Source organism: Streptomyces sp. NPDC019443, assembly GCF_044389785.1.
Lineage (GTDB): Bacteria > Actinomycetota > Actinomycetes > Streptomycetales > Streptomycetaceae > Streptomyces.
In genome coordinates this window covers 114,631-228,646 of record NZ_JBIRYJ010000001.1, presented here as the reverse complement: position 1 = coordinate 228,646, position 114,016 = coordinate 114,631, and the positions used below count along the sequence as shown (strand labels likewise).

Genomic DNA, 114,016 nt, shown 5'->3' with positions numbered 1-114,016 from the left:
GGGGACGGCGGGACGACACCGCGCTCTACCCGCTGGGCAAGCTGATCCACTTTGTGCCGTCCACCCCGCTGGGTTTCGGCATCCGCAGGGGCGAGGCGGTCATGGAGCCCGATCTGGCCGCGTACACCGGGTGGCAGGAGCAGGATCCGGTGCGGGCCAGGAAGCTCGTCGAGCACGGAATCCACTCGATGATCGCGGTGCCGATGCGCGCCCGCGGCGTGATTCTGGGCGTGGCGATGTTCTGGCGCTCCGAGAAGCCCGAGCCGTTCGAGGAGGAAGACCTGTCTCTCGCGGAGGAGCTGGTCGCGAGGGCCGCGGTCAGCATCGACAACGCCCGCCGTTACACCCGCGAGCACACCATGGCGGTGACCCTCCAGCGCAGTCTCCTGCCGCGCGGCCTGCCCGAACAGAACGCCATCGACGTCGCGTACCGCTACCGGCCCGCGCAGGCCGGGCTCGGCGGGCTCGGCGGCGTCGGCGGGGACTGGTTCGACATCATCCCGCTGCCCGGCGCCCGGGTGGCGCTTGTGGTGGGCGACGTCGTGGGCCACGGCCTGCACGCCGCGGCGACCATGGGCCGGCTGCGGACCGCGGTCCACAACTTCTCCAGCCTTGATCTGCCGCCCGACGAGCTCCTGTGGCACCTCGACGAGCTGGTCGCCCGCATCGACCAGGACGAGACCGCGGACGGCACGGAAGGGGTCACCGGAGCCACCTGCATCTACGTTATCTACAACCCGGTGTCCGGGCACTGCACGATGTCACGGGCCGGCCATCTCCAGCCCGTCATCGTCCACCCGGACGGCACCGCGGTCTTCGCCGATGTGCCCGGCGGCCCGCCGCTCGGGCTCGGCGGACTGCCCTTCGAGACCCTGGACCTTCAGCTGCCCGAGGACAGCCGCCTGGTCCTGTACACGGACGGGCTCGTGGAGGACCGCGACCGCGACATCGACGACGGCCTGGCGCTGCTGCGCCAGACGCTGGCGGAGCACGCGGACCGGAGCCCGGAGGAAACCTGCGAGGCGGTGCTGAAGGAGCTGCTGCCGGAACGCCCGCGCGACGACATCGCGCTGCTCGTCGGCCGTACGCGCGTCCTGGACTCCAGCCGGGTGACCGACTGGGAGGTGCCGTCCGACCCGTCGGCCGTGGGCGAGGTGCGGTCCGCCGTCACCCACAAGCTGGCCGAGTGGGGTCTGGAGGAGGAGGCCTTCACGACGGAGCTCATCCTCAGCGAGCTGGTCACCAACGCGATCCGGTATGCCACGGGCCCGATACGCGTACGGCTGATCCGTGACCGCTCCCTGATCTGCGAGGTCTCGGACCACAGCAGCACGTCCCCGCACCTGCGCCAGGCGGCGACCACCGACGAGGGCGGCCGGGGACTGTTCCTGGTCGCCCAGTTCGCGGAACGCTGGGGCACGCGGTACACCCCGGACGGCAAGGTCATCTGGACGGAACAGCCACTGCCGGCCGAGGGGCAGTGAGCGTGGGTGTCAGCCGGCCTCCGGGCCCAGCGGGCGTCCGCACCGCAAGTTCCAGCGGCCCCCGCGCCCGGTGAGTTCCGTCAGGGTCAGGGGGGCGACGTCCAGCCGCCAGAACGCCTCAGGCGGCAGGGACAGCGCCTGCACGATCGCCGCCCGCGTCACCGCCGGGTCGACGACCGCGAGGACACGGCCCCCGTCGGGCGGGAGCGACTCCAGCCACGCGCCCACCCGCGTGCACAGCGACCGCAGTGACTCACCACCGTGCGGTGTGCACGACGGGTCGCTGAGCCACGCCGACACCGACTCCGGCTCGCCGGCGCTCACTTCGTCCAGTCGTCGCCCACGCCAGCGGCCCAAGTCCCAGTCGCCGAGGGCCTCGGCGGGCTCCGCCCGCAGGCCCAGCTCGGCGGCTGTCTCCCGGCAGCGCGCGGACGGGCCGCTCAAGAGCCGGTCGGCGCGCGGCAGCGCACCCGCGGCGGCGCGGGCGCGGCGTGCTCCCGACTCGTCCAGCGGCGCGTCGGCGTCGAAACGGGCCTCCCGCAGCGCCGCGTTCGTCGCAGGTGAGACCAACATCACCCGTACCGTCATCCCGTGCGCTCCCCTCCCCTTCTCGGCCAAGGAACAAGCACATCATGGGCGTTCGGGCGCCCGGTCACGCGCCCCTGCGCCGTAGCGGTGCAGGCCCGCAAGCGGTACGGTCTCGTGGACATTGACGACGGTGTGACGGAAGCCCGGTGAGAATCCGGCACGGTCGCGCCACTGTGTACCCGTTCCCCGCGGGAAGTCAGACCCAGCACCTTCGTCTCAGGCACCACGATCGGGACGCGTGTTCCCCCAGGAGGTTCTGCCATGGCACAGTCTGCTGCGCCCGCCACCGCCGCACCGGCCATCACCCCCATCTCGCTCACGGCCATCGCCCCCTGGGCGCTCTTCTTCGGCGTTCTCATGCTGGTCCTGCTCTACTTCGTCGGCGCCGAGCAGGGCGCCACCTCGCTCATCTCCGGCGAGAACGTCCACGAGTGGGTCCACGACGGACGCCATCTGCTCGGATTCCCCTGCCACTAGAACTTCTTCAGAGCTCAGGGGAAACACCATGAACTCCATATCTGTCAGAGGCCTGCTCGGCCGCGGCATGCTCGCGGGCCTGATCGCCGGTGTCTTCGCTCTCGTCGTCGCGTATCTGCTCGGTGAGTCCCCTGTGGACGCCGCCATCGCGTTCGAGGAGAGCCACAGCCATGATCACGGGGACGGCGGCGAGGAACTCGTCAGCCGCGCCATGCAGTCCACGGGCGGTCTCGCCACCGGCGTACTGGTCTTCGGCGTCGCGATCGGCGGCATCGCCGCCCTCGCGTTCGCCGTCGCACTCGGCCGCATCGGCCGGTTCAGCCCGCGCGCCACAGCCTTGCTGGTCGCTCTCGGCGCGCTGCTGAGCGTGTACGTCGTGCCGTTCCTCAAGTACCCGCCGAACCCACCGGCCGTCGGGGACCCCGACACGATCGGCCAACGCACCACGCTGTACTTCCTGATGATCGTGCTCAGCGTCCTGCTCACGGTCGCCGCGGTGATCCTCGGCAAACGCCTGGCTCCCCGTCTTGGCAACTGGAACGCGACCGTCGCCGCCGCGGCCGCGTTCGTCGTCGCCGCCGGTCTCGCCTTCGCCTTCCTGCCCTCGTTCAACGAGGTGCCGAAGGGCTTCCCGGCAACCGTGGTCTGGGAGTTCCGGCTGGCCACGCTTGCCATCCAGGTCACCCTCTGGACCTGCTTCGGACTCGTCTTCGGGTACCTCGCCGAACGGCTCCTCACCCCGGCGACCGAGACGGCGGCAGACGGGAAGGGCGCGTCGCGGGCGACAGCCGCCGCGAACTGACCGAGCTGGGGCTCCGCCCCGGACCCCGCGCCTCAAACGCCCACGGGGCTGAGTTTTCCCGTCGGCGAGGCTGGATTTCGCGTCCGGGACCGCGCCTCAAACTCCCCCCGGACTTCGTCCGGGGGGATCGCCACCAGGCCGGAATTTCCCGCCGGTCGGCCCGAATCTTCGGGCCGACCGGGCGGAAATCAAGCCCGTCCGGCCGATTGAGGACAACGCCCGAAGGACGTACCGGGGTCTGGGGCGAAGCCCAGTTATCCCGCAGACGCCTCCACCGCGTCAGCGACAGCGTCGAAGAAGCGTGCGTGCGCGAGGTGGCTGCACGGAATCTCGGGGTTCCACGGCACCAGCCGCGCCCCGCCCGCCACAGGCCGCCACGCCTCGATCGCGCTGAGCCGGTCGACCGGCAGGGCATTGGCGCGTACGTCGCTCAGCACGATGTCCGGCCGCAGCGACGCAGCCGCCGTCCAGTCGACGGTGGACCAGCTGGCACCCGGTCCGCGCTCGGGCTCCACCAGGCCGACACCGTAGTCGGCCAGCGCCCGCAGGTCCGCCCAGGCTCGGGGCCTGGCGAGGTGGACACTGTCCGGGGTGGCGGGCGACAGCGCCAGTATGCGTAACCCGGCGGCCTGGGCCGCGAGGGTACGTAACCGGCCTTCCGCACGGGCGAGTTCCACCGCACCCGAGCTGTCGGCGTCCGCTCCGAGCGACCGGGCGAGCGCCGTGAACCGGTCGCGTACGTCACCGAGTGAGCGGCCCTGTCCCACGTCGAAGACCACCACCGGGACCCGTTCCTCGATGTACTTCGCCGTGTCCGGATCCAGGCCGTACACCTGATCGGTGCCGTAGGCGACGGCGACCACCAGGTCGGGGTCCGCCCGCAGGACCGCGTCCGCGTCCACGCGTGATCCCGACCCGAGGTAGGCGATGTCCCCGATGGGCAGGGGGCCGGCCTTGGCCGGGTCTGCGGTGTCGCCGTCGTGGTTGGAGCCGAAGATGCCCACCGGGCGAATGCCGTGGTCGAAGAGTGTCGCCCCGGCCTGGATGTAGGCGACCGGCCTCGACGGTGTGGTTGCCGCTGCCGCCAGGCGGCCGCGGTCGTCCAGGAATTCCCACTCCTTCTTACGCGCCATACCGTCCCCACCCCTGCCTATTGCCGGTTACAGATCGCGACGCCTCCCCCGAGGGCATCGACGTTTGACTGCCCGGCGGGCTCGGCGGTCACTCATGCGGACCGTCGCCGTTTCAACCGCCTCATGTTTCGACGACTCCTGTGACTCAACGACCCCTGTGGCTCAACGGCCTTGGGCCGCAGCCGCGGGCAGCGACACCTCGAAGCGGCAGCCGCCCGTCACATTGCGTACGTCGGCGTGGCCCGCGTGCGCCTCGACGATGCCGCGGACGATGGCGAGGCCAAGACCCGCGCCGGCCGGGGGCGTACGGGCCTGCGTGCCGCGCCAGCCAGTGTCGAAGACGCGGGGCAGGTCCTCCTCCGGGATGCCGCCGCAGCCGTCGGTGACGGACAGCACGACCCACTCCTCGCGGCGCTCGGCGGCGACGGCCACCGTGCCGTCGGCCGGGGTCCGGCGGATGGCGTTGACCAGGAGGTTCGCCAGGACGCGGGTCATCTCCTTGCCGTCCACCTCGACCGGGAACGGCTCGACACGGTCGCCGACGAGGCGTACGCCGTACTCGCGGGCGAGCGGGTCCGCCCCGGCGAGCGCCTCGCCCACCAGGTCGTACACCGACATCCGGGTGGGTGTGAGGGCCAGCGTGCCCGCGTGGATGCGGGAGAGCTCGAAGAGGTCGCCGACCATGGAGTTGAGGCGGTCGACCTCGGTGCGGATCTGGCGGAAGTAGCGCTCGGGATCCTGCACGACGCCGTCCTCCAGGGCTTCGGACATCGCGCGCAGCCCGGCCAGCGGGGTGCGCAGATCGTGCGAGATCCAGGCGACGAGCTCGCGGCGGGAAGTCTCCAAGGCGCGTTCGCGCTCGCGGGAGGCGGCGAGCCGGTCGCTGGTGGCGGCGAGTTCGCGGCTGAGTGCGGCCAGTTCGGCGGTGGACGCCCCGTCGGGGGCGGCGAAGGAGCCGCCGTCGCCGAACGAGCGTGCTGCCAGGGCGAGTTCACGGCTGCGGGCGACGACCCAGCGGCCGAGCAGCAGCGCGGTGGCGAGCGAGACGACCGCCGCCATCGCGACGACCGTGGTGACGACGGTGAGGTCGTGCGCGGACAGGAACATGGCCTGGGCGACCGCGAGCGTCCCGGCGAGCATGGCGGTGACCGCGACGGCGGCGACGACGGTGAGGGAGACGGCGACGGACCGGTGGCGCAGCAGACGCAGGGTCAGCGCGCCGAGGAGGCCGACGGCCGCGGCCCCGAGGAAGGCGAAGAGCGCGATGAGGAGCATGTCCCGCACGGTGATCAGGCCTCTTCTCGTGGTGCGTGGCCGTGCGGTGCTTGGCCGTGCGGTGCTTGGCCGTGCGGTACGTGGCCGTGCGGTACGTGGCCGTGCGGTACGCCGTCGCCGGGGGAGGCGCCATCCGGCACGTCGAAGCGGTAGCCCACGCCCCACACCGTCTGGATCAGCCGCGGCCTGGCCGGATCGTCCTCGATCTTGCCGCGCAGCCGCCGCACATGAACCGTGACGGTGGACAGATCGCCGAACTCCCAGCCCCACACGTCCTGCATCAGCCGCTCCCGGCCGATCGCCTCCCCCGGGTGCCGCATCAGATGCGCGAGCAGGTCGAACTCCCGCAGGGTCAGGCCCAGTTCACGCCCATCCTTGGTGGCCCGCCGCGCCGCCGGATCCAGCACGATACCCGCGGCCGCAAGTTCGGGCCCCGCCCGCCGCTCCCCCGCCGCACCGCCCCGGCGCAGTACCGACTCGACCCGGAGCACCAGCTCGCGCGGGCTGAACGGCTTGGTGACGTAGTCGTCCGCCCCTACCTCGAGCCCCAGGATCCGGTCGTCCTCGTCGCCGCGCGCGGTCAGCATGATCACCGGCACGGCGGCGGGCGCGCCGGCCCGGAGCCTGCGGCACACCTCCAGGCCGTCCATGCCCGGCAGCATCAGATCGAGGACGACCAGATCGGGCAGCCGGGCGGCGGCGAGCCGGAGCGCCTGGGGCCCGTCGGCGGCCCTGTCCACGGTGAAGCCCGCGCGCTCCAGATAGCCGGTGACGACCTCGGCGACGGTCGGATCGTCGTCGACGACCAGAATGTTGTGCATACCGCCAGTGTCCTCGTACTGAGCACGGCCCACGGCATGTGTCGCCTTACGAAACCATGACGCCCGAAGAACTGGGTCCTGCGAAACCGCAGACGTCCGATTCGTTCAAGACCGCGGGTCGGGGCCCTGCCTACGGTGAGGTCATGACTCCACGACTCGATGCGATCGGCCTCGTCGTCGCCGACATGGCCGCCTCGCTCGCCTTCTACCGCCGGCTCGGCCTGGACATCCCCGCCGAAGCCGACTCCGCGCCCCACGCCGAGGCGACGCTGCCGAGCGGGCTGCGCGTGCTGTGGGACACCGAGGAGACCGTCCGCTCCTTCGACCCCGGGTGGGCCCGGCCCACCGGCGGCGGCGAGCGCCTGGGGCTCGCCTTTCTCTGTGACGGACCCGCCGAGGTGGACTCGGCGTACGCCGAGCTGACCGAGGCCGGCTACAAGGGGCATCTGCCGCCCTGGGACGCCTTCTGGGGGCAGCGTTACGCGCTCGTCCTGGACCCCGACGGCTGTGCCGTCTCGCTCTTCGCCAGCGCCGAGTAGGTCCCCAGGGTGATTCCGGCCAGATCGCGCATCTCGCGGGCAAGGTGCGCCTGGTCGGCGCAGCCCGCCGCGAGTGCCGCTTCGGCGTACGGCACACCTTTCCGTACGAGCGTCAGCGCTCGCTGCAGCCGCAGCACCCGGGCCAGTGTTTTGGGCCCGTAGCCAAAGGCGTCCAGGGAGCGGCGGTGCAGCTGGCGCGCGCCGAGGCCGATGGCCTCCGCCGCGCTCGCGACCGTGCCGCCCGCCTCCAGGAGGCGCACCACCTCACTGAGCAGCGGATCGGGCGGGCCGGCCACGGCCGCGCGGCGCAGCGCCACGGCCTCCAGCGCCGCCACCCGGTCCGCGGCCTCGTCGATGCGCTCCGTGAGCCGGCGCGCCTCGGCCGCGCCCCATACGTCGGCGAGCTCGACGCGCTGGTCGCGCAGCTCGTGCGCCGGTACGCCGAGAAAGGCGGGCGCGGTCCCCGGCGCGAAGCGGACGCCCGCGTACCGCAGGACGGGCGCGCCCCCCGGGGTGTAGGCGTGGGTGTCGGGCCCCGCCACGAGAAGGCGGCCATCGGCCCACAGCAGGTCCATGCAGCCGTCGGGCAGCACGGGGTGGGCGGCACCGGCGCGGGTGTCGATCGTCCGCGTCCAGACGACGGCGCCGTCGAGCCGCGATCGCCGTTCCTCGTACATGACAGTGAGGCTAATCGCTCCCGAACGCCTCGGCATTGATCCAGAATGCCGGCCGCCGCTACTCCCTGGACTCCTTGTCCCGGCCGTTGTCGCGGTGCTCCTTCTCTCGGTGTTCCCGGGTCGTGTGCAGCCGGGACTTCACATCGTCCGGCGGCAGGAACCGCGACCACCGCTCCGGGAACTCCGAAGGCATGTCCCCGTTGTCCGCGTCGTCCTCGTCATCGTCCTCTTCCGCGAAGACGTGGTCCGCCTTCGCCCGGGCCAGGACCTCGGCCGCGTGGACAGCGCGGACGCGTTCGTTGGCCGCACGGGCCGCGGCCGTGGCCACCGACGGCCAGACACGGTCGATCGCGGCATTGACCGCCGCCCCCACCAGGACCGCGAAGGCTGTGAGACCGATCCACAGCAGGACGGCGATCGGAGCGGCGAGCGAGCCGTAGATCGTGGGGCCCTCGACCGTGCTGGTGAGGTAGATGCGGAGCAGGAAGCTGCCGAGCACGCCCATTCCGAGCGCCACCAGCGCTCCGGGGACGTCCTCGATCCACGGGGACCGGACGGGAACAGACACGTGGTAGAGCGTGGTCAGGAACGCGATCGAGAGCAGGCTGACCACCGGCCAGTACAGGACGCTGACGACTTCCGTGCCCCACGGGATGAACTCCACCACCCGGTCCGGGCCGACGACCGCCAGCGGCAGCACCACCGCGCCGATCAGCAGGGCCACGATGTAGAGCAGGAAGGCGAGCAGCCGGGTGGCGACGATGCCGCGCTGGCCGTCGAGGCCGTACATCACGGTGATGGTGTCGATGAAGACGTTCACCGCCCGCGATCCCGACCAGAGGGCGATCGCGAAGCCGATCGAGATGATGTCGGGACGTCCGCCGTGGGTGACGTCCTCCAGCAGGGGCTTGGCGATCTCGTTGACACCCCGGTCGGACAGCACCGTGCCGACCGCGCCCAGGATGTTCTCCTCGATCGAGGCGACGGTGGTGGTGTTGGTCCAGTTGTCGATATAGCCGAGGAGACCGATCAGGCCGAGCATCAGCGGTGGCAGGGACAGCAGCGTGAAGAACGCCGCCTCGGCGGCGAGGCCCAGGATGCGGTATTCGATGCACGAATTGACCGTGTCTTTCAGCAGCAGCCATGCCATCTTCCGCTTGGAGACGTTGCGATAGAGGACTCGGGCCCGGTGGAGTCGGCCCGATGGCCGCTCGGGTGTTTCATTTGCTGCCTGCACCTCCTTACCGTATCGGCATGGCAGCTACCACCCACACAGTGACCAATCAGGCTCCGCCCCTGGTGGGGTACGACGTCTACACCTCCGACCAGGCGCTCACCGAGGGCGTGGAGCGGCATGTCGCGCCGGAACTCCTCGACGAGGCACGGGAGGAGCTCACGGGGCTCGGCACCACCGCGGGCTCCGCGCAGGCCCAGGAGTGGGGGGTGCAGGCCAACGAGAATCCGCCAAAACTGCGGACGCACGACCGGTACGGAAACCGGATCGACGAGGTCGAGTTCCACCCCGCCTGGCACCGGCTGCTGGGCCACGGCGTCTCCGCGGGTCTGACGAACGCCTGGGGCAGGCCGGCCGGACATGTGCGGCGCGCGGCCGGGTTCCTGGTGTGGACGCAGGCCGAGGCCGGGAACGGCTGTCCGCTGTCGATGACGCACGCCTCCGTCCCCGCGCTGCGTACGGACCCGGCGCTGGCGGCCGAGTGGGAGCCGCGGCTGACCTCGCAGGTGTACGAGGAGGGGCTGCGGCCGGCCTCGCTGAAGGCGGGGTCGCTGTTCGGGATGGGGATGACGGAGAAGCAGGGCGGCAGCGACGTCAGGGCCAATACGACGCGTGCCGAGCCCATCGCCGGTGACGGGGAGTACGTGCTCACCGGTCACAAGTGGTTCTGCTCGGCTCCGATGAGTGACGGTTTTCTGGTACTCGCCCAGGCGGCCGGGGGCTTGACCTGTTTCCTGGTGCCTCGGGTGCTGGAGGACGGAACCAGGAACGTGTTCCGGATCCAGCGGCTCAAGGACAAGCTGGGCAACAAGTCCAATGCGTCGAGCGAGGTCGAGTTCGACGGGACGTGGGCGCGCCGGGTCGGCGACGAGGGGCGCGGGGTGCGCACGATCATCGAGATGGTGGCGGCGACCCGGCTCGACTGCGTCGTCGGATCGGCCGCGCTGATGCGGCAGTCGGTGGCGCAGGCGATCCACCACAGCGCGTACCGCAGCGCGTTCGGCGGGCTGCTGATCGACAAGCCGCTGATGCGCAACGTACTGGCCGATCTGGCACTGGAGTCGGAGGCGGCGACGATGCTGGCGCTGCGGCTCGCCGCGGCGTACGACGCCGATACGGAGGAGGAGCGGGCGTTCTTGCGCCTGGCGGTGCCGGCGGCCAAGTACTGGGTGACCAAGCGGTGTACGCCGACGGTGGCCGAGGCGCTGGAGTGTCTGGGCGGCAATGGCTACGTCGAGGAGTCGGGGCTGCCGCGGCTGCTGCGCGAGTCGCCGCTCAACTCGATCTGGGAGGGCTCGGGCAACGTACAGGCCCTGGACGTCCTGCGGGCGCTCCACCGCGAGCCGCAGGCGCTGAACGCGTTCCTGCAGGAGGTCGGCACGGCGCGGGGCGCGGACCACCGGCTGGACGGGGCGATCAAGGACCTGCTGACCGAGCTGGCCGATCTGAACGGCATCGAGGCACGGGCGCGCCGGCTGGTGGAGCGGATGGCGCTGGTGCTTCAGGGGTCGCTACTGGTGCGCTGGGCGCCGCCGGAGGTGGCGGACGCGTTCTGCGCGTCGCGGCTCGGCGGGGACTGGGGCGCGGCTTTCGGCACGCTGCCGCACACGCTGGATCTGGCGTCGGTCGTGGACCGGGCACGAGCGGTGGTCTGACGGCCGGTCGTGGAGCGGCGCGGCCGCGAGCCGCAGTCCGCCGCGTCGGGATGACTGTCGGGGTGGTGCTGCGCCGACACGGCACCACCCCGCGCTCCGTCATGCGCCCTCAGCAAAGCGGTGCGGTGCATGACGGACCACCGGAACGAACCGGTGCTCCGTCAGCCTCGTACACACGCACACCCGTTCGCGAGGGTTGCAAAAGGTTGCAGCTTTGTGCGCCGTATCGCCACGGCTCTCGTCCAGGAGGGGCACGATTGTGCCAGCCCCCCGCACTCGGACGCTGGCCTCGCCCGGGAGGACCCCAGTGCACACGACATCACTCGACCTGGCCAGACTCGCCGCCATGGACAGCGCGGAGGCCGCCCGACTGCTGAAGGGAGTGCGGGACGCCACGCTCAACGGCCGCCCGTCCCGGGTCGGCCCGCGGGCGGACATCGAGGAATCCTGGCAGCGGATGCTGCGCGGGGGCCTGGATCCCGACCGGGGCCGAAGGGCCGGGCTGCTGCCGCTGGAGGAGTTGGAACGCCGCCGGCACGCCTCGCCACTGCGGGAGGTGCTGCCTGTCCTGCGGGACGGTCTGGTGTCGATCGCCGAGGCGGCACAGCACATCATGGTCGTCGCGGACACCGAGGGAAAGCTGCTCTGGCGCGAGGGCAAGGCCACCGTGCTGCGCAAGGGCGACTCGCACGGCTTCGTACTGGGGGCCGACTGGAACGAGGATCTGGTCGGCACCAACGGCATCGGCACCCCCCTCGTCTCCCGGCGGCCGGTCCAGGTTCACTCCGCCGAGCACTTCGTCTCCGCCAACCACAACTGGACCTGTGCGGGAGCGCCGGTCACCGATCCGCGCGACGGCAGGCTGATCGGTGTCGTCGACATCAGCGGACCGGTGTCCACCATGCATCCGGCGACCCTCTCGCTGGTCACCTCGGTCACCCGGCTCGCCGAGGCCGAGCTGCGCAACCGGCATTTCGCGGCGCTGGACCGGCTGCGCGGTGTGGCGGCCCCGCTGCTCGCGAGGCTGGCCGGCCGGGCACTGGCCGTGGACGTGAACGGCTGGCCGGCCGCGGTCACCGGCATGCCGCCGACCGCGCGGCTGCCGCTGCCGAAGTCCATCGGCGGCGGCCGGCTCTGGCTCCCCTCGCTCGGCATGTGCACGGTCGAGCCGCTGCCCGGCGGCTGGCTGGTGCGGGTGGACGAGGAGCGTTCCGCGGCGGCGCCGGCCCGGGTGGTGCTGGATCTGAGCAGATCCCGGCGGCCCTCGGTCACCGTCTCGGGCGACGCGGGCAACTGGGTACAGGAGCTCAGCCCGCGCCATGCCGAGCTGCTGTATGTGCTGGCGCTGCACCGGGACGGGCGCAGCGCCGTGCAGCTGGCGCAGGACATCTTCGGGGACGGGACACGGACGGGGACGGTACGGGCCGAGATGTCGCGACTGCGGCGGCATCTGGCGCCGGTCCTCGCACACCGCCCGTACCGCTTCGTCGAGGACGTCGAGGTGGAGCTGGTGCGGCCGGAGCAGCCGGCCGAGCTGCTGCCGCACTCCACGGCCCCGGCTGTGCGCCGCGCCCACCGCGATCCTCAATGGTCCGATTCTCAATGATCCGGTCCTCGGTGATCCACGGACGCGGCTTTGGCCTGATCAAGGCGTCGTGATTTCCTGGCGGGCATGAGCATCACCGTGACCACCTGGTCCCTGGAACAGACCTCGCCCGCGGATCTGCGGTCGGCCGCCGCGCCCGAAAGGGATGTGCGGATCGTCCGCGCCGAGGTGCCGTCCCCGGAGTTCAGCCGCTTTCTGTATACGGCCGTCGGCGGTGACGTCCAATGGAACGACCGGCTCGGCATGACGTACGCACAGTGGGAGGAGCTGCTCGCCAGGCCGGGCACCGAGACCTGGGTGGTGTACGAGAAGGGCACCCCGGCCGGCTATGCGGAGCTTCAGGCGCAGGACGTCGGCTCGGTCGAGATCGTCTACTTCGGGCTGATCCCGTCGTTCCGGGGCCGGCGGATCGGCGGCCATCTCCTGTCGTACGCGGTCGCCAGGGCCTGGGACCTGGCGGAGCGATGGCCGGGGCTGCCGCCGACGAAGCGGGTGTGGCTGCACACCTGCTCCAAGGACGGCCCGCACGCCATGGACAACTATCTGCGGCGCGGCTTCACTCTCTTCGACACAGTGGTCGAAGAGGAGTCCGAATCGGCCGCTCCAGGTCCCTGGCCCGGCGCTCACCGCTGAGTGACGGGCAACACACCGTCTCGCGATGCAGGACGGTGTTGTCCACATTCTGGATAACGGTGGACTGCCATCGGATCGCCGTGACACGCTTCCGTCATGTCTCGAGCTGGAACTGCCTTGGTGAGTCGGCGGCACGTCGACCTCGGCCGCATGTCCAGCGCCATCTGTCCGGTCTGCTGAAAGACCAGCACAGCCGAGCGTTCCGCACCCCGTTGAACCTCCTGCGCACCGCCGCGCCCCCACGCGAGTGTGCAGCTGAGAGCCGCCCTCCTGCAGTCTCGAAGGACATACCGCCATGGCCGCCACCCCCGAAAAGCCCGCCCCCGCCACGCCCCGCCGCAAGGCCGGACGCCACCGCGGCGAGGGCCAGTGGGCAGTTGGCCATATGACGCCGTTGAACGCCAACGAGCAGACCAAGAAGGACGACGACGGTCTCAATGTGCGGACACGCATTGAGACGATCTACGCCCACCGCGGCTTCGACTCGATCGACGGCGCCGACCTGCGCGGCCGGATGCGCTGGTGGGGGCTCTACACCCAGCGCAAGCCCGGGATCGACGGCGGCAAGACCGCGATCCTGGAGCCGGAGGAGCTGGACGACAAGTACTTCATGATGCGCGTCCGCATCGACGGCGGCCGGCTGACCACCGAGCAGCTGCGCGTCATCGGTGAGATCTCGCAGGAGTTCGCGCGCGGCACCGCCGACATCACCGACCGGCAGAACGTCCAGTACCACTGGATCCGCATCGAGGACGTCCCGGAGATCTGGAACCGTCTCGAGGCCGTGGGCCTGTCGACGACCGAGGCCTGTGGCGACACGCCGCGCACCATCCTCGGCTCGCCGGTCGCCGGGATCGCAGCGGACGAGATCGTCGACGGCACTCCGGCGATCGAGGAGATCCACCGCCGGTTCATCGGCAACAAGGCGTTCTCCAACCTGCCCCGCAAGTTCAAGACGGCGATCTCCGGCTCCCCGCTGCTGGACGTGGCCCACGAGATCAACGACATCGCCTTCGTCGGTGTCGAACACCCGGAGCACGGCCCCGGCTTCGACCTCTGGGTCGGCGGCGGACTGTCCACCAACCCCAAGCTCGGGGTCCGCCTCGGTGCCTGGGTGCCGCTGGACGAGGTCCCGGACGCCTGGGAAGGCGTCATCTCGATCTTCCGCGACTACGGCTACCGGCGGCTGCGCACCCGCGCCCGCCTGAAGTTCCTGGTCGCCGACTGGGGCGCCGAGAAGTTCCGCCAGGTGCTCGAGGACGAGTACCTGAAGCGCAAGCTGATCGACGGGCCCGCCCCGGCGCAGCCCGTACAGCAGTGGCGCGACCACGTCGGTGTCCACCGGCAGCAGGACGGACGTTTCTACGTCGGGTTCGCACCGCGCGTCGGCCGGGTCGACGGCGCCACGCTCACCAAGATCGCCGAAGTGGCGGACGCGCACGGCTCGGGCCGGCTGCGTACCACCGTCGAGCAGAAGATGATCGTGCTCGATGTCGAGGAGTCGCAGGTCGAGTCGCTGGTGGCCGGTCTTGAGGCGCTGGACCTGCGGGTCAACCCGTCGCCGTTCCGGCGCGGCACGATGGCCTGCACCGGCATCGAGTTCTGCAAGCTGGCCATTGTCGAGACCAAGGCCCGTGGCGCCGCGCTGATCGACGAACTCGAGCGCCGCATCCCCGAGTTCGACCAGCCGATCACCATCAACATCAACGGCTGCCCCAACGCCTGCGCGCGTATCCAGGTCGCGGACATCGGTCTCAAGGGCCAGCTGATGCTGGACGACGAAGGCAACCAGGTCGAGGGCTTCCAGGTGCACCTGGGCGGCGCGCTGGGCCTGGAGCCCGGCTTCGGCCGCAAGGTCCGCGGTCTGAAGGTCACTTCGGCCGAGCTGCCGGACTATGTCGAGCGCGTCCTCAAGCGCTTCCAGGCGGAGCGCGAGGACAGCGAGCGCTTCGCGGCCTGGGCGGCGCGTGCGTCCGAGGAGGCTCTGTCGTGAGTGAGAGGGCTGCACCCTTCTACTGCCCGTACTGCGGCGACGAGGACCTGCGTCCGAACGAGCAGGGCCACGGCGCATGGGAATGCGCGGCATGCAATCGAGCCTTCCAGTTGAAGTTCCTCGGGCTGCTGACCCGGGGACTTCAGCGCAATGACGGTGGAGGGGACGAGATATGACGGTGGTTCAGACCAATCTCAAAGAGCTCGCGGAGCAGGCGGGGCGGGACCTCGAAGAGGCCTCCGCCCTGGACATTCTGAAGTGGGCGGCCGACACCTTCGGGCCGCGCTTCTGCGTCACGTCCTCCATGGAGGACGCGGTGGTCGCCCACCTCGCCTCCCGTGCCTTCCCCGGCGGCAGCCCGGTCGACGTGGTCTTCCTCGACACCGGCTACCACTTCCCGGAGACGATCGGGACCCGGGACGCCGTGGACGCGGTGATGGACGTCAACGTCATCACGCTCACCCCGCGGCAGACCGTGGCCGAGCAGGACGCGGAGTACGGCCCCAGGCTGCACGACCGCGACCCCGACCTGTGCTGCGCGCTGCGCAAGGTCAAGCCGCTCGAAGAGGGCCTGACCGGGTACGACGCGTGGGCGACGGGCCTGCGCCGCGACGAGTCCCCGACCCGGGCGAACACTCCGGTCGTCGGCTGGGACGAGAAGCGGCAGAAGGTCAAGATCTCGCCGATCGCCCGCTGGACGCAGGACGACGTGGACGCGTACGTCGCCGAACACGGCGTCCTCACCAACCCGCTGCTGATGGACGGTTACGCCTCCGTGGGCTGCGCGCCCTGCACCCGCCGGGTGCTGGAGGGCGAGGACGCACGCGCCGGCCGCTGGGCCGGCCGGGGAAAGACCGAATGCGGGCTGCACGGCTGATGAACGACGAGAAGCAGCGGGAGAAGCACGTGACTGGGGCCACCATCTGGCTCACCGGTCTGCCGAGCGCGGGCAAGACCACCATCGCCTACGAACTGGCGGACCGGCTGCGCGCCGACGGCCACCGGACCGAGGTGCTCGACGGCGACGAGATCCGCGAATTCCTCTCCGCGGGCCTCGGCTTCAGCCGCGAGGACCGCCACACCAACGTCCAGCGGATCGGCTTCGTCGCCGAACTCCTCGCGTCCAACGGCATCAAGGCGCTGGTGCCGGTGATCGCCCCGTACGAGGACAGCCGCGAGTCCGTCCGCAAGCGCCACCAGACCGAGGGCACCGCGTATCTGGAGGTGCATGTCGCCACTCCGGTGGAGGTGTGCTCCGTACGCGATGTGAAGGGTCTGTACGCCAAGCAGGCGGCCGGCGAGATCAGCGGACTTACCGGCGTCGACGACCCGTACGAGGAGCCGCAGAACCCGGATCTGCGGATCGAGTCGCACACCCAGACCGTGCAGGAGTCCGCGGCGGCACTTCACGCGCTGCTCACCGAGAGGGGCCTGGCATGACGACCGCCGCCACTGTTCACGAGGGCACTGACAGCCCCTACGCCCTGTCGCACCTGGACGCTCTGGAGTCCGAGGCGGTGCACATCTTCCGCGAGGTGGCGGGCGAGTTCGAGCGGCCGGTGATCCTCTTCTCGGGCGGCAAGGACTCGATCGTCATGCTGCATCTGGCACTGAAGGCGTTCGCCCCGGCGGCGATTCCCTTCACGCTGCTGCATGTGGACACCGGGCACAACTTCCCCGAGGTGCTGGAGTACCGCGACCGCGTTGTGGCCGCACATGGGCTGCGGCTCCATGTGGCCTCCGTACAGGACTACATCGACCGGGGTGTGCTCCGCGAACGCCCCGACGGGACGCGCAACCCGCTGCAGACCGTGCCGCTCACCGAGAAGATCCAGGCCGAGAAGTTCGACGCGGTCTTCGGCGGCGGGCGCCGGGACGAGGAGAAGGCGCGCGCCAAGGAGCGGGTGTTCTCGCTGCGGGACGAGTTCTCGCAGTGGGACCCGCGCCGGCAGCGGCCCGAGCTGTGGCAGCTCTACAACGGCCGCCACGCGCCCGGCGAGCATGTGCGAGTCTTCCCGCTGTCCAACTGGACCGAGCTGGACGTCTGGCAGTACATCGAGCGCGAGAAGATCGAGCTGCCCGAGATCTACTTCGCGCACGAGCGCGAGGTCTTCCAGCGCTCCGGCATGTGGCTGACCGCCGGTGCGTGGGGCGGGCCGAAGGGGTCCGAGAGCGTCGAGACGCGGCTGGTGCGCTACCGCACGGTCGGTGACATGTCGTGCACCGGCGCCGTCGACTCCGACGCCACAACGCTGGACGCCGTGATCACCGAGATCGCCGCATCGAGGCTCACCGAGCGGGGCGCGACCCGCGCCGACGACAAGATGTCCGAGGCCGCGATGGAAGACCGCAAGCGCGAAGGGTACTTCTAGCCATGACCACACGTGACATCCAGTTGGCCGAGCAGCTCTCGGCCACCACCCTGCTGCGTTTCGCCACCGCCGGTTCCGTCGACGACGGCAAGTCCACCCTCGTCGGGCGGCTGCTGCACGACTCCAAGTCGATCCTCACCGACCAGCTGGAGGCCGTCGAGCGGGTCTCCGCCAGCCGCGGCCAGGAGGCGCCCGATCTGGCGCTGCTCACCGATGGTCTGCGGGCCGAGCGGGAGCAGGGCATCACCATCGATGTCGCCTACCGCTACTTCGCCACGCCGCGCAGGCGGTTCATCCTCGCCGACACCCCCGGGCATGTGCAGTACACCCGGAACATGGTCACCGGCGCCTCCACGGCCGAGCTGGCCGTCGTGCTGGTCGACGCGCGCAACGGCGTGGTCGAGCAGACCCGCCGCCATGCCGCGGTCGCCGCCCTGCTGCGCGTCCCGCATGTCGTCCTCGCCGTCAACAAGATGGACCTCGTCGACTACGCCGAGCCCGTCTTCGCCGCGATCGCAGAGGAGTTCACCGCGTACGCCGCATCCCTGGGCGTCCCCGAGATCACCGCGATCCCGATCTCTGCGCTGGCCGGTGACAACGTGGTGGATCCGTCCGCGAACATGGACTGGTACGGCGGCCCGACCGTGCTGGAGCACCTGGAGACGGTCCCGGTCAGCCACGATCTGACGGGCTGCCACGCCCGGCTGCCGGTGCAGTACGTGATCCGTCCTCAGACCGCCGAGCACCCCGACTACCGGGGCTACGCGGGCCAGATCGCCGCGGGCACGTTCCGGGTCGGCGAGCAGGTGACCGTCCTGCCGGCGGGCCACACGTCGAAGATCACCGGGATCGACCTGCTCGGCGAGTCGGTGGACATCGCCTGGACCCCGCAGTCCGTCACGCTCCTGCTCGAGGACGACATCGACATCTCGCGGGGCGACCTGATCGTGCCGAGCGGCGACGCGCCCGCGACCACACAGGACGTCGAGGCGACCGTCTGCCATGTCGCGGACCAGCCGCTCGCCGTCGGCCAGCGGGTGCTGCTCAAGCACACCACCCGCACGGTCAAGGCGATCGTCAAGGAGATCCCGTCCCGGCTGACCCTCGACGACCTGTCCCAGCACCCGAACCCCGGGCAGCTGGTCGCCAATGACATCGGCAGGGTCAAGATCCGTACCGCCGAGCCGCTCGCGCTCGACTCGTACGCCGACTCCCGCCGTACCGGGTCGTTCCTGCTGATCGACCCCGCGGACGGCACCACGCTGGCGGCCGGCATGGCGGGCGACTCGTTCACCGCGACCGCCGAGGCCGTGCATGTGACCGACGACGAGGGGTGGGACTTCTGATGACCACCGACTTCTACGCGACGTTCGCGAAGGAGGGCGGCCGCGTCGGCAGCGGCGCCCTCGGCGCGGGCACGGGCGGGGTCGCACGATGTGCCCGATGACGTACGCGCACTGCCTGCGCGCCCGCACCCCCCGCACACTGCACAAACGAAGATCTGCCGACTTCCCGGCCACGTCCGAAGTGACGTAAGAACCGGGCCTCCGAGAGGAAACCCTCCCGTGCCTGCCACCCGTACCACCCTGCGCCGCAGCCTCGCCGCGGCCGCCGCCCTGCCGCTGCTGATAGGCGCGCTCGCCTCTTGCGGCTACGGCTCCGAGGCCAAGAAGGACGACGGCGAGAAGGCCAACGTCGCCGCCGGCGGTAAGAAGCTCTCCGCCGACACCGTGAAGATCGGCTACTTCCCGAACCTCACGCACGCCACCGCTCTGGTGGGCCTCCAGGAAGGCCTCATCGCCAAGGAGCTCGGCGGCACAAAGGTTGCCCCCCAGGCCTTCAACGCCGGTCCGTCCGAGATCGAGGCCCTCAACGGGGGCAGCATCGACATCGGCTTCATCGGCCCGTCCCCCTCCATCAACGGTTACACGAAGGCCAAGGGCCAGAACCTGCGGATCGTCTCCGGCTCCGCATCGGGTGGCGTGAAGCTCGTCGTCAACCCGGACAAGATCAAGACCCTGGACGACGTCAAGGGCAAGAAGATCGCCACCCCGCAGCTGGGCAACACCCAGGATGTCGCCTTCCTCAACTGGATCTCCGAGAAGGGCTGGAAGGTCGACGCCCAGAGCGGCAAGGGCGACGTCTCCGTGGTCCGTACGGACAACAAGGTGACCCCGGACGCCTACAAGTCCGGTGCCATCGACGGCGCCTGGGTGCCGGAGCCGACCGCGTCCAAGCTGGTCTCCGAGGGCGCGAAGGTGCTGCTCGACGAGTCCACCCTGTGGCCCGACAAGAAGTTCGTGATCACGAACGTGATCGTGAAGCAGAGCTTCCTCAAGGAGCACCCGGACGTCGTCGAGGCCGTACTGCGCGGCACCGTGAAGACCAACGAGTGGATCAACGCCAACCCGGACAAGGCGAAGGCCTCGGCCAACGCCGCCCTCAAGGAGGAGACCGGCAAGGAGCTCCCCGCCAAGGTCATCGACCTGGCCTGGCCGAGCATCCAGATCACCAATGACCCGTTGGCCGCCACGCTGAACACCCAGGCGCAGCACTCGGTCGCGTCCGGTCTGCTGAAGGAGCCCGACCTGAAGGGGATCTACGACCTGACGCTCCTCAACAAGGTGCTCAAGGCCGCAGGGCAGCCCGAGGTCGCCGACGCCGGTCTCGGCGTCAAGTAGTCCACCCGCCCACGTTCCCAGGAGGTGACGACCATGGCCACTACCCTCACCAAGGACAAGGCCCAGGCCGATGACCGTGCCGCGGTGACGCACGCCGCCCGTATCGAGCATGTCTCGAAGTCCTTCGGCGGTCCGTCCGGGCGGCAGCTTGTGCTGGACGACATCACCCTTGATGTCGCGCCGGGCGAGTTCGTCACCCTCCTGGGGGCGTCGGGGTGCGGTAAGTCCACCCTGCTCAACCTGGTCGCGGGGCTCGACCGCCCGACCGCGGGGTCCATCGAGACACCCGGCGGGCGGCCCGCCCTGATGTTCCAGGAGCACGCACTCTTCCCGTGGCTGACCGCCGGCAAGAACATCGAACTGGCGCTGCGGATGCGCGGCGTCGCCAAGTCCGAGCGGCGCGTGGAAGCGGAGCGTCTCCTTGAGCTGGTACGGCTCCGGGGCGCGTACGGCAAGCGGGTGCACGAGCTCTCCGGCGGCATGCGCCAGCGCGTGGCGCTGGCCCGTGCGCTGGCGCAGGACAGCGAACTGCTGCTGATGGACGAGCCGTTCGCCGCGCTCGACGCCATCACCCGGGACGTCCTGCACGACGAACTGACGCGGATCTGGCGCGAGACGAACGTCTCGGTCCTGTTCGTCACCCACAACGTCCGCGAGGCCGTGCGGCTCGCCGAGCGTGTGGTGCTGCTGTCCTCCAGGCCGGGCCGGATCGCGCACGAGTGGAGGGTGGACATCCCGCAGCCGCGCCGTATTGAGGACGCCGACGTCGCGGAGCTGTCCGTCGAGATCACCGAACAACTGCGTGGGGAGATCCGCCGCCATGGCCAGCACTGAGGTTCGCGACGACGTCGCAAAGGCAGGCACGAAGGCCGACGACCTCGCCGGCCTCGAAGCCGGCCTGGACGCACTGGACGCCGTACAGGTCCATCGCACCCCGGTGCACCAGGTGCTGCTGCAGAAGGTGCTGCCTCCCATCCTGGCCGTGGCCCTCGTGCTGGTCGTCTGGCAGGTGCTGGTCTGGGCGAAGGTCACCGAGGACTACAAGCTGCCCGCCCCGTCCGCGGTGTGGGACAGCGCGGCCGAGCAGTGGGTGCAGGGCACGCTGCTCGATGTCGTCTGGACCAGCGTCTCGCGTGGCCTGCTCGGCTTTCTGCTGGCACTCGCCATCGGTACCCCGCTCGGACTGCTCGTCGCCCGGGTGAAGTTCGTCCGTGCGGCGATCGGACCGATCCTCTCCGGCCTCCAGGCGCTGCCCTCGGTCGCCTGGGTGGCTCCGGCGGTGATCTGGCTCGGCCTCAACGACTCGATGATGTACGCGGTGATCCTGCTCGGCGCGGTCCCCTCAATCGCCAACGGACTGGTCTCCGGAGTGGACCAGGTGCCGCCGCTGTTCCTGCGGGCGGGCCGGACGCTGGGCGCCACCGGCTACCGGGGCATCTGGCACGTGGTCATGCCGGCCGCGCTGCCCGGCTATCTGGCGGGCCTCAAGCAGGGCTGGGCGTTCTCCTGGCGCTCGCTGATGGCCGCCGAGATCATCGCGTCCTCGCCCGATCTGGGCCTGGGGCTCGGCCAGTTGCTGGAGAACGGGCGCAACAACGCCGACATGCCCGGCGTACTCCTCGCCATCATCCTCATCCTGATCGTCGGCATCGCCATCGACCTGCTGATCTTCAGCCCGCTGGAACGGCGGGTGCTGCGCAGCCGCGGTCTCCTCGTCAAGAACTGAGCACCGCCATGCGCAGCCCTGTCCTCCTCGTCATCGCCCACGGCAGCCGCGACCCGCGGCATGCGGCGACCGTGCACGCCCTGGTGGAGCGGGCCAGGTGGCTGCGGCCGGGGCTGCGCGTGGAGACGGGCTTCCTGGACTTCAACGCCCCTGCCGTACCGCGGGTGCTGGAGCGGCTGGCCGCCGAGGGCATCGAGGATGTGGTCGCGCTGCCGCTGCTGCTGACCCGCGCCTTCCACGCCAAGGCCGACATCCCCGCCGTACTGCACGAGGCGTCGGCGCGCCTGCCGCGCCTGCGGATTGGCCAGGCCGAGGTCCTCGGCCCGTCGCCGCTGCTGCGCTCCGCCCTGGAGCGACGGCTGTACGAGGCGGGGCTCGACCCGTCCCGTAAGGACTCGACCGGCCTGGTGCTGGCCTCGGCGGGCTCCACAGACCCGGAGGCGATCGCAGTGATCGCTGAAATCGCGCGGGAGCTGCGGCACACCGGTTGGTGCGCCGTGCGGCCTGCGTTCGCCTCCGCATCCCTTCCCCGCACCGAGGACGCGGTACGACAACTGCGGGCCGAGGGCGTCCGCCGGGTGGCGGTGGCTCCGTACGTCATCGCTCCCGGCCGCCTCCCGGACCGTATCGCCGCCGGGGCCCGCGAGGCGGACGTCATCGCCGATGTCCTTGGCGCGGCACCGGAGTTGGCGCGGCTTCTGCTGCGGCGCTTCGACGAGGCGCGGGCCGAGGTGCGGGCCGGGGCGCGGGTCGCGGCGGCGGGCTGAGCGGCGGCTGGGCACGGCGGGCCGAGCGCGGCGGCTAGGGCGTCCAGCGCGGGTCGCGGCCGGAGCCGGCCAAGGCGCGCTCGAAGGCAGGGGCCGAATCCGGCAGCGGTACGGGATCGGTGAAGCCGCCGTACTGACGGTAGACCTCGGCGTGCTCGTCCACGACCGACAGGACCAGCGCCGCGGCATCGTCGGAGATCCCGTACTGCTGCCCGGTCGCGCGGGCCAGGTCCCAGCCGTGGACGGCCAGTTCCTTGGTGATCAGCGAGGCGATCTCGGGTGCGGGCATCGAGGTGAAGCCCAGGTCCACCTCGCCCTCCCAGACGGCCGGGTCGGACCAGGCGGCGAGGGCGCGGTCCAGCTGGGCCGCGTACTGCTCGGCCCAGTCGGCGTCGGCGGTGAAGTCGCGACTGGTGAGCTCGTCGGGGAGCTGCTTGCGCAGGGCGCGGTGTTCGAGGCCGTGGGACGAGTAGAGGACAAGATGGCTGACGAGTCCGCGGACGTCCCACTCCTTGCAGGGCGTCGGCGCGGACAGTTGGTCGGCGGTGACGCCGCGGGCGATGCGAGCGGCTTCGCTCGCGCACTCGGTCAGGTAGGGGTACACGCTGTCCATGTCCATGCCCGGCACCTTAGGGACGGGCGCCGGGCGGGGTCTTGAACAAACGCGACGGCCGGGCGGCCGGGCGGGCCGGTCCCCCCGTCAGCCAAAGTTCAGGCTGCCGGTGCGGGTGCGCTTCAGCTCGAAGAAATCCTGGTGTCCGGCGATGACCCGGAAGCTGTCGAAGAGCCGCGCCGCCTCCTCACCGCGCGGGATGGAGTTGAGCACCGGGCCGAACCAGACCGTGCCGTCGACATGGATGGTGGGCGTGCCGACATAGGCGTCGGCCACCGGGTCCTTGCCCGCGTCGTGGCTGCGGCGCACCGCTTCGTCGTACGACTCGTCGTGGGCCGCCTTGGCGAGCGACGCGGGCAGGCCGAGTTCGGCCAGGGACTGGGCGATGACCTCGTCGAAGTCCTCGGTCTTGCGCTCGTGGATGCGGGTGCCGAAGGCGGTGTAGAGGCCGCGCAGGATCGCGTCGCCGTGCTGCTCGGCCGCGGCGACCGCCACCCGTACAGGACCGATCGACTTGTCGACCAACTCGCGGTACCACTGAGGCAGTTCATTGCCGATGTTGTGCAGATACAGACTCATCGGACGGAAGTTCAGCGCGATGTCGCGCTCCCGCTCGACCTCCAGCATCCAGCGGGAGGTAATCCAGGCGAAGGGGCAGGCGGGGTCGAACCAGAAATCGACTGCGATGTTGTTCTTCTCAGTGGTCATGTCAGTGGTCATGCCTTGAGGCTAGCCATGAAGTGGACCGGAATCCCGGGCCATTCACGAGCTGATTCACTGGTCCATTTCGGCGTCGACGAGCGCGGTCAGCTCGGCGACGGACATCGAGCCGGCTGCCCTGCGCTCGCGGGCGAAGCTGTTCGCCACGCGCTGGAGGGCGTCATTGACGGGCGTCGGAACGCCGTGCAGTCGGCCCAACAGGGCGATCTCGCCGTTGAGGTAGTCGGCCTCGATCGTGCCGGTGCCGCGGTTGAGCGACTGCCAGGACGAGCCGCCGCCGCGCTCGGAGCCGCAGAGGGGCTCGAGCCGGACCTTCTCGGCGCGGGCCCGCTTCTGCTCCTCCTCGCCGGCGGCCTCGATGCCCGCGGCCGCGAGCACGGCTTCGCCCTCCGCGCGGGCCCGTCGGTAGAGTGCGCGACCGTCCTCACCGGTGAGGAGGCCGGTGACGGCCTCGATGGAGTTGGCGAGATTGCCGAGGAGCTTGGCGTACTTCCAGCGCATCACGTCCGGGACGACCGGCGCTTCGAACCGCGACTTCTCCAGATCGCCGGAGATGCGGTGGGCGGTCTCATCGGTGCCGGACGGGTACCCGCCGATGTGCAGAATGCCGGTGAGCGGGGCGCCCGCGGCGGAGACCGCGCCCGGCTCGACGTAGGTGGCAGGCAGCCACACACACATGCCGTACACATGGCGGAAGCGGCGCAGCGCGATACGTTCGCTCGCCACACCGTTCTGGGCGCAGACCAGCGGCAGGCGCTCAGCCGCGGTGCCGCCGACCGCCACCGGCCGGTGGCCCCAGGTGTCGACGGCGGCGGTGCTGTCCTGAGTCTTGACGGCCAGTACCAGCACATCGTCCTCACGCAACTCGCCCAGCTGCTGCGGTCCTTCGACGACGGGCAGCCGGTGAGTGTGCCTGCCATCGGGTGTGGTCAGGCGCAGACCGCCGTCGCGAAGTGCCTCGTAGTGCGCGCCGCGTGCGACGAGCACCACCTCGTGCCCCGCCTCGGCCAGCCGCCCGCCGATGGTGCCGCCGACCGCCCCTGCCCCGATGATGATGTAGCGCATGCGTACGAGACTCGCACAGTCGGATACCGTCCAGCCATGATCGTGGACAGTCTCCGGCTCGTCGGGGAGCCGGCCCTGCGAAGGCTCGGTTACGGCACGGCCCAGCTCACCGGCCCCGGCTACTGGGGGCCGCGCGGCGAGCGTGCGGACGCCGTCGCGGTGCTGCGGCGGGCGGTCGATCGGGGTGTCACGCTGATCGACACCGCCGACAACTACGGCCCGGGTCTCGCGGAGGAGCTGGTCGCCGAGGCACTGCACCCGTACCCCGCGGACCTGGTCGTCGCGACGAAGGGCGGGGTGGTGCGTACGAGCGACAGCGCCTGGCACATCGCGGGGCGGCCCGGGCAACTGCGCGCGATGTGCGAGGCCAGTCTGCGCCGGCTGCGTAGGGAGACAATCGATCTGTATCAGCTGCACCGGCTGGATCCCGAGGTGCCGCCGGCCGAACAGCTGGGCACGCTGGGTGAGTTGAGGCACGAGGGGAAAATCCGGCACATCGGTCTGGACACGGTGACCGTCGAGCAGCTGAAGGAAGCACTGGACCTTGCAGAGACCGACTCGATCGCCTCGGTGCAGAACCGCTTCAATCTGATCGACCGCGAGTCGGAGGCGGTGCTTGAGGTGTGCGAGTCGCACGGCCTGGCGTTCCTGCCGTGGTTCCCGCTGGCCAACGGGGCGCTGACGGGCGAGGCCGCGGCGGCGCTGGACGCGGTCGCCGCTCGGCATGGCGTGAGCAGGGGGCAGATCGCGCTGGCCTGGCTGCTGCACCGTTCCCCGGTGCTGTGTCCGACGCCGGGCACCGGCTCGCTCGCGCATCTGGAGGAGAACCTGGACGCGGCCGCGATCCGGCTCTCGGAGGAGGATCTCGTCGCCCTTCGGTGATCGGCCTTCGGCGATCAGCTTTCACTCACGCGTCAGCTCCACCAGTTTGACGACGGTGTTCCAGTTGCGGCTGGTGGAGACGGTGCCCCTGAACAGGCTCGGTTTTCCGAGCGCTTCGGCGAGTTTGGAGCGGCCGAGGCCGTTCGGCGCGTACAGGTACAGCGCCCGGTCACCGAGCCGGAACTCCTCGGGCAGATACGCCGCCGCGTCGATCGACGCGAGCCGCTCGGGGCCGACCGGCTCCGAGAAGTAGATGACGTGCAGCTGCTTGCCCTCCAGCGAGGGGGCGGGAAAGGGGCACGCCTCGGCCACCGCGCGCAGATACGGACCGCTGCGCACCAGGCAGTCGACGCCGAAGCCGAAGCGCTTCTCGATCGCCCGTTCCAACGCGGCACAGATGGCGTTCTCGTCGTCCGAGTCGCTGGTGAAGACGGCGTTGCCGCTCTGCAGATACGTGGCGACGTCGCCATGGCCCAGTTCCGTGAGCAGTTCGCGGAGTTGAGCCATCGGCATCTTCTTGTGCCCGCCCACGTTGATTCCGCGCAGGAGTGCCGCATATCTCGTGGTCATGGGCACACCATAGGACGGCCGCCGCGCCCCGTGGGGGAGGGCACGGCGACCGCCGGTTCAGCGATGGAGTGCGTCGGTTACTCGACGACCTTCAGCAGCTTGTTGGGCGTGCCCTCGCTGGGGTTGGTGATCTTGTCGGCCGTGGCGCCGTCGGTCAGCGCCGTGGCCACCTGCTCCGGGGTGGCGTCCTGGTGGGCGCCGAGGTAGACCGCCGCGGCGCCGACGACGTGCGGCGTCGCCATGGAGGTACCGGAGATGGTCTTCGTACCCTCGTCGCTGTCGTTCCACGCCGAGGTGATGTCCGAGCCCGGGGCGTAGATGTCCACGATCTGGCCGAAGTTGGAGAACTCCGACTGCGCGTCGTCCTTGGTCGAGGAGGCCACGGTGATGGCTTCCTTGACGCGCGCCGGGGAGCCCTGGCTCGCGTCGGTGGACTCGTTGCCAGCCGCGACGGCGAAGGTGACACCGGAGGCGATCGCCTTGCGGACGGCCTCGTCGAGCGCCTCGTCGGCGCCGCCGCCGAGGCTCATGTTGGCGACGGACGGGCCCTGGTGGTTCTTGGTGACCCAGTCGATGCCCGCGACGACCTGCTCGGTGGTACCTGAGCCGTTGTCGTCGAGGACGCGGACGGCGACGACCTTCGCCTTCTTGGCGACGCCGTGGGCGGCACCGGCGATGGTGCCGGCGACATGGGTGCCGTGGCCGTTGCCGTCGTCTGCGGAGTCGTCGTTGTCGACGGCGTCGAAGCCGTGGGCCGCGCGACCCTCGAAGTCCTTGTGGGAGATACGGACTCCGGTGTCGATGACGTACGCCGTGACACCCTCGCCCGCGCTGTCCGGGTAGGTGTACTTCTTGTCGCCGGCGGTGTCGGCCTGGTCGATCCGGTCCAGACCCCAGGACGGTGGGTTGTCCTGAGTCGCGTTGATCGAGAACTTCTTGTTCTGGACGACCTTGTCGACGGCCGGGTCGGCGGCGAGGCGCTTGGCCTCGGTCTCCGAAAGGCCGCTGGCGGAGAAGCCGTTGACTGCGGAGCTGTAGTTGCGCTGCAGCTTGCCGCCGTACTCCTTGGCCAGGTCCTGCTTGTCGGCCTTCTTGTCCAGCAGCACGATGTAGCTGCCTGCGACGGCACCTTCGGCGTTCGCGCCGTAGATGGTGCCCTGGGCAGGAGTCGCCGCTCCGGCGAAGGACGTGCTGAGTACGGTCACTCCGGCTGCGGCAGCCACGGCGGTTATCGCCGCGGTGAGCTTGATCCTGCTCGCGCGCTTGTGAGTTGCCATGAAGAGGGGTCTCCTCGTCATCATTTGTGGGGGGATTGGCCCGCGGACGGAAAATCTCCGGGGGCTGGTTCGAAACCCTGACCGATTGACGGGCTCAGATCAAGACCTTCATACAGCTGTGACTTAGACAACAAGGTTTCGTAATAAGAAATCGGCCAGGGCCGCACAAGTCCGACTTCGCCCCTCAACCCCCTATACATGTAAGGGGCTTCGATCCTTCTTGTCGGGGATCCGACCGGTCCGAAAGGAGGAGTGAACCGCCCAGCGGGGTCACCGGCGAGCAGGAGGAGAAGGCCTGAATGAGCCCATAACTTCGAAGTGGGGACGACGGCGCCGCGCCGACGTCACGCTCAAGGGACAGGGCTGTCATGGGAAACGCAGGAGGAAGGCCGCGCGGAATCGCCGCGCGGGCCGGCGGCTGGAGTGCGCAGCACCGCTGGGCTGCCGTGGGGATCTGGGTGTTGTTCGTCCTTCTCACCGTGGTGGCCGGTTCTGCCGCGGGCACGGTGGAGCTCAAGGACAGCGATCAGCTGAAGGGTGAGACGACCCAGGCTTCGCGGATCACGGAGGAGGCGGGCGTCGAGGAGCCGGCCGGCGAGAGCGTGCTCGTCCAGGCCAGGAACGACACCACGAAGGCGACCGACCCTGAGTTCCGCAAGGCGGTCGACGCGGTGGTGAAGGCGGTCGGCGGCACCGGTGAAGTAACCGCGGTGACTTCTCCGTACGACACCAAGAGCATTTCCAAGGACGGGCGCAGTGCGCTCGTCCAATTCAATGTGCGCGGTGATCCAGAAACGGCGAGCGACCGGATCGAGCCGGTTCTGCAAGCCGTTGCCAAGGTCCAGGACGCGCACAAGGAGCTGCGGATCGAGGAGATCGGCAGCGCGAGCATGAACAAGACCTTCGACGACGCTTTCGGCGACGACTTCCAGCAGGCGGAGCTCTCGGCGGTGCCGGTCGCGCTCGGCATTCTGCTGATCGCCTTCGGCGCGCTGGTGGCTGCGCTGCTGCCGGTGGCTCTGGCCATCACCGCGATCGTGGCCACGATGGGACTGATGGGTGTCGTCAGCCATCTCCAGCCGATGAGCGATTCAGCAAACTCTGTGATGCTGCTGGTGGGTCTGGCGGTCGGCGTCGACTACTGCCTCTTCTATCTGCGGCGTGAGCGCGAGGAGCGGGCCGCGGGGCGTGACCGGCAGACAGCGATGCAGATAGCCGCGGCGACCAGTGGGCGGGCCGTCATCGTCTCCGGCGTGACGGTGTGCGTGGCCATGGCCGGCATGCTCTTCACCGGGATCGGCGAGTTCAAGTCGATGGGACTGGCCTCGCTGATCGTGGTGGCCGTGGCGATGGTCGGCTCGGTGACGGTGCTGCCGGCGCTGCTCTCGCTGCTCGGTGACCGGGTCGAGAAGGGCCGCATCCCCTTCCTCAACCGCTTGAAGCGCGGCGCCAACGGCACCGGCGGCGAGAGCCGCGTATGGACCTGGGTGCTCGGCGGCGTACTGAAGCGGCCTCTGGTGTCGCTGCTCGTCGCGGCGGGCGCGCTGGTGGCGATCGCGCTGCCCGCGGTCGGCATGAAGACCCAGAGCTTCACGCTGGACCAGGAGTTCGGCGACTCTGTGCCGATCGTGGCGACGTACGAGCGGATCAACGAGGCGTTCCCGGGCGGGGCGGATCCGGCGGAGGTCGTCGTCAAGGCGGACGACATCAACGCGGCGCCGGTACGGCAGGCGATCGCCGAATTCCGTAAGCAGGCGGTGAGTTCGGGCGCGTCCCGTGGCCCGGTCGAGGTCGTGACGCACGATGCGCAGAACCTCGCGTTCGTATACGTACCCCTGGTGGGCGGCTCCGACCAGGACAAGGCGGAGAAGAGCCTGGACATCCTGCGCAACGACGTCCGGCCGGCCACCCTGGGCAAGATCGACGGACTCGAGGCGCCGATCAGCGGCCAGGTCGCGGGGTCGAAGGACTTCAACGACCAGCTCGGTGGGGCGGTGGCGCCGGTCTTCGCCTTCGTGGTGGTGTTCGCCTTCGTACTGATGCTGCTGTCGTTCCGCTCGCTGACGATCGCGATCACGTCGATTGTGCTCAACCTGCTGTCGGTGGGGGCGGCTTACGGCATCCTGACGGCCGTCTTCCAGCACGGCTGGGGCGCGTCGGCGTTCGGCGCGGAGGGCGTGGGCGCGATCATCGCCTGGCTGCCGCTGTTCCTGTTCGTGATCCTGTTCGGGCTCTCGATGGACTATCACGTGTTCGTGGTGTCGCGGATCCGCGAGGGGAAGATGCAGGGGCGCGACACGCGGGACGCGATCACGCACGGAGTGGTGACGACGGCCGGTGTGGTGACGAGCGCGGCGGTCATCATGGTGGCGGTGTTCGCGATCTTCGGCACGCTGTCGATGCAGTCGATGAAGCAGATGGGCGTGGGTCTTGCGGCGGCGGTGCTGATCGACGCGACGATCATCCGCGGGGTGCTGCTCCCGGCGATCATGGCGCTGCTGGGCGAGCGCAACTGGTACTTCCCGAAGTGGCTGCGATGGCTGCCGGATCTGACGCACGACGAGCCGGCGGTCGGTCCGGCGCCGGGGGTCCGGGACCATGACGGCGACGGGCGCCAGTCGCCGGTGCGGGTCTAGCGTCTACGCACGGGGCCCGGGCCCCTGGCTGGGACTCCGGCCCCAGACCCCGGGTCCTCAATCGCCGGACGGGCTTGATTCTCAAGCCCGTCCGGCGATTGAGGACAAAGCAGTGACCTCAGCCCTGCCGGTCGCCGAGCTCCGCCTCGATCAGGTCCGCCGCACGCATCGTGCCCCCCTCCGACGTCTCGGCGCCGGTCGCGGCGACCTTGTCGGCGTACGACGCGGGGATCGCGGCGCATGGCCACGATCACCAGGTACCGGCCGCTGCGTTGCGGCTGGCGTGCGAGCTACGGGCTGCGGAGCCGTGCACTTCGGGTTCGGTTTCCGGGCCGGAGCCTCAGCCGTTGGCCAGGGTGCGGCCGAGGAGGGGCAGCAGGCAGTCCCAGTGGCGTTGCAGCCCGGCGGGGTTGAAGGCGTCGGTGTCGGACATGGTGAAGCCGTGGATGGTGCCGGGGTAGATCTCGGAGGTGTAGCCGACACCTGCGGCATCCAGGGCCTGGTTGAGCTCGCCGAGGGCCTCGGGCGTCATGTCGCCTTCGGCGTGGCCGAGGTGGACCTGGGCGGTGAGCTTGGAGAGGAGGTCGGGCCCGTCGGCGCCGACGGGGCCGTGGAATCCGGCGACGGCGGCCACCTGGCCGGGGTGGGCCGCGGCGGTGCGCATCGCCAGGAGGCCGCCTATGCAGTAGCCGGTCACCGCGACCGGTCCGGCGCCGACCTCGGGCTGGGTGGTGAGGAACCTGAGGTAGGCGTCGGCGTCGCTCAGGACACGTTCGGCGGTGTGCGCCTCGATCAAAGGCATCAGCTGGGCCATGACCTGGGGCCGGACCTCTTCTCCGATGTGCTCGGGAAGTTCGATCACCGGTGCCGGGCCGTGCCGGTAGAAGAGGTTGGGGACGAGCACGTAGTACCCGTGCCCGGCCAGTTCGCGGGCCATCTCCCGCAGCACGGGCCGGATGCCGAAGCCGTCCGCGTACATCAGCACCCCTGGGTGCCGCTCGCCACGGTCGGGGAAGGCGGCGAAGGCGTCGGCCTGACCGTCCGTGGTGGGAATCCGCACTGTCTTGGTGGGCAAGATCTTCCTTCCTTGGAGTTCACTCAATTAACGTTAGTTGCACTAACGTGTTCGGCGCGAGTGAACGTACATCGTTAGTCAGACTAACGCAATGGGTAGGATTGGCGTCATGATCAGAGCCGAAGCCGCGGACATGCCCGACGACGGCGCGCTCAAGACGCCCGACAGGCTGCGTCGGCGGGCGAGCCGCCTGTTGTCGCAGCTGACCATGCGGTCGGACCGGCTGATCACCGAGGGGCTAGCCCGGGCCGACGCCCGCAAGTGGCACTACGCCGTGCTCGCCTCACTGCAGGAGTACGGGCCGTGCAGCCAGGCGGAGCTGAGCAGGCGCTCCGGCATCTACCGCAGCGACATGGTCGGCGTGCTCAACGAACTGGCCGAGCGTGACCTCGTCGAGCGGGCACCGGATCCCGACGACCGGCGCCGTAACGTCATCACGATCTCCACCCAAGGCCGCCGCCACCTACGCCTCCTCGACAAGGTCCTGGACGACCTCCACGACGAACTGCTCGCGCCGCTGAGTCCGGCCGAACGCGACCAGTTCGTGCAGTTGCTCACTCGCTTGCTGGACCACCACACCCGGACCTCCTGAGCCGCGTAGTGGCATCCGGCATCAACGCTGCCCGGGGCGCTGTTTCGCCGCGCAGCGCGAGGGGAACCGGCAACTCGCTCAGGCGCTGCGCCCGTTGGCGGTGACGCCCGCTCAGGCGGAGGTGCTGCGGCTGCTCGCCGAGCGGCAGCCACTCAGCATGTCCGGCCTGGGGGCGCTGCTGGTCTGCGAAAGCGGCAACAATCCGAGCAGGTTGACCGGCTGGTCACCGGCGGGCTCGTACGCCGCGAGGAGGGCAGTCGCGACCGGCGCCATGTGGAGCTGACGCTCACGCCCGCAGGCCATGAGGCGGCACGCGAGGTGGCCGGGATCGAGGCCGGACTCCGTGCGCGCATCGAGGCTGCCGCGGCCGGGCACGACCCGGACGGGGTGCTGGCCTTTCTGCGCACCTTCGTCGCGGGCCGGAGCACGGGGGACGCTGTGGCCCGCCGCGCCGGCCGGGAGCCCGCTCCCGGCGCGACCGCCTCATGCTGACCACTCCCCGGCGCGACCGCCTCACCCTGATACCGCTCCCGGGCGCGAACGCCTCACCCTGGTACCGCTCCCGGCGCGAGCACCTAGCGCTGATAGCGGGCCAGCACCAGATTCCCGTCCTTCACCAGGCGTTTCTCCAGCTCATCGGCGTCGATCGCGCCGCTGTAGTACTCCTGCAGCGCCGGCGTCGCCACCTTGTCCTTCCACTCCGGATAGCCGCGCACCGACTGCGCGGGCGCGGACCGCAGATCCCGCGCGAGCGCCGCGCCGGTGGCCCAGCCGTCCTTCTCGGTGTGCAGCGACGGGTCGGCCAGCGCCTGTGTACCGGTCGGCAGCATCCAGTCGCCCTTCGCCAGCCGCACCATGTTCTGCGGCCCCAGCATGAAGTCGATGAACTGCGCCGCCTCCTTCTTGTACGGACTGTCCTCGGCGACCGAGAGAGTCTGCGGGCTTACTCCCTGGGCCGGGCCATCGGGTCCTGCCGGGGCGGGCAGCACCGTCCATTCGAAGCCCTTGGGCGCCTGCTGCACAATCTGCTGCCGGTACGAGAAGCCGAGCGGGACCATCGCGTACTTGCCACCGAAAAAGCCGGGCAGGGTGTCCGAACCGCCCATGCCGAGGGTGCTGCGCGATGCGCTCCTGTCGGCATTGACCTGGTCGTGGACGGTGCCGGGCACCACCCCGTCGCCGTCCGTGAATCTGATCGTGACCTTGCCGTCGCCGCCGCGGTGGAAGAGCCGACCACCGGCCGACAGACCGAGGTTGAGGGTGAGAGAGACCGGCTCCTTGAGCGGCCAGGCGACACCGTACTTCCCCGGTCCCATCTTCTCCGTCAGAGCCTTGGTGACCTGCCGGAACTCCTCCCAGCTCCACGGCTTCCGGGCGGTCGGGACGCGGATTGGGGAGGAGTCGAGGATCTTCTTGTTGGCGATCAGGACGCGCGGCTCCTGCAGGAAGGGAACGCCGTAGATCCCCTTGCCGAAGGTCGCCGTCTCCCAACTCCGCTGCGGGATGTCGGACTTGAGGCGCTCGGGCAGCAGCTGGCTCAGATCGGCGAGATAGCCGCCGTACGCGAAGTCGGCGAGGTCGTCGGAGGCGTCATGGATGATGTCCGGCGCCTCACCGCCCTCGAAGGAGGTCAGCAGCTGGTCATGGACGCTGTCCCAGCTGCCCTGGACGTACTGGACCTGGATGTCGGGGTGGCTCGCGTTCCACTCCTTCACCAGCTCCTTGTTGGCGTCGACGGACTCCTTCTGCCAGGCCAGGGACTGGAAGCGAAGCGTGATCTTCCCGTCGGAGCCGGAGCCCTGGCCGTCCGTGCAGCCGGTCAGCAGCAGCGCGAGCGCGGCGGTGAGTGCCGTCGGCAGTCGTACGCGCATCACGACTTCACCGCCCCTGCCAGCATGCCGCCCGTGATCCGCTTCTGGATGATCGCGAAGATGACGAGCGAGGGAAGCGTCGCGAGGAACGCGGCAGCGGCGAGCGGGCCCAGGTCGGCGACGCCCTCCGCGCCGAGGAAGTGGGTGAGGACGACCGGCAAGGTCTGCTTCTCCGGGGTCTTGAGCAGGACGAGCGCGAAGAAGAACTCGTTCCATGCGGTGATGAAGGCGAAGAGCGCGGTGGCGACGATGCCGGGCGCGAGCAGCGGTGCGGTGACCGAGACGAGCGTGCGGAGCCTGCCCGCGCCGTCGACGGCCGCGGCCTCCTCCAGCTCGCGCGGCACGGCCCGTACGTATCCGACCAGCATCCAGAGCGCGAACGGCAGCGCCCACACGACGTACACCATGATCAGTCCGAACAGGGTGTCGATCAGATGCAGGTTCTTCAGGATCAGGAACAGCGGAATGATCACCAGGACGAACGGGAACGCCTGGCTGACCACGACCCAGCCGGTGGCGGCGGTGGACAGCCTGCTGCGGTGACGGGCCATGACGTATGCCATCGGCGTGGCGATCACCACGGCGATCAGGGCTGCGGCGAGCGCCGCGATCAGGCTGTTGGCGGCGGCCTGGAGGAGGGGCTGTTCGTCGAAGGCCTGCCGGAAGTTGCCGAGGGTCGGGTCCTCGGGGATCCAGGTGGGGTGCAGGGAGCCCAGTTCGCGCGGCGGCTTGAAGGCGGTGGAGATCAGCCACAGGAAGGGGAACGCGAGGAAAACGAGGTAGCCGAGGAGCGCGAGGTACTGGCCGGCGCGGCCGGACCTGCTGGTGCGCAGTGCCGTCACTTTTCATCACCTCCCTTGAGCCGTCCTACGAGATAGAGGGCGAGCATCACCGAGATCACCGCGACCATGACGCAGCCCATCGCGGCGGCGTACCCGAACTGGCCGTAGCGGAAGGCCTCTTCGTAGGCGAAGAGCATGGGGAGGCGGGTGCGTCCGCCGGGACCGCCGTTGGTGAGCACGTACACCAGCGCGAAGGAGTTGAAATTCCATATGAAGTTGAGCGCGGTGATGGCGAGCGCGACGGGCTTGAGGGCGGGCCAGGTGACGGTGCGGAACCGGCGCCAGGCGCCCGCGCCGTCGAGGGCCGCGGCTTCGTGGAGTTCGTACGGCGTGTTCTGGAGCCCGGCGAGGAGCGCGACGGTGGTCTGCGGCATGCCGGCCCAGATGCCGACGACGATCACGGCGGGCAGCGCGGTGGCGAGTCCGCTCAGCCAGTCCCGGCCGTCTCCGAGGCCCAGGTCGCGGATGGTCTCGTTGAGGATGCCCGCATCGGGGTTGTAGACGAGCCGCCACATGATGGCGACGACGACCTCGGGCATGGCCCAGGGAATGATCGCGAGAGCGCGCGTCAACCAGCGGAAGCGGAGGTTCTGGTTGAGCAGCAGAGCGAGGCCGAGGGCGAGCACGAACTGCGGGACACTCACGCCGACGGCCCAGAGCAGGCCGATGCGGAACGAGTCCCAGAAGAGTGTGTCGTGCGCCAGGTCCTGGAAGTTGAGCGTCCCGATCCACTCGGTGGGCTCGGTGCGGCCGGCCTGGGAATCGGTGAAGGCCAGCGAGATGCCGTAGAGCAGCGGCCCGACGCTCAGCACCAGGATCGGTATCAGGGCAGGCAGTACGAGGAACCAGGCCCCGTGGTCCAGGTGCCTGACGGGCCGCGGCTTGCCGGGCCGCGGCCTGCTGGGCCCCGGCTCTCCGGACCGCGGCGCTGCGCTCGCCAATGTCACGGATTCGACTCCTTCGGGCGGCTCGACCTGGTCCGGCCGCCCCGGCGGCCCCCGTCATCGTGCTGACGGTCCGTCGGTTCGTCAAGGCAGCCTGCACGGATGCGAGACTTTGCCCCCATGGACGAGACACGGGCACGCGAGGTACTGACGGCCGCGGGGCTCCCCTCCGATGCGTCGCTGCTGGCGCTCGGAGAGAACGCGGTGTTCCTGGCGGGCGATGTGGTCGTCAAGGTCGGCCGGGACGCGGAGCTGCTGGCGCGGGCGGAACGCGAACTGGCCGTCGGGGCGTGGCTGTCGGAGGCGGGCGTGCCCGCTGTCCGGCCGGCCGAGCCGAAGGCCCGCCTGGTGGAGGGCCATCCGGTGACGGTCTGGCACCGGCTGCCGGCTGCGGTGCGTCCGGCGGAGGCCGCGGATCTGGCGCGGCTGCTGCGCCTGATCCATGCGCTGCCCTCGCCTTCGTTCGCGCTGCCGCGGCGGCAGTTGCTCGGCGGCGTCGAGCGCTGGCTGCGGCTGGCGGGCGACGCGATCGACCCGGCGGACGCGGCGTACTTGCGCGAGCGCCGCGACGGTTTCGCCGCGGCGGCGTCCACACTGACTCCCCACCTGCCCCCGGGCCCGATCCACGGCGACGCGCTCCCCCGCAACGTCCATGTGGGCCCGGACGGCCCGGTCCTGGTGGACCTGGAGACGTTCTCGGGGGACCTGCGCGAACACGACCTGGTGGTCATGGCGCTGTCCCTCGACCGGTACGGCCTGGCGCCCGATGCGTACGAGTCCTTCACCGTGGAGTACGGCTGGGACGTGCGCGAGTGGGAAGGCTGCGACGTCCTGCGCGGCGCACGCGAAACGGCGAGCTGCGCATGGGTGGCGCAGCATGCCCCGGCAAATCCGAAGGCGCGCGAGGAGTTCGCCCGCCGGGTCGCCTCCCTGCGCCAGGACGCGCGCGGGGTCCGCTGGTATGCGTTCTGACCTGGGCTCAGCTGGTATGCGTTCTGACCTGGGCTCAGCCCGTCGTCGGCACCAGTTCCCGCAACGGCCAGGACGCGTCCACCACCGCCTCGGGGCTGCCCTTCTTCCGCAGGAAGCGCTGGAAGTCCGCCGCCCACTCTGCGTACCAGTCGATCTGACGCTCATGCAGCTCAGCCGGTGTCAGCGCGGCCACCGGAGCATGGCGTTCCGCAATCGCGCAGGCCACCCGCACCGCGGCCAGGGCGTCCGCCGACGCGTCGTGGGCGGCGTCCAGGATCACGCCGTACTCGACGCAGACCGCCTCCAGCGTGCGCTTGCCCTTTCGATACCGGTCGACCGCGCGGTCGATGGTGTACGGATCGATCACCGGGCCGATCGGGCGTCCGGCCAGCCGGTCGCTCAGTGAGGGCAGGCCGTGGCGCTGCAACTCGGCCGTGAGCAGGGTCAGATCGAATGCCGCGTTGTACGCGACGACCGGCACGCCCTGCGCCCAGTACCCCGTCAGCGTCTCCGCGATCTCGTCCGCCACTTCCCGCGCCGGACGCCCTTCCGCCGTCGCCCGTTCGCTGCTGATGCCGTGGATCGCCGACGCCTGCGCGGGGATGCGGATCCCGGGGTCCGCCAGCCACCCCCGCCGCACGGTCTCCCCCGCCCGCACCCCGACGATCGCGGCCGTCACGATCCGCGCCTCCAGCGGCTCCGTGCCCGTCGTCTCCAGATCGAAGCCGACCAGCGGTTCCCCGTGCCAAGCCATCGTGGCCCTCCTTTGTGGTGCGGTGGTGCTTTCCCCCAATGGGTACTCACCCTCCCACGCGCCACTGACAACTCAGGAGACGGGACGTGAGTCCGCCCATACGGACTCGAACTCCTCACGGTATGTCTGAAAGAGTCCGTTCTCACTGTCGTGCCCCGCACGCACGACCGCCCGCCCGCCGCCCCGCAGCACCAGCACCGGCGCCTCCATGCCCCGTGCCCTGCGCAGATAGGACTGAACGACGGCCAGACCGTCGGGACCGTCGCCGTCGACCAGGTAGGCCGTGAAGCGGGGGGTCTCGTCGAAGACCTGGATCTCGAACGCTCCCGGGTCACGCAGACGGGAGCGCACGCGACGCATATGAAGGATGTTCATCTCCACCGTGCGGCTCAACTCCCCCTTCTTGAGGCCAAGTTCGCGCTCCCTGCGCTTGACCGCACTGCTCGCCGGGTTCAGGAAGACAAGGCGGACCCGGCAGCCCGATTCGGCCAGCCGGACCAGGCGGCGTCCTGAGAAGTTCTGGACCAGGAGGTTCAGGCCTATGCCGATCGCGTCGAGGCGGCGCGCACCGCCGAAGAGGTCTTCGGCCGGGAGCTGACGCTGCAGCCGGACCCGGTCGGGGTGGACGGAGACCACGTCCGCGTAGCGGTCGCCGACGAGATCCTCGACCGCGTCGACCGGCAGGCGGTCGGCGGAGGGCACACCCGCACCGCTGTCGAGTATCTCCAGCAGACGGGCGGAGGCGCGCTCGGCCTGGGCGAGGACCGCCTCGTTCAGCGCCCGGTTGCGCGATACGACGTTGCGCGCGACCTCCAGCTCGTCCAGCGCCAGCTCGACGTCGCGCCGGTCGTCGAAGTACGGCTCGAAGCAGGGCCAGTGCTGGACCATCAGTTCGCGCAGCTGAGGAAGGGTGAGGAAGGACAGGACATTGTCGTCCGCCGGATCGAGGAGATAGCCCTTGCGGCGGGAGACCTCCCGCACCGCGACCGCGCGCTGCACCCACTCCTGCCCCGCGGGCCCCGCCGCGGCCACCACCCATTCGTCGCCGTGCACGGGCTCGTAGATGGGGCGCAGCACGGCTGCCACCACGGCCCGCAGTCGCTGCTCCACGAGGTTCAGCCAGATGTACGCCCGCCCGGCACGCTGGGCGCGCGTACGCACTTCGCTCCAGGCGTCCGCGCCCCAGTCCAGTTCCGCCCCGATCTCCATCGGTCTGGCGAGGGAGACCGCTCCGGGCGGGACGTCGGTGGAGTCCCCCTCGTGACCTGCGTCACCGGGGGGTAGCTCCAGCCCTCCCGAGCTCACCCGCGCACCGCCTTCCCAACCCCTTCAACGATCAAGGAAGACTACTCCGCCTGCGGGACACGGTGCAGCCGGATCAGCAGTGTACTTTCCCAACTCCCTTGTCAAATCCGGCCGTTCTGCCAGGCGAGATCTGCCGTAGTGAGCGGATTCATAGCGGTTGCGTCCTGGGGCGACACAACGAACCCGATGTTGACCGCGTCGTCCACCGCTGTCGGGGCCCCTCACCGGCGATACTTTCGGGGAGGATCTGGGCCAAGTGCCCCCCAGCACCCGGAACAGAAGTGGAAGAGTCATATCTATGCAGGTCTGGCCGGGACAGGCGTATCCCCTCGGTGCCACCTACGACGGCGCCGGCACCAACTTCGCGGTGTACTCCGAAGCCGCCCGACGCATTGAGCTGTGCCTGTTGCACGACGACGGCTCCGAGACCGCGGTGGAGCTCCGCGAGACCGACGCGTTCGTACGGCACGCGTATCTGCCGGGCGTGATGCCGGGTCAGCGGTACGGATTCAGGGTCCACGGTCCGTACGCGCCCGAGCGCGGGCAGCGCTGCAACTCCGCGAAGCTGCTCCTCGATCCGTACGCACGTGCGATCAGTGGCAGCATCGACTGGGGCGAGACCGTGTACGGCTACCACTTCGGCAAGCCGGACTCCCGCAACGACCTCGACTCGGCGCCGCACACGATGTCATCGGTCGTGGTCAACCCGTACTTCGACTGGGGCGACGACCGGCCGCCGCGTATCGACTACCACCGGACGGTGATCTACGAGGCACATGTGAAGGGCCTCACGATGCTGCATCCGGAGCTGCCGCAGGAGCTGCGCGGTACGTACGCCGGGCTCGCGCATCCCGCGGTGATCTCGCATCTGACGGAACTGGGCGTCACGACGCTCGAATTGATGCCGGTGCACCAGTTCGTCAACGACCACCGGCTGGTGGACGCGAACCTGAACAACTACTGGGGCTACAACACCATCGGGTTCTTCGCGCCGCACAACGCCTACGCCTCGTGGGGCGACCGGGGCGAGCAGGTGCTGGAGTTCAAGCAGGCGGTGCGGGCGCTGCACCAGGCGGGCATCGAGGTCATCCTCGACGTCGTCTACAACCACACGGCGGAGGGCAATCACCTCGGCCCCACCCTCTCCTTCCGGGGCCTGGACAACGCCTCGTACTACCGGCTGTCCGACGATCCGCGCTACTACACCGACACCACGGGGACCGGAAACTCGCTGCTGATGCGCAGCCCCCATGTGCTCCAGCTGATCATGGATTCGCTGCGCTACTGGGTGACCGAGATGCATGTCGACGGCTTCCGCTTCGACCTCGCGGCGACGCTGGCCCGGCAGTTCCACGAGGTGGACCGGCTGTCGTCGTTCTTCGACCTGGTGCAGCAGGATCCGGTGGTCAGCCAGGTGAAGCTGATCGCCGAGCCGTGGGACGTCGGCGAGGGCGGCTACCAGGTGGGGAACTTCCCGCCGCTGTGGACCGAGTGGAACGGCATGTACCGGGACTGTGTACGGGACCTGTGGCGGGGCGAGCCGCGGACACTCGCGGAGTTCGCCTCCCGGCTGACCGGCTCGTCCGATCTCTACCAGGACGACGGGCGGCGGCCGCTGGCCTCCATCAACTTCACCACCTGCCACGACGGGTTCACCCTGCACGATCTGGTCTCGTACAACGAGAAGCGCAACGAGGCGAACGGCGAGGGCAACCGCGACGGCGAGAGCCACAACCGGTCGTGGAACTGCGGGGCCGAGGGCGATACGGACGACCCCGAGGTGCTCGATCTGCGCGAGCGGCAGATGCGCAACTTCATCGCGACGCTGATGCTCTCCCAGGGTGTGCCGATGCTCAGTCACGGCGACGAGTTCGCGCGTACGCAGGGCGGCAACAACAACGCGTACTGCCAGGACAACGAGGTTTCCTGGGTGCGCTGGCCGGAACCCGGCACGGACCAGGACGGCACGCTGCTGGCCTTCACCCGGGCGATGGTGTGGCTGCGGCGGGACCATCCGGTGTTCCGGCGGCGCAGGTTCTTCCACGGGCGGCCGGTGGAGGGGACGCACGACGAGCTGTCCGACATCGCGTGGTTCACCCCCGAGGGCGAGGAGATGGTCCAGCGGGACTGGCAGGCGGTGCATGCGAAGGCGCTGTCGGTGTTCCTGAACGGCCACGCGATCTCGGAGCCGGGACCGCGGGGTGAGCGGATCGCCGACGACTCGTTCCTGCTGATGTTCAACGCGAGCGCCGAGGATCTGGACTTCGCGGTGCCGGTGAACCACGGAAGGCAGTGGCAGGTGGTCGTGGACACAGCACGCAAGGAGGGGGTCCCGCCGGGCGAGGGCCCGAAGGTGGCGGCCGGGGAGCGGGTGCGGCTGGTGGGGCGGAGCCTGACGGTGCTGCGGCGGCCCGCGTAGCCGCCGGCACGGCAAGGGCCGACAGAGCTCGAGTCGGGGGCCGCCGGGCCGCGCGAGGGTGCTCGTCAGGGTGAGAGCCGGTGCTTCACCGTAGCTGCGGACCATGCGGGGCAGCGGGCGAACGTAGCCCGATCGGCCGATACCGGCGCATGGACCGATGACACAGAAGCGCTCAAGGTGGGTACGTACGTTCGCATGACGCCCACCGCCACCTACCGGCTGCAGATCCAGCCGGACTTCCCGTTCTCGGCCGCCGCGGATGCCGTGCCGTACCTCGCCGAGCTCGGCGTCTCGCATCTGCATCTGTCGCCGGTGCTCGAGGCGGTCCCCGGGTCGACTCACGGCTACGACGTCGTCGACCCCACACGGGTGCGGGAGGAGCTCGGCGGCGAGGCGGGCCTGCGGGAGCTGTCCCGTACGGCGCGCGAACACGGCCTCGGACTGATCCTGGACATCGTCCCGAACCATATGGCGGCGGTGCCGCGCCACAACCTGGCCCTGTGGGAGGTGCTGCGTGAGGGTCCCCTGTCGCCGTACGCCCGCTGGTTCGACATCGACTGGGAGGCGGGCGGCGGGAAGGTGCTGCTCCCGGTGCTCGCGGGCCGGATCGGGGACGAGCTGGGCGAGATGCGGGTCGAGGGGGACGTGCTGCACTACGGCGAGCAGCGCTTCCCGCTGCGCGAGTCCACCGCGAAGCTGCCGCTGCCCGAGCTGCTGGACGCGCAGTGGTACCGGCTGGGCTGGTGGCGGCTTGCCCGGACCGAGCTCAACTACCGGCGGTTCTTCACCATTTCGGATCTGATCGGGGTACGGGTGGAGGATCCGGAGGTCTTCGACGCCACCCACGGAAAGATCCTTGAACTGGTGCGGGACGGGGTCGTCGACGGCCTGCGCATCGACCACCCGGACGGGCTCGCCGACCCCGAGTCGTATCTGCGGCAGCTCGACGAGGCGACGCACGGGGCGTGCTGGACGGTCGTCGAGAAGATCCTCACCGGAGACGAGCGGCTGCCGGAGGGCTGGCCCGTGGCGGGGACGACGGGGTACGACGCGCTGCGTCACGTCGACGGGCTGTTCACCGATCCGGCGGGTGCGGCCGAACTCGTCGGTCAATACCGGGAGTTCGCGGGCCCGGCCGGTGACCGTGGCGGCTACTGGGAGGTGACTGCGCGCCGCGCCGCGTACAAGGTGGTCACGCATGAGCTGGCCGCCGAGACCGAGGCGCTGACCCGCCTGGCGGAGCGGATCTGCTCGGCGGACCCCGCGCTGCGCGACCACGCCCCATGGGCGCTGCGGGCGGCGGTCCGCGAGCTGCTGGTGCGGGTGCCCGTCTACCGCCCGTACCGCATCGGCGGCGAGGAGGCGCTACCGGTGGAAGCGGCGGCCGCGGCGAAGGGGGCCTTCGCGGTGGCCGAGGAGGCCGCGGCCGTCGACGTGGTGCGGGACCTGGCGCTCGGGCGGCTCGGCGAGGCGCCCGACCATGCCGCGTTCCGTGCCCGTTTCGCCCAGACGTCGTCCGCGCTGCGCGCCAAGTCCGTCGAGGACACGGCGTTTTACCGCTACGCGCCGCTGATCTCGGCGAACGAGGTGGGCGGAGACCCGGGGCGGCCGGCGGTGGATCCCGAGGACTTCCATGCGTACTGCGCACGGCTCGCGCGCGACTGGCCCGCCACCGGCACCGTGCTGACCACGCACGACACCAAGCGCAGCGCGGATGTACGGGCCAGGATCGCGGTGCTTTCCGAGTGCCCCGACCGCTGGGCCGACTTCCTGCGGCGCATCACGGAGGAGGCGGCCCGCCTCGATGGCGGGCGCGCGCCCGATCCGCACCTGGCGTGGGTGGCCTGGCAGACCGCTGTCGGGTTCGGCATCCCGAACCACGACAGGCTGGAGACGGCGCTGCTGAAGGCGGTGCGGGAAGCGGGGCTGCACACCAGCTGGACAGAGCCGGACCCGGCGTACGAGCGGGCGGTCACCGCGTTCGTGGGCGCGGGACCGGCGGGGCCGCCGCTGTACTCGGCTGCGCTCTTCGCCCGCGAGCTGGATCCGTATGTACGCGCCAACGCGCTGGGCGCGGCGCTGGTGCAGCTGACCATGCCGGGGGTGCCTGATGTGTACCAGGGCACGGAGCGCCAGTACTTGGCCCTGGTGGACCCGGACAACCGGGGGCCGTTCCGCCAGGGCCCGCCGGACGAGAAGACGGCGGTCACGCAGGCGGCGCTGCGGCTGCGGCGGGAGCGGCAGGAGGTCTTCGGCGAGTCGGGGACGTACACACCACTGACCGCGAGCGGCCCCGCGGCCGGCCACTGCGTGGCGTTCTGCCGCACGGGCGAGGTGGTCACGGCGGTCACCCGGCTGTCGCTGCGACTGTCGCAGACGGGCGGCTGGGCGGGTACGGAACTGACGCTGCCGGAGGGCCGGTGGGCGGATCTGCTCGCGCCGGAACGGGAGTTCGGGGGCGGACCTGTGCCGGTGGCCGAACTGTTCGCGGACCGCCCGGTGGCGCTGCTGAGCCGCGCGACGGTACGGGAGGGATCCGCGGCGAGCGAGTGAGCAGCCGGTCGCGGGCGGGCGGGTCGTCGGCGAGGCGATCGTGACGGGCGGGTCGCGGCGGGCGCGTCCGCCGTGCCCGGCACCCGCCGTGCCACGGTGGCCGGTGCCGCGGCGCCGACTGTGGTCCCGCGCGGACAGATTGGCGCCACGTCGGCTTCAGCGCGCGGTGAGACGGAAACTCATCCGGCCGAAGCCCACCATGTCCCCGTCGTGCACGACGACCGAGCCGGTGACCCGCCGCCCGTTGACTGTGGTGCCGTTGGTCGAGCCGAGGTCGCGCAGGATCCACAGGCTGCCCTGCCTGCTCAGTTCGGCGTGCAGTCGCGAGACCGTGTCATGGCTGAGCCGCAGTCCGTTGGCCGGGTCACGGCCTATCCGCAAGGGGTACGGGCCGGGTTCGGGCAGCAGAAGCGGCGGCAGTTTCTCGGCCTGCCAGGCCCTGCGCAGCCGTACGGAGAACGCGGACACGCGGCCCACCGCGGCGTACAGCCGCCGCGACCAGCGGCCCTCGGTGCCGAGGTCGGCGGTGAGCGCCTGGAGTTCGTCGGGCCGGCGGGCGACCAGGGCGAGTTCCATGCGCCGCATAAAGGTGTCGTGCGACAGCTTGCCCTGGGCCGCGCCCTCTCTGAGCACACCGAGGACACGGTCGCGCTCGGCATCCGAGAGCCGAGCGGGATACGTGTGGAACTCGTAGGAGGACGTCACATACGAGATTGTCGGGCCGAAGACCCCGGAGTGTCCAGATGAAGCGGCTTTCCCGAACACGGTCGCGACATTGCTGACCAGCGCGGAAGCTTTCGTTCCGGTGGGCGGCCGCTACTGTCCGGCCGCAGTCGATCATTCCTGGGGACGGAAATAAGCCCTGGACGGCTCCCCACCCGGCCGTCTAGCGTGATCGCGACGCCACGGACCGACGGAAGGAGGCGAGAGCAGTGCAGACCACACAACTCCCGCGCTCCCGCCCCGTCCACCGCGCGTTCGCTGTCTGACCGGGAGCGCATGCCGCACATCTTCCCGGAGGCTTCTCCCATGACCGAACTGGTCATCCGCGCGCTCACCGAGAGCGACGCACATCTCTTCGACACCCTGCCCGACCCGCTCGGCGTAGGCCGCGCGCTGGCCCGTGCCACGCACCGGCCCTGCTGGAAGCGGGTCGCGCTGCGCGACGGCAAAGCCGTCGCGCGGGCCGCCTGGTGGGGCGGCCCCGATGACGAATCCCCTGTCAACGTCAACTGGTTCGACGTCGCCGAAGGCGAGGAGGAGGCGGGCGCCGAGCTGCTGCGCACCTCCCCGTTCCAGGTCGAGTACGAACTGATCCTGCCCGCCGGCTGGCGCGACCACCCGGCGGCCCGGGCTGCCGGTGAGGCCCGGATCCGAGCCGCGACCGCGGCCGGAATGAAGGTCCTGGTGGAGCGGTACCAGTACCGCTGGACGCCCGAGTGCGGGCTCCCGGAGCGCCCCGGGCGGCTGGAGTTCCGGCCGGAGCCCGACGACGCCGTGGTCCTCGACGTCCTGCGCCGAGTCCACTCCGTCACGCTCGACGCGCACGCGCTGCGCGCCATCGCCGAGGGCGGGCTGGACCGGGCCGCGCAGGAGGAGCTGGACTTCTTCCACTGGTGCCCGTCGCCACGCGAGTGGTGGCAGCTGGCGTACACCGCGGCCGGTGACCTGGTCGGCATCCACGTCCCGGCGCGCAACCCGTCGGGACCGTGCGTCGGCTTCATCGGCGTCGTCCCGGAGCAGCGCGGCAACGGCTATGCGTACGACCTGCTCGTGGAGTGCACCAACTTCCTGGCGGAGCAGGGCGCTGAGTTCATCGCGGGCGCGACCGATCAGGGCAACTTCCCGATGGCCGCGAACTTCGCCAAGGCCGCGCATCCGGTGGTCCAGGAGCGGATCCACTTCCTGCCTGCATCATAGGTATTGATCACGCGCGGGGGTGTCCGTAGGCTCCGGGCACCCCCGAACTGATGGCGAGCGGCCCCCATGATCACGGACGATCCCCGCACGGAGCCGCAGCATCGCGTGGGCGGCGGCTGGATATCCGCTCTCGTACTGGCCAACCTGGGCCTGTTCATGGCCTTTCTCACCCCGATCCAGATACTGCTCGCCGAGCAGATCGACGCGCTCGACCCGTCGGGCAAGGAGGTCGCGCTGGGCTGGGCGACGGGTGTCGGGGCGCTCGTCGCCGTGATCGCCAATCCGCTCGCGGGCGCGCTCTCGGACCGTACGGGCGGGCGCTTCGGGCGCCGTCGGCCGTGGATCCTGGGCGGCGCCGTTCTGGGCGCGGTGGGACTCGCCGTCACCGCGGCGCAGACGACGGTCGTCGGGGTCGCGCTCGGCTGGTGCCTGGCGCAGCTCGGGCTGAACGCCATGCTCGCCGGGACCAACGCGGTGGTGCCCGACCAGGTGCCGGTGCGCCAGCGGGCCGCGGTCTCCGGCTTCATCGGGATACCGATGACGCTGGGTCTGGTGGTCGGCGCGCTCCTGGTGACCATGGTGGTGACGGGGATCGCGACGGGCTATCTGCTGCTGGCTGTGCTGACGGTGCTCTGCGCACTGCCGTTCGTTCTGTTCATGCCGGACCCTCAAGTGCCGGTATCCGCACGGGAGCCGGTGCGGCTGAAGGACTTCTGGGTGAGCCCGCGGGCGTATCCGGACTTCGGCTGGGCCTGGCTCACCCGCTTTCTGGTGATGCTCGGCAATGCCACGGGCACGCTCTATCTGCTGTATTTCCTCAAGGATGCCGTGCACTACTCGGATCCCGACGAGGGCGTGCTGATCCTGACGCTGCTGTACACGGCGGGCGTGGTGGTGACGGCGACGGCGGGCGGGGTGGTCTCGGACCGGCTGGGGCGGCGCAAGGCGCTGGTGGCAGTCGGTTCGGCGGTGATGGCGGCGGCCTCGCTGCTGCTGACGTTCTGGCACACCTGGCCGGTGGCGATGGGCGCCGCGGCGCTGCTGGGACTCGGCTTCGGGTTGTACATCGCGGTCGACCAGGCGCTGATCACGCAGGTGCTGCCGCGGGCAGGCGACCGCGCCAAGGATCTGGGCGTCGTCAATGTCGCCAACTCGGCGCCACAAGTCCTCGGCCCGGCGCTGGCCGCGCCGATCGTCGCGTACGCGGGCGGGTACGCCGGGCTGTATCTGACCTCCACGGTTGTTACGGTCCTCGGCGGGGTGCTGGTGTGGAAGATCCGCTCAGTGCCGTGAGCCGCTCAGTGCCATGAGCCGCTCAGTGCCGTGACTTCTGGGCGGCGATGGCGTCCCGGTACCAGGCGTACGAAGCCTTCGGTGTGCGCTCAAGCGTCTCGTAATCGACGTGGACGAGGCCGAAGCGCTGGGACGCGCCCTCGACCCACTCGATGTTGTCGGTGAGCGACCAGGTGAAGTAGCCGCGTACGTCGACTCCCGCTCCGATCGCCTCGTGCAGCGAGCGCAGATGGGCGTCGAGGAAGGCGATACGACGAGGGTCGTCAAGACCGTCGTACGAGCAGCCGTTCTCGGTGATGTACATCGGCGGCAGGCCGTCGCCGAACCGGTCTTTCAGCTGTACGAGCAGCTCGCGCAGCCCGTCGGGGACGACCGGCCAGCCGAAGTCGGTGCGCTCGTCGCTCTCGATGTCCCGTAGCCCGAAGGGGAGTTCGGCGGGCATGCCGACGCCCGCGAAGTCCCCGAGGGCGTTGTTCGAAGGCGCGCCGACGAGCATCGGGTGGTAGTAGTTCACGCCGTACCAGTCGAGGGGAGCGGAGATGACGGCGAGATCGTCGGCCACCGGTCCCGGCATCAGGGCGGCGAAGTTCTCGTCGGGGTAACGGCCTGTCAGGATCGGGTCGGCGAACAACCAGTTGGTGATCGTGTCGTACAGCTCCGCGCCGAACCGGTCCTCTTCGCTCGTTCCCGCGGTCCACACGGGCGAGTGGGAGACGGCGATGCCGATGTTCTCCGCGCCGGCCGCGCGCAGTGCCTGGACGGCGAGGCCGTGGGCGAGCAGCTGGTGGTGGGCGGCGGGCAGGGCGTCGAAGAGAAGCTGCTTGCCGGGCGCGTGCTCGCCGAGGGCGTAGCCGAGCAGGGTGACCTCGGCCGGCTCGTTGATGGTGATCCACATCGGTACGCGGTCGGCGAGCCGTTCGGCGACCACGGACGCGTATTCGGCGAACCGGGCCGCCGTGTCGCGATTGAGCCAGCCGCCCGCGTCGTCCAGCGGGAGCGGGGTGTCCCAGTGGTAGAGGGTGGGCGCCGGCGTGATGCCGTGGGCGCACAGTTCGTCGACGAGCCGGTCGTAGAAGTCGAGCCCGGCGGCGCTCACCCGGCCGCCGCCGCCGGGGACGACGCGCGGCCAGCTGACCGAGAAGCGGAAGGCGTCCGCGCCGAGCCCGGCGAGCAGGCCGACGTCCTCGCGGTACCGGGCGTGGAAGCCGGTGCCGCGCGAGGCGTCGGCGCCGTCCTTGATCCGGCCCTGGGCGGCGAAGGCATCCCATCCGGAGGGGCCCTTGCCGTCGGTGTCGGCGGCCCCCTCGGTCTGGAAGGCGGAGGCGGACGCGCCCCAGAGGAAGCCGGGCGGGAACGCGGGCAGCGGCGGCATCGACATGGTTGGTGACCTTAATGGCCCCAACGTCACCGCCTCTAGACCCCGATCTTGCCAGGATGGGAGTCGGCAGAGACGACGAGGGGACCGCCAGTGCTGTTCGAGGTGTGGGCGCCGCAGGCCGAGGACCGGGTCGCGCTGTGGCTGGAGGGCGAGGAGCGCCCGATGGTGCGCGCCGAGGGGCGTGCGGGCTGGTGGCACGCGGAGGCCGACGCGGGCGACGGCGCGCGGTACGGCTTCGCGCTGGACGGCGGTCCCGTGCTGCCCGATCCGCGCTCGCGGCGCCAGCCGGAAGGACCGGACGCCCCGAGCGCGGTGGTCGACCAGGGTGCGTACGAGTGGCGTCACGCGTGGGCGGGGCGTGGGCTCGGCGGCGCGTTGCTGTACGAGCTGCACATCGGCACGTACACCCGCGAGGGCACCCTGGACGCTGCTGCCGAACGGCTCGGCGAGCTGGCCGAGTTGGGGATCACACATATCGAGCTGATGCCGTTGTGCCCCTTCCCCGGGGTGCACGGCTGGGGCTACGAGGGCGTGTCGCCGTGGGCTGTGCACGAGCCGTACGGCGGACCCGAGGCACTCAAGCGCTTTGTCGACACGGCGCACGGGCACGGCCTCGGGGTGGTGCTGGACGTGGTCCACAACCACCTCGGTCCGTCGGGGAACCACCTGCCCGCCTTCGGCCCCTACTTCACCGACACTCACCACACGCCGTGGGGTTCGGCAGTCAACCTCGACGCCCCGGGCTCGGACGACGTGCGTGCGTATCTGCTGGGCAGCGCGCTGGCCTGGCTGCTCGACTACCGTCTGGACGGCCTGCGTCTGGACGCGGTGCACGCCCTCGCCGACACCCGGGCGCTGACCTTCCTGGAGGAGCTCTCGACCGCCGTCGACACGATCGCCGGGGAGACCGGCCGGCCGCTGTTCCTGATCGCCGAGTCGGATCTGTGCGACCCGCGGACGACGAGGCCACGCGAGGCGGGGGGCCTCGGTCTGCACGCGCAGTGGAACGACGACTTCCACCACGCCCTGCACACCGTGCTGACCGGCGAATCCCAGGGCTACTACGCCGACTTCGCCACCGCTCCCCTCGCGGCCCTCGCCAAGACCCTCACCCACGTCTTCTTCCACGACGGCACGTACTCGTCCTTCCGCGGCCGTACGCACGGCCGCCCGGTCGATACGACGAGCACCCCCGCATTCCGCTTCCTCGGCTGTGCGCAGACGCACGACCAGATCGGCAACCGGGCGCTGGGCGACCGGCTCTCGGCCACCCTCTCCCCCGGGCTGCTGGCGTGCGCGGCAGCGCTGGTGCTGACCGGGCCCTTCACACCGATGCTGTTCATGGGCGAGGAGTGGGGCGCCCGTACGCCCTGGCAGTTCTTCACCGACCACACCGACCCGGAGCTCGCCGAGGCTGTACGGACCGGCAGGCGGCGGGAGTTCGCGGCGCACGGCTGGGCGGCCGAGCAGATCCCCGACCCGCAGGATCCGCGGACCAGGGAGCACTCATGTCTGGACCGGGCAGAACGGGAGCGGGAGCCGCACGCCCGGCTGCTGGCCTGGCACCGCGAACTGATCGCGCTGCGCCGTACGCAGTCCGATCTGGCCGACCCCGATCTGGCCGCGGTGAAGGTGGCGTACGACGAACAGGCGCGCTGGCTGGCCTTCCGGCGCGGCGATCTGCGGGTCGCGGTCAATCTCGCCAAGGATCCGGCCGCGATTCCACTGGGCGGCGGCGGCCGCGTGCTGGCCGCCTGGGAAACGGTCGAGGCGCCGGGCGCGGACGGCCTGTTGCACCTGCCGCAGGAGTCCTGTGTCGTTCTGGCAGACGACTGAAAACCTTTGCCTTCGAGCGCACTCAAGCTCCTACTGTCGCTGCTATGAGGCAACGGAATCTGGGCAGGACAGGTCTGCGCGTCAGCGAGCTCTGTCTCGGCACGATGAGCTTCGCCGACGACGCGAGCGGACATCGCATCCTCGACGCCTTCACAGAGGCGGGCGGCACCTTCATCGACACCGCCGACATGTACGGGCGCGGCGGCTCGGAGGAGATCCTGGGCCGCTGGCTCAAGGGGCGCAGGCGCGACGACCTGGTCGTCGCGACCAAAGTGTGGGGACGGATGGGCGACGCGCCCAACGACGGCGGGCTGAGCCGCAAGCACATCCTGGCGGCCGTGGAGGCGAGCCTGCGCCGTCTCGGCACGGACTACATCGATCTGTACCAGACGCATGTGTGGGATCCGACGACGCCGATCGAGGAGACTCTCGCCTCGCTCGACACCCTGGTGCAGGCCGGCAAGGTCCGCTATGTGGGCGCCAGCAATGTGTCCGCCTCCCAGTTGCAGCGCTCCCTCGATGTGGCGCGGCACCGTGGGTGGGAGCCCTATGTGTGTCTCCAGCCGCTCTACAACCTGCTGCGCCGCGAGTTGGAGTGGGAACTGGCGCCGCTGTGCGAGGCCGAGGGCGTCGGCGTCATTCCGTGGAGCCCGCTGTCGGGCGGCTGGCTGACCGGCAAGTACCGGCGCGGCATGGAGTCCGTGCCGGCCGACTCCCGGGAGGCCCGGTTCCAGGAGCAGTCGGGGAACGAGGGCTGGCGCGAGCGGGACACCGAGGACACCTGGCGGGTGCTGGACGCGCTGCACGAGGTTGCCGACGAGGCGGGCCGTACGCCGTCGCAGGTGGCGCTGCGCTGGCTGGCGGAGCGGCCGGCGGTGACCGCGCCGATCGTCGGGCCGCGTACGGCCGAGCAGCTGACGGACAATCTGGGCGCGGTCGGCTGGGAGCTGACGGCGGACCAGACCGCGAAGTTGGACGCGGCGAGCGCGCGCCCGCTGCCGTATCCGTACGACATGCTGGCACGCCACAGCCACCACGACCCGCGCTAGAGCGGGCCATCGGGCCCCGAACGCCCTTCCGGCGACCGGGGCCCGGAGGTGGAGCCCGTGCTACTCCACTACTCCACTACTCCACGATCGCCATCTCGCGTGAGGTGGTGTTCAGGCGGCGGCCGCCGTCCTCGGTGACCGTGACGATGTCCTCGATGCGGACGCCGAAGCGCCCGGGGAGATAGACTCCCGGCTCCACGGAGAAACACATGCCGGGCACCAGCGGCCGCCCCTCGCCCTCGATCATGTACGGCGGTTCATGCGTGGTGACGCCGATGCCGTGGCCGGTGCGGTGGATGAACAGGTCCCCGTACCCGGCCTCGTCGATGATCTCGCGGGCGGCGCGGTCGATCTCCTGGCAGGCCACGCCCGGCCGCACGGCCTCGATCCCGGCCCGCTGCGCCTCCTGTACGACGTCGTGGATGTGCTGCTCGGCGGGGCCCGGCTCGCCGACATGGACGGTACGGGAGGTGTCGGAGCCGTAGCCGTGCTTGAGGCCGCCGAAGTCGAGGACGACCATGTCGCCGTGCTCGATGGTGCGGTCACCGGCCTCGTGGTGCGGATTGGCGCCGTTCGGGCCGGAGCCGACGACGGTGAAGTCGACCTGGGAGTGGCCGAAGTGCTTGAGCAGGGCGGCGAGATCAGCCGCGACGTCCGTCTCCTTCCGCCCCGAAAAGCGGATCTTGAGGATCTCCTCGTACGCCGCGTCGGCGGCCGCGCCGGCCGCGGCCAGCCGCTTCAGCTCGGCCGCGTCCTTGACCGCCCGCAGCATCGGCAGCGCTTCGGTGAGCGATACGTACGAAGTTCCCGGCAGTTCCCTCTGCAGGCCGAGCAGATGCATCGCCCAGGCGTTGTCGCTGATGCCGAAGCAACCGTCCACATCGAGCAGCGGCGCGGTGACGCCGTACGGATCCTTGCCGTCGGTCCAGTCCCGCAGGGTCAGCGCGGCCGCGCCCGGGGCCCGCTCGGCGTCCGGGGCCTCCAGGGTGGGGACGACGAGCACCGGATCCTGGCCAGCCGCAAGGACGAGGAGGGTCAGCCGCTCGGTGATCGCGGGCCGGTAGCCGGTGAGGTACGTGAGGTCGGGGCCGGGCGCGACCAGCACTCCGGCGAGCCCCGCGTCAGTCGCGGAGTCGGCGGCGCGGACCATCCGGGCCTGGTAGTCAGCGGCGGTGAAGGGCGCGGGCGTCGTGGGCATGGGGCCATCCTGCCCGCAGCTCGTGGGGCGCGCGAGCTCAGTCCTGGCCCTTGGCCACCAGCCGCTCGAGAAGTTCCTGGAACTCGTCGCCGACCACGATCCGCAGACCCTCGCCGTCCTCGTCGTGGTCGCTGAGCTGAGTGAGCGTGCCGTCGCGCCACCAGTAGACGTACGGGCTGATGGCCCCGGGGGTGTCGACGTAGCCGGAGGCGGCGAAGGAGGCCATGGCGTTGAGGGCGGGGATCATCCCGGCGTCGTGGATGGCGTGGAAGGCGAGTTGGTGCCGGAAGGGCATGGCCACCAGCGCACCGTCGGCGGTGAGCTGCTGACCGGTCACCTGCCGTACGACGCTGTCCAGCGCCAGGACCCGGCTGGCGGTGTAGAAGGAGTCGCCGAGGACCACTTCGAAGCGCATGCCCTCGCCGTCCTTGACGGTCTCGTGCCCCTCGACGGGCAGTCCCCTGAGGTTGTAGAGCGCCTGGTCGCGCAGGTACTGGAGGTCGCCGAGGGGTTCCAGTGCCTCGTCGGTGAGCATCATGACGCTCTCCGGGAGGTCGAGCGCGATGATCTCGTACAGGCCGGGGGCAAGGGCGCGGGCGTAGCCGAAGTTCTCCGGGTTGAAGCCGTCGCGGCCGACGACGCGGGGGTAGAGCTGGGCGCGGATCTGCTCGGTGGGAAGAGTGTCGAGCGCGGAGGGGGCGTCCATGGTGCGAAGCACCATGCCGACGTGCTGGCGGACGAGTTCGGGCCAGGCCCGCGGTCCGCGTTCGTCGTTGTGGCAGACGGCAGCGAGGTTGGCGAGGCCGAACTGGCGGCCCGCGCTGTCGGTCACCACATCCGCGTAGACGGTCACCTCCAGGCCCGATTCGGCGAAGGCTTCCCGCACCTGGGCGCGGAAGCGTGTGCCCTCGTCGGCCGAGAAGAAGGAGAACTCGGGGTCCCGGGGTGCATCGCGTCCGTCGCGCTTCGGCCCTCGCCGGAACAACCCCACGTCAACCGCCTTCGCTCGTCCGCTCGCGTGCAGGGCTTCGAGCGTACCGACCCCGTCCGGCTCCTTCGCCGCGGGCCGGTGCGTGCGGCGGGCCCAGGGCGCTAAGGGGACTGAGTTACCACGAAGTCGGCGCGGTTGCGGCCACGGGCCACCAGCCGGGCGTTGGGCTCGTCGGAATCGTGGACCCAGCGCTCGGCGTACTGCCGCTGCTTGCCGAACCGCACATGCCGGTCGACCAGGCGGCGTACGCGCACGGCGTCGTCGATCTCCAGGTACCAGACCTCGTCGAGAAGGGGCCGGACCTGCGCCCAGGGGCCTTCGTCATGGAGAAGGTAATTCCCCTCGGTGACGATGAGCGGGACGTCGGGGGCGATCGGGATGCTGCTGCCGATCGGCTCCTCCAGGGCGCGGTCGAAGGCGGGTGCGTAGACCGTGGCGTCCGGCGCGGGGGCACGCAGCCGGGCGAGGAGGGCGGCGTATCCGGCGGCGTCGAAGGTGTCGGGGGCACCCTTGCGGCCGGCGCGGCCGAGGCGTTCGAGCTCCGCCTGGGCGAGGTGGAAGCCGTCCATGGGAACGAGGACGGCGAGCCCGTCGAGGGCGTCGACGAGATGGGCGGCGAGGGTCGACTTCCCGGCGCCCGGGGCTCCCGCGATGCCGAGGACGAGGCGGCGACCGGGGACGGCGAGGGTGCGGGCGCGGTACAGGACGTGCGGTGGGTACTGCGGCGGAGGTGGCGCGTGCATGCTGCGCATTGTTCCATCGCGTTGATCGATCTTCGTCATACGTATAATGTGGGGCGAATGTCCTTCATCGCCCTGGTCACCCTCGTCGTCCATGACTACGACGAGGCCATCGCCTTCTACACCGACGCGCTCGGCTTCGAGCTGGTCGAGGACACCGACCGCGGAGACGGCAGCCGCTGGGTGGTGGTCCGCCCGCGCGGGTCGGGCGGCGGCACCGCGCTGCTGCTGGCCCGCGCCAAGGGGGAGGTCCAGCGCGCGAGTGTGGGCGCGCAGACGGGCGGCCGGGTCGGCTTCTTCCTGCACACCGAGGATTTCGCGGCCGACCACGCGAGGATGACGGCGGCGGGCGTGCGCTTCCCGGAGGAACCGCGGCACGAGACGTACGGCTCGGTTGCGGTCTTCGAGGATCTGTACGGCAACCGCTGGGATCTGCTGCAGCCCAAGTAGTCAGCCGGGGCGATCGAGCTCCGCGCGAACGGTCTTCCCGAGCCCTCCGCGCTCCAGGACCTCCCACCGGCAGGCGAGCGCCTCGACGAGGACGAGGCCGCGACCGGATTCGGCCAGGGGTGGCAGCGGCGGTACGTCTCCCGGGTGGGGCGGTCGCTGCTCGGTACGGGTGTCAGAGACCTCGATCCGGAGGGTGTCCGGGCTCAGGGTGAGCGTCAGCTCGAAGTCCCGGCCGGGTACGCGCCCGTGGGTCGCCGCATTCGCGGCGAGTTCCGCGACGAGCACGGCGGCGGTGTCGGAGGGCTCGGAGTCGTACGGGATGCCCCAGGCGTGCAGCTGGTGGAGGGCGAGGCGCCTGGCGAGCCGGGCACCGCGGCGGGTGGCACTGAAGCGCTGGGTGAACACACGTACGGTGAGGGGCCGTTGGGGGCTGGGTGCGTGCATGCGACCACGGTGGCCGCCGGGAGCCGCGTTCCCCCAGATCAGCAACCCGTACGCCGAGTCAGCGTACGGGTACCCACAGTGGACAGTACGGGTAACTGACCGTGACCATGGGCGAGTTGCGGGGTTTCTCAGCGCAGGCACGTGGGAGGTGGCCGTAGATGACGGAGACGGCGGGCGCACCAGGCGGTTCGGGCGGGGAGCCGGAGGTCTCGGACAGCCTGAAGGCGTTCGGGGAGGTGGTCAAGGCCTTCCGGAGGCGGGCGAGGCTGACCCAGGAGGAGTTCGCGCCGAGGGTGCGGTACTCGCTCCCGACGGTGGCGTCGATCGAGCAGGGCCGCCGCTTCCCGCCGGCGGATTTCGTCGACCGGGCGGAGGAGGTCCTGGACGCGTTCGGCACGCTGAGGGGCGCGGCACGGCATCTGTCGCGGCGGCCGGGGCTGGCGAGCTGGTTCCGGCAGTGGGCGAGTCTGGAGGCGGAGGCGGTCAGTCTCTACACATACGAATGCCGGTTGATTCCGGGCCTGTTGCAGACGGAGGCGTACGCGCGGACGCTGTTCACGAACCAGCTGCCGCCGCTGGGCGACGAGCAGATCGAGGCACAGTTGGCCGCACGGCTGGAGCGGCAGCGGTTACTTCGGGAGCGGCCGAACACGGCGTACAGCTTCATCCTCGAAGAGCACCTGTTCCTGCGGCGGACGGGCGGGAGGCAGGTCACGCTGGAGCTGATCGACCACGTCCTCGGTCTCGCCGAACTCCGCAACATTGAGATCCAGATCATGCCGGTGGTACGGGAGGACCACGCGGGGCTGCACGGTCCGATGCAGTCGCTGGAGACCCCTGACAACCGGTGGCTCGGCTACTGCGAGGGGCAGGAGAGCGGCCAGTTCATCTCCGACCCGAAAGTGGTCAGCATGCTCCAGATGCGGTATGCCAGGATGCGGTCACAGGCTCTTACCCTGGAAGACTCCCTGAGCCTGTTGCGGCGTATGCGAGGAGCGGCATGAGCACCACTCAACTGGCCTGGTTCAAGAGCAGTTACAGCAGCGGCTCCGGCGACAGCTGCGTCGAAGTCGCCCTGTCCTGGCACAAGTCCAGCTACAGCGGCGGCTCCGGAGACGACTGCGTCGAGGTCGCCACCTGCCCCACCACCGTCCACGTCCGCGACTCCAAGGACACGGAGGGCCCCCAACTCGCCCTCGCCCCCGCCTCCTGGACCAGCTTCGTCACTTACGCCGCCGCCGAAGCACGGGGCTGACGCGGCTCTGAAGTCCGTGTTCAGGTCAGCCGGAAGACCGGGCCGCGAGGCGTGAACGGAAGGGAGCCGCCCTGCGGGATCAGGAAGGCGTGCTCGCGCCGGATCCGCAGGGGGTCGCACCAGCCGTCGGTGATCACGAGCACCGGGGCGGTGGGCGGGAAGTCACCGGCCCGCTGCAACAGATCGATCCCGGGCTGCAGCACGGTCCCGCCGCGACCGCGGACCCGTACCCGTCCGGCGATCTCGGCCGGTGGCAGATACCCGGAGTCGTACGCCGCGGCGTCGCAGAACACGACGCGTGCCGCCGGTACGTCGCGGGCATCGGCGTACGAGGCGATGGCGCCGAGCGCCTTGCCGAGCAGCGCGCTGTTCATCGAGCCGGAGGTGTCGAGGACGACTCCGAAGGTGCAGCGCGGTGTCTCCTCGGAGGGGAAGTACCGACCGGCGCGGGGAATGTCCGGGGTGGACGCCTGCCTCCTGGCCGGGCGGGCATAGGACCGCACGGGCTCGGGCCGGGGCACGAACTCGTCGAACCAGCGGGCCAGTCGCGCGTCCCACGGCACGGGCGGATGGGCCAGGGCCCTGATCTCCTGGATCAGCCCCGCGGGCAGCAGACCGCGTGCCCCGTACCGGTGAAGGTCGAAACCCTGGACCAGGCCGCGGCGGTAGAAGTCGTCCAGGTCGGCGTACGGGCGGCCGCCCGCGTGCGGCAGCGGCTCGCCGAGGATGTCACCGGCGCCCTTGCCGCGCAGGGTCGCGAGCCGGCGACGGCGGCGCAGGTCGGTGGCGATGCGGTCATAGACCTCCTCCACCGACAGGTCCTTGAGGTCCGGGTCGTACAGCAGCCCTTCGGGCATCTCGCCGACACGCATCTCGACGAGCCAGCCGTTCACGACGAAGTCGGCGGCGACGTTGAACAACAACGGGTCGCGGGCGCCGCAGCGTTCACCGTGACGCAGGGCGGCGTGCAGCATCTCGTGCGCGAGAATGAACCGCCATTCCTCGTCGGTGAAGGTGCGCAGCGGGTTGATGTAGATCTCCCCGGCGGCGGAGCTCACGGCGGCGACTGAGATGTCCTGGGCGCGGGCGAGCTCGGCGTCGGCGACGACGGTGATACCCGCCGCGAGTCCGCCGAGCAGTGGGTACGAGGAGACGAACCAGTTCAGGGCGCGGTTCCAGGGCCGCTGCGCGACGCGCTCTCCTGTCGTCCGGTCGCGACGGCCGCCCGCGACGTCCATGGCGGCGGACACGCTGCGGGTGAGCGCGTGCGCGAAGGCCGTCTCCCAGTCGGGCACGGTTGTGTTCCACTCCCGCCAGGGCCGCAGCACCTGGTCGGGGTGTTCGCCCGCGGTGCCGCAGTGCCCGTAGGCGGCGGGGATGCCGTCGCGGCGCCAGCGGGCTGCGAGCTCGGCCTCGTCGCCGCCGGGATACGTCTCGGGGAGGTGGTCGGGTGCCCGGCCGGCCGGGAAGGTGAGCAGGAAGCGGTTGACCACGGTGCAGCGGGCCGCGCGGTCGAATCGGTCGGGCTGCTCGCGCGGGTCGTCCTTGGCGGCCGGTACGTGTCCGAAGCCGAGGTGCAGCAGGCAGTGGGCGATCGTCCAGGCCCACTCGGCCGGCTCCGCACGCTTGGTGGGGTGGACGTGGACGGTGCCGTTGGAGTCGACGGCGGCCAGCCCTCCGGCGGGCGTTCCGGCGCACTTGGCCTGGCGGCAGAAGCGCGCGCCGACGGCCGCGAAGGCCGGGTTCCGTTTGACCAGCGCGAGCCCGGCGGCGAACGCCTCGGTGGCGGGGTCGGGCCTGTTCTTCTTTCTGGATGAGGAGCTCATCGCCGGGCCTCGACCAGCCGGGGCATGTCGCGTGCGGCCTCGACGAGGAACCAGGCGGGCAGCACCGGCAGACCGTCGCCGTCATCCGCGATGACGGTCTGCGCGACCTCGACGGAGATCTCGGCCAGCTGGACGAGCAGCGCCTTGGCCCGGTAGGCGGTCTGCCGCATGGACGGCGAGACATGCTCCTTCTGGCGCGGGAGCTCCTTCACCAGCCGCCCGCGGAACGCCTCCGCGAGGTAGTAGAGCAGGTCGCGGTCCTCCAGCCGGGTGGGCCAGGAGGCATCGCCCTTGAGGATCGCCTCGATGCCGAAGGTGTGGCGCACGATCTTCGCGTAGCCGCAGAAGGACACGGCGTGCGCGGGCGTGAGGGTGCCGTGCACGATCACCCGCAGGGTGGTCTCGTCGATGCCCGGCCCGAAGGAGTGCAGGGCGTCGGACAGCATGTGCCAGGACCGGGGTGTGGAGAACGGCTCCTCGGTCTTGGGCGGCTGGGACCACAGGTGGTCGGGCCGGTCGATGAGATAGTCCGTCACCCAGGGGTGGATGCCGTGCTCGCCCGCCCAGACCAGCCAGTCCGCCGCCGATGCCTGCAGATGGACGTGCGTGAGCCTGTTGACGAGCGCGGACGCGATCGGCCGCGCCAGGGCGTTGTCCGTGGCACGATTCCCGGCACCGATGACGATCGAACCGGCGGGCAGCTCGTAGGAGCCGATCCGACGGTCCAGGATCAGCGAGTAGAACGCCTTCTGGACGTCCGGAGCGGCGGCGTTCAGCTCGTCGAGGAAAAGGCAGTACGGCTCGTCCCGCGCGATGGCCTCGGGCGGGCAGAACACGGACCGTCCGTCCCGGATCTGCGGTACCCCGATGAGATCCTCGGGCGCGAGCTGCGTCCCGAGCAGACTGACGCACTCCAGGCCCAGCGATTCGGCGAACCTCCGCACGAGCGAGGACTTCCCGATCCCGGGCGCCCCCCACAGGAACACGGGCCGCACGGTGGCGAGCCCCAGCAGCAGTTCGGGTATCTGGGCGGGAGTGACGGTGACGGCAGCCTGCACGCGGTGGTGTTCCTTCGGCGTACTCGGAGAAGAAGATCGGGCCCGCCCAGTGTGGGCGGGCCCGATGGTCCCTCGCAGCCGATTTTCCGTCCGCGGGATCAGCCCTCGTCCGGCGTCAGTCGCAGCGAGATGCTGTTGATGCAGTACCGCTGGTCGGTCGGGGTCGGATAGCCCTCGCCCTCGAAGACGTGGCCCAGATGCGACCCGCACCTCGCGCACCGCACCTCCGTGCGGGCCATCCCGTGCGAGCGGTCCTCGATCAGCTCGACCGCGTCCGTGTCCTTCGGGTCGAAAAAGCTCGGCCAGCCGCAGTGCGACTCGAACTTCGTGTCCGAGCGGAAGAGCTCGGCGCCGCACGCCCGGCAGGAGTAGACGCCTGCCGTCTTGGTGTCCGTGTACTCACCGACGAAGGCGGGCTCCGTGCCGGCCTTCCGCAGGACCTGGTATTCCGCGGGGGACAGCTCCGCTCGCCACTGCTCGTCCGGCTTTTCGATGTCGTACGACATGAGAACGGCTCCCTTGGGTCTATCGGCCGGTCAGGCGGGCCAGGATGTCCGGACCCAGGTCCGTGACGTCGCCCGCGCCCATGGTGAGAACCAGATCACCGGGCTTCGCCATTCCCGCGACCACCTCGGGCACGGTCGCCTTGTCGTGGACGGCCGTCACGTCCGCGCCCGCCGCGTGCGCCGCGTCGATGATCAGGGCGCTGGTGATGCCCGGGATCGGGTCCTCGCGGGCCGGGTAGATGTCGAGGATCACGGACGCGTCGGCCAGTGCCAGGGCCTGGCCCATTTCCGTGCCGAGTTCCTGGGTGCGGGAGAAGAGGTGGGGCTGGAAGACGACCAGCAGCCGGGCGTCCGCCGCCGCGCCGCGCATCGCTTCCAGGTCGGCGGTCATCTCGGTCGGGTGGTGGGCGTACGAGTCGATGACCTGGACGCCCGCGGCCTCGCCCTTGAGCTGGAGGCGGCGCTTGACGCCGGTGTACTTGCCTATCGCCGATGCGAGGTTGTGCGCCGGGATGCCGAGGGCGACGCCGGCGGCAAGTGCGGCAACGGCGTTGTGCGCGTAGTGACGGCCGGGGACCGAGACCGTGAAGGTGAGGAACTTGTCGTTCAGCAGGACCGTGACCTCGCTGGTGAGGCCGCGTGGGGTGACCTTGTGGACGCGGACGTCCGCGGACTGGGCATCGCCGTAGGTGACGACCTTCAGCGTGGACAGGTCGCGGATACGGGAGGTGAGCTCGACGGCGCCGGGCTGGTCGGCGGAGATCACCAGCGTGCCGCCCGGGACGACCTTGCCGACGAACGTCTCGAAGGAGTCGTAGATCTCGTCCATCGAGGCGTAGTTGGCGTGGTGGTCGAGCTCCACATTGAGGACGATCGCGACCTCGGGGTCGTACTTCTGGAAGCTGCGGTCGCTCTCGTCGGCCTCTGCGACGAAGATGTCGCCCTCGCCGTGGCGGGCGTTCGTCCCCGGTCCGGCGAGGTCGCCGCCGATGGCGTACGCGGGGTCGAGGCCCAGCTCGGTCAGGGCCACGGCCAGCATGGAGGTGGTGGTCGTCTTGCCGTGCGTGCCCGCTACGGCGATCGAGCGCAGGCCCGTCATCAGCGAGGCCAGCGCGTCGGAACGGTGCACGACCGGGACGGACAGCTCGGCGGCGCGTGCCAGCTCCGGGTTGTCGGGGCGGATGGCGCTGGAGACGACCACGCAGGTCGCGTCGTCCGCGAGGTGCGAGGCCGCGTGCCCGATGTGGACAGTGGCACCCAGCGCCCGCAGGGCCTCGGCCGTCGCCGACTCCTTCGCGTCGCTGCCCGCGACCTTCGCTCCGCGCTGGGCGAGGATCTTCGCGATGCCCGACATTCCGGCGCCGCCGATGCCGATGAAGTGCGGGCGTTCCATGGCGCTAGGGACGGCGGGTGCCATGCGTGTGTCTCCCCAAGATGTACGAGCAAGATCAGCGAGCAAGATCAGCGAGCGAGGCGCACGGGTATGTGCGAGGGTCCAGCCTATTCGCTGTGCGCGAAGAGCTTGAGCACCGGTACGCCGACCTTGTGGCGGGCCCTGGAGGCCCAGTCCCGGTGGAAGAACTCCTCCACATAGTGCGGCGCGGTCAGCACGATCACTTCGTCCGCGCCCGACTCGTCGACGGCGGCCTTCAGCTTGTCCAGCGGATGGTCCTCGACCACTTGGCCCACGGCCTCGCAGCCGGCGGCCCGCAGCGCGGCGAGCGAGTGGTCCAGGGCGCGCTCGGCGGGGGCCTTGGCGTCCTGGCCCTCCGGCTCCTCGCCCTCGCGGACGGCTTCTCTCAGTTCGCCGATCGCCACGTCGTCGATGGCACGCAGCAGCAGGTCGGCCTGGTCGCCGCGGGGCTGCATCAGCACGACGAACGAGACCGCCTCGTCACCGTGCAGGGTGGTGACGAATTCCACGTCTTCGGAAGTCAGGGGCTTCTCGATCATCAATACGCTTGTGAACACGTTCGGAGCCCTTCTGCGGAACCATCCTTCCCCGTGCCCGCACGGGGTCTGCGAGACCAATTGTGCCCAGCCGGAGCACCGGCCGAAGCTAACCGGAACGACAAATTCCGCCGATTGTCAGATGTGACGGTAGCGGGTGAAAAGGAACCCCGCCTCTTCCAGCACCGAAGCCAGGGCGAACCTCTCCGGAACGGCCAGCGCCGGGCCGCCCGCGATCCGCTGCGCGTCCCCCGCCGTCAGCATCGGCGACAGGGTCAGGCACAGCTCGTCCAGTACCCCGGCCGCCACGAATTGACCCAGCAGCCGCGGCCCGCCCTCGGTGAGCAGCCGCACCAGACCGCGCTGCGCCAGCGCTTGTACCGCTCTGGCCGGCTCCACCCCGGGCCCGTCTCCGGCGATCACCACCTCCGCACCCGCCTTCTCCGCCGCGCGGATACGGTCCGGGGGCGCCGCGGCCCCCGTCAGCACCAGCGTCGGGACGAGCGGCTCGGCGAACAGCGGGAGCGAGTAGTCGAGGTCGAGTGAGGCGCTGACCACGGCGATCGCGGGCGCGGGGCCCTGGCCGGCCGCTGCCCGCCGCTCCGCGAAGGCATCCCGGGCGCGGGCCGGGCGGTACCCCTCCAGACGTACCGTTTCCGCGCCCACCACCACCGCATCGGCGAGCCCCCGCAGCGTGCCGAAGATCCGCATGTCGGTGTCGGACGAGATGAGCTGCGAGCGGCCCTCGTGCTGGGCGGCCCCGTCCAGGGACGAGACCATGTTCGCCCGCAGCCAGGCCCGGCCCGCGGCACCGGCCCCTCCCCCAGAACCGGCATCGGCACCCGTCCCGCCCCCGGAGCCTCCCCCGGATCCGGTCCCGAGGGCCGGATACACGTAGGCCTCTGCCGGATACGCGTAGGCCTCTGCCAGCTCGTCCAGGGACCACTCCCGGTCCACGGCGGCTGTCTGGTCGGTCACAGGGAGCAGACGTCGCATGCCGTGCAGTCTGGCACGCCCCTTACAGTTGGGAACTGTGTCGACCAGTGCCATAACCGAAGCGGCCCCGCTGTCCCTGTGCGCCCGCGAGCCGCATGTCCCCGCCGACCGGCTGGTCGCCGAGATGGTGCCGCCGCCGCGCTTCGACTCGGTGCGCTTCGATACGTACGTCCCCGACCCGAACCAGCCGAGCCAGAGCGAGGCGGTCACGGTCCTCGGCTCGTTCGCGGCGGGCCTCGGCGGGGCGCACGCGAGCGGCTCCGGCCGGCGCAGGTGGTTCGCCAGGAAGCCCGCGGCGCCCACCGGACCGCGCGGCGTCTACCTCGACGGCGGCTACGGCGTCGGCAAGACGCATCTGCTCGCCTCTCTGTGGCACGCCACCCCGGCCGACCCGTCGCTGAAGGCCTTCGGCACCTTCGTGGAGCTGACGAACCTCGTCGGCGCGCTCGGCTTCCAGCAGACCGTGCAGACCCTGAGCGGGCACCGGCTGCTCTGCATCGACGAGTTCGAGCTGGACGACCCGGGCGACACCGTCCTCGTCTCGACGCTGCTCGGCAAGCTGGTCGACGCGGGCGTCGCGCTTGCGGCCACCTCGAACACGCTGCCCGGCAAGCTCGGCGAGGGCCGGTTCGCCGCCGCCGACTTCCTCCGCGAGATCCAGGGGCTCTCCGCGCACTTCCGCCCGCTGCGCATCGACGGCGAGGACTACCGCCACCGCGGGCTGCCCGAGGCCCCTCCCCCGTACTCCGAGGAACAGGTCGCCAAGACCGCGTACGCGACCGACGGCGCCTCCCTCGACGGCTTCCCGCATCTGCTGGAGCACCTCGCGAAGGTGCACCCGAGCCGGTACGGGGCACTCACCGACGGTCTGCGCGCCGTCTGCCTCACCGATGTGCAGCCCATTGCGGACCAGTCGACGGCGCTGCGGCTGGTCGTGCTCGCCGACCGGCTGTACGACCGGGAGGTTCCGGTGCTCGCCTCCGGCATGCCCTTCGACCGACTGTTCAGCGAAGAAATGCTGAACGGCGGCTACCGCAAGAAGTACTTCCGGGCGATCTCCCGCCTCACTGCGCTGGCTCGGGACGCGAAGGGCTTGGTGTCCCAGTAGGTTGGGGCTGGTTGGTACCAATCCATCTGAAGGGACCCATCATGGCCACCACGCGTCAGGCGCACACCGTCTGGGAGGGCAACCTGCTCGAGGGCAAGGGGGTTGTGACCCTCGACTCCTCCGGCATTGGCGAGTACCCGGTCTCCTGGCCGTCGCGTGCGGAGCAGGCGAACGGCAAGACCAGCCCGGAGGAGCTGATCGCCGCCGCTCATTCCAGCTGCTTCTCCATGGCTCTCTCGCACGGACTCGCCCAGGCCGGCAACCCGCCGACCAAGCTGAACACCCAGGCCGAAGTGACCTTCCAGCCGGGCACGGGCATCACCGGCATCCACCTCACCGTGCAGGGCGAGGTCCCCGGTCTTGACGAGGCCGGCTTCGTCAAGGCGGCCGAGGACGCGAAGGCGAACTGCCCCGTCAGCCAGGCCCTTACGGGTACGAGCATCACGCTCACCGCCAAGCTGAGCTGACCCGGTCGCACCACGAGGCACAGTGACCCGCACGGTTCACGAGTAACCAATTCGGTGATACACACGTGCGGGTCACATCTCCTGTCCTCCCCCATGGCCTTCGGCATGGGGGTACCCCCACAGGGAGTTGCCTCATGTCCACAACACGCCGTCAGGTCCTGGCCCGCACCGGTGCGTTGAGCGCCTCAATCGCCTTCACCGGCGCCTTCTCCGAACTCTTCGCGGGCACCGCCGCCGCCCGCGGGCACAGCGGATACGGCCCGCTCGTCCCCGACCCCGCGGGACTGCTCGATCTGCCGAAAGGTTTTCGCTACCGGGTCCTGTCCCGGGAGGGCGAGCCGCTGCGCTCCGGCGAAGGCCGGGTCCCCAGCAACCATGACGGCATGGGGGCCTTCGCGGGCCGCCGCGGCCGCGTCCATCTCGTCCGCAACCACGAGAACCGCGTCCCCGCCGCGATCGGCGTCCCCACGGTCGAGGGCCTCACCTACGACCCGATGGGCAAGGGCGGCTGCACGGCGCTGGAGCTGGACGGCCGGGGCAATGTCCTGTCCGAGCGGGTAGCCATCGCCGGCACCGCCGTCAACTGCGCCGGCGGGCCCACCCCGTGGGGCACCTGGCTCACCTGCGAGGAGACCGAGGACAGGGCCGGCACCAACGGCTACACCAAGGACCACGGCTTCATATTCGAGGTCGACGGCGCCGATCCGCGCCGTACCGGAGCCGTACCGCTCACCGCGATGGGCCGCTTCCAGCACGAGGCGATCGCCGTCGATCCGCACAGCGGGATCGTGTACGAGACGGAGGACGCCTTCGAGCGGCCCTTCGGGCTCTTCTACCGCTTCCTGCCCTGCAAGCCGCTCGGCGGTACGGGCTCGCTGCGCGCGGGCGGGACGCTGGAGGCGATGCGGGTGCCGGGCGTGCCCGACCTGTCCGCGATCCAGGAGCCGGGCGCGAGCTTCGACCGGATCGAGTGGGCGCCCGTACCGGACAGTCAGGCGAAGCAAACGCCCATCAGGCTGCAGGACTTCGGCCCGAAGGGCATCACCCACGCCCAGAAGCTGGAGGGCTGCTACTGGGGCGGGAGTTCGGTGTACTTCGTCTCCAGCTTCGCGCACAGCGCTGAGGGCTCGGCGGCCGACCACTTCGGGCAGGTGTGGAAGTACGAGCCGCACCGGCGCCGGCTCACGCTGGTGATCGTCTTCGGGCCGAGTACGGACATCCAGCTGCCCGGTGAGTCCCCCGACAACATCTGCCTCGCGTCCGGCGGCGGGCTGATGGTGTGCGAGGACGGCGGCGGTGCGCAGCATGTGTACGGACTGACCAAGCGCGGCGAGGTCTATCCGATGGCGCGTGGGCGGCAGAACATCGGCACGCCCGAGGCCCCGGAGTGGGGCGAGTTCGCGGGAGTCACCTTCTCGCCGGACGGGGAGACCATGTACGTCAACTGCTATGCACCCGGCACGACGTTCGCGGTGACCGGACCCTGGCGCTGATACACGCGGTTTGCGCTGAATCTCCTCTTCCCACGCCACGTTCGGGGGAGCAGCTGTTCCGCAGGTCGACTTCGACGTGGCGGAATACCGGAAGCGGCTGCCGCAGGACTGACCTGCGGGCAGCCGCCCGGATCCGCCCGCGGGGCCGCCCCGCGTGCCGTATGACTACTCGATGACGAGCTCGACCGGCAGGTTGCCGCGGGTGGCCTTGGAGTAGGGGCAGTAGGCGTGGGTCTTCTCCAGGAGTTCGCGGCCCGCCTCGCCCTGGAGGTGGTCGGGCAGCTCGACGCGCATGACCACGGAGAGGGCGAAGCCGCCGTCGGTGTCCTTGCCGATGCTGACCTCGGCGGTCACCGAGGCGTCCTTGACGTCGATCTTCTCCATGCGGCCGATGGCACCCATCGCGCTGGCGAAACAGGCGGCGTAACCGGCGGCGAAGAGCTGCTCGGGGTTGGTCCCCTGGCCGTTGCCGCCGAGGGCCTTGGGGTGGGCGAGCGGCAGGTCGACGTGGCCGTCGGAGCTGACGGCACGGCCTTCGCGGCCGTTGGCGGTGGCGACAGCGGTGTAGAGCGCGTCCATGAGTTGCATCCCTCTTCGTCCGTGGGGGAACCGTTGGCTACCATAGTGACACACAATTTAGTTGCGTACAACTAAATGGCGTACGAGTTACGACCAGGTATGCTGTCTCCATGGAGAAGACGACGTTGACGACCGTGCCGGACGAGGACTTCCTGCGCCTCGACAACCAGATCTGCTTCTCGCTGCACGCCGCGTCCCGCGCCTTCAACGGCGTCTACCGGACCGCGCTGAAGGATCTGAGCCTCACCTATCCGCAGTACCTGGTGATGCTGGTGCTCTGGGAGCACGGCGAGCTGCCGGTGAAGCGGATCGGCGAGCATCTGCGGCTGGACTCGGGCACGCTGTCACCGCTGCTCAAGCGCCTGGAGGCGGCGGGTTACGTGGAGCGCAGGCGCAGCCCGGAGGACGAGCGCTCGGTCACCGCCCGGCCCACGGCCGAGGGTGCCGCGCTCCGCGAGCAGGCGCTGGACGTGCCACGCAGGATCGCGGTGGCCACCGGGATGCCCCTGGAGCGCATCCGCGAGCTGCGCGCCGATCTCAATGCGCTTACCGCGAGGCTGGACACCGCCGACCCGGACGCGGCCGACTGCGCGGCGGCCGACGACTGAGGTCCGGGTCGCTCATGGCTGGGCAGACGTACGGCCCCGGGCATCCGCCGACACCCGGGGCCGTTACCTGGAGACGTCAGCCGCTCTGACCGAGGCCGTCGTGTGCGCCGCCGTCGTCGGCCGCGCCGCCGTCACCCGCAGCGCCGCCGTTGTCCTGAGCACCGGGGTCGGCCGTCGCGCCGTCGTCGGCCGCGCCGCCGTCCGCCGCCGCGCCACCGTTGTCCTGAGCGCCCGGGTCTTCCGTTGCGCCACCGTCCGCCGCGCCGCCATTGTCCTCAGCACCGCCATTGTCCTCAGCGCCGCCGTTGTCCTCAGCGCCGCCGTCCGCCGCGCCACCATTGCCCTCAGCGCCGCCGTCACCCGCCGCGCCGCCGTCACCGATCTGGGCGCCGACCGCTGCCAGGGCCGTCGTCACGGGCTGGAAGAACGTCTCGCCGCCCGCGGTGCAGTCTCCGCTGCCGCCGGAGGTGAGGCCGATCGCGCTCCCGTCCTGGGTGAACAGCGAGCCGCCGCTGTCGCCCGGCTCCGCGCAGACATCGGTCTGGATGAGCCCGGTGACCGTGCCCTCCGGGTAGTTCACGGTGGCGTCGAGGCCGGTGACCGAGCCGTCCTTCAGCCCGGTGGTGCTTCCCATACGGAACACCTCCTGGCCGACCGCGGCGTCGGCCGCCTGCGTGATCGACACGGTCTGTCCGTTGCCCACGTCGACCGTGCTCGCGGCTTGCGTCGCCGGGTCGTCGTACGTGACGAGCGCGAAGTCACCGTCGCCGGGGAACGTCGCCGCCTGGACAGTGCCGATGGGCTCGCCGTTCGGCTCCTCCGACCACTGCTCGGCGGCGACACCGCAGTGACCTGCGGTCAGGAAGCCGGGGCTGCCGTCCTGAGTGGTGACATTGAAGCCGAGCGAGCAGCGCGCGCCGCCGCCGAAGATGGCGTCGCCGCCCTCCACGAAGGGCTTGAACTCACCTGCGGACTTCTGGATCCGGGCCATGCCCGTGCCCAGGGACTTCACGGCCGATTCGATTCTGTCCCACCGCTCGCCCGACACCGTGCGGTCCGCCGTGACGAGGATCTGGTTGGTCTTCGGGTCGACGGCCCACGCCGTTCCCGGGATGGTGGCCTTCTCGGCCAAGGTGCTCGCGGCGGACTTCAGTTCGCCCGCGCTGTTCTCGACACTCCGCGCCAGGGCGCCGGCCTTCTTGACCTCGACGATGACGTTGTTGTCGTTGCCCACCACATTGACGACGACCTGCTGCTTCTCGGCGTCGTAGTACGCCCCACCGTAGGCCTCGCCCAGCTTCTCGCCGAGCTTCGAGACGAGATCCGCCGCCGATGCGGCGCTCATCGTCCTGGGGGCCGACCGTGCCTCGGAGTCGGATTCCGACTGCGAAGCGTTGGCGTGGGGCAGCAGGATGGCCGCTGCGGCGATTCCCACCGCCCCAGCTCCCGCCAAAATGGCCTTCCGCTTGGGTATTCGCCTGTGACTCAACTCGTCGCCTCCTGTAGGGGGGTACGGAGTCCGGTTGCCGACGGAAACCGGGGGACGCGTCCGACCGTTGATACGGATGGGGCGGGAGTTGTACTCATCCACGGTGCGCGACAAGTTTTCTGACGGCCTGTCACCGGAGTCGACATGCGCTCAATCGGATAGCTTGCGCCAGTGACGACTTTCGTACGAAGACTTATGGTCGCGGCCGTTATGGGCACCCTGCTCGTCGGCTGCGACAGCAGTTCCGAGAAGGCCTCCCCCATCTCCCCCAGCAGGGCGACCGCGCCCGTCTCGCCCCAGCCCGGGAAATCACCCCGGCCCGAGAAGTCACCCCAGCCCGGAAAGCCGGTCGACAGGGTCGAAAAGAACGCTCCCAACGGCCTGACGCCCGTATTCGAGCGCGCGCCAAAAGCAGCATCCAAGACTGTCGCGCTCACCTTCGACGCCGACATGACGGCCGATCAGGGGCCGCGGGCCGCCCGCGGGGAGCGCTTCGACAACCCCGCCCTGATCGCCTCGCTGCGGAAGCTGGACGTACCGTCGACGGTCTTCATGACGGGCCGCTGGGCCGAGGAGTACCCCGACCAGGCGAAGTCGATCGGCAGCGACCAACTCTTCGAGGTCGCAAATCACTCGTACAGCCACTACGCCTTCAAGTCCCCCTGTTACGGACTGCCGGTGGTGGACAAGAACGACATGCGGGCCGACGTGGACCGGGCCTTCGCCTCGTTCAAGAAGGCCGGGGTGCGCAATGTGGTGCCGTACTTCCGCTTCCCCGGTGGCTGTTACAACGACGCGGCCCTGCGGGCCATCGCCCCGGCGAAGGTGACCGCGGTCCAGTGGGACGTCATCAGCGGCGATGCCTTCGCCACGAGCGCCGACGCGGTCGCCGAGCAGGTGCTCGCGGGCGTGCGGCCGGGATCCCTGGTGGTCATGCACTGCACGCGCAGCGCGGCTCCCGTCACCGAGCAGGCTGTCCGGAGGATCGTCCCCGAGCTGCGCAAGCGCGGCTACCGCTTTGTGAAGGTCTCCGACCTCATGCGCGGCTAGCCGGAGGGGTCAGCCCGAGCACGCCGTCCGCTGGGCCTCCTGCCATTCGCATACGGGGCAGAGCGTCACACCCTTGACCGACTCCGGATACTCCGTCGGCTTCCGGCACAGCACGCAGTCGGCAAACGGCGGGCCGCCGGCCGCCGTGGGCGCGCGGTCCGGGGCCTCGCAGTACGACTCGTCCATGCGTCGAGGTCAGCCGGCCGACGCCTTCTGGGGGGTGAGCTCGCTGGGCCGTACGATCACGAATCCTTCGCCCTGGAGCATCAGCTGGACGGCCTCGCCCGAGCCGCCGCGGATCATCGAGCCCACGGACTGCGAACGGTGCAGGGAGGTTTGCAGCTGGGCGCTCCAGCCGACGACCGCGTCCGTGTCGACGTACACCGGCTGCGCGGCGGTGACGGGTATCACGATGGGGTTGCCCTCGCAGATGACGGCGAGCTTTCCATAGCCGGTGAAGAGGCTGTTGAAGAGCCCACCGCCGGTCATGCCGGCGCCCTTCACCGTCTTGATCTCGTACGAGAGGGTGGCGTCGAAGCACAGGACGTTGCGGCCGTTGACGGTGAGCGCGTCGCCCTGGTCGATGTCGACGATGAAACAGTTGGCGGCCTCGTGCGCGAACCACGCCTCGCCCTGGCCGCGCACCGCCATCAGCGGCAGGCCCTCACCGGTGACGGCGCGTTTGAGCATGCCGCCTATGCCCTGGCCCTTGCGCTCGAACTGGAGATTGCCGCGGAAGGCGATCATCGATCCCTGTCGCGCGTGCATCTCGCCGTTGACGGCGTACTTGATCGACTTTGCGTTCTGCAGGGTCATGCCGGGCGCGGTGGCCGGCTGCGCCATGTTCTCGGAAGCGAAGAGATCACTTTTCATGGTGTGCATCGTGTCCCGGAGGTACCCGTTCCGCCAACAGTCTCGACGGGCAGAACAGCAGCGGCTGGCAGACTTGCCGGTGTGAGCAGCGAAGAAACCCGCCCCGACAGCCCCGCCGATGGTCCCGCAGGCAGCCCCGTCGGCAGTCCCGCCGACAGCCCCTTCCGACACGAGAGCACCGCACGCGACGAGGCCCCGCAGTTCGTGCTTCCGCTGGTGGTGCGCATCGAGAAGGCCGAACCCCCGTCCCGTACCGACGCGCTGGAGACCGCGGCTCGCGCCGTGCTCGACATCCTGAGCGACGAGCGGTCGGCGGGCGTCGGAGAGTGGGCGCAGTCGATGCGGGACTGGCAGGACGCCCGGATCCGCAAGGTCGTGCGGCGGGCGCGCGGCGCGGAGTGGCGCAAGGCCGGGGCGCTTCCTGGCACCACGGTGACGGGCGGGACCGCCGAGGTACGGGTCTTCCCGCCCGTACCTCTGGACGGCTGGCCCAAGGAGCTGGCCAAGCTCCAGGTCTCGGGCACGGATCTGGACGACCCCGAGCCGCCCGCCGCGCCCGACCTCGCGGCCCCGGTGCTGTGGCTGAGCCCGGATGTCGGCATGTCGGCGGGCAAGGCGATGGCGCAGGCCGGACACGGTGCCCAACTGGCCTGGTGGGAGCTGTCGGAGGCGGACCGCAAGGCGTGGCGCGAGGCCGGTTTCCCGCTCTCCGTGCGCACCGCGGATCCGGCGCGCTGGCGAAAACTCACGGTCAGCGGCCTGCCGGTGGTGCGGGACGCCGGCTTCACGGAGATCGCTCCGGGGTCGTGCACGGTGGTCGCGGACCATCCCTCACTGCGCGGCTGAACACGGCGGGCCCGCCGTACGTACCTCTCAATACCGCCAAGTAGGTTGAGCGCTGATTTGTTGGCGGTTGGTTGCCGAGAAACTCATCGGTTCAGGAGGCACTTTGTTGCGGCGCATCAACGGGACAGCTCTCATCATCGCGGCTCTGGTCGCCACGGTAGGCGCGCTTGCGTTCCCCGTGTGGTCGTACGCGGACCGTTCCGGCACCGGGCAGGACAATCTCAACGCCTCGAGCGTTGCGACGCAGTGGGGTCCGCTGTCCGCGGCGGACCGCGATCTGCTGGTGAAGGTCCGGCTGGCCGGGCTGTGGGAACTGCCCGCCGGGCAGCAGGCGATCGAGCGAGCTCCGAGCAAGGCGATCAAGGATGCGGGCGACCACCTCGTGGTCGGCCACGCCGACCTCGACAAGCGGTCGCGCGATGTAGCGGCGAAGCTCGGCGTCGAGCTGCCGAATCAGCCGACGGAGCAGCAGCAGGCGTGGCTGCGGGAGCTGTCGGCGGCGAGCGGGCAGGAGTACGAGCGGAAGTTCGCCAATATCCTGCGCAATGCGCACGGCAAGGTCTTCGGGGCGATCGCGCAGGTCCGGCACACCACGCGGAACACACTGATACGTCAGCTGGCGAGCGACGCGAACCAGACGGTGCTCGACCACATCACCATGCTGGAGGCGACCGGAATGGTCGACTTCGACGCGATCGCCAACGAGGCTGCGGGCGGGGCGACGGCCAGCCCGACCGGTCCGCCGCCGCCGAACGGCAACCTGCCGCCGCAGCCGGCGCCGGCGTCGCCGTCCGGGAACGACCAGTCCTTCACCTCGCGGCCGTCCACGCAGCCGGGGCCACCGACAGCGATCAACACCAACCGTCCGTAGCGCAGGCGCGCCGGGTTCCGGCCGGAACCGGCTGGAACCCGCCGGAACCTCAAATGAAGCTCTGAACGTCCCCTCCTCTGGGTTCGCCGCTGTCCGGCGGGGCCATGAGCTCTGCACGCACCGTCACACGGCGCAGAGGAGGGGGACCCAATGAAACTCGGTATCGGCATCGGCTGGCGCCCGGAGATCGCGGACGCGGTGGAGGAGCTGCCAGGCATCGACTGGGTCGAGGTCGTCGCGGAGAACATCTGCCCGGGCCATCTGCCCGCCGCGCTGACCCGGCTGCGCTCGCGCGGCACGCGGATCGTCCCGCACGGCGTCTCACTGGGTCTGGGCGGCGCGGACCGCCCCTCCGCACAGCGGCTCGCTGACCTGGCCGAGCGGGCGACGGCACTGGGCGCGCCCCTGGTCACCGAACACATCGCGTTCGTACGGGCCGGAGGCGTGCTCACCGCGTCCCCGCAGCTGGAGGCGGGCCACCTGCTGCCCGTGCCGCGCACCTGGGACGCGCTGAAGGTGCTCTGCGAGAACGTCCGCATCGCACAGGACTCCCTGCCGGTGCCGCTGGCACTGGAGAACATCGCGGCGCTGATCTCCTGGCCCGGTGAGGAGCTCACGGAGGGCCAGTTCCTGGCGGAGCTGGTCGAGCGGACGGGCGTAGGCCTGCTGATCGACGTGGCCAACCTCCACACGAACCATGTCAACCGCGGCGAGAACCCGGCGGCGGCGCTCGACGAACTCCCGGTCGAGGCGATCGCGTACGTCCACGTGGCGGGCGGCACCGAACGCGACGGCATCTGGCACGACACCCACTCGCACCCGGTCACCGAGCCGATCCTGGACATCCTGTCGGACCTGCGGGCACGGGTGTCCCCGCCAGGGGTGCTGCTGGAGCGCGACGACGACTTCCCGCCCAAGGAGGAGCTGGCGGAGGAGTTGACGACGATCCGCGGGAGGGTAGCGGGGCAGCCCGCCGGGCCGCGCGGCGAAGCCCGCGCGCGAGGGGGCCTGGGGGCCCGCCCGAAGGTTGTGGAGAGCAGCTCACCCAACGCCCGCGAGCGCGTCGCGCTCTCACAGGCCGCCCTTCTCTCCGCTCTCGTCGCCGGCACTCCCGCCCCCGAAGGCTTCGACTCACAGCGCCTGCGCGTCCAGAGCCGTGCCCTCGCCGCCAAGCGTGCCGACGTCGTCGCCAAGGTGGCCCCGGAGCTGCCCGAGATCCTCGGTGACGGATACCGCGCCGCGTTTCTCGCGTACGCCAAGGGCCGCCCCATGCACGACGGTTACCGCCGCGACGCGCTCGACTTCGCCGAGCAGCTGCTCGTCTCCGGACGTCCCGATGACGACAATGCCCGCCGCCTGCTCACCCGTTGGTGGGAGGAGCGCGCCGCAGCCCATCCGCCGCGCCGGGGGACCCGGCTCGTCCGTGCGGCCCGCGCCGCGCTCGTCAGGCGGTGAGCGGCATGGTCCTTCTCGCCGTGTTCGTGTACCTCGCCATCGGCGCATCGTCCGCCGCGCTGATCGTCCGGGCCTCCGCGTCCCGGCCCCGCCACCCGGCCGGCGGCGGACAGATCCAGCACGTCTACGAGGCGGCCTTCCTCAGCGGCGGCCCCGCCCGTGTCGCCGACGCCGCACTCGCCGCCATGCACGCGGACGGCCGGCTGGTCATCGGCGGCCCGGGCATCGTCTCCGTGCGGCATGCCCTCGCCCATGACCCCGTGGAGCGCGGGGTTTTCGAGCAACTGGCCGCCGCCCCGACCGGCGCGCTGCACACTTTGCGCCTCGCGGTGATGCGCCACCCCGCCGTGCAGGAGATCGGCGACGGCCTCGCCGCCCGCGGGCTGATGACGCCGCCCGGACAGAACCGGGGGCTGACGGTGTGGGGCTACACCCAAGGCTTCCTCTGCGTCATGGGGCTGCCCCTCTCCTTCGGCCTGACCATCTTCAGCTTCATCCAGAACGACGGACCGGTCGATTTCGGCCCGCCGTTCATCCTGATGGTTCTGCCGGCCCTGATCGCGGGCATCGTGATCGGGTTCATGATGGGGGGCCGCGCCCGGCGGCGGATCACGACCGCCGGGCGGCACGCCCTGCGCTCGTACCTGGTGCAGTACGCCCAGGTGTACTCGGCGGCCCATCTCGTCGCGGTACACGGTCTGCGCGGAGTGCCGGATCCCGCGCTCCAGGCGCAGCTGACCACGGCGGCACGGATCCCGGCGGGCCGCACGGACGGCTACTCGCCGTCGTACACGGACTCCGCGGCCGTGTGGTGCGCCGGGTCGAGCCCGGGATCCGGCTGTGGCAGCTCCAGCTGCGGCGCGAGCGGGGGATCGAGCTGCGGTGGTTCGTCCGGCGGCTCCAGTTGCGGCGGTTCGTCAGGAGGTTCCAGCTGCGGCGGATCCTCGGGCGGGTCCAGCTGCGGAGGCGGCAGCAGCTCCTGACCGCAAGCAAAGCCACCACTTCCCGCAACACCCCACAGGATCACCCCGGAGCCGACTAGCGTGCTGGACCGCACGCAGGAGGCCCCATGCGTTCCCTCACCGGCACCGGCCTGGTCGTCGTCGCACTGACGGCGACCATCGCCGCGATCCTCTTCCCGATCTGGTCGTACGACGACCGCTCAGGCACCGGCCGTGCCAACCTCAGGGCCGGTTCCGTCAGCACACCCTGGGGTCCGCTCTCCGCCGCCGACCGGGACTTCGTCGTCCGCGTCAGACTCGCCGGTCTGTGGGAGCTCCCCGCGGGCCAGCAGGCCGTCGGCCGGGCCCCCACCGTCGCGGTGAAGGTGGCCGGCGAGCATCTCGTCGAGGGCCACACCTATCTCGACGCCCGCGTCCGCGAGGTCGCGGCCCGGCTCAACATGGAGCTGCCGAACCAGCCGACGGCCCAACAGCAGGGCTGGCTCAAGGAGTTCACCGAGGCACGCGGCCAGGAGTACGAGACCAAGTTCGCCAATATCCTGCGCCGCGCCCACGGCAAGGTCTTCTCCCTCGTCGCCGACATCCGCAACAGCACCCGCAACACCCTGGTGCGCGAACTCGCCAACGACGCCAACACCACCGTCCTGGACCACATCAAGGTCCTGGAGGCGACCGGCCTGGTCGACTTCGACGCCATCGCCGACGACTCCGCCGCCACCGCGACCGCGAGTCCCACCGGACCGCCGCCGCCCGCCCCGGGCGCGACACCGCCGCCCGCAGACCCCGTCACCCCCACCCCGGCCACGTCGTTCCCGCTGCCGCCCGCGGCCTCCCGCCCCCGCGCCGACGTCACGGACCGATGACGCCACGGTCCGTATGGTGAACAACCCATGGCGCAACCGCGGACATCTCGCGTAGAACTCGGCCATGTTCTGGGTCCTCTTCCTGCTGGTGGCCTGGGCCGCGGCGGGCATCAGCTGCGCCCGGCTCTGCATCGCCGCCGTCGAAGCCGCTCGCCCCGCCCCCGAAGGAACAAGCCGGAAGGGGCAGTTGAGCCTGTACGAGGCCGCCTTCCTGGCCGGCGGCCCGCACCGGGTCACGGAGCTCACTCTCGTCTCGATGCACCGCGGCCGCAGGCTGCTTCTCGCGCGCACCGGCTGGGCAACGGTCGTCGACCCGGAGGGCGAGGACGACTTGGAGCGCTCGGTCATCGGCGCGATAGGACCCGCGGGCCAGGCCCGGATAGCCGCGGTGCGGGCCGCCGCATCCGCCGCCGACGCGGTACGGGCCCTGGCCGACCGGCTCGTCAGCGCCGGCCTCGCCGTCCCGGACGCGGCCAGGTCGGGCGTCGCCGCCGCCGTGCGCGCCGTCCAGGGCGCGACCGCGCTCACCGTCGCGCTGGCGGCCGCCACACTGCTGATGCTCCCTCAGGAGCAGGGCGCGAGGGCCCCGGTCCTCGCCTGGTTCGCCCTCCCCCTCCTGCTCACCCTGGGCTGTCTGGCCATCGCGCGGATCGAGGTGCATCCGTACACCCGCTGGGCCTCGCCCGACGGCCAGCGTCTCCTCGGCGCGCTCTCCCCGGGGGACACGCTCACCGCCGTCGCGGTGCGCGGCGTCGGCGCGCTCGACGATCCGGACCTGCGGGCGGCGCTGGCGAGCGGCCGCATGGCGCATCGGAGTCATTGACCCCGACACCGGACATTGGTCCTTTACATCGCTAATAAGCCCACCAAGGATCCCTTTCGTCCCGTGGCCTCACGGCCGCTGTCCGCACGAAGGGAACGCGATGAGAGCAGTTGCCATGTACGGAGCCGTGACGAGCCTCAGTGCCTTGGTCGTCTCTGCGCTGGCCGTCGCCCCGGCCGGCGGCACCACCACCGTCGAAGCCGAGTCGTACGGCACGACCGTCGCCGCCGAGCGCGCGGCCGCCGCCGGGATCTCCTTCGGACGCTGCCCCAAGATTGAGATGCTGCCCGCTCCCGTCCAGTGCGGCACGCTCAAGGTCCCCCTCGACTACGCCAGCCCCTCGGGCCCGCAGATCTCCCTGACCGTCAGCCGCGTGAAGGCGAGCGGCAAGCCGGCCGAGCACCAGGGCGCGTTCGTCTACAACCCCGGCGGCCCCGGCGCCTCCAGCATGTACTTCCCGATGGCCGCCCAACTCCCCGAGTGGAAGCGGATCGCCAAGGCGTACGACATCGTCGGTTACTCCCCGCGCGGTGTCGGCCGCTCCGCCCCGCTGTCCTGCCAGGACCCGGCCGACTTCACCAAGGCGCCCACCCTGTCGCCGGTGCACCCCTCCCGCTCGTACAAGATGGAGCGGATTGCGCAGGCGAAGGCGTACGCCCAGGGCTGCGCGAGCAACGCGGGCCCGGCGCTGCGGCACTACACCTCGCTGAACAACGCCCGCGACCTGGATGTGCTGCGGGCCGCGCTCCACCAGCCGCGGCTGACCTTCATGGGTGCCTCGTACGGCACGTACTTCGGCGCGCTGTACGCGACCCTCTTCCCCTCCCATGTGCGCCGCATGGTCTTCGACTCGGCGGTCAACCCGGAGCCGGGCCGGATCTGGTACCGCAGCAACCTGAACCAGTCGCTCGCCTTCGAGAACCGCTGGGCGGACTTCCGCACCTGGGTCGCCAAGCACGACCGGACGTACCATCTGGGCGCCACGCCGGAGGAGGTGGCCATGAGCTACGAGCAGGCACGCGCCCGGCTCGCCCTCGAGCCTGCGGGCGGGACGGTCGGCCCCGGACAGCTGCACGCGGCATTCCTGCGGGCCGCTTACCACGACGACTACTGGCCACTGCGCGCCGGCGCGCTGGCCGAGTATCTGAAGGGCAACGAGGAGCCGCTGGTCAAGCAGGCCGCGCCGCGGCCGGAGGAAGCGCACGAGGCGGAGAACGGCAACGCCGTTTACACCGCCGTCGAGTGCAACGACGCCCCCTGGCCGACCGAATGGGAGGTGTGGGACCGCGACAACAGCGCTCTCGCACGCATCGCGCCCTTCGAGACCTGGGACAACGCCTGGATGAATCTGCCGTGCGCCTACTGGCCCGCGCCCCGGCAGCAGCCGCTGGACGTGCGTACCAAGCTCGGTGCGCTGCCGCCGACGCTCATCCTGGCCGCGGAGCGGGACGCGGCGACGCCGTACGAAGGGGCGCGTGAACTGGCGCGGCGGCTGAAGGGCTCCGTGCTGATCACGGAGAAGGACGCCGGCACGCACGGCATCGGCGGCGGCAACAACCAGTGCGTCAACGCCCACCTGGAGAAGTACCTGCTGTACGGCGTGACGCCGGTGCGGCGCGCATCGTGCGCGCCGCACCCGGAGCCGGACCCGGTGTCGCTGGAACGGGCGGCGGCAGAGCCGAAGCTGCCGCACGTCGTCTGATCTTCCGGGTCGGGGGACGGCCGGGTCCGCATCGCGCGGACCCGGCCGTCGGGCTTCTGGGGCGAGCCCGCTTTACGCGAGCCCCGCCACCAGCTCCGCGACCGACTTGCGGCGGCCCGTGTAGAACGGGACCTCTTCGCGGACGTACATACGCGCCTCGGAGCCGCGCAGATGACGCATCAGGTCGACGATGCGATACAGCTCGTCGGCCTCGAAGGCGAGCAGCCACTCGTAGTCGCCGAGCGAGAACGACGCCACCGTGTTGGCACGCACGTCCGGGTAGCCGCGGGCCATCTTGCCGTGGTCGGCGAGCATCCGGCGGCGGTCCTCGTCGGGCAGCAGGTACCAGTCGTAGGAGCGCACGAAGGGGTAGACCGAGACATAGTTGCGCGGCGTCTCGTCGGCCAGGAAGGCCGGGATGTGCGACTTGTTGAACTCGGCGGGGCGGTGCAGCGCCATGTTCGACCAGACCGGCTCGAGCGCGCGGCCGAGCCTGGTGCGGCGGAAGAGGTTGTACGCCTCCTGCAGCTCGTCCGCGGTCTCGGCGTGCCACCAGATCATGACGTCGGCGTCGGCGCGGAGCCCGGACACGTCGTACGTGCCGCGCACGGTGACGTCCTTGGCGGCGAGCTGGTCGAACAGCTCCTGGACCTCGTCGGCGTAGCCGGAACGGTCCTCGGGCAGCACATCGCGCAGCTTGAAGACGGACCACAGCGTGTACCTGATGACCTCGTTGAGGTCCTTGGCCTTCTTGCCTGCGTTCGGAATCTTTTCGGGCGCACTCATAGGGCTATTCTCCCGCGTCACGATCAGTGCCCCGCGCCAGGGGGGGCGTGGCGAGGATCTCGTCGGCCGCGCGCTGGGCGCCGGAGATGCAGGCGGGGATGCCGACGCCGTCGAACGCCGCCCCGCAGACCCTGAGGCCAGGCAGTTTGACGACCTCGTCACGGATCCGGGCGACGCGCGCGAGATGCCCGACGGGGTACTGGGGCAGTCCGCCGATCCACCGGGTCACCTCGGTGGCGACGGGCCTGGCCGCGAGTCCGGTGGCCTCCCCGAGATCGCCCAGGGATACATCGACGAGCTCGGCGTCCTCGCGGTGCAGGTGTTCCTCCTCGCCGTAGCGTCCGATCGAGGTGCGCAGCACGAAGAGGCCGGGGGAACCCTTGTCGACCCAGCTCCACTTGCGGGTGGAGAAGGTGGACGCCTTGATGGTGCGGCCGTCCACGGGCGGCACCAGGAAGCCGCTGCCTTCCGGCATGCCGGCCAGGTCCGTGCGCCGGAAGGCCATGGTGACCAGCGCCATCGAGGCGTACTCGATCTGGCCGAGCTCCGCGGCGGCGGCCGGGGATTCGGCGGCGAGCAGCGCGGACGCGGACCAGGCCGGGGTCGCGAGCACCACGCCCTCGGCGGCGATGACGCGCTGGTCGGTGCGGATCTGCCAGCCTTCGGCGCTACGGGTCAGCCCGAGGACGGGCGTCTCCATGAGGATCTCGCCGCCCCGGGCGCGTACGGCGTCGGCGACGGCGCCCGGCAGCTGCCCCACGCCGCCCTCGATGCCCATGAAGACCGGCCCGGCGGCCTGCTGCTCGGCGACCTTCGCCTGGATGTCGCGTACGGCGGCGAGCAGCGAGTCATGGGTCTTCGCCGCCTCGAAGAGCTGGGGGACGGCGGCGCGCATCGAGATGCGGTACGCGTCGCCCGCGTACACCCCGCCGAGCAGCGGCTCCACCAGCCGGTCCACGACCTCGCGGCCGAGGCGCTCGGCGACGTACGCGCCGACCGCGACATCGTCGCCGAGCTCTGCGGGCGCGAGGTCCCGCTCCCGCTCGATACGGGCGATGCCCTCCGCCGAGAGCAGTCCCGCGAGCGCCGCCGGGTCGCCCGGCACGCCCATCACATGCCCCTTGGGCATCGGGCGCAGCGCATCGCGCGTCCACACCGAGGCGGAGGCGGTGGCGGGCGGCTGGAGCCGGTCGGCGAGGCCGACGGAGCGGGCCAGTTCGACCGCTTCGGGGCGGCGGGCGAGCATCGACTCGGCGCCGAGATCGACGGGAGCGCCCTCGATCTCGCCCGCCTGGAGCTTGCCGCCGAGCCGGTCGGTGGCCTCCAGGAGCGTGACGCGCACCCCGGAGTCGAGCAGCCGGTGCGCGGCGGCGAGACCGGCGATGCCGCCTCCGATGACGACGACATGACCCGTACGTGTGTCCATGCCCCCACTCTCTCAAACCCCTTACCGAGTCCTGACCGTGACCGCTTCGGAACCGGAAAACGGCAACCCTCACCAAGGGCCCTTCCGTCAAACCGGCAACACTCACCATCTGTCCCTGGGGGGGACGACATGCGTGCACGTCGTACAGTCGCGGCACTGTTTCTCACCGCTTCAATCGCGCTTGCCGGATGCAGTGCGGCCGATCCCGAATCCAGCGCGGACGACAAGGCGCAGAGCGCCGCGAAACCCGCGCTGCAGGACGGCGGGGCCGGTTCGGGCTACGACTCCGACCGGCAGTCGTCCGGCGCGGAGCAGACCAAGCCGAAGGACCCGGTCGCCCTGGCGCCGACCCACATCATCCGCACCGCGGAGCTCGCCGTGGAGGTCAAGGACGCCCCGAAGGCCCTCGCCGCCGCCCGCGGGAGCGCTGAGAGCGCCGGCGGGCATGTCTCCAACGAGAGCACCGAGCGGATCGACGACACCCATGTGACTTCGCGCGTCGTGCTGCGCGTCCCGCAGGAGAAGTACGACGCGGTCCTTGCCGAGCTGGCGGGCACCGGAAAGCTGCTCTCCCGCAAGGCCGACGCCAAGGACGTCACCGGCCAGGTCGTCGACGTGGAGAGCCGCATCGCGACGCAGCGGGCGAGCGTCGCACGCGTACGGGCGCTGATGGACCGGGCCGACAAGCTCAGCGACGTGGTCACGCTGGAGGGTCAACTGAGCAGCCGTCAGGCCGAGTTGGAGTCGCTGCTCGCGCAGCAGGCCGCGCTCAAGGACCGTACGACGCTGGCGACCATCACCTTGGTCCTCTCCGAGAAGGAGGACAAGGGGCAGAAGGAGGAGGACGACCCGGGCTTCCTGGACGCGCTCGGCGGCGGCTGGTACGCGCTCGTGGCGGTGGGCGTATGGATCGCGTTGGCGGTGGGAGCGGTGGCCCCGTTCGCCGTGCTCTTCGGGGTGCTGTACGCGCTGTGGCGCTGGGTGCTGCGGCCGCGGCTCGCCAGGCGGCCTGTCGCTGAGCCCGCGATGCCCGCGCCCGGCCCCGGATCCGGCCCGGCCCCGGGTCAGGACTGAACGGCCTTCGCGCCGTAGCGTGTTCCCCATGGCGATGGAGCGACTGGTGGTCATCGGGGGCGATGCGGCGGGCATGTCCGCCGCATCGCAGGCACGCAGGCTCAAGGGCCCGGACGAGCTGGAGATCGTCGCGTTCGAGCGCGGCCACTTCAGCTCGTTCTCGGCGTGCGGGATTCCGTACTGGGTCGGCGGTGATGTGCCCGAGCGCGACGACCTGATCGCCCGTACGCCGGCCGAGCACCGCGCGCGCGGTATCGAGCTGCGGATGCGCACGGAGGTGACGGAGATCGACGCCCCTGGCGGGCGGGTGCGCTCCCGTGATCTGGAGACCGGCGCCGAGTCGTGGACGGGCTTCGACAAGCTGGTGATCGCGACCGGCGCGCGCCCGGTCCGGCCGGCGCTGCCGGGCATGGACGCGCCGGGCGTGCACGGCGTGCAGACCCTCGACGACGGCCAGGCCCTGCTGGACACCCTCGCGCGCACCGACGGGCGGCGCGCGGTCGTCATGGGCGCCGGCTACATCGGCGTCGAGATGGCGGAGGCGATGCTGAAGCGCGGCTACGAGGTGACGGTCCTCAACCGCGGCGAGCAGCCGATGGCCACCCTCGACCCCGACATGGGCCGCCTGGTCCACGAGGCGATGGACCGGATCGGCATCACGACGGTGAACGGCGCCGGGGTCACCAAGATCCTCACGGGCCCGGACGGCCGGGTCCGCGCCGTCGCGACCGAGAACGCGGAGTACCCGGCGGACGTGGTGGTCCTCGGCATCGGCGTCGAGCCGGAGACCACCCTCGCCCGCGCCGCCGGTCTGCCGCTCGGTGCGTACGGCGGGCTGCTCACCGATCTCGCGATGCGCGTGCGCGGTTACGAGAACATCTGGGCCGGCGGCGACTGTGTGGAGGTTCTCGACCTGGTCTCGGGCCGCGAGCGCCATATTGCGCTGGGCACGCACGCCAACAAGCACGGCCAGATCATCGGCGCGAACGCGGGCGGCGGGTACGCGACCTTCCCCGGCGTCGTCGGCACGGCGGTCAGCAAGGTGTGCGATCTGGAGATCGCCCGCACCGGCCTGCGCGAGAAGGACGCCCGCGCGGTCGGCCTGCGGTACGTCACGACCACGATCGAGTCGACGAACAGCGCGGGCTACTACCCCGACGCCGCGCTGATGACGGTGAAGATGCTCGCGGAACGCCGTACGGGCCGGCTTCTCGGCGTCCAGATCGTCGGCCGCGACGGCGCGGCCAAGCGCGTCGACATCGCGGCCGTCGCCCTGACCGCGGGGATGACGGTGGAGCAGATGACGGCCCTGGATCTCGGCTACGCCCCGCCGTTCTCCCCGGTCTGGGACCCGGTGCTGGTGGCGGCGCGTAAGGCGACGGCGGCGGTCCGCGAGGCGGGGCCCGGTTAGCGCGTGGTCCGCGTGTGCACGTACTCCACGAGACGGGTCAGCGCGTCGGGGTCGGTCGTCGGAAGCACGCCGTGGCCCAGGTTGAACACATGGCCCTCCAAGCCCGCGGCGGCGTCCAGCACCTCGCGGGTCTTGGCCTCGACGGCCTCCTGCGTGGAGAACAGGACAGCCGGGTCGAGGTTGCCCTGGAGCGCCTTGCCCGGGCCGACCCGGCGTGCGGCCTCGTCCAGCGGCACCCGCCAGTCGACGCCGACGACGTCCGCGCCCGCCTCGCCCATCAGGCCGAGGAGTTCGCCGGTGCCGACGCCGAAGTGGATGCGCGGCACGTCGTACGAGGCCACCGCGTCGAGGACCTTGGCGGAAGCCGGCATCACCGAGCGCCGGTACTCGGCGGGGGCGAGCGCGCCCACCCACGAGTCGAAGAGCTGCACCGCTGAGGCACCGGCCTCGATCTGCACCTTGAGGAAGGCCGAGGTGATCTCCGCGAGCCGGTCGAGCAGGTCGGCCCACAGCTGCGGGTCGCCGTACATCAGGGCCTTGGTGTGCTCGTGGTTGCGCGAGGGGCCGCCCTCGACGAGGTAGCTCGCGAGGGTGAAGGGCGCGCCGGCGAAGCCGATGAGCGGGGTGGCCCCGAGCTCGCCGGTGAGCAGCCCGATCGCCTCTGTGACGTACCAGACGTCCTCGGGCGTGAGGTCGCGCAGCCGTGCCAGGTCGGCGCGGGTGCGGATCGGCTCGGCGACGACCGGGCCGACGCCCGGCTTGATGTCGAGGTCGAGGCCGATGGCCTTGAGCGGTACGACGATGTCGCTGAAGTAGATCGCCGCGTCGACCTTGTGGCGGCGTACCGGCTGCAGCGTGATCTCGGTGACGAGCTCGGGCCGCATGCAGGACTCGAGCATCCCGATGCCCTCGCGGACCTTGAGGTACTCGGGCAGTGAGCGTCCCGCCTGACGCATGAACCAGACCGGGGTGTGCGGCACCGGCTCACGCCTGCACGCCTTCAGAAAGGCTGACTCTTCGACAGCGTGTGTCGTCGTCGGCTGGCCCGAGGATGGGGTATCCCCAGCTCGGGCGAAGCCTCGAGCGAGGGGAAGGTCGTTGGCACTCACGCCGAGAATCTTCGCACGTGCACCTGAAGTGGCCGCTCCGGGCCGGGTGTCCCTCCCTGCGCGAAGCCCCCGTTCCGCCTACTCTTCCCCGCATGGCTGCGGCTCAGGGACATTTTTCCGATCATTCCAACAGCGCTGACGACGCGGACAGCACGGAGGGGAATGCCGTCCCGCGCGCGTTCCGGCTGGCGGTCGACGCACTGCGGGCCGCGCGGCTGCGCCCCGAGGTCGAGGTGGACCCGACGCGCCCGCCGCAGCGGCTCGCGCCGCATGCCTACGCGCTGGAGGCGGCGGTCGTCGACGGCGACGACGACCTGGCGGACGGCCGCCTGGTGCTGCTGCACGATCCGGCCGGTCACGAGGCCTGGCAGGGAACCTTCCGGCTGGTGACGCTGGTACGCGCCGAGCTGGAGCCCGAGATGGCGGCCGATCCGCTCTTTCCCGAGGTCTGCTGGTCGTGGCTGACGGGCGCGCTGGAGGCGCGCGGGCTCTCGTACGGCGAGGCGAGCGGGACCGTCACCCGCGCGAGTTCTCACTACTTCGGTGGACTCTCCGACCGGCGCCCGGCGACGCAGATCGAGATCCGGGCGTCGTGGACACCGCGCGAGGGTCTGGAGGGGGTTCCGGACTCGGCGGCACACCTCGTGGCCTGGTGCGATCTCCTCTGCCAGGTCGCCGGGCTGCCGCCGTCGCCGGCCGGTCCGGTGGACGCGGCGACGGGCGTGGTCTCGCTTCCACAGCGGCGGGGCCCGCAGCAGCCGTGACTCCGCGCCCGGGGCGACGCCCGGGAGACTGACCACGAGAGGCGCTCGCAGCCGCAGCCGGGATCTCAGCCCGGGACGTGCCGGCAGGCCGACGCCTGGGACGTGCCCGGAGGTTGACGCCCGCGACGTGCCGGCAGGCCGACGCCTGGGACGTGCCCGGAGGTTGACGCCCGCGACGTGCCGCAGGAACGCACCGGGGCCGCGGCCGGAGATCGTGCACGGGACCGCCGGGGCCCTGGCCGGAAGATCGAACACGGGGTCGCCGGGAGCTCGTAGGATGATCGATCACTCGTCCGAATTGCCCCAATTGTTACTCACCAAATCGTGATCATTCTCTAAAGGCGGACGGGTTCGGTGCCGAAGAGGTCTGTGACCCTAACTGCACGGTCCGCCCCGGCTTCTTCCCCCCGAGCCGGCTCCGTCCCGCACCCTCCCAGGAGGCCTGGTGTCCGTTCTTCTCGAGCAGCCCGCAAGCCTGGTCGCCTACCGCCCGAACAAGCCGACGGCCATGGTCGTCGTGGCCGACCCGCGCGTCCGCTCCACCGTCACCCGCCACCTGTGGGCCCTCGGAGTGCGTGACGTCATCGAGGCGTCGTCCATCGCGGAGGCCCGTCCCCGCGTCGGCAACCCGCGCGACATCTGCGTTGCCGACGTCCACCTGCCCGACGGTTCCGGGCTGACCCTCCTGTCCGAGACCCGAGCCGCGGGCTGGCCCAACGGCCTCGCCCTCTCCGCCGCCGACGACATCGGCGCCGTGCGCAACGCCCTCGCGGGCGGCGTCAAGGGCTACGTCGTCACCGGCACACGTACGAACATCGGGCACCCGACCCGACCCGGCGCCGCCCCCATCGGCGCCGTGGCCGGCCGGATGCACCGCCGCCCCCCGGGCGCCCCGAGCCACCCGGGCGGCTACCGCGAGCTCTCCGGCCGTGAGGTCGAGGTGCTCCGCCTGGTCGCGGAAGGCCAGTCCAACAAGGCGATCGGCGTCTCGATGGGCCTGTCCGCGCTGACCGTCAAGAGCCACCTCGCCCGTATCGCGCGCAAGCTGGGCACGGGCGACCGGGCCGGAATGGTGGCCGTCGCCCTGCGGACCGGCATCATCCACTGACCGCTGTACATATTCTTCGCGCCCGTCGACGGAACGTTCCGTCGACGGGCGCTCTCCGTTGACGGATACCCTTGACACGTGACCGACGCCCAAGAGACCGCAGCAGAGACCGCACTGCGAACCACCGGGGGCGCTCCCCCGGACGACGTCGAACCGGCGCCGATTCCCTTGCTGGAGCCCCGTGAAGGCATTCCGCCCGTGGTCGCCGACGAGGCGGCACTCGCCGAAGTGATCGCCGCGTTCGCCAGGGGATCCGGCCCTGTCGCCGTCGACGCCGAGCGCGCGTCCGGCTACCGCTACGGCCAGCGGGCCTATCTCGTACAGCTGCGCCGCGAAGGCGCGGGCAGCGCGCTGATCGATCCGGTCGGCTGCCCCGACCTCTCCGAGCTCGGCGAGGTCCTGGCCGGTACGGAGTGGATTCTGCACGCGGCCACCCAGGATCTCCCCTGCCTGCGCGAAATAGGCATGATCCCGACCCGGCTCTTCGACACGGAGCTCGCCGGGCGCCTCGCGGGCTTCCCCCGGGTCGGCCTCGGCGCGATGGTCGAGTCCGTCCTCGGCTACGCGCTGGAGAAGGGCCACTCGGCGGTGGACTGGTCGACCCGCCCACTGCCCGAGCCGTGGCTGCGCTATGCCGCGCTCGATGTGGAGCTGCTGGTCGATCTGCGCGACGCGCTGGAGAAGGAGCTGGACCGGCAGGGCAAGCTGGAGTGGGCCTGGCAGGAGTTCGAGGCGATCGCGTCGGCTCCGCCCGCTCCCCCGCGCAAGGACCCCTGGCGTCGTACGTCCGGGATGCACAAGGTGCGCCGCCGCCGTCAGATGGCGGTCGTACGGGAGCTGTGGACGGCCCGCGACAAGGTGGCGCAGCGGCGCGATGTGTCGCCGGGCAAGGTGCTGAGCGACTCGGCGATCGTCGAGGCGGCGCTCGCCGTGCCGGCGAATGTGCAGGCCCTGACCGCGCTGCCCGGGTTCGGCCACCGGATGGGACGACGGCAGCTGGAGCAGTGGCAGGCGGCCGTCGACCGGGCCAAGGCGCTGCCCGACGCCGAGCTCCCGCAGCCGGGCCAGCCGCTGAACGGCCCGCCGCCGCCGCGTTCGTGGGCGGACAAGGACCCGGCGGCCGCGGCCCGGCTCTCCGCGGCGCGTGCGGCGGTCTCCGCGCTCGCGGAGGAGCTCAGTCTGCCGCAGGAGAACCTGATCACCCCGGACACGGTCCGCCGGGTCTGCTGGGAGCCGCCGGCCGAGCCCACGCTGGCCGCGGTGGCCGAGGCGCTGGCCGGGCACGGGGCGCGCGCCTGGCAGATCGGGCAGGTGGCGCCGCTGCTGGCGAGCGCGCTGACGGCGACGGCCTGACGCCTGCGGCGGGGCTGAATTTGTCAGCCCCGTGGGGGTCCCCCGGACGACGTCTGGGGGAGATTGAGGCGCGCGGATCCGGGGGCGGAACCCCCGGCTACGAGCCGGCTCTCCCCGTGTGACGTTCACCGCTCCCGCCGTAGGGGGTGGGCAGGGTGGTTACCCGCAAGTAGCATGAGCCGAGGAAGCGCGCGCTTAGGCGCGTGCCCGCCGCAGTGCCATCCCGCACCCTGGAGGAGAGCCATCGTGCCTCGTACCGTCAGGGACGTCGTCTTCGTCGACGGCGTCCGCACCCCGTTCGGCAAGGCGGGCCCGAAGGGCATTTACCACGAGACCCGTGCCGACGATCTCGTCGTGAAGGCGATCCGGGAGCTGCTGCGCCGCAACCCGGACCTCGACCCCGCCCGTATCGACGAGGTCGCGATCGCAGCGACCACGCAGATCGGCGACCAGGGTCTGACCATCGGCCGGACCGCGGGCATCCTCGCGGGTCTGCCGCAGTCCGTGCCTGGTTACTCCATCGACCGCATGTGCGCCGGCGCCCTGACCGCCGTCACCTCGGTCGCGGGCAGCGTGGCCTTTGGTGCGTATGACATCGCCATCGCCGGTGGTGTCGAGCACATGGGCCGCCACCCGATGGGCGAGGGAGTCGACCCCAACCCGCGCTTCGTGTCGGAGAAGCTCGTCGACGAGTCGGCCCTGTTCATGGGCATGACCGCGGAGAACCTGCACGACCGCTACCCCTCGATCACCAAGCAGCGCACCGACGAGTACGCCGTGCGCTCGCAGGAGAAGGCCGCCAAGGCGTACGCCAACGGCAAGATCCAGCAGGACCTGGTGCCGGTCTCCGTACGCCGTACCAACGCCGAGGCCGGCGAGACCGGCTGGGGCCTGGTCACCGCGGACGAGCCGATGCGGCCGGGCACCACGCTGGAGAACCTCTCCGGCCTGAAGACCCCGTTCCGCGTCCACGGCCGCGTCACCGCCGGTAACGCCGCGGGTCTGAACGACGGTGCCACCGCCTCGCTCATCGCCTCCGAGGACTTCGCCCGTGAGAACAACCTCCCGGTGAAGATGCGCCTGGTCTCGTACTCCTTCGCCGGCGTCGAGCCCGAGGTCATGGGCTACGGCCCGATCCCGGCGACGGAGAAGGCCCTTGCCCAGGCGGGCCTGTCCATCGCGGACATCGGCCTGTTCGAGATCAACGAGGCCTTCGCCGTCCAGGTGCTGGCCTTCCTCGAGCACTACGGCATCGCGGACGACGACGCGCGCGTCAACCAGTACGGCGGCGCCATCGCCTACGGCCACCCGCTGGCCTCCTCCGGCGTACGTCTGATGACGCAGCTGGCCCGGCAGTTCGAGGAGCAGCCGCAGGTCCGCTACGGCCTGACCACCATGTGCGTCGGCTTCGGCATGGGCGCGACGGTCATCTGGGAGAACCCGCACTTCGACGGAGGCAACAAGTGAGCACCACCGCTGAACTCCTGAAGGGCGCGGCCGAGCTGTTCCCGGACGAGGTAGTCACTCAGGCGCACGTGCGCCATCTCGAACTCCCCGGCGGGGCGGGCAAGTTCGCGCTCATCACGCTGGACAACGGCCTGGACCACACCAAGCCGACCACCTTCGGGCCGCAATCGCTGGCGAACCTCAACGCCGCCATCGACCAGGTCGAGAAGGAGGCGGCCGAGCGCACGATCGCCGGCATCGGCATCACCGGCAAGCCGTTCATCTTCGCGGTCGGCGCCGACCTCAAGGGCGTGGAGCTGCTGAAGCGCCACGAGGAAGCGCTGGCGATCGGCAAGGGCGGCCACGACGTCTTCAAGCGGCTGTCGGGGCTCGCCGTCCCGACGTTCGCGTACTACAACGGCGCGGCGATGGGCGGCGGTGTCGAGGTCGGGCTGCACTGCTCGTACCGCACCGTCTCCACGGCGATCCCCGCCTTCTCGCTGCCCGAGGTCTTCCTCGGTCTCGTCCCGGGCTGGGGCGGCTGCGCGATCCTGCCGAACCTGATCGGCGCGGACCGCGCGGTCTCGGTGATCATCGAGAACTCGCTCAACCAGAACAAGCAGCTCAAGGGCAAGCAGGTCTTCGAGCTCGGGATCGCCGACGCGATCTTCGAGGGCGCGGACTTCCTGGAGCAGTCGCTCATCTGGACCGCGTCAGTCCTCAAGGGCGAGATCGCCGTCCAGCGCGCGGAGATCGACCGCGGCGAGGCCTGGGACCAGGCCGTCGCACGCGGCCGCTTCATCGCCGACTCCAAGGTGCACGGCGCCGCTCCGGCCGCGTACCGCGCCCTCGACATCATCGAGGCTGCCAAGGACGGCGACCTGCAGAAGGGCTTCGACGCCGAGGACACCGCTCTCGCGGACCTGATCATGGGCGGCGAGCTGCGCAGCGGCATCTACGCCTTCAACCTGGTCCAGAAGCGCGGCAAGCGCCCGGCCGGGGCGCCGGACAAGTCGCTTGCCCGTCCGGTCACCAAGGTCGGCGTCGTCGGCGCGGGTCTGATGGCCTCGCAGCTGGCGCTGCTCTTCCTGCGCCGCCTCGAGGTGCCGGTCGTGCTGACCGACATCGACCAGGAGCGCGTCGACAAGGGTGTGGGCTACGTCCACGCCGAGATCGAGAAGCTGCTCGGCAAGGGCCGCATCAACCAGGACAAGGCCAACCGCCTCAAGGCCCTGGTGACGGGCGTCCTCGACAAGGCCGAGGGTTTCTCCGACGCGGACTTCATCATCGAGGCCGTCTTCGAGGAGATCGGCGTCAAGCAGCAGGTGTTCGCCGAGGTCGAGGCGGTCGCCCCGGCGCACGCGATCCTCGCCACCAACACCTCCTCGCTGTCGGTGACCGAGATGGCGTCGAAGCTGCAGCACCCGGAGCGGGTCGTCGGCTTCCACTTCTTCAACCCGGTCGCGGTACTCCCGCTGCTGGAGATCGTCCGCGGCGAGCAGACGGACGACGCCGCGCTGGCGACGGCGTTCGGTGTCGCGAAGAAGCTGAAGAAGACCGCCGTACTGGTCAAGGACGCGCCGGCCTTCGTGGTCAACCGCATCCTGACCCGCTTCATGGGCGAGATCCAGAACGTCATCGACGAGGGCACTCCGGTCGAGGTGGCCGAGAAGGCCGTCGAGCCGCTGGGTCTGCCGATGTCGCCGCTGGTCCTGCTTGAGCTGGTCGGTCCCGCGATCGGCCTGCATGTCTCCGAGACCCTCAACCGGGCCTTCCCGGACCGGTTCACGGTCTCCGAGAACCTGGCCGCGGTCGTCAAGGCCGGCAAGCGCGGCTTCTACGTCTACGACTCCGGAAAGCCGGAGCTGGACCCGGAGGTCGGCGCTCTCCTCAAGCAGGGCGATGTCGTCCTGACGGAGGAGCAGACCCGCGAGCGCGTGCTGAACGCGGTGGCGCAGGAGATCGGTCTGATGCTGGAGGAGGGTGTCGTGTCCGAGGCCCAGGACATCGACCTCTGCCTGATCACGGGCGCCGGCTGGCCCTTCCACCTGGGCGGCATCACGCCGTACCTGGACCGCGAGGGTGTCTCCGAGCGCGTGAACGGCAAGCTGTTCCTACCGCAGGGCGTGGCGAGCGTCCCGGCGTAACGCCTGTCGCGAGCAAGCGAGCAAGCAGCTGCCCCGGCACCGTCCTTCGGTGCCGGGGCAGTTTGCGTTCTCGAGGCGGCGGCGCGCGGCCGTCAGATCCGGGTCCAGGCCTCCATCGCCAGACCGGGCTCCGTCGTCTTCTGCCGGGTGATCCGCAGGCCGCCGTCCGGGGCGAACGCGGCAAGCACGACGCGGCCATCGGCGTCGACGGCCAGTGCCGGGGCGCCCACGCACGCTTCTCCGGTACCGGTCCAGACCGCGCCCGCGGGCTCGTCCTCGGTCGGATACGCGGCGAGCGCGGGCCGTCCGTCGCCGTCGCGCTGCGCCATGAGCGTGCAGTCGTGGCCGTCCACGGAGGCCCGCAGCACGGCCACCGGTCCCGTCCCCGTCCCGCCGCCCAGCGGCTCGGGCACGCTGTCCTGACGCCAGGCGTGCACCTCGGCGGACTTCTCGTCACGCCAGAAGAAAGTGAGCCGGTCCTCACCGGTCGCCACACCCGATACCGAGCCGTCCCGGACCTGCGCGGGGATGTCCTCGTCCCTGGTGAACAGCGGCTTGTCGCCGTCCTGCAGCCAGCGCATGATGCCCTCGCGCGCGGGCGCGAGAATCTCCGTCCGCCCGCTGCCGGTCGCGGCGACGGCGAGCCTGCCATGGGCTCCGCTGCCCTTGAGATCGGCCCATGGCCGCCAGGCTCCGGAGGAGGTCTGGCTCCGGCCGCACACCCCGCCGCCGACGTTGCGTACGAAGACATGGACGTTGCCGGCACCGTCCACGACCGACGCCGGACGGCCTATCTGCCCGGCGAGCTTCCAGTCGTTCGGATACGGCGTGCCCAGCGGCTGCCATTCCTTCACCGGACGGCCCGACTGGTACTGGATCGCATGGACGAGGTCCGTCCGGACCTCGTCACCGCCCGCCGGTGTCTGCCGCAGGCCGAAGAGGTGCACATAGCCGTCGGCTCCCTGAGCGAAGGAGAGGTACGGCAGCAGACCGTCGGCCGGGACCACCAGCTCGGGGCCCCACCACTCGGGCCCGGCAGGCCGGCTCTCGGTCCACCGGAGCACACCGCCCACGGTGGGTGCATACGCCGTGAGCCGGCCGTCCTTGCCGCGCAGCAGCCAGCCGGTGGCCGTCGGACTGCCGTCCTCCGCAGTGCTGACCGGTGCGTGGCCCCGCTGTGCGGTGGGAACCTCGCGAGTCCGGCCCGCCTGCTGCTTCGATCTTCGCGCAGGCCCCAACGCCATGGCTCACCGGCCACCTTTCCTGACGAGAAACCGCATTGAGCGGCCGCATACAACGCTCCATGAAGTGCTGCGACAATAACACCCAGCCGGGCGGCGAATTTTTGGGGATTTCTGATGCGAACGCTTGTGATCGTCGACGCGGCAAATGTGGTCGGTTCCGTGCCCGACGGCTGGTGGCGCGACCGCCGCGGGGCAGCCGAACGGCTGCGGGACCGACTGGTCGATGTCGCGGCGGCCGGAGTCCCCGGGCATCCCGGTCCCGTCGAGCTGGTGCTCGTCGTGGAGGGGGCCGCCCGCGGGGTGGAGAGTGTGCCCCGGGTGCGGGTCGAGTCCGCGCCGGGCAGCGGGGACGACAGAATCGTGGAGCTGGTGTCCGAGCGTCCGGCGGGCCTGCCCTGCGTCGTGGTCACGGCCGACCGGGAGCTCAGACGGCGGGTAGAGGCGTACGGCGCCGAGTGCATGGGACCGCGGGCGGTTCAGCCACCCGAGCGTACATAGAACACCGCGCCGTCGACCTCGTCGGGCAGCGGCTCGTAGTGCCGGGACAGCAGCCTGTCCAGGGTGGGGATCCGCTCCGGGGCGAACGGTTTGCCGCGGGAGTCATCCACGATCAGGGCCGGTCCGCGGCGCATCTCGCCGGCGAAGACCTGCCACGCGCCGGCCATCGCGTACTTCTCACCGACCTGCGGACCGTTGCGGCCACCGCTGTAGTTGGTGAGCAGCCCGGCGGTCAGATACCTGCTGGCTGGTGCCCGGTCGGCGAGCCAGTACGTCTCGGGGTGTATCCCCCACACCAGAACCGGCTCCGATGGGCTTGTACGGGCCTGTACGGCGGCGGCGAGTCGCTCGGCATGGTCCAGCTCCGGGCGCGGCGCCAGCATCCCCCAGGCGAGGAACAGAGCGCACCCGCAGGCCGAGGTGAGCAGGGCCGTTGCGAGCCGGTCGCGCGGCAGGATCTGCAGCGCTCCGGTCGCCAACAGAGCCAGCGGCGGGATCAGTTGCAGGTAGTAGTGGCCGAAGAAGTGGAAGCCGAGCAGCACAGCGGCCGCCGACGCCGCCAGCCACAGCCACAGATCGGTGGCGCCGGTCCTGGCGATGCGCAGCACCCGCACGATCGGCGGGATCAGTCCGGCGCAGGCGGTGCCGAGCAGCGCGGAGTTGACCAGGGCCCGGAACAGGACGTGGAGTTCGGAGCCGGTGAAGGTGGCGTACGCAGCCGAGCCCGTCACCGTCCAGAACACAAAGCCGTGCGGAGTGGTCAGCCCGGCGGCGCAGAACACCGGGAGACCGAGGCCGACTCCCGTACGCAGCAAGGCTGTTCGGGACGGTGACGTCTGCCAGAGCAGCCACAGGACCGGGACCAGGACTGCTCCGCCGGTCTGTTTGGTGAGGAGGGCCCCCGCCACCGCGAGGCCCGCCGCGGCCCAGCGGCCCCGGTCCGCGCACCAGATGGCGGCCGCCGTGAACGGCAGCATGAAGACCTCGAAGGTGGCCGCCTGCGCGTCCTGCGGATTGAGGCCGATGGAGACCAGCAGATAGAGGACGCCTGCGGTGCGTCCGGCCCGGTCGCCCCAGCGGCGGCGGGCGATGCCCACGAGCAGGGCGGCGGTGATCAGTTGGGCGATGACCGCCAGGATTTTGACGGAGAGCAGGGATTCGTCGCCGAACATCGCGAACGAGGCCTGGTACAACAGGGGCAGCAGCGGCGGTTTGCGGTCGACCACCGTGTCGTACAGCGCTCCTCCGTCGGCCAATATCCTTGCCTGGACGGCGAGATAGCCCTCGTCCGGGTTCCACAGCCGGCGTCCGAAGGAAGGGATGCGGGTGAGGAGGGCGAGCAGGGCCAGCACCGGGAGCAGCCGCCGCCAGTAGCCGGGCGGAGGGACGGCGGACGGAGCACGGCCTCGCTGCCGGGGCAATGCGGTTGCGGATACGTACCGTAGGGACGACGACGGCTCGACGGGCATGCCTGCCTTTCGCGGTCCGGGGTTCACCCGGAAGAGCACAGTATCCGGCCCCGCAGTCCCCCCGAAGCGGGGCATACGGGGCCGGGCAGAACAGGTCTAGTACGTGGCGTCGGCACCCAGCTTGCCGAGGCGGCTGTGGTGGCGCCCGTACACGAAGTACACGAGGAAGCCGAGCGCCATCCAGATGGCGAACCGCACCCAGGTCTCGGCCGGCAGATTGAGCATCAGCCAGACCGAGGCGGCCACCGAGAGGATCGGAATCAGCGGCACCCAGGGGGTACGGAACGCGCGGTGCAGTTCGGGCCTGGTGCGGCGCAGGACGATCACGCCGAGTGCGACGACGACGAACGCGAAGAGCGTGCCGATGTTCACCAGTGTCGCGAGCTCGTTGATGCTGGTGAAGCCCGCGATGATCGCGATGATCACGCCGAGCAGGATGGTCGGCCGGTAGGGCGTGCGGAAGCGCGGGTGTGTGACGGAGAAGAACCGCGGCAGCAGCCCGTCCCTGCTCATCGCGAAGAACACCCTGGTCTGACCGAGCAGCAGAATCATGCACACCGTGGTGAGTCCGACCGCGGCGCCGAAGCTGATGACACCGGCGTAGAACGGGTGCCCGACGGCCTTGAAGGCGTCGGCGAGCGGGGCGCTCACCGACATTTCGGTGTAGTGCTGCATGCCGGTGACCACCAGCGAAACGGCGACATAGAGCACGGTGCAGATCAAGAGCGAACCGAGGATGCCGCGCGGCATGTCCCTCTGCGGGACTTTGGTCTCCTCGGCGGCGGTGGCCACCACATCGAAGCCGATGAAGGCGAAGAAGACGACGGAGGCGGCGGTGAAGATGCCCATGACGCCGAAGTTGGTGGGTGCGTATCCGAAGATGAGCTGGACCAGAGGGGCGTCCAGACCGGCACCGGCGGGTTGTGGCTGCGCCTTGGGGATGAAGGGCGAGTAGTTGTCGGCCTTGATGAAGAAGGCGCCCGCGACGATCACGATCATGACCACGGCCAGTTTGATGGCGACCACGACCGCCGTGACCCGGGCGGACAGTTTCATGCCGAGCACCAGGATGACCGTGAGAATCAGCACCAGCACGAAGGCCAGGAGATCGAAGCCGAATCCTACCGCCACATCGGGCCCGGAGAGCGCTTCGGGCATGTGCCAGCCGACGTTGTCCATCAGCGAGCGGACATAGCCCGACCAGCCGACCGCCACCACCGCGGTGCCGAGGGCGAACTCCAGGACCAGGTCCCACCCGATGGTCCAGGCGACCAGCTCACCGAGCGAGGCGTACGAGAAGGTGTACGCCGATCCTGCAACCGGGACGGTGGAGGCGAACTCGGCGTAGCAGAGCGCGGCGAGGCCACAGACGATGCCCGCGGCCACGAACGCGAGGGCGGTCGCGGGACCCGCCGTCTCCTTGGCCACCTTGCCCGTGAGAACGAAGATGCCGGTGCCGATGATGACCCCGACCCCGAAGACCGTCAGGTCCAGCGCGGAGAGGGATTTCTTGAGCGCGTGCTCCGGCTCCTCGGTATCACGGATCGACTGTTCGACCGTCTTGGTCCGGAACAGGCCGCCTCCGGCTGGTCCCGTGTCCTGCTGCGTACTCACCGGCGTACCTCCACGCACTCGTCGTGAACGCCATGATTGAGACATTGGCGGTCCGAGAGGGCTCCGTACGGGTGGATTTCACGCGAATGGGCCGGTCGGACCACCCATACAGGGTGAACCCACCGGCCCTTCGGCGCTACAGGTCAGTCGCGGGCGGGCTCGACCGCCTCGGTGTCGAACCGGCCGTCCAACTTGGAGACGAGACCGGTGACCTGACGGGCGATGTCCGGCGCGGTCAGGCCGATCTCCGCCATGACCTCCTTGCGGGAGGCGTGGTCGAGGAAGCGCGGCGGGATGCCGAAGTCGCGCAGCGGTACGTCGACGCTCGCGTCGCGCAGCGCCTGGGCGACCGCCGAACCGACGCCGCCCGCACGGCTGTTGTCCTCGACGGTGACGACGACGCGGTGCTGCTCGGCGAGCGGCGCGAGGGCCTCGTCGACCGGCTTGACCCAGCGCGGGTCGACGACGGTGGTCGTGATGCCCTGGGCGTCGAGCAGATCGGCGATCTCCAGGCACATCGGTGCGAGCGCGCCGACGGAGACGAGGAGGACGTCGGGCCGGTCCGTGCCGGCGGTACGCAGGAGGTCCATGCCGCCGACCTTCCCGACAGCCTTCACTGCGGGGCCGACCGCGCCCTTGGAGAAGCGCACCACGGTCGGCGCGTCATCGACCTCGACGGCCTCGCGCAGCTGGGCGCGGACCTGGTCGGCGTCGCGCGGGGCCGCGATCCGCAGGCTGGGCACGCACTGCAGGATCGACATGTCCCACATGCCGTTGTGCGAGGCGCCGTCGGTGCCGGTGACGCCGGCCCGGTCGAGAACGAACGTCACGCCGCACTTGTGCAGGGCCACATCCATCAGCACTTGGTCGAAGGCGCGGTTGAGGAAGGTGGCGTACACGGCGAAGACGGGGTGCAGTCCGCCGGTCGCGAGGCCGGCGGCGGAGACCGCGCCGTGCTGCTCGGCGATGCCGACGTCGTAGACCCGGTCGGGGAAGGCCCTCGAGAACTTGTCGAGGCCGACCGGCTGCAGCATCGCCGCGGTGATCGCGACGATGTCCCCCCGCTCCTTGCCCAGCTCGACCATCTCCTCGCCGAAGACCGAGGTCCAGTCGAGGCCGGAACTGGCGATCGGCAGGCCGGTGTCGGGGTGGATCTTGCCGACGGCGTGGAAGCGGTCCGCCTCGTCCTGGAGGGCGGGCTGATAGCCACGGCCCTTCTCGGTGAGGCAGTGGACGATCACGGGCCCGCCGAAGCGCTTGGCGCGGGCGAGCGCGGACTCCAGGGCTTCGATGTCGTGACCGTCGATGGGGCCGACGTACTTGAGGCCGAGGTCCTCGAACATGCCCTGCGGGGCGATGAAGTCCTTGAGGCCCTTCTTGGCACCGTGCAGGGTCTCGTAGAGCGGCTTCCCGACGACGGGGGTGCGCTCCAGGATGTCCTTGCCGCGGGCCAGGAACCGCTCGTAGCCGTCGGTGGTGCGCAGTGTGGCGAGGTGGTTGGCGAGGCCGCCGATGGTGGGGGCGTAGGAGCGCTCGTTGTCGTTGACGACGATCACCAGGGGACGGTCCTTGGCGGCCGCGATGTTGTTCAGGGCCTCCCAGGCCATACCGCCGGTGAGGGCTCCGTCGCCGATGACGGCGACGACGTGGTCGTCCTTCTTCAGCACCTCGTTGGCCTTGGCGAGGCCGTCGGCCCAGCCGAGCACGGTCGAGGCGTGGGAGTTCTCGATGATGTCGTGCTCGGACTCGGCACGCGCGGGGTAGCCGGAGAGGCCGCCCTTCATCTTGAGCCTGGAGAAGTCCTGCCGGCCTGTCAGCAGCTTGTGGACGTAGCTCTGGTGGCCGGTGTCCCAGAGGACCTTGTCCTTCGGGGAGTCGAAGACACGGTGCAGTGCGATGGTCAGCTCGACCACGCCCAGGTTGGGACCGAGATGGCCGCCCGTCTTGGAGACGGCGTCCACGAGGAAGGTCCGGATCTCGGCAGCCAGCTGGTCCAGCTGCTCCGGGCTGAGCCGGTCCAGATCGCGCGGTCCCGTGATGCGGGTCAGCAGCGCCACCCGTGCCTCCTTGCAGTTGTGCGGTCTAGCTTGCCGGTTTGTCGAGTCTAATGTTCCGCCTGCGGCGCCGGTCGCCGGGCGGTGCGATCTACATCACGCATTCGGATGAACACGCAGAGGAGCCCGCATACGCAGAGGTGCCCGGCACCGCCAACGGCGCCGGGCACTCCTGCGGAACCGCGGTCAGGCGCGGCCCGCTGTCTTCTGTGTCTTGCGGGTGAGGGAGTCGATCACCACGGTCGCCAGCAGCACGCCACCGGTGATCATGTACTGGATCGGGGTGGCAATGCCTTCCAGCGCGAGTCCGTACTGGATGGAGACGATCACCATGACCCCGAGCAGCGCGTTCCAGGTCCGGCCGCGTCCGCCGAACAGGCTGGTGCCACCGATGACGGCCGCCGCGATGACGTTCATCAGCAGGTCACCGGCGCCGGCGCTCTGGTTGGCCGCCGCGATCTTGGACGCCCAGAACAGACCGCCGATGGCGGCGAACGTGCCCGCGATCGAGAACACCGAGATCCGGACCGCCGTGACGCTGATACCGGCACGGCGGGAGGCCTCGACGCTGCCGCCGAGCGCGAAGATCTTGCGCCCGTACGTGGTGCGCCGGAGCACGAAGTCCGTCACGACAAGCACCAGCAGGAAGAGGACCAGCGCCAGCGGCAGGCCCTTGTACTGGTTGAACATGGCCGCGGCGGCGAAGGCCACCACTGCGAGCAGAACCGTGCGCACGACGATGTCGACGAGCGGCCGGGACGGGATGCCGGCGGCCTCACGGCGGCGGGCGTCGAAGAAGGCCGAGAGGAAGAACCCGGCCACCGCGACCGCTGCGAGACCATAGGCGGCCGCCACGTCCGTGAAGTAGTACGTGGTCAGCTTGCCGATCACACCTTCGCCGTCCAGGTTGATCGTGCCCTGGTCGCCGAGCAGCTGGAGCATGAAGCCCAGCCAGAAGAGCAGGCCGGCCAGGGTGACCGCGAACGCGGGTGCGCCGATCCGGGCGAAGAAGAAGCCGTGGAGCGCGCCGATGACCGCGCCGCTGACGATCGCGACGACGACGGCGAGCCACTCGTTGATGCCATGGGTGACGCTCATGACGGCGGCGATCGCGCCGGCGACGCCGCTGACCGAGCCGACCGACAGGTCGATCTCGCCGAGCAGCAGCACGAAGATGATGCCGACGGCCATCATGCCGGTGGCGACCATCGTGACCGCGATGTTGCTGAGGTTCTGCGCGGAGAGGAAGTTCGAGTTCAGGCTCTGGAAGACCACGGCGATGATGACCAGGCCGATGATCACGGGCATCGAGCCCAGGTCGCCGGAGTGCAGCTTGCGCTTGAACTCCGTGAGGTAGCCGGCGAAGCCCTGCTCGCGGACCAGCAGCCGGGGGTCGACCGCGGTGACCGCGTCGTGGGCGGCCTCGGGGTTGACGACGGGCGCGTCGGTGGGAGTGGAGGTCTTTTCGGTGTTCACTTCTGAACCTCCGTGCTGCGCGCCGCACGCCGGGTCACGGCGTTGTCCGTGGCGCCGGTGATGGCGGAGATGATCTCTTCCTGCGAGGTGACCTTGACGTCGAAGACGCCGTTGTTCCGGCCGAGCCGGAGCACCGCCACCTTGTCCGCGACGGCCTTCACATCGGCCATGTTGTGGCTGATGAGGATGACCGCGTGGCCGCGCTCGCGGAGCCGCTCGACGAGGTCGAGAACCTGGGCGGTCTGCTCGACGCCGAGGGCCGCGGTGGGCTCGTCGAGGATGACGAGCTTCGGCTCGCCGAGCATGGAGCGGGCGATGGCCACGGTCTGGCGCTGGCCGCCGGAGAGCGAGGCGATCGGGATGCGCACGCTGGGGATGCGGATCGACAGCGTGTCGAGCAACTCGCGGGCGCGGCGCTCCATCTCGACCTCGTTGAGGATGCCGCGCTTGCGGATCTCCCTGCCGAGGTAGAGGTTGCCGACGACATCGATGTTGTCGCACAGCGCGAGGTCCTGGTAGACGGTCGCGATACCCAGGTTCTGGGCGTCGTGCGGCCTGTCGATCGATACGGACCTGCCTTCCCACTCGATGACGCCTTCATCGATGGGGTGCACGCCGGCAATTGTCTTGACCAGCGTGGACTTTCCGGCGCCGTTGTCGCCTACGAGGGCGACCACCTCGCCGCCGTGGACCTCAAGCTCTACGTCGGTGAGCGCCTGAACGGCACCGAATCGCTTGGAGACCCCGCGCAACGCCAGCACGGGCGTAGCGGACACGTGAACCATCTCCTTCGCCGCCTGACCGGCGGGGATACCGCGCCGGGGGAACGGGCGCGGTGGTTGAGCAGAAGCGAACAGAAGGGAAGAAGCGTTTCTGTACGGCGCCCCGCCCCCGATAGCGGGGGCTGAATGAGGGGCGGAGCACCGGACAGGCTTCCAGGGGGCGTAAGTCCCGTAAGCCTTGGGGGACTTACTTCAGGCCGAGTGCGTCGCAGGCGGCCTTGTACTTCGCGGTGCAGATCTGGGCGGCCGTGTACACGCCGTCCTTGATGACCGTGTCGTTGATGTTGTCCTTGGTCAGCGAGACGACCGGGACGAGCACGGACGGGATGCCCTTGTTGGTGGGGCTGTCCACCTTCTCCTTGGCGATGGAGTCGAGCTTCTCGCCCTTGGCGAGCGCGACGGCCATCTCGGCGGCGGCAGCGGCCTCCGGCGCGTACGGCTTGTAAACGCTCGCGTACTGCTCACCCGCGACGATCCGCTGCACACCGGCGAGCTCGGCGTCCTGGCCGGTGACCGGCGGGAGCTTGGCGAAGCCGCCGGCCTTCAGGGCGGTGATGATGCCGCCCGCCATGCCGTCGTTGGCGGAGTAGACGCCTATGATCTTGTCCTTGCCGAGGGCCGAGATCGCGGCCTCCATGTTGGCGTTGGCGTTCTCCGGCTTCCACTCCTTGGTGTCGTACTCCTTGCCGATGTTCACCTTGCCGTCGAGCTCGGCGTGCGCGCCCTTCTTGAAGAGGGCGGCGTTCGGGTCGGTGACGGCGCCGTTCATCATGACGATCTGGCCGTCCTTGGCCTTGGCGCCGAGGGCGGTGAGGAGCGCCTTGCCCTGGACGTGGCCGACCTCTTCGTTGTCGAACGAGGTGTAGGCGTCGATCGGGCCCTCGGCCAGGCGGTCGAAGGCAACGACCGGGATGTTCGCTTCCTTGGCCCTCTTGACCGAGCCGGCGATGGCCTTGGAGTCCACCGCGTCCACGATCAGCGCGTCGACCTTGTTGGTGATCATGGTGTCGACCTGCTGGTTCTGCAGCGTCGCGTCCTGCTTGGCGTTGGCGTAAATGACCTCGGCCTTGCCGTTGGTCAGCTCGCTGATCTTCTTCTCGATGAGCGGCTTGTCGAACTGCTCGTAGCGCGCCGTCTGGTTCTCCGGCAGCAGCAGACCAATCTTGATCGCGTCGCCCTTGCCGGCGCCGGTCTCCTTGGTCTTGTCGCCGGACTCCTTGGCGCTGCCACACGCGGCGAGGGAAACAGCCATCGTGGTGGCTGCTACAGCAACGGCGGCACGACGCATTCGCATGTTCATCTTCGAAACCTCCCTGACGAGGCCGCGTCGTTGCGGCCGAGGTGGCTGGAAGTCAACTCGGCCCCGCTGCCAGCGTCAAGGAGTAAATCCTTAACGAGATGACAACGGTGCCATTCGTTATCTAAGTGAAGGCAGGTGCTCCGACAGGGAGCGGACTGTCCAGAAGGGTCGAATCGCCCATTTCGCTGAGTACGAGGGCCAGTGAACCCAGCACTTCGGCACGCCCTCCGAGCGCCCCCGGAAGGACGGACAGCTGACGCGCCGCGCTGGGAATCGCGTAACGCGAGACCGACTCCCGGATCGGTCCGAGAACCAATTCTCCCGCTTCCGCAAGATTTCCGCCCAGCACGACGCGACTCGGGTTGAGCAGGTTGCACAGATTGGCCACGCCGCTGCCGATGTGCCGCCCCACATCGGCGACCACGCGGCGGCAGCCTGGGTCGCCCTCGCGCGCCAGCTGCACCACGCGCTCCATGGTCAGATCGGGTCCATGGCTGGACTGGAGCAGCGGCAGTACGTAGCGGGCGGCGGTGAACGTCTCCAGACAGCCGCGGTTGCCGCAGCGGCAGACCGGGCCCGATTCATCCAGCGTGATGTGGCCGATCTCGCCGGCCGTGCCGCCCGGGCCGCGGTAGATCTGGCCGTCTATCACCAGGCCGGCGCCGACGCCGCTGGCGACCTTGATGTACGCGAGGTCCTTGACACCGCGGCCACTGCCCCAGACCAGCTCGCCCAAGGCGCCGAGGTTGGCGTCGTTGTCGACGTACACAGGCACGCCGAGCCGCCCGGAGAGCTCCTCGCTGGGGTTGATCCCGGTCCAGCCCGGCAGGATCGCGGTGGAGCCGAGGGTGCCGGACTCCACGTCGATCGGACCCGGTACACCGAGACCGACGCCGATCACCTTGTCCTGGCCGATCCCGGTCGCCGCGATCAGCCGGTTGACCAGCTGTTCGGCCCGGTCGAAGCCCTGCTCGGACGAGGCGTCCACATCGAGCGGTTCGGACTCCTCGGCGAGCACCTGGTGGGCGAGGTTGCCGATGGCGACGCGCAGATGGGTGTGGCCGAAGTCGACGCCGATGACGATGCCCGCGTCGCCGCTGAGAGAGACGCTGCGGGCCCTGCGACCGCCGGCCGAGGTGGGGGTGACCTCGACGGTTCCGCCGTCTTTCAGTTCGCGAACGATATTGGAGACCGTTGCTGCGGAGAGGCCTGTGCTCCTCGCGATCTCCGCCTGCGTGAGCGAGCCCGCCATACGCACAGCGCGTACGACCCGCTCTAGGTTGGCCCGGTGCAGAGATGTCTGCGACCCCGGAGTCTCCATCGACTCATCCACTCCTGCCCCCGGTGGGCGGCACGACGGCCGCCCCCGGCCGGGCCCACCGCGAAGCGGCACCCGACGTTTCTCCAACTTGTGAACTCTAAGCTCAACTCTCGGGGCTTATCCCGTCAAGACCTTGAGCGGGGCAACCACGGATGAGCGAGGCAGCGCGGCAGCTGGGGCAGGGGTGGACGAAGGGGTGTTTTTCGGGCGCCTAGGCGTCCGACAGCTCGGCGTTGGCCCGGGCCGTGACCAGGGTCAGCAGGCGGCCCGCGGTCGCCAGGTCGTCGGCGGGGAGGTCAGCGTAGAGCCGCTCAGTGATCTCGGCGACGGCCGCCCGGATCCGCCCGTTCAGCGTCCGGCCCGCTTCCGTGAGGCGAAGGCGGGACGTGTCACCGGGCAGGGTCTCCAGCAGCTTCGACTCCGCGAGCTCGCCGATGGTCGCCAGGACCGCCGACTCGTCGATCTTCAGGGCGCCGGTCATCCGGGCGACGAGGGCGCCGTGCTCGAGTGCCTCACCGCCGTCGGCGACGGCGTTCAGCGCCACCGACTGATTGAACGTGGCACCGGTGGGAGCCAGGACTGTCTTCAGAAGGGCCCGCGTCGCATAGTGGGCCTGGCCTATGACCTGGCCGTTGAGGGTCGGGGCTGTGGACATCGTTACTCCTCGGTCGGGAAGTCGAGTGGTGTGTCGAGCAGGAGCGCCAGTTCGCGGGAGAAGACTTCGGCACGTGAACCGTGCAGTCCCCCCAAGGGCTCCAGAAGCTGATCGAGGAGCCGCTGGACGACGACGATCGCGCGCCGGGTGACCGCACGCCCGTGGGCGGTGAGCGACAGCTGGACCGCTCGCGTGTCGGCGGGGTCCGGGGCGCGCTCGACGAGACCGGCTGCCTCCAGGGCGCGGGCCAGCTTCGACACGTAAAGCGGTTCGAGGCCGGTGTGGTCGGCAAGCTGCCGCTGGCTGGGCCGGAGCCCGGAGCGCTCCATGCCGAGCAGCGACGCGACCAGTGAGTACTGCGCGTGGGTCAGGCCCAGCGGCGCGACGGCCCGGTCGACGGCGACCCGCCACTTCAGCGACAGTCGCCAGACCAGGAAGCCGGGCGTGGGGCCCTCGGATGCTGCACTCATAGCAAATACAGTACATGGCTACTATATACATGGCTACTGTTATGAAACACGGAACCCCGGCCCCCGCGAGGGGCCGGGGTTCCGGGGTGGTGCTCCTACTTCAGCGCACCCGCGGTCAGACCGGCGACCACCTGCCGCTGGAAGATGACGTACGCAGCGAGCACCGGCAGCATCGCCATCACCAGACCGGCGAAGAGACCGGACCAGTCACCCTTGTAGCCCTGGCTGACGGCAAGTTCGACCAGGCCCTGGGAGAGCACCTTCTTCTCCGGCTCGGTGTTGAGCACGGTCGGCAGCATGTACTGGTTCCACTGCCCCAGGAAGTTGAAGATGGCGACGCTGATCAGGCCCGGCTTCGCCATCGGCAGCATCACCTGGAAGAACGTCCGGGTGTGGGAGGCCCCGTCGATCAGCGCCGCCTCGGCCACCGAGGTCGGCAGCGTACGGAAGAAGGCGGTGAGGAAGAAGACGGTGAACGGCAGGGAGTAGGCGATGTACACCAGGATCAGGCCGTGCAGCGTGTTCAGCAGGGCGACGTTGTTCAGTACGAAGAACAGCGGCACCAGCGCCAGCATGACGGGGAAGCTCATTCCTCCGATGAAGAGGAAGTAGATGAAGCGGTTCCCGGGGAAGTCGAAACGCGCGAGGACGTATGCGGCCATCGAGCCGAACAGCAGCGTCCCGACCAGCGAACCGCCCACCACCAGAACGGTGTTGAGGAAATAGTCGCTCATGTGCGCCTGGCTCCAGGCGCGCGACCAGTTCTCGAAGTGCAGCGAGTCGGGCAGTGACCACGGCGAGGTGAAGATGGCCTTGTCGGTCTTGAACGAGGTCATCACCGCCCAGAGCAGCGGCAGGACGACCATGATCGCCCAGATGACGAGCACACCGTGCGAGAAGACGTTGAGGACGCCGCCCTCGGTCCTCTTCGTCCTGGCGGGCAGGGCTGTCGTCTTCACCACCGGCGGGCGGTCCTCGGAGATGCCGGCGGGCGGGGTGTCAGTCGTCTTCATGTCAGAACTCCAGCCGCTCGCGCCGGCCGAGCCGCATCACGACGGCCGCGAAGGCCAGCGTGACGACGAGCAGGGCGACACCGATCGTTGTCGCGTATGCCGCCTGGCCGTCGCGGAACGCCGTTTGGTAGACGTACAGCGTGAGCACCGTCGTCGAGTAGTCGGGTCCGCCGGGGCCCACGGTCATGATCTGTACGACCGCGAAGGACTCCGCGCCCAGGGCCAGGATTCCCATGTAGACCCAGCCCGACTGCACGGTGTCCCACAGCAGGGGCAGGGTGATCCGGAAGAAGGTGGTGAACCGGTTCGCGCCGTCCAGCAGCGCCGCCTCGTAGAAGTCCCTGGGGATGGACGCCATGCCCGCGGAGAACAGCACGACGAAGAATCCGACCGTGCTCCAGACCAGGACCGCCATGACGCACCACAGGGCGAGATCGGGGTCGCCGAGCCAGCCCGGCTGGATGCTGTCGAGGCCCACGGCCCGCAACGCTCCGTTGATCGCGCCCTCGTTGGGGTTGTACGCGAACTGGAACAGCAGGGCCACGATCGCGATCGACAGCACCTGCGGGAAGAAGTACGCGATCTTGTAGAACGACGAACCGCGCACTCCGGCGATGGCGGCGCCCTTACGGCGCCGCCCGCCGACATTGAGCATGAAGGCGAAGAACAGCGCGAGGCCGAGCGTCACCAGCGGCAGCAGCAGCGCGAACCACAGGCTGTGCTGGAGCGACTTCCAGAAGATGTCGTCGTCCAGCATTCGACTGTAGTTGTCGAAGCCGACCATCTTGAAGTCCGGGCTCAGGCCGGTCCAGTCCGTGAAGGAGTAGTAAATGGACTGGATGAACGGCCATATGACGAAGACTGCGTACAACGCCAGTGGGGCCACCAAGAACCCCACGATGAACCGGTACTTGCCGTGTTGCATGGTTACCGACCCCGATCTTCCGGCGAATGCCGCCGCTGGTGACGCGAGCTCACTGGTGCTTGTAGTGCTTGATGGACTGGTCCTTGGCCGCCGCGTCCGCGAAGCCCTGGATCTTCTTGATGGTCTCGGCCGGGGTCGCTCGGCCCGCCATCATCTCGCCCAGACCGGCGACGCCGATCTGCTCCTTCTGCAGCTTCACGTACCAGTCCTGCATGCGCGGGTTGACGACGTTCTCGCCGGCCTTCTTCAGCGCGTCGACACCGGACTGCATCGCCGTCGACAGTGTCAGGCCGTCGGTGCCGCCATTGAACGCCGTCAGCGACTTCACCTGCTGGGTGAAGCTCTTCGACGAAGCCTCACTGAGCATGATGCGCAGCTGCTCCATGCCGCCCTCGGCGTTCTTCGCCTTGGCCGGGACGACGAAGGGCTCACCGCCGGATGCCCAGATGGTGCCGAACGGCAGCTTGTCGGACTTGTCGAGGCCGGTGGGCGCGGCCACCATCATCTTGAAGTCCTTGGGCGTGGTCTTCGCCGCCTCGTTCTCCACCCAGGAGCCGTTGGGGATGAAGAGCGCCTTGCCCTCGGTCCAGGCCGTCTGGGACTGGATGTGGTCGATGCCGGGCGTGCCCTTGAGGATGTAGCCCTTCTTGTAGAGCTCGTAGTACGCCTCGAAGGCGGCCTTGACGGCCGGGTGCTCCCAGGCCTTGGGCTCGAGGTTGTCGATGGCGTCGAGGACCTCACGGCCGCCGATCTTGGCGATGAAGGGGTACAGCGAGAACGGCAGGTAGTAGGGGTGCTTGCCCGCATATGTCCAGCCGGCGACACCCTTCCTCTTCGCTTTCTCGCACAGGGCGAGCATCTCGTCCCAGGTCTCCGGGTACGCGGAGTCGAGCTTCTCCAGGGCGGTCTGGGAGTACCACACGCCGTACACGGTGTACGCGTAGTAGAGGATCCAGACCGGGTCACCGTCGAACTGGCCCATCTCGACGATGCCCGGGCGCAAGGTGTCGCGCACCTTCTTGTTCGGGTCGTCGATGGACGGCGCGTCCAGCAGCGGGGTGAGGTCGGAGAGCTGCTTCTTGCCGACCAGGACGCCCATGTCCATCTGCTGGGCACCCGAGTTGTCGATCAGGTCCGGCGGGGTGCCGCCGTTGAAGCGCGGCTGCAGCTCCGACTGGATCTTCTGCGTCGCACGGTGCTTGACCTTCGGAGCCTTCGGGAAGGCTTCCTGGTACTTCTTCTCGGCGTCCAGCGCGTACTGCTGGCCGAAACCACCGTCGAAGATGACGACCTCGAGCTGCGCCGTCTCATTGACACCGAGCGGGTTCTTGGCGGTCTTCTTGCCCTTTTCGACCTTGTTCTCGCTGCCGCCGTCGCTGCTCGCACACGCGGACAGGAAGCTCATCGTCGGAACGGTGATCAACCCGATTGCTGCGGAACGCTTGATCAGATCGCGACGGCCAAGGCCCTCATTGTTGTGGGCGGAGGTGGATCCCATGCTCAAGTCCTCGCCTTCTCCAGGACTCAGGCGGTGTACCGGTCGCCCGTCCTTCTCGCCTGAGGCGAAGGGCCCCGCCACCGCAGTCAGTTGCTGTGTCTTCCCGGGGGGAAACTCAGTGAAGCTTGGGTCGTGCACGGTCGGCAGCGGGAACGGATCTTCCGCGGAGGACAGTCGCTGTTGCAGATGCCGGTCCGCTGTCCCCCGTCCCCCCTGGCCCGCTGCCATATGTGGAACAGCTATGCGGGTGCCGACAGGTATAGTCCACTTCACATCGGGTGAGCAAGATCGAGAGCAAGGTTGGGCAGCAGTCTTTCCCGAGTTGAGACCTCGCGGACACCTGAGTCCCGTGCGCGCCCAAATCCCGTGCGCGCCCATACGATCACAGCGCTCTTCGCCGAACGGCTGAATCCGGCCGCCTCACCCCGTCAACACCCTTGACACCGTATGGCACTTACCTCCCTACTGGAGCCTGCGCATCGCGCCTGACAACGTTGTCCAACGCGGCTCCACTGGAGGAAAGGCCCCGGGATGCAGCCCACCCCCAGACCTCGGCAGAGACATTTCCACGCGGCAGCCTTGGTGGCGGCCGCTTCCATGCTCGTGATGACGGCCCAGTCGGCCGCCGTCGCGCTGCCCGCGCCGTCCGCCCAATCCCCCTCGGCGGACCGGGAATTCACCTCGTCCTTCGAGGCGGACGAGCCCCAGCCGGACTGGCGCAATACCGTTGACGTCGGAGCCGATGGACAGAAGCGGTCATCCGGTGTCGATGGCGGATTTTCCACCGGAATACCGGGCAATATCACCGATAAGGTGATAGAGCTGCGCGCCAGTGACGAAAACACCGGCGCCGGTGAGACCAAGGAGAACCTGGTCGATCTGCAGCCGGGCACCAAATGGCTGGGATTCCAGCCGACTGCCTGGATCGAGTTCGACACGGACGCGCCGGTCAAGGTCGTCACGTATGCGCTCACTTCGGCGAACGACCACGCCGAGCGCGACCCGAAGGACTGGACCCTCAAGGGCTCGGCCGACGGCAAGGAATGGAAGGTCCTCGACACCCGCGAGGGCGAGACCTTCGACAAACGCTTCCAGACCAAGACGTACGACATCGCCGATGGCGCGAACGTCACGGCGTACGGGCACTACCGGCTGGAGATCACCAAGAACAACGGCGCGGACATCACCCAGCTCGCCGATGTGCAGTTCTCCAACGGTGACACCAGCACGCCCACCCCCGACGACATGCGCAGCCAGGTCGACCGCGGTCCCGGCGGCTCCCCCACAGCCAAGTCCAACGTCGGATTCACCGGCAAGCGGGCGCTGAAGTACGCAGGCACCCACAAGCCGGCCGGCCGGGCCTACTCGTACAACAAGGTCTTCGACGTCAATACGGCCGTGGGCCGCGACACCCAGCTGTCGTACCGGGTCTTCCCGTCCCTGCCGGAGACGGATCTCAACTATCCGGCCACGAATGTGTCGGTGGACCTCGCCTTCACCGACGGCACCCAGCTGAGTGATCTCCGGGCGCTCGACTCGCACGGCGGGCTGCTGACCCCGCAGGGCCAAGGCGCGGCCAAGCGGCTCTACGTCAACCAGTGGAACCATGTCGCGTCCAGGATCGGCTCGGTCGCGGCAGGCAAGACTGTCGACCGCATCCTGGTGGCGTACGACTCCCCGAAGGGCCCGGCGAAGTTCCAGGGCTGGATCGACGACATCTCGCTGGCGCCCAAGGCCCCCGAGAAGCGGCTCGCTCATCTTTCGGACTATGCGTCGACCACCCGCGGCACCAATTCCAGCGGCTCCTTCTCGCGCGGCAACAACTTCCCCGCGACCGCCGTCCCGCACGGCTTCAACTTCTGGACGCCGGTGACCAACGCCGCGTCCAGGAGCTGGCTGTACGAGTACGCGCGCGGCAACAACGCGGACAATCTGCCGACCGTGCAGGCCTTCAGCGCCAGCCATGAGCCGAGCCCCTGGATGGGCGACCGGCAGACCTTCCAGCTGATGCCGTCCGCGGCGGCGGGCACACCCGATACCGACCGCGCCAAGCGCGCTCTGCCCTTCCGGCACGAGAAGGAGACCGCCCGCCCGCACTACTACGGGGTCACCTTCGAGAACGGTCTCAAGGCCGAGATCACCCCGGCCGACCACGCGGCGATGATGCGGTTCACCTATCCCGGTGACGACGCGAGCATCGTCTTCGACAACGTCACCAAGGAGGGCGGACTGACCCTCGATCCGGCCACCCGCTCCTTCACTGGTTTCTCCGACGTCAAGAGCGGACTGTCCACCGGTGCCACCCGGCTCTTCGTGTACGGCGTCTTCGACGCGCCGGTCACCGCATCGGGCGCCGACGGAGTGAGCGGCCACCTCCGCTTCGATGCGGGCGAGGACCGCTCCGTCTCTCTCCGGCTGGCCACCTCGCTGATCAGCGTCGACCAGGCGAAGAAGAACCTCGCCGACGAGATCCCGGCCGGCACGGGCTTCCAGCGGGTCAAGGACCGGGCGCAGGACGCCTGGGACGAGCTGCTCGGCAAGGTGGAGGTCGAGGGCGCGAACCACGACCAGCTCACCACGCTCTACTCCAGCCTGTACCGGCTGTACCTCTATCCCAACTCCGGTTTCGAGAACACCGGCACCACGTCCCGTCCCAAGCACCAGTACGCGAGCCCGTTCTCGCCGATGCCCGGGCCGGACACCCCGACCCACACCGGCGCGAAGATCGTCGACGGCAAGGTGTACGTCAACAACGGCTTCTGGGACACATACCGGACGACCTGGCCGGCGTACTCCTTCCTCACCCCGGAGAAGGCGGGCGAGCTGGTGGACGGCTTCGTCCAGCAGTACAAGGACGGCGGCTGGATCTCCCGCTGGTCCTCGCCCGGCTATGCCGACCTGATGACAGGCACCAGTTCGGACGTGGCCTTCGCGGACGCGTACGTCAAGGGCGTGGACTTCGACGCCGAGGCGGCGTACGAGGCGGCGCTGAAGAACGCGACGGTGGTCCCGCCGAGTTCGGGGGTCGGCCGCAAGGGCATGGAGACCTCGCCGTTCCTCGGCTACGCCTCCACCGAGACCCATGAGGGGCTGTCCTGGTCGCTGGAGGGCTACCTCAACGACTACGGCATCGCCAAGATGGGCCAGGCCCTCTTCAAGAAGACCAAGAAGGCCCGCTATCAGGAGGAGTCCCAGTACTTCCTCAACCGGGCCCGCAACTACATCACGCTCTTCGACTCCAAGGCCGGCTTCTTCCAGGGCCGCGATCTGAAGGGCGACTGGCGGGTCGAGAGCGAGAAGTACGATCCGCGGGTGTGGGGCTACGACTACACCGAGACCAACGGCTGGGGCTATGCCTTCACGGCCCCGCAGGACAGCCGCGGTCTCGCCAATCTCTACGGCGGACGCTCCGCGCTCGGCGAGAAGCTCGACAGCTACTTCTCCACCCCGGAGACGGCCTCGCCCGAGTTCGTCGGCTCGTACGGCAGCGTCATCCATGAGATGACGGAGGCCCGTGATGTCCGGATGGGCATGTACGGCCACTCCAACCAGGTCGCCCACCACGTCACGTACATGTACAACGCCGCCTCACAGCCCTGGAAGACCCAGGAGAAGGTGCGCGAGGTGCTCTCCCGCCTCTACACCGGCAGCGAGATCGGGCAGGGCTACCACGGCGACGAGGACAACGGCGAGCAGTCGGCCTGGTATCTCTTCTCCGCGCTCGGCTTCTACCCGCTGGTGATGGGCAGTGGCGAGTACGCGATCGGTTCGCCGCTCTTCACCAAGGCGACCGTGCATCTGGACAACGGCCGCGACCTGGTGGTCAAGGCCCCGAAGAACAGCGCGAAGAACGTCTACGTCCAGGGTCTGAAGGTGAACGGCAATACCTGGAACTCCACTGCTCTGCCGCATCAGCTGATCGCGCGGGGCGGCACGCTGGAGTTCGCGATGGGCCCGAAGCCGTCCTCGTGGGGTACGGGCAAGAACGCCGCCCCGGTCTCCATCACCCAGGACGACAAGGTACCCTCGCCGCGCCACGATGTGATCACGGCGAGCGGTCCGCTCTTCGACAACGCCTCCGCCACGGAGGCCGCGTTCGAGACGGCGGAACTGCCGGTGGCGTCGAAGACCCGGGCCGTGCAGTACACCCTCACCTCGTCGGCACGGGCAAAGGCCCCGGCGGGATGGGTGCTGCAGGGTTCGCAGGACGGGACGGTCTGGAGGGACCTCGACAAGCGGTCCGGCCAGTCGTTCGCCTGGGACAGGCAGACCCGCGTCTTCACGGTGGGCGCGCCGGGCACGTACGCGAAGTACCGGCTGGTGGCGACGAGTTCGGCGACACTCGCGGAGGTCGAGCTGCTCTCCTGACGTTACGAGTTCGTCACACCACCACACAGGCCCGCATTCGGATCCTCCGGATGCGGGCCTGTTTGTCCCCTTGTAGACCCCTCCCGGACCCGCTGATTCCCCTTCAAACCGATTGACTCGTAAAGATGTTGTGCAACGATCCTGATGATCCTGCGATGACCTCGTGAGGCACATCGCGTCTCATCACGCACATGGAGAAAATACGTGGCCAATCTTCCCGGCCGTAAGCGCGGACGCGTCCTCTCGCGTCTCGCCGTCGCAGCCATAGCCGCTGCCCTGGTCGGCACCTCCGCCGGGTCCGCCGTGGCCGACACCCCGGTCCCCGCGCCGCTGAAGAGCGTTGACATGGGTTCGGTCGCCGACGCTGCCCCGCAGCAGGCGACCGCGGAGGCCGACGCCGCTGCCCCGGTCAACGCGCTGTTCGCCGCGGACAAGTCCGGTGAGCTCTTTCTCTACATCCCCAACGGCACGGGAGCCTTCAGCCCGCGCCAGTCCATCGGCGGCAACTGGGACCTGTTCTGGGCCTCGGCCCAGGCGGACCACAACGCCGACGGCGAGTCCGAGGGCCTCTACGCCTGGGACAAGCTGGGCAACATGTTCTACAACGACAGTGATGGCAACAGCAGCGAGGGCCGCGGCTGGAACATCTACAACAAGGTCCTCGCCCCGGGCAACCTCGGCGGCACCCAGGCGTACGACATCCTGGCCCGCGACAAGGCCGGCGTCCTGTACGTGTACAAGGGCAACGCCAACGGCACCCTGCAGTCCCGGGTGAAGGTCGGCTCCGGCTGGAACATCTACAACCAGATCGTGGGCCAGGGCGACCTGTCCGGCGACGGCAAGGCCGACATCGTCGCCCGCGACGGCTCGGGTGTGCTGTGGCTCTACAAGGGCACCGGCAACGCCGCCGCCCCGTTCACAGCCCGCACCAAGGTCGGCTCCGGCTGGAACACCTTCAACTACCTGGTGTCCACGGGTGACCTGAACGCGGACGGCCGCACCGACCTGATCGCCCGCGACGGCGCCGGCGCCCTGTGGCGCTACAACGGGACCGGCAATGCCGCTGCCCCGTTCTCGGGCCGCGTCAAGATCGGCGCTTCCGGCTGGAACATCTACAGCATGCTGTTCTGATCGCGTAGCGATCGGCCATACGGAAGCCATACGGAAGGGCCGCATCCCCGTCACCGGGGATGCGGCCCTTGTGTCGTACTGCCCTGCTTCCGTGCTTACTTGCGGATCAGGTTCCGCAGCACGTACTGCATGATGCCGCCATTGCGGTAGTAGTCCGCCTCACCCGGGGTGTCGATACGGACGACCGCGTCGAACTCCACACCGGTGTCGGTGGTGACCTTGACCGTGCGCGGCGTGGTGCCGTTGTTCAGCTCGGTCACGCCGGTGAAGGAGAAGGTCTCCTCGCCGGTCAGGCCGAGGGACTCGGCGGACGCGCCCTCCGGGTACTGCAGCGGCAGGACGCCCATGCCGATGAGGTTCGAGCGGTGGATGCGCTCGTACGACTCGGCGATGACGGCCTTGACGCCGAGCAGCGCGGTGCCCTTGGCGGCCCAGTCGCGGGACGAGCCCGAGCCGTACTCCTTGCCCGCCAGGATGACCAGCGGGATGCCGGCGGCCTGGTAGTTCTGCGAGGCGTCGTAGATGAAGGCGACCGGGGCGCCGTCCTGGGTGAAGTCGCGGGTGAAGCCGCCCTCCGTGCCCGGCGCGATCTGGTTGCGCAGACGGATGTTGGCGAAGGTGCCGCGGATCATCACCTCGTGGTTGCCACGGCGCGAGCCGTACGAGTTGAAGTCGCGACGCTCGACGCCGTGCTCCGTGAGGTACTGGCCGGCCGGGGTGTCGGCCTTGATCGCACCGGCCGGGGAGATGTGGTCGGTGGTGACCGAGTCGCCCAGCTTGGCGAGCACGCGCGCGTCGGCGATGTCCGAGACCGGGGTGGTCTCCATCGTCATGCCCTCGAAGTACGGGGGCTTGCGCACGTAGGTGGACTGCGGGTCCCACTCGAAGGTGTTGCCGGTCGGGATCGGCAGCGCCTGCCACTGCGCGTCGCCCGCGAAGACGTCCTGGTAGGACTTGTTGAACATGTCCTCGCCGATGGCGTTGGCCACCACGTCGTTGACCTCGGCCTCGGTCGGCCAGATGTCCTGGAGGTGGACCGGCTTGCCGTCCTGGTCGATGCCCAGCGCGTCCTTGGTGATGTCCAGCTTCATCGAGCCGGCGATGGCGTACGCGACGACCAGCGGCGGGGACGCGAGGTAGTTCATCTTGACGTCGGGGTTGATCCGGCCCTCGAAGTTACGGTTGCCGGAGAGCACCGAAGTCACGGCCAGGTCGTGGTCGTTGACGGCCTTGGAGACCTCCGCCGGCAGCGGGCCGGAGTTGCCGATGCAGGTGGTGCAGCCGTAGCCGACGAGGTTGAAGCCGAGCTTGTCGAGGTAGGGGGTGAGACCCGCCTTGTCGAAGTAGTCGGTGACGACCTTGGAGCCCGGGGCGAGCGTGGTCTTGACCCACGGCTTGCGGGTGAGGCCCTTCTCGACCGCCTTCTTGGCCACCAGCGCGGCGGCGACCATGACGTACGGGTTCGAGGTGTTGGTGCAGGAGGTGATCGCGGCGACGGTGACGGCGCCGTGGTCGATCTCGTAGGTCGAGCCGTCGGGGGCCGTGACCAGGGTCGGGCGGGTCGGCACGCCGTTGGTGGCGGCCGGGGCGTCGGAGGCCGGGAAGGACTCGATGCCCGCCTCGTTGGCGTCTTCGACGTAGTTCTGTACGTCCTGCGAGAACTGGTACGCGGCGTCGGCGAGCACGATGCGGTCCTGCGGACGCTTCGGGCCTGCGATCGACGGGACGACCGTGGAGAGGTCCAGCTCCAGCTTCTCGGAGAAGTCGGGCTCGGCGGCCGGGTCGAGCCAGAGGCCCTGCTCCTTGGCGTACGCCTCGACCAGCGCGAGCTGCTGCTCGCTGCGGCCCGTCAGCTTCAGGTACTTGATGGTCTCGTCGTCGATCGGGAAGATCGCGGCGGTGGAGCCGAACTCCGGCGACATGTTGCCGATGGTGGCGCGGT

105 protein-coding genes and 1 riboswitch (2 of these 106 running past the window's edge) are annotated in these 114,016 nt (G+C 70.0%); of the genes, 55 read left to right on the top strand and 50 right to left on the bottom strand.

Going from position 1 to position 114,016, the window contains the following annotated elements:
* Window positions 1-1,484, top strand: the 3' portion of a protein-coding gene (locus tag ACH492_RS01045; RefSeq protein WP_398981448.1) for a SpoIIE family protein phosphatase. Its footprint begins 1,198 nt before the window's first position; the window shows 1,484 of its 2,682 coding nt (coding positions 1,199-2,682); its start codon lies off the left edge, out of view; the stop codon is at window positions 1,482-1,484.
* 9 nt (window positions 1,485-1,493) lie between these two features.
* Here ACH492_RS01045 and ACH492_RS01040 read toward each other — a convergent pair whose 3' ends face one another.
* Window positions 1,494-2,072 (bottom strand): histidine phosphatase family protein, encoded by a 579-nt coding sequence (locus ACH492_RS01040; protein ID WP_398981446.1) that lies wholly within the window; start codon window positions 2,070-2,072, stop codon window positions 1,494-1,496.
* Window positions 2,073-2,182: 110 nt separating this feature from the next.
* Window positions 2,183-2,330: riboswitch (adenosylcobalamin (AdoCbl) riboswitch) on the top strand.
* A gap of 3 nt (window positions 2,331-2,333) precedes the next feature.
* Here ACH492_RS01040 and ACH492_RS01035 point away from each other — a divergent pair.
* Both ACH492_RS01035 and ACH492_RS01030 read left to right on the top strand, forming a co-directional pair.
* Window positions 2,334-2,549, top strand: coding sequence for a CbtB-domain containing protein (locus tag ACH492_RS01035; protein ID WP_175263808.1), 216 nt, complete (start codon window positions 2,334-2,336; stop codon window positions 2,547-2,549).
* Between the two features lie 28 nt (window positions 2,550-2,577).
* Window positions 2,578-3,351, top strand: a complete 774-nt coding sequence (locus ACH492_RS01030; protein ID WP_398981444.1) for a CbtA family protein — start codon at window positions 2,578-2,580, stop codon at window positions 3,349-3,351.
* Between the two features lie 254 nt (window positions 3,352-3,605).
* Here ACH492_RS01030 and ACH492_RS01025 read toward each other — a convergent pair whose 3' ends face one another.
* The 3 genes from ACH492_RS01025 to ACH492_RS01015 form a co-directional block, all read right to left on the bottom strand.
* Window positions 3,606-4,484: an ABC transporter substrate-binding protein gene (locus ACH492_RS01025; protein ID WP_398981442.1), complete on the bottom strand. Its 879-nt coding sequence runs from the start codon at window positions 4,482-4,484 to the stop codon at window positions 3,606-3,608.
* A 162-nt stretch (window positions 4,485-4,646) separates the two neighbouring features.
* Complete coding sequence (locus ACH492_RS01020; protein ID WP_398981440.1) at window positions 4,647-5,768, bottom strand: sensor histidine kinase; 1,122 nt, start codon at window positions 5,766-5,768, stop codon at window positions 4,647-4,649.
* A 5-nt stretch (window positions 5,769-5,773) separates the two neighbouring features.
* A complete protein-coding gene (locus tag ACH492_RS01015; protein ID WP_398981438.1) occupies window positions 5,774-6,580 on the bottom strand; it encodes a response regulator transcription factor in 807 nt (268 codons plus the stop codon).
* 143 nt (window positions 6,581-6,723) lie between these two features.
* Between ACH492_RS01015 and ACH492_RS01010 the strand changes: the two genes are divergently transcribed.
* A complete protein-coding gene (locus tag ACH492_RS01010; RefSeq protein ID WP_398981436.1) occupies window positions 6,724-7,119 on the top strand; it encodes a VOC family protein in 396 nt (131 codons plus the stop codon).
* Here the strand turns inward: ACH492_RS01010 and ACH492_RS01005 are convergent.
* Together ACH492_RS01005 and ACH492_RS01000 are read right to left on the bottom strand one after the other, a co-directional pair.
* The gene (locus ACH492_RS01005) at window positions 7,059-7,796 is read right to left on the bottom strand and encodes a DUF6597 domain-containing transcriptional factor (protein WP_398981434.1); all 738 of its coding nucleotides are present in this window, start codon (window positions 7,794-7,796) and stop codon (window positions 7,059-7,061) included. The genes ACH492_RS01010 and ACH492_RS01005 overlap by 61 nt on opposite strands.
* A gap of 58 nt (window positions 7,797-7,854) precedes the next feature.
* The gene (locus tag ACH492_RS01000) at window positions 7,855-9,033 is read right to left on the bottom strand and encodes a YihY/virulence factor BrkB family protein (protein WP_398981432.1); all 1,179 of its coding nucleotides are present in this window, start codon (window positions 9,031-9,033) and stop codon (window positions 7,855-7,857) included.
* Window positions 9,034-9,050: 17 nt separating this feature from the next.
* Here ACH492_RS01000 and ACH492_RS00995 point away from each other — a divergent pair, with 17 nt between their 5' ends.
* The 14 genes from ACH492_RS00995 (at window position 9,051) to ACH492_RS00930 (ending at window position 22,463) form a co-directional block, all read left to right on the top strand.
* On the top strand, window positions 9,051-10,685 hold the full coding sequence (locus tag ACH492_RS00995) for an acyl-CoA dehydrogenase family protein (protein ID WP_398981431.1): 1,635 nt from the start codon (window positions 9,051-9,053) through the stop codon (window positions 10,683-10,685).
* 346 nt (window positions 10,686-11,031) lie between these two features.
* Window positions 11,032-12,291, top strand: coding sequence for a GAF domain-containing protein (locus tag ACH492_RS00990; RefSeq protein WP_398983217.1), 1,260 nt, complete (start codon window positions 11,032-11,034; stop codon window positions 12,289-12,291).
* A gap of 66 nt (window positions 12,292-12,357) precedes the next feature.
* Window positions 12,358-12,924, top strand: a complete 567-nt coding sequence (locus ACH492_RS00985) for a GNAT family N-acetyltransferase (RefSeq protein ID WP_398981429.1) — start codon at window positions 12,358-12,360, stop codon at window positions 12,922-12,924.
* 96 nt (window positions 12,925-13,020) lie between these two features.
* The gene (locus ACH492_RS00980) at window positions 13,021-13,104 is read left to right on the top strand and encodes a putative leader peptide (RefSeq protein WP_327328529.1); all 84 of its coding nucleotides are present in this window, start codon (window positions 13,021-13,023) and stop codon (window positions 13,102-13,104) included.
* Window positions 13,105-13,219: 115 nt separating this feature from the next.
* Entirely contained in the window at window positions 13,220-14,917 is a 1,698-nt protein-coding gene (locus ACH492_RS00975; protein WP_398981427.1) for a nitrite/sulfite reductase, read from the top strand.
* Entirely contained in the window at window positions 14,914-15,093 is a 180-nt protein-coding gene (locus ACH492_RS00970; RefSeq protein ID WP_313943447.1) for a hypothetical protein, read from the top strand. Before ACH492_RS00975 ends, ACH492_RS00970 begins: the two co-directional genes overlap by 4 nt.
* The gene (locus ACH492_RS00965) at window positions 15,090-15,794 is read left to right on the top strand and encodes a phosphoadenylyl-sulfate reductase (RefSeq protein ID WP_398981424.1); all 705 of its coding nucleotides are present in this window, start codon (window positions 15,090-15,092) and stop codon (window positions 15,792-15,794) included. Before ACH492_RS00970 ends, ACH492_RS00965 begins: the two co-directional genes overlap by 4 nt.
* Entirely contained in the window at window positions 15,776-16,357 is a 582-nt protein-coding gene (gene cysC, locus ACH492_RS00960; protein ID WP_398981422.1) for an adenylyl-sulfate kinase, read from the top strand. The genes ACH492_RS00965 and cysC overlap by 19 nt, the downstream gene beginning before the upstream one ends.
* Window positions 16,354-17,289: a sulfate adenylyltransferase subunit CysD gene (gene cysD, locus ACH492_RS00955; protein WP_398981420.1), complete on the top strand. Its 936-nt coding sequence runs from the start codon at window positions 16,354-16,356 to the stop codon at window positions 17,287-17,289. The genes cysC and cysD overlap by 4 nt, the downstream gene beginning before the upstream one ends.
* A 2-nt stretch (window positions 17,290-17,291) precedes the next feature.
* The gene (locus ACH492_RS00950) at window positions 17,292-18,635 is read left to right on the top strand and encodes a sulfate adenylyltransferase subunit 1 (protein WP_398981418.1); all 1,344 of its coding nucleotides are present in this window, start codon (window positions 17,292-17,294) and stop codon (window positions 18,633-18,635) included.
* A gap of 219 nt (window positions 18,636-18,854) precedes the next feature.
* The gene (locus tag ACH492_RS00945) at window positions 18,855-19,970 is read left to right on the top strand and encodes an aliphatic sulfonate ABC transporter substrate-binding protein (protein ID WP_398981416.1); all 1,116 of its coding nucleotides are present in this window, start codon (window positions 18,855-18,857) and stop codon (window positions 19,968-19,970) included.
* 33 nt (window positions 19,971-20,003) lie between these two features.
* Window positions 20,004-20,804, top strand: a complete 801-nt coding sequence (locus ACH492_RS00940) for an ABC transporter ATP-binding protein (protein WP_398981414.1) — start codon at window positions 20,004-20,006, stop codon at window positions 20,802-20,804.
* Window positions 20,791-21,696, top strand: coding sequence for an ABC transporter permease (locus tag ACH492_RS00935; RefSeq protein ID WP_398981412.1), 906 nt, complete (start codon window positions 20,791-20,793; stop codon window positions 21,694-21,696). The genes ACH492_RS00940 and ACH492_RS00935 overlap by 14 nt, the downstream gene beginning before the upstream one ends.
* A gap of 8 nt (window positions 21,697-21,704) precedes the next feature.
* On the top strand, window positions 21,705-22,463 hold the full coding sequence (locus ACH492_RS00930; protein WP_398981410.1) for a sirohydrochlorin chelatase: 759 nt from the start codon (window positions 21,705-21,707) through the stop codon (window positions 22,461-22,463).
* A 34-nt stretch (window positions 22,464-22,497) separates the two neighbouring features.
* On the opposite strand, the gene ACH492_RS00925 is transcribed toward ACH492_RS00930, so the two are convergent.
* From ACH492_RS00925 to ACH492_RS00915, 3 genes are all read right to left on the bottom strand, one after another.
* Entirely contained in the window at window positions 22,498-23,082 is a 585-nt protein-coding gene (locus ACH492_RS00925; protein ID WP_398981408.1) for a TIGR03086 family metal-binding protein, read from the bottom strand.
* An 81-nt stretch (window positions 23,083-23,163) separates the two neighbouring features.
* Window positions 23,164-23,796: a DsbA family protein gene (locus tag ACH492_RS00920; protein WP_398981406.1), complete on the bottom strand. Its 633-nt coding sequence runs from the start codon at window positions 23,794-23,796 to the stop codon at window positions 23,164-23,166.
* A gap of 54 nt (window positions 23,797-23,850) precedes the next feature.
* Complete coding sequence (locus ACH492_RS00915; RefSeq protein WP_398981404.1) at window positions 23,851-24,861, bottom strand: ketopantoate reductase family protein; 1,011 nt, start codon at window positions 24,859-24,861, stop codon at window positions 23,851-23,853.
* A 36-nt stretch (window positions 24,862-24,897) separates the two neighbouring features.
* Here ACH492_RS00915 and ACH492_RS00910 point away from each other — a divergent pair, with 36 nt between their 5' ends.
* Window positions 24,898-25,743, top strand: a complete 846-nt coding sequence (locus tag ACH492_RS00910; RefSeq protein WP_398981402.1) for an aldo/keto reductase — start codon at window positions 24,898-24,900, stop codon at window positions 25,741-25,743.
* Between the two features lie 21 nt (window positions 25,744-25,764).
* Here ACH492_RS00910 and ACH492_RS00905 read toward each other — a convergent pair whose 3' ends face one another.
* A complete protein-coding gene (locus ACH492_RS00905; RefSeq protein WP_398981400.1) occupies window positions 25,765-26,313 on the bottom strand; it encodes a DUF1697 domain-containing protein in 549 nt (182 codons plus the stop codon).
* A gap of 77 nt (window positions 26,314-26,390) precedes the next feature.
* Entirely contained in the window at window positions 26,391-27,590 is a 1,200-nt protein-coding gene (locus tag ACH492_RS00900; protein ID WP_398981398.1) for a S8 family peptidase, read from the bottom strand.
* A 368-nt stretch (window positions 27,591-27,958) separates the two neighbouring features.
* Between ACH492_RS00900 and ACH492_RS00895 the strand changes: the two genes are divergently transcribed.
* Window positions 27,959-30,226: an MMPL family transporter gene (locus ACH492_RS00895; protein WP_398981396.1), complete on the top strand. Its 2,268-nt coding sequence runs from the start codon at window positions 27,959-27,961 to the stop codon at window positions 30,224-30,226.
* Between the two features lie 340 nt (window positions 30,227-30,566).
* Here the strand turns inward: ACH492_RS00895 and ACH492_RS00890 are convergent, their stop codons facing one another.
* On the bottom strand, window positions 30,567-31,301 hold the full coding sequence (locus tag ACH492_RS00890; RefSeq protein WP_398981394.1) for a dienelactone hydrolase family protein: 735 nt from the start codon (window positions 31,299-31,301) through the stop codon (window positions 30,567-30,569).
* A 109-nt stretch (window positions 31,302-31,410) separates the two neighbouring features.
* Here ACH492_RS00890 and ACH492_RS00885 point away from each other — a divergent pair, with 109 nt between their 5' ends.
* The 3 genes from ACH492_RS00885 to ACH492_RS00875 all read left to right on the top strand — a co-directional run bounded on the left by ACH492_RS00885 (window position 31,411) and on the right by ACH492_RS00875 (window position 32,385).
* On the top strand, window positions 31,411-31,893 hold the full coding sequence (locus ACH492_RS00885; RefSeq protein WP_398981392.1) for a MarR family winged helix-turn-helix transcriptional regulator: 483 nt from the start codon (window positions 31,411-31,413) through the stop codon (window positions 31,891-31,893).
* Window positions 31,894-31,987: 94 nt separating this feature from the next.
* Window positions 31,988-32,176, top strand: a complete 189-nt coding sequence (locus ACH492_RS00880; RefSeq protein ID WP_398981390.1) for a hypothetical protein — start codon at window positions 31,988-31,990, stop codon at window positions 32,174-32,176.
* Entirely contained in the window at window positions 32,167-32,385 is a 219-nt protein-coding gene (locus ACH492_RS00875; RefSeq protein ID WP_398981388.1) for a hypothetical protein, read from the top strand. Before ACH492_RS00880 ends, ACH492_RS00875 begins: the two co-directional genes overlap by 10 nt.
* Window positions 32,386-32,468: 83 nt before the next feature.
* Here ACH492_RS00875 and ACH492_RS00870 read toward each other — a convergent pair whose 3' ends face one another.
* The 3 genes from ACH492_RS00870 to ACH492_RS00860 are packed head-to-tail and all read right to left on the bottom strand — an operon-like array spanning window position 32,469 to window position 35,547.
* Entirely contained in the window at window positions 32,469-33,764 is a 1,296-nt protein-coding gene (locus ACH492_RS00870) for an ABC transporter substrate-binding protein (RefSeq protein ID WP_398981386.1), read from the bottom strand.
* Window positions 33,764-34,606, bottom strand: a complete 843-nt coding sequence (locus ACH492_RS00865; protein ID WP_398981384.1) for a carbohydrate ABC transporter permease — start codon at window positions 34,604-34,606, stop codon at window positions 33,764-33,766. The genes ACH492_RS00870 and ACH492_RS00865 overlap by 1 nt, the downstream gene beginning before the upstream one ends.
* Entirely contained in the window at window positions 34,603-35,547 is a 945-nt protein-coding gene (locus ACH492_RS00860; RefSeq protein WP_398983214.1) for a carbohydrate ABC transporter permease, read from the bottom strand. Before ACH492_RS00860 ends, ACH492_RS00865 begins: the two co-directional genes overlap by 4 nt.
* Window positions 35,548-35,670: 123 nt before the next feature.
* Here ACH492_RS00860 and ACH492_RS00855 point away from each other — a divergent pair, with 123 nt between their 5' ends.
* Window positions 35,671-36,522 (top strand): phosphotransferase enzyme family protein, encoded by an 852-nt coding sequence (locus ACH492_RS00855; RefSeq protein WP_398981382.1) that lies wholly within the window; start codon window positions 35,671-35,673, stop codon window positions 36,520-36,522.
* 34 nt (window positions 36,523-36,556) lie between these two features.
* On the opposite strand, the gene ACH492_RS00850 is transcribed toward ACH492_RS00855, so the two are convergent.
* Both ACH492_RS00850 and ACH492_RS00845 read right to left on the bottom strand, forming a co-directional pair.
* Window positions 36,557-37,276 (bottom strand): 3'-5' exonuclease, encoded by a 720-nt coding sequence (locus tag ACH492_RS00850; protein WP_398981380.1) that lies wholly within the window; start codon window positions 37,274-37,276, stop codon window positions 36,557-36,559.
* 72 nt (window positions 37,277-37,348) lie between these two features.
* Complete coding sequence (locus ACH492_RS00845) at window positions 37,349-38,581, bottom strand: SAV2148 family HEPN domain-containing protein (RefSeq protein WP_398981378.1); 1,233 nt, start codon at window positions 38,579-38,581, stop codon at window positions 37,349-37,351.
* 298 nt (window positions 38,582-38,879) lie between these two features.
* Here ACH492_RS00845 and glgX point away from each other — a divergent pair, with 298 nt between their 5' ends.
* Together glgX and treY are read left to right on the top strand one after the other, a co-directional pair.
* Window positions 38,880-41,000, top strand: coding sequence for a glycogen debranching protein GlgX (glgX, locus tag ACH492_RS00840; protein ID WP_398981376.1), 2,121 nt, complete (start codon window positions 38,880-38,882; stop codon window positions 40,998-41,000).
* Window positions 41,001-41,195: 195 nt separating this feature from the next.
* Window positions 41,196-43,553 carry a malto-oligosyltrehalose synthase gene (treY, locus tag ACH492_RS00835; RefSeq protein ID WP_398981374.1) on the top strand — a complete coding sequence of 786 codons (2,358 nt, stop codon included), beginning with the start codon at window positions 41,196-41,198 and terminating at the stop codon, window positions 43,551-43,553.
* A 156-nt stretch (window positions 43,554-43,709) separates the two neighbouring features.
* On the opposite strand, the gene ACH492_RS00830 is transcribed toward treY, so the two are convergent.
* Complete coding sequence (locus ACH492_RS00830; RefSeq protein ID WP_398981372.1) at window positions 43,710-44,258, bottom strand: DUF1707 and FHA domain-containing protein; 549 nt, start codon at window positions 44,256-44,258, stop codon at window positions 43,710-43,712.
* A 324-nt stretch (window positions 44,259-44,582) separates the two neighbouring features.
* On the opposite strand from ACH492_RS00830, the gene ACH492_RS00825 reads away from it, so the two are divergent.
* Window positions 44,583-45,473 carry a GNAT family N-acetyltransferase gene (locus tag ACH492_RS00825; protein WP_398981370.1) on the top strand — a complete coding sequence of 297 codons (891 nt, stop codon included), beginning with the start codon at window positions 44,583-44,585 and terminating at the stop codon, window positions 45,471-45,473.
* Window positions 45,474-45,539: 66 nt separating this feature from the next.
* Window positions 45,540-46,766, top strand: a complete 1,227-nt coding sequence (locus tag ACH492_RS00820; protein WP_398981368.1) for an MFS transporter — start codon at window positions 45,540-45,542, stop codon at window positions 46,764-46,766.
* 22 nt (window positions 46,767-46,788) lie between these two features.
* On the opposite strand, the gene ACH492_RS00815 is transcribed toward ACH492_RS00820, so the two are convergent.
* Window positions 46,789-48,144 carry a GH1 family beta-glucosidase gene (locus ACH492_RS00815; RefSeq protein WP_398981366.1) on the bottom strand — a complete coding sequence of 452 codons (1,356 nt, stop codon included), beginning with the start codon at window positions 48,142-48,144 and terminating at the stop codon, window positions 46,789-46,791.
* 90 nt (window positions 48,145-48,234) lie between these two features.
* Here ACH492_RS00815 and treZ point away from each other — a divergent pair, with 90 nt between their 5' ends.
* A complete protein-coding gene (gene treZ, locus ACH492_RS00810) occupies window positions 48,235-49,980 on the top strand; it encodes a malto-oligosyltrehalose trehalohydrolase (protein WP_398981364.1) in 1,746 nt (581 codons plus the stop codon).
* A gap of 44 nt (window positions 49,981-50,024) precedes the next feature.
* Complete coding sequence (locus ACH492_RS00805; protein WP_398981362.1) at window positions 50,025-51,029, top strand: aldo/keto reductase; 1,005 nt, start codon at window positions 50,025-50,027, stop codon at window positions 51,027-51,029.
* Window positions 51,030-51,105: 76 nt separating this feature from the next.
* Here the strand turns inward: ACH492_RS00805 and ACH492_RS00800 are convergent, their stop codons facing one another.
* The 3 genes from ACH492_RS00800 to ACH492_RS00790 form a co-directional block, all read right to left on the bottom strand.
* Complete coding sequence (locus tag ACH492_RS00800) at window positions 51,106-52,227, bottom strand: aminopeptidase P family protein (RefSeq protein ID WP_398981360.1); 1,122 nt, start codon at window positions 52,225-52,227, stop codon at window positions 51,106-51,108.
* 37 nt (window positions 52,228-52,264) lie between these two features.
* Window positions 52,265-53,218, bottom strand: coding sequence for a hypothetical protein (locus ACH492_RS00795; protein ID WP_307660495.1), 954 nt, complete (start codon window positions 53,216-53,218; stop codon window positions 52,265-52,267).
* A gap of 101 nt (window positions 53,219-53,319) precedes the next feature.
* Complete coding sequence (locus ACH492_RS00790) at window positions 53,320-53,961, bottom strand: nucleoside/nucleotide kinase family protein (RefSeq protein ID WP_398981358.1); 642 nt, start codon at window positions 53,959-53,961, stop codon at window positions 53,320-53,322.
* A 57-nt stretch (window positions 53,962-54,018) separates the two neighbouring features.
* Between ACH492_RS00790 and ACH492_RS00785 the strand changes: the two genes are divergently transcribed.
* On the top strand, window positions 54,019-54,408 hold the full coding sequence (locus ACH492_RS00785; protein ID WP_398981356.1) for a VOC family protein: 390 nt from the start codon (window positions 54,019-54,021) through the stop codon (window positions 54,406-54,408).
* On the opposite strand, the gene ACH492_RS00780 is transcribed toward ACH492_RS00785, so the two are convergent.
* A complete protein-coding gene (locus tag ACH492_RS00780; RefSeq protein WP_398981354.1) occupies window positions 54,409-54,852 on the bottom strand; it encodes an ATP-binding protein in 444 nt (147 codons plus the stop codon).
* A 158-nt stretch (window positions 54,853-55,010) separates the two neighbouring features.
* On the opposite strand from ACH492_RS00780, the gene ACH492_RS00775 reads away from it, so the two are divergent.
* Both ACH492_RS00775 and ACH492_RS00770 read left to right on the top strand, forming a co-directional pair.
* Entirely contained in the window at window positions 55,011-55,856 is an 846-nt protein-coding gene (locus ACH492_RS00775; protein WP_175263791.1) for a helix-turn-helix transcriptional regulator, read from the top strand.
* Window positions 55,853-56,107 (top strand): DUF397 domain-containing protein, encoded by a 255-nt coding sequence (locus ACH492_RS00770; protein ID WP_398981351.1) that lies wholly within the window; start codon window positions 55,853-55,855, stop codon window positions 56,105-56,107. The genes ACH492_RS00775 and ACH492_RS00770 overlap by 4 nt, the downstream gene beginning before the upstream one ends.
* A 20-nt stretch (window positions 56,108-56,127) precedes the next feature.
* On the opposite strand, the gene ACH492_RS00765 is transcribed toward ACH492_RS00770, so the two are convergent.
* From ACH492_RS00765 to ACH492_RS00740, 6 genes are all read right to left on the bottom strand, one after another.
* Window positions 56,128-57,933: a hypothetical protein gene (locus ACH492_RS00765; protein ID WP_398981349.1), complete on the bottom strand. Its 1,806-nt coding sequence runs from the start codon at window positions 57,931-57,933 to the stop codon at window positions 56,128-56,130.
* On the bottom strand, window positions 57,930-58,991 hold the full coding sequence (locus ACH492_RS00760) for an ATP-binding protein (protein ID WP_398981347.1): 1,062 nt from the start codon (window positions 58,989-58,991) through the stop codon (window positions 57,930-57,932). Before ACH492_RS00760 ends, ACH492_RS00765 begins: the two co-directional genes overlap by 4 nt.
* Window positions 58,992-59,089: 98 nt before the next feature.
* On the bottom strand, window positions 59,090-59,497 hold the full coding sequence (msrB, locus tag ACH492_RS00755) for a peptide-methionine (R)-S-oxide reductase MsrB (RefSeq protein ID WP_398981345.1): 408 nt from the start codon (window positions 59,495-59,497) through the stop codon (window positions 59,090-59,092).
* A 19-nt stretch (window positions 59,498-59,516) separates the two neighbouring features.
* Window positions 59,517-60,914, bottom strand: a complete 1,398-nt coding sequence (gene murC, locus ACH492_RS00750) for a UDP-N-acetylmuramate--L-alanine ligase (RefSeq protein WP_398981343.1) — start codon at window positions 60,912-60,914, stop codon at window positions 59,517-59,519.
* Window positions 60,915-60,997: 83 nt separating this feature from the next.
* Window positions 60,998-61,468, bottom strand: a complete 471-nt coding sequence (locus tag ACH492_RS00745; RefSeq protein WP_398981341.1) for an indole-3-glycerol phosphate synthase — start codon at window positions 61,466-61,468, stop codon at window positions 60,998-61,000.
* A gap of 117 nt (window positions 61,469-61,585) precedes the next feature.
* Window positions 61,586-62,443 carry a pyrimidine reductase family protein gene (locus tag ACH492_RS00740; RefSeq protein ID WP_398981339.1) on the bottom strand — a complete coding sequence of 286 codons (858 nt, stop codon included), beginning with the start codon at window positions 62,441-62,443 and terminating at the stop codon, window positions 61,586-61,588.
* Here ACH492_RS00740 and zapE point away from each other — a divergent pair.
* From zapE to ACH492_RS00725, 3 genes are all read left to right on the top strand, one after another.
* A complete protein-coding gene (gene zapE, locus ACH492_RS00735; RefSeq protein ID WP_398981337.1) occupies window positions 62,442-63,551 on the top strand; it encodes a cell division protein ZapE in 1,110 nt (369 codons plus the stop codon). The two genes, ACH492_RS00740 and zapE, sit on opposite strands and share 2 nt — an antisense overlap.
* A 41-nt stretch (window positions 63,552-63,592) precedes the next feature.
* Window positions 63,593-64,018: an OsmC family protein gene (locus ACH492_RS00730; RefSeq protein WP_307660505.1), complete on the top strand. Its 426-nt coding sequence runs from the start codon at window positions 63,593-63,595 to the stop codon at window positions 64,016-64,018.
* 134 nt (window positions 64,019-64,152) lie between these two features.
* Complete coding sequence (locus ACH492_RS00725; RefSeq protein ID WP_398981335.1) at window positions 64,153-65,511, top strand: alkaline phosphatase PhoX; 1,359 nt, start codon at window positions 64,153-64,155, stop codon at window positions 65,509-65,511.
* Window positions 65,512-65,676: 165 nt separating this feature from the next.
* Here ACH492_RS00725 and ACH492_RS00720 read toward each other — a convergent pair whose 3' ends face one another.
* Window positions 65,677-66,090 (bottom strand): organic hydroperoxide resistance protein, encoded by a 414-nt coding sequence (locus ACH492_RS00720; protein ID WP_307660507.1) that lies wholly within the window; start codon window positions 66,088-66,090, stop codon window positions 65,677-65,679.
* Between the two features lie 110 nt (window positions 66,091-66,200).
* Between ACH492_RS00720 and ACH492_RS00715 the strand changes: the two genes are divergently transcribed.
* Window positions 66,201-66,698 (top strand): MarR family winged helix-turn-helix transcriptional regulator, encoded by a 498-nt coding sequence (locus ACH492_RS00715; RefSeq protein WP_398981333.1) that lies wholly within the window; start codon window positions 66,201-66,203, stop codon window positions 66,696-66,698.
* 76 nt (window positions 66,699-66,774) lie between these two features.
* Here the strand turns inward: ACH492_RS00715 and ACH492_RS00710 are convergent, their stop codons facing one another.
* Complete coding sequence (locus ACH492_RS00710; RefSeq protein ID WP_398981332.1) at window positions 66,775-68,187, bottom strand: S1 family peptidase; 1,413 nt, start codon at window positions 68,185-68,187, stop codon at window positions 66,775-66,777.
* A 171-nt stretch (window positions 68,188-68,358) separates the two neighbouring features.
* On the opposite strand from ACH492_RS00710, the gene ACH492_RS00705 reads away from it, so the two are divergent.
* Window positions 68,359-69,237, top strand: a complete 879-nt coding sequence (locus tag ACH492_RS00705) for a polysaccharide deacetylase family protein (protein WP_398981331.1) — start codon at window positions 68,359-68,361, stop codon at window positions 69,235-69,237.
* 9 nt (window positions 69,238-69,246) lie between these two features.
* On the opposite strand, the gene ACH492_RS00700 is transcribed toward ACH492_RS00705, so the two are convergent.
* Complete coding sequence (locus tag ACH492_RS00700; protein ID WP_307660510.1) at window positions 69,247-69,423, bottom strand: hypothetical protein; 177 nt, start codon at window positions 69,421-69,423, stop codon at window positions 69,247-69,249.
* Window positions 69,424-69,432: 9 nt separating this feature from the next.
* Window positions 69,433-70,110, bottom strand: a complete 678-nt coding sequence (locus ACH492_RS00695; protein WP_398981329.1) for an AIM24 family protein — start codon at window positions 70,108-70,110, stop codon at window positions 69,433-69,435.
* A gap of 81 nt (window positions 70,111-70,191) precedes the next feature.
* Between ACH492_RS00695 and ACH492_RS00690 the strand changes: the two genes are divergently transcribed.
* The 7 genes from ACH492_RS00690 (at window position 70,192) to ACH492_RS00660 (ending at window position 77,632) form a co-directional block, all read left to right on the top strand.
* Window positions 70,192-70,956: an aminoacyl-tRNA hydrolase gene (locus tag ACH492_RS00690; RefSeq protein ID WP_398981327.1), complete on the top strand. Its 765-nt coding sequence runs from the start codon at window positions 70,192-70,194 to the stop codon at window positions 70,954-70,956.
* A gap of 106 nt (window positions 70,957-71,062) precedes the next feature.
* Complete coding sequence (locus tag ACH492_RS00685; RefSeq protein WP_398981325.1) at window positions 71,063-71,827, top strand: DUF4142 domain-containing protein; 765 nt, start codon at window positions 71,063-71,065, stop codon at window positions 71,825-71,827.
* Window positions 71,828-71,977: 150 nt separating this feature from the next.
* On the top strand, window positions 71,978-73,282 hold the full coding sequence (locus ACH492_RS00680) for a DUF692 domain-containing protein (RefSeq protein WP_398981323.1): 1,305 nt from the start codon (window positions 71,978-71,980) through the stop codon (window positions 73,280-73,282).
* A gap of 5 nt (window positions 73,283-73,287) precedes the next feature.
* On the top strand, window positions 73,288-74,265 hold the full coding sequence (locus tag ACH492_RS00675) for a TIGR04222 domain-containing membrane protein (RefSeq protein WP_398981322.1): 978 nt from the start codon (window positions 73,288-73,290) through the stop codon (window positions 74,263-74,265).
* Window positions 74,266-74,351: 86 nt separating this feature from the next.
* Window positions 74,352-75,107, top strand: coding sequence for a DUF4142 domain-containing protein (locus ACH492_RS00670; protein ID WP_398981320.1), 756 nt, complete (start codon window positions 74,352-74,354; stop codon window positions 75,105-75,107).
* 64 nt (window positions 75,108-75,171) lie between these two features.
* Window positions 75,172-75,930, top strand: a complete 759-nt coding sequence (locus ACH492_RS00665) for a TIGR04222 domain-containing membrane protein (protein ID WP_398981318.1) — start codon at window positions 75,172-75,174, stop codon at window positions 75,928-75,930.
* A gap of 100 nt (window positions 75,931-76,030) precedes the next feature.
* Window positions 76,031-77,632, top strand: a complete 1,602-nt coding sequence (locus tag ACH492_RS00660) for an alpha/beta hydrolase (RefSeq protein WP_398981316.1) — start codon at window positions 76,031-76,033, stop codon at window positions 77,630-77,632.
* A 72-nt stretch (window positions 77,633-77,704) separates the two neighbouring features.
* Here the strand turns inward: ACH492_RS00660 and hemQ are convergent, their stop codons facing one another.
* Complete coding sequence (gene hemQ / locus ACH492_RS00655; RefSeq protein WP_307660519.1) at window positions 77,705-78,418, bottom strand: hydrogen peroxide-dependent heme synthase; 714 nt, start codon at window positions 78,416-78,418, stop codon at window positions 77,705-77,707.
* 4 nt (window positions 78,419-78,422) lie between these two features.
* Window positions 78,423-79,844, bottom strand: coding sequence for a protoporphyrinogen oxidase (hemG, locus tag ACH492_RS00650; protein ID WP_398981314.1), 1,422 nt, complete (start codon window positions 79,842-79,844; stop codon window positions 78,423-78,425).
* 129 nt (window positions 79,845-79,973) lie between these two features.
* Here hemG and ACH492_RS00645 point away from each other — a divergent pair, with 129 nt between their 5' ends.
* Both ACH492_RS00645 and ACH492_RS00640 read left to right on the top strand, forming a co-directional pair.
* Window positions 79,974-80,918, top strand: a complete 945-nt coding sequence (locus ACH492_RS00645; RefSeq protein WP_398981312.1) for a DUF4349 domain-containing protein — start codon at window positions 79,974-79,976, stop codon at window positions 80,916-80,918.
* Window positions 80,919-80,946: 28 nt separating this feature from the next.
* On the top strand, window positions 80,947-82,329 hold the full coding sequence (locus ACH492_RS00640) for an FAD-dependent oxidoreductase (protein WP_398981310.1): 1,383 nt from the start codon (window positions 80,947-80,949) through the stop codon (window positions 82,327-82,329).
* Here the strand turns inward: ACH492_RS00640 and hemE are convergent.
* Window positions 82,326-83,333 carry a uroporphyrinogen decarboxylase gene (hemE, locus tag ACH492_RS00635; protein ID WP_398983212.1) on the bottom strand — a complete coding sequence of 336 codons (1,008 nt, stop codon included), beginning with the start codon at window positions 83,331-83,333 and terminating at the stop codon, window positions 82,326-82,328. The two genes, ACH492_RS00640 and hemE, sit on opposite strands and share 4 nt — an antisense overlap.
* 197 nt (window positions 83,334-83,530) lie before the next feature.
* Between hemE and ACH492_RS00630 the strand changes: the two genes are divergently transcribed.
* From ACH492_RS00630 to ACH492_RS00610, 5 genes are all read left to right on the top strand, one after another.
* Window positions 83,531-84,202, top strand: a complete 672-nt coding sequence (locus tag ACH492_RS00630; protein WP_398981308.1) for a DUF3000 domain-containing protein — start codon at window positions 83,531-83,533, stop codon at window positions 84,200-84,202.
* A gap of 445 nt (window positions 84,203-84,647) precedes the next feature.
* Entirely contained in the window at window positions 84,648-85,310 is a 663-nt protein-coding gene (locus ACH492_RS00625; RefSeq protein ID WP_215090828.1) for a response regulator transcription factor, read from the top strand.
* A gap of 78 nt (window positions 85,311-85,388) precedes the next feature.
* Window positions 85,389-86,663, top strand: a complete 1,275-nt coding sequence (locus tag ACH492_RS00620; protein WP_398981306.1) for an HRDC domain-containing protein — start codon at window positions 85,389-85,391, stop codon at window positions 86,661-86,663.
* 246 nt (window positions 86,664-86,909) lie between these two features.
* Complete coding sequence (locus ACH492_RS00615; RefSeq protein WP_398981304.1) at window positions 86,910-88,130, top strand: thiolase family protein; 1,221 nt, start codon at window positions 86,910-86,912, stop codon at window positions 88,128-88,130.
* The gene (locus ACH492_RS00610; RefSeq protein ID WP_398981302.1) at window positions 88,127-90,256 is read left to right on the top strand and encodes a 3-hydroxyacyl-CoA dehydrogenase NAD-binding domain-containing protein; all 2,130 of its coding nucleotides are present in this window, start codon (window positions 88,127-88,129) and stop codon (window positions 90,254-90,256) included. The genes ACH492_RS00615 and ACH492_RS00610 overlap by 4 nt, the downstream gene beginning before the upstream one ends.
* A gap of 92 nt (window positions 90,257-90,348) precedes the next feature.
* On the opposite strand, the gene ACH492_RS00605 is transcribed toward ACH492_RS00610, so the two are convergent.
* Window positions 90,349-91,500 (bottom strand): hypothetical protein, encoded by a 1,152-nt coding sequence (locus ACH492_RS00605; RefSeq protein ID WP_398981300.1) that lies wholly within the window; start codon window positions 91,498-91,500, stop codon window positions 90,349-90,351.
* A 114-nt stretch (window positions 91,501-91,614) separates the two neighbouring features.
* Here ACH492_RS00605 and ACH492_RS00600 point away from each other — a divergent pair, with 114 nt between their 5' ends.
* Entirely contained in the window at window positions 91,615-91,998 is a 384-nt protein-coding gene (locus tag ACH492_RS00600) for an NTP pyrophosphohydrolase (protein WP_398981298.1), read from the top strand.
* Here the strand turns inward: ACH492_RS00600 and ACH492_RS00595 are convergent.
* The 12 genes from ACH492_RS00595 to ngcE form a co-directional block, all read right to left on the bottom strand.
* On the bottom strand, window positions 91,977-93,467 hold the full coding sequence (locus ACH492_RS00595) for an ArnT family glycosyltransferase (protein WP_398981296.1): 1,491 nt from the start codon (window positions 93,465-93,467) through the stop codon (window positions 91,977-91,979). The genes ACH492_RS00600 and ACH492_RS00595 overlap by 22 nt on opposite strands.
* A gap of 96 nt (window positions 93,468-93,563) precedes the next feature.
* On the bottom strand, window positions 93,564-95,081 hold the full coding sequence (locus tag ACH492_RS00590) for an amino acid permease (RefSeq protein ID WP_398981294.1): 1,518 nt from the start codon (window positions 95,079-95,081) through the stop codon (window positions 93,564-93,566).
* Window positions 95,082-95,224: 143 nt separating this feature from the next.
* Window positions 95,225-97,138, bottom strand: coding sequence for a 1-deoxy-D-xylulose-5-phosphate synthase (dxs, locus tag ACH492_RS00585; protein WP_398981292.1), 1,914 nt, complete (start codon window positions 97,136-97,138; stop codon window positions 95,225-95,227).
* 183 nt (window positions 97,139-97,321) lie between these two features.
* Window positions 97,322-98,611 carry a sugar ABC transporter permease gene (locus ACH492_RS00580; RefSeq protein WP_398981290.1) on the bottom strand — a complete coding sequence of 430 codons (1,290 nt, stop codon included), beginning with the start codon at window positions 98,609-98,611 and terminating at the stop codon, window positions 97,322-97,324.
* Window positions 98,608-99,396, bottom strand: coding sequence for an ATP-binding cassette domain-containing protein (locus ACH492_RS00575; protein WP_398981288.1), 789 nt, complete (start codon window positions 99,394-99,396; stop codon window positions 98,608-98,610). Before ACH492_RS00575 ends, ACH492_RS00580 begins: the two co-directional genes overlap by 4 nt.
* 184 nt (window positions 99,397-99,580) lie before the next feature.
* Entirely contained in the window at window positions 99,581-100,693 is a 1,113-nt protein-coding gene (locus tag ACH492_RS00570) for a substrate-binding domain-containing protein (RefSeq protein ID WP_398981286.1), read from the bottom strand.
* A 121-nt stretch (window positions 100,694-100,814) separates the two neighbouring features.
* Entirely contained in the window at window positions 100,815-102,014 is a 1,200-nt protein-coding gene (locus ACH492_RS00565; RefSeq protein ID WP_398981284.1) for an ROK family protein, read from the bottom strand.
* Window positions 102,015-102,225: 211 nt separating this feature from the next.
* Window positions 102,226-102,669 carry a MarR family winged helix-turn-helix transcriptional regulator gene (locus ACH492_RS00560; protein ID WP_398981282.1) on the bottom strand — a complete coding sequence of 148 codons (444 nt, stop codon included), beginning with the start codon at window positions 102,667-102,669 and terminating at the stop codon, window positions 102,226-102,228.
* Between the two features lie 2 nt (window positions 102,670-102,671).
* Window positions 102,672-103,139, bottom strand: coding sequence for a MarR family winged helix-turn-helix transcriptional regulator (locus tag ACH492_RS00555; protein WP_398981281.1), 468 nt, complete (start codon window positions 103,137-103,139; stop codon window positions 102,672-102,674).
* 95 nt (window positions 103,140-103,234) lie between these two features.
* Window positions 103,235-104,152 carry a carbohydrate ABC transporter permease gene (locus tag ACH492_RS00550; RefSeq protein ID WP_398981279.1) on the bottom strand — a complete coding sequence of 306 codons (918 nt, stop codon included), beginning with the start codon at window positions 104,150-104,152 and terminating at the stop codon, window positions 103,235-103,237.
* A gap of 1 nt (window position 104,153) precedes the next feature.
* Entirely contained in the window at window positions 104,154-105,077 is a 924-nt protein-coding gene (locus ACH492_RS00545) for a carbohydrate ABC transporter permease (protein ID WP_398981277.1), read from the bottom strand.
* Window positions 105,078-105,126: 49 nt separating this feature from the next.
* Window positions 105,127-106,575 (bottom strand): N-acetylglucosamine/diacetylchitobiose ABC transporter substrate-binding protein, encoded by a 1,449-nt coding sequence (ngcE, locus tag ACH492_RS00540; RefSeq protein WP_398981275.1) that lies wholly within the window; start codon window positions 106,573-106,575, stop codon window positions 105,127-105,129.
* Window positions 106,576-107,106: 531 nt separating this feature from the next.
* Between ngcE and ACH492_RS00535 the strand changes: the two genes are divergently transcribed.
* Window positions 107,107-110,943: a GH92 family glycosyl hydrolase gene (locus ACH492_RS00535; protein WP_398981273.1), complete on the top strand. Its 3,837-nt coding sequence runs from the start codon at window positions 107,107-107,109 to the stop codon at window positions 110,941-110,943.
* Between the two features lie 204 nt (window positions 110,944-111,147).
* Window positions 111,148-112,074, top strand: a complete 927-nt coding sequence (locus tag ACH492_RS00530; RefSeq protein WP_398981271.1) for an FG-GAP repeat domain-containing protein — start codon at window positions 111,148-111,150, stop codon at window positions 112,072-112,074.
* A gap of 95 nt (window positions 112,075-112,169) precedes the next feature.
* Here ACH492_RS00530 and acnA read toward each other — a convergent pair whose 3' ends face one another.
* Window positions 112,170-114,016, bottom strand: partial view of an aconitate hydratase AcnA gene (gene acnA / locus ACH492_RS00525; RefSeq protein WP_398981269.1) — the 3' portion only. 883 nt of this gene lie beyond the right edge of the window; only the last 1,847 of its 2,730 coding nucleotides appear in the window; the start codon falls outside the window, past its right edge; it ends in the stop codon at window positions 112,170-112,172.

Bases quoted from the DNA above. Each gene is read 5' to 3' on its own strand.
- ACH492_RS01040 (WP_398981446.1), bottom strand. From the start codon at position 2,072: ATGACGGTACGGGTGATGTTGGTCTCACCTGCGACGAACGCGGCGCTG.
- ACH492_RS01035 (WP_175263808.1), top strand. From the start codon at position 2,334: ATGGCACAGTCTGCTGCGCCCGCCACCGCCGCACCGGCCATCACCCCC.
- ACH492_RS01030 (WP_398981444.1), top strand. From the start codon at position 2,578: ATGAACTCCATATCTGTCAGAGGCCTGCTCGGCCGCGGCATGCTCGCG.
- ACH492_RS01025 (WP_398981442.1), bottom strand. From the start codon at position 4,484: ATGGCGCGTAAGAAGGAGTGGGAATTCCTGGACGACCGCGGCCGCCTG.
- ACH492_RS01015 (WP_398981438.1), bottom strand. From the start codon at position 6,580: ATGCACAACATTCTGGTCGTCGACGACGATCCGACCGTCGCCGAGGTC.
- ACH492_RS01010 (WP_398981436.1), top strand. From the start codon at position 6,724: ATGACTCCACGACTCGATGCGATCGGCCTCGTCGTCGCCGACATGGCC.
- ACH492_RS01005 (WP_398981434.1), bottom strand. From the start codon at position 7,796: ATGTACGAGGAACGGCGATCGCGGCTCGACGGCGCCGTCGTCTGGACG.
- ACH492_RS00995 (WP_398981431.1), top strand. From the start codon at position 9,051: ATGGCAGCTACCACCCACACAGTGACCAATCAGGCTCCGCCCCTGGTG.
- ACH492_RS00990 (WP_398983217.1), top strand. From the start codon at position 11,032: ATGGACAGCGCGGAGGCCGCCCGACTGCTGAAGGGAGTGCGGGACGCC.
- ACH492_RS00985 (WP_398981429.1), top strand. From the start codon at position 12,358: ATGAGCATCACCGTGACCACCTGGTCCCTGGAACAGACCTCGCCCGCG.
- ACH492_RS00980 (WP_327328529.1), top strand. From the start codon at position 13,021: ATGTCTCGAGCTGGAACTGCCTTGGTGAGTCGGCGGCACGTCGACCTC.
- ACH492_RS00975 (WP_398981427.1), top strand. From the start codon at position 13,220: ATGGCCGCCACCCCCGAAAAGCCCGCCCCCGCCACGCCCCGCCGCAAG.
- ACH492_RS00965 (WP_398981424.1), top strand. From the start codon at position 15,090: ATGACGGTGGTTCAGACCAATCTCAAAGAGCTCGCGGAGCAGGCGGGG.
- cysC (WP_398981422.1), top strand. From the start codon at position 15,776: ATGCGGGCTGCACGGCTGATGAACGACGAGAAGCAGCGGGAGAAGCAC.
- cysD (WP_398981420.1), top strand. From the start codon at position 16,354: ATGACGACCGCCGCCACTGTTCACGAGGGCACTGACAGCCCCTACGCC.
- ACH492_RS00950 (WP_398981418.1), top strand. From the start codon at position 17,292: ATGACCACACGTGACATCCAGTTGGCCGAGCAGCTCTCGGCCACCACC.
- ACH492_RS00940 (WP_398981414.1), top strand. From the start codon at position 20,004: ATGGCCACTACCCTCACCAAGGACAAGGCCCAGGCCGATGACCGTGCC.
- ACH492_RS00935 (WP_398981412.1), top strand. From the start codon at position 20,791: ATGGCCAGCACTGAGGTTCGCGACGACGTCGCAAAGGCAGGCACGAAG.
- ACH492_RS00930 (WP_398981410.1), top strand. From the start codon at position 21,705: ATGCGCAGCCCTGTCCTCCTCGTCATCGCCCACGGCAGCCGCGACCCG.
- ACH492_RS00925 (WP_398981408.1), bottom strand. From the start codon at position 23,082: ATGGACATGGACAGCGTGTACCCCTACCTGACCGAGTGCGCGAGCGAA.
- ACH492_RS00920 (WP_398981406.1), bottom strand. From the start codon at position 23,796: ATGACCACTGACATGACCACTGAGAAGAACAACATCGCAGTCGATTTC.
- ACH492_RS00915 (WP_398981404.1), bottom strand. From the start codon at position 24,861: ATGCGCTACATCATCATCGGGGCAGGGGCGGTCGGCGGCACCATCGGC.
- ACH492_RS00910 (WP_398981402.1), top strand. From the start codon at position 24,898: ATGATCGTGGACAGTCTCCGGCTCGTCGGGGAGCCGGCCCTGCGAAGG.
- ACH492_RS00905 (WP_398981400.1), bottom strand. From the start codon at position 26,313: ATGACCACGAGATATGCGGCACTCCTGCGCGGAATCAACGTGGGCGGG.
- ACH492_RS00900 (WP_398981398.1), bottom strand. From the start codon at position 27,590: ATGGCAACTCACAAGCGCGCGAGCAGGATCAAGCTCACCGCGGCGATA.
- ACH492_RS00895 (WP_398981396.1), top strand. From the start codon at position 27,959: ATGGGAAACGCAGGAGGAAGGCCGCGCGGAATCGCCGCGCGGGCCGGC.
- ACH492_RS00885 (WP_398981392.1), top strand. From the start codon at position 31,411: ATGATCAGAGCCGAAGCCGCGGACATGCCCGACGACGGCGCGCTCAAG.
- ACH492_RS00870 (WP_398981386.1), bottom strand. From the start codon at position 33,764: ATGCGCGTACGACTGCCGACGGCACTCACCGCCGCGCTCGCGCTGCTG.
- ACH492_RS00855 (WP_398981382.1), top strand. From the start codon at position 35,671: ATGGACGAGACACGGGCACGCGAGGTACTGACGGCCGCGGGGCTCCCC.
- ACH492_RS00850 (WP_398981380.1), bottom strand. From the start codon at position 37,276: ATGGCTTGGCACGGGGAACCGCTGGTCGGCTTCGATCTGGAGACGACG.
- glgX (WP_398981376.1), top strand. From the start codon at position 38,880: ATGCAGGTCTGGCCGGGACAGGCGTATCCCCTCGGTGCCACCTACGAC.
- treY (WP_398981374.1), top strand. From the start codon at position 41,196: ATGACGCCCACCGCCACCTACCGGCTGCAGATCCAGCCGGACTTCCCG.
- ACH492_RS00825 (WP_398981370.1), top strand. From the start codon at position 44,583: ATGACCGAACTGGTCATCCGCGCGCTCACCGAGAGCGACGCACATCTC.
- ACH492_RS00820 (WP_398981368.1), top strand. From the start codon at position 45,540: ATGATCACGGACGATCCCCGCACGGAGCCGCAGCATCGCGTGGGCGGC.
- ACH492_RS00815 (WP_398981366.1), bottom strand. From the start codon at position 48,144: ATGTCGATGCCGCCGCTGCCCGCGTTCCCGCCCGGCTTCCTCTGGGGC.
- ACH492_RS00805 (WP_398981362.1), top strand. From the start codon at position 50,025: ATGAGGCAACGGAATCTGGGCAGGACAGGTCTGCGCGTCAGCGAGCTC.
- ACH492_RS00800 (WP_398981360.1), bottom strand. From the start codon at position 52,227: ATGCCCACGACGCCCGCGCCCTTCACCGCCGCTGACTACCAGGCCCGG.
- ACH492_RS00790 (WP_398981358.1), bottom strand. From the start codon at position 53,961: ATGCACGCGCCACCTCCGCCGCAGTACCCACCGCACGTCCTGTACCGC.
- ACH492_RS00785 (WP_398981356.1), top strand. From the start codon at position 54,019: ATGTCCTTCATCGCCCTGGTCACCCTCGTCGTCCATGACTACGACGAG.
- ACH492_RS00780 (WP_398981354.1), bottom strand. From the start codon at position 54,852: ATGCACGCACCCAGCCCCCAACGGCCCCTCACCGTACGTGTGTTCACC.
- ACH492_RS00775 (WP_175263791.1), top strand. From the start codon at position 55,011: ATGACGGAGACGGCGGGCGCACCAGGCGGTTCGGGCGGGGAGCCGGAG.
- ACH492_RS00770 (WP_398981351.1), top strand. From the start codon at position 55,853: ATGAGCACCACTCAACTGGCCTGGTTCAAGAGCAGTTACAGCAGCGGC.
- ACH492_RS00765 (WP_398981349.1), bottom strand. From the start codon at position 57,933: ATGAGCTCCTCATCCAGAAAGAAGAACAGGCCCGACCCCGCCACCGAG.
- msrB (WP_398981345.1), bottom strand. From the start codon at position 59,497: ATGTCGTACGACATCGAAAAGCCGGACGAGCAGTGGCGAGCGGAGCTG.
- murC (WP_398981343.1), bottom strand. From the start codon at position 60,914: ATGGCACCCGCCGTCCCTAGCGCCATGGAACGCCCGCACTTCATCGGC.
- zapE (WP_398981337.1), top strand. From the start codon at position 62,442: ATGCCGTGCAGTCTGGCACGCCCCTTACAGTTGGGAACTGTGTCGACC.
- ACH492_RS00740 (WP_398981339.1), bottom strand. From the start codon at position 62,443: ATGCGACGTCTGCTCCCTGTGACCGACCAGACAGCCGCCGTGGACCGG.
- ACH492_RS00730 (WP_307660505.1), top strand. From the start codon at position 63,593: ATGGCCACCACGCGTCAGGCGCACACCGTCTGGGAGGGCAACCTGCTC.
- ACH492_RS00725 (WP_398981335.1), top strand. From the start codon at position 64,153: ATGTCCACAACACGCCGTCAGGTCCTGGCCCGCACCGGTGCGTTGAGC.
- ACH492_RS00720 (WP_307660507.1), bottom strand. From the start codon at position 66,090: ATGGACGCGCTCTACACCGCTGTCGCCACCGCCAACGGCCGCGAAGGC.
- ACH492_RS00715 (WP_398981333.1), top strand. From the start codon at position 66,201: ATGGAGAAGACGACGTTGACGACCGTGCCGGACGAGGACTTCCTGCGC.
- ACH492_RS00700 (WP_307660510.1), bottom strand. From the start codon at position 69,423: ATGGACGAGTCGTACTGCGAGGCCCCGGACCGCGCGCCCACGGCGGCC.
- ACH492_RS00695 (WP_398981329.1), bottom strand. From the start codon at position 70,110: ATGAAAAGTGATCTCTTCGCTTCCGAGAACATGGCGCAGCCGGCCACC.
- ACH492_RS00680 (WP_398981323.1), top strand. From the start codon at position 71,978: ATGAAACTCGGTATCGGCATCGGCTGGCGCCCGGAGATCGCGGACGCG.
- ACH492_RS00675 (WP_398981322.1), top strand. From the start codon at position 73,288: ATGGTCCTTCTCGCCGTGTTCGTGTACCTCGCCATCGGCGCATCGTCC.
- ACH492_RS00670 (WP_398981320.1), top strand. From the start codon at position 74,352: ATGCGTTCCCTCACCGGCACCGGCCTGGTCGTCGTCGCACTGACGGCG.
- ACH492_RS00665 (WP_398981318.1), top strand. From the start codon at position 75,172: ATGTTCTGGGTCCTCTTCCTGCTGGTGGCCTGGGCCGCGGCGGGCATC.
- ACH492_RS00660 (WP_398981316.1), top strand. From the start codon at position 76,031: ATGAGAGCAGTTGCCATGTACGGAGCCGTGACGAGCCTCAGTGCCTTG.
- hemQ (WP_307660519.1), bottom strand. From the start codon at position 78,418: ATGAGTGCGCCCGAAAAGATTCCGAACGCAGGCAAGAAGGCCAAGGAC.
- hemG (WP_398981314.1), bottom strand. From the start codon at position 79,844: ATGGACACACGTACGGGTCATGTCGTCGTCATCGGAGGCGGCATCGCC.
- ACH492_RS00645 (WP_398981312.1), top strand. From the start codon at position 79,974: ATGCGTGCACGTCGTACAGTCGCGGCACTGTTTCTCACCGCTTCAATC.
- ACH492_RS00640 (WP_398981310.1), top strand. From the start codon at position 80,947: ATGGCGATGGAGCGACTGGTGGTCATCGGGGGCGATGCGGCGGGCATG.
- ACH492_RS00630 (WP_398981308.1), top strand. From the start codon at position 83,531: ATGGCTGCGGCTCAGGGACATTTTTCCGATCATTCCAACAGCGCTGAC.
- ACH492_RS00605 (WP_398981300.1), bottom strand. From the start codon at position 91,500: ATGGCGTTGGGGCCTGCGCGAAGATCGAAGCAGCAGGCGGGCCGGACT.
- ACH492_RS00600 (WP_398981298.1), top strand. From the start codon at position 91,615: ATGCGAACGCTTGTGATCGTCGACGCGGCAAATGTGGTCGGTTCCGTG.
- ACH492_RS00595 (WP_398981296.1), bottom strand. From the start codon at position 93,467: ATGCCCGTCGAGCCGTCGTCGTCCCTACGGTACGTATCCGCAACCGCA.
- ACH492_RS00575 (WP_398981288.1), bottom strand. From the start codon at position 99,396: ATGGTTCACGTGTCCGCTACGCCCGTGCTGGCGTTGCGCGGGGTCTCC.
- ACH492_RS00570 (WP_398981286.1), bottom strand. From the start codon at position 100,693: ATGAACATGCGAATGCGTCGTGCCGCCGTTGCTGTAGCAGCCACCACG.
- ACH492_RS00565 (WP_398981284.1), bottom strand. From the start codon at position 102,014: ATGGAGACTCCGGGGTCGCAGACATCTCTGCACCGGGCCAACCTAGAG.
- ACH492_RS00560 (WP_398981282.1), bottom strand. From the start codon at position 102,669: ATGTCCACAGCCCCGACCCTCAACGGCCAGGTCATAGGCCAGGCCCAC.
- ACH492_RS00555 (WP_398981281.1), bottom strand. From the start codon at position 103,139: ATGAGTGCAGCATCCGAGGGCCCCACGCCCGGCTTCCTGGTCTGGCGA.
- ACH492_RS00550 (WP_398981279.1), bottom strand. From the start codon at position 104,152: ATGAAGACGACTGACACCCCGCCCGCCGGCATCTCCGAGGACCGCCCG.
- ACH492_RS00545 (WP_398981277.1), bottom strand. From the start codon at position 105,077: ATGCAACACGGCAAGTACCGGTTCATCGTGGGGTTCTTGGTGGCCCCA.
- ngcE (WP_398981275.1), bottom strand. From the start codon at position 106,575: ATGGGATCCACCTCCGCCCACAACAATGAGGGCCTTGGCCGTCGCGAT.
- ACH492_RS00535 (WP_398981273.1), top strand. From the start codon at position 107,107: ATGCAGCCCACCCCCAGACCTCGGCAGAGACATTTCCACGCGGCAGCC.